The following is a 115343-nucleotide window of genomic DNA, read 5'->3' on the forward strand; positions in this document are numbered from 1 at the left end:
TGAGACAGGCCTACGTCCTGCAGCGGGATTGCGCTGCTGAAACATGAATCCGTTAAGGCGCAGTCCCATCCAAGTAAATATATAGATTTGTATGGATCTACGCAATCGCGGCATACCGTCCTGCTTTGAGGGGAGTCAGGATGTTGCTTCGCAACGCGTATGCGGCAGTATTACAGTTGGTAAGGATTCGGCTGGGTCTGACGCAGCACGACATTGCTATGACTGTAACGCCATCGCACGTAAGCCAACTCGAATCGGTAAAAACGTCACCGACCCTAGAGGTCAGCCAGGAGCTTGCACAAGCGCTACATCTGCACCCTGTTTCGCTGCTAGCGCTCGTCCACGCCGCCAAAGACCAGAAAACCGCCAGAGACATTCTTCTATTAGCCATAGAGGAATTGGATGCTATGGAGCTGCTGGATACCTCACTCCCTACTCAGCCTGAGAAGCTCCCTCATCCACAGACCGTGGCAGCGGAGAAAAAATGGGAAGCAGTCCAGGAGCTGAAGAAAGAAGGACGTAGCCAAGCTGAGGTGATAGAGATATTGGGACTGCCGAAGTCAACAGTTGGGCGGCTGTGGCATAAAAAACATTCGTAGAGACATTTGTGAGGTCTTCTTAGCTGGCTCGTATCGTCGGAGGCACGACCGGGATACAACTGGCCGCACTCCATATCTAGCATGCCGATAGGGCTCACTCAACGACCAGCGTCTCTGCGCCACTGCCTTGATCACGAGACCATTTGATGATGCCAGGATCATCATTGCCGACTTGAAAGAATAACGAGATCACCTCATCAATACTGATAAAGTACAGCCTCGCTTCGCATTGCAGGCTCACGCGCGCTTACATTTCTCTCCGGCTGCAGCAGCCGAATCCGATTCCCCTGCGGTCTGCTAGCGTAGTAGATTCGGTGTAGCCACCCTCGACAGAGCTGACATCTGTGGCATTTCGATGAACCCGAAGGGCCATCGCCATGTCAGAACGGTGAACCGTTTTCGATTGCAAAATGGCATCGAACAATGGGAAAATTGGCATAGCTAAGATGAGCTACGCTTGGAAGCCTAACCTAGGAGAAACTCATGACAAAACTGAAGCTTGATCTGACCGCAAAGGAAATCGATTGGGATTTGTTCTGATTACCTGAATTCTTCAGCTAGGCAAACAAGCGCCAGCCCCTACGGGTGGCGCTTTTTTTTGGGGCAAGGAAATGCTTTTCAAGTTCGTCCACCGGTTCAAACACGCGTTTTTCTGGGTATTCACGCTTTTTGCCATCACTCTGATCTCCGCCCTCGGCTACGTGGCCTACCTACAGGCCGGCTGCGAGGTGAAGTGCTCAGTCACCGGGATCAACCCTTCGACCTACCTTGTGCCCATCATCGCCTACCTCAGCATCGGGCTGGTGGCGATCACGATTGGTTTCAATCGTAAAACGGCCAGTGAAAAGAATGCGCTCGATTTCGCCAAAGAGTTGGGACTGCTTACACCTCATATGAAAGCGCTGGGAGAAATCCGTAAAGGAATGCTCCAGAAGGATGGCGAACTCAACCGCCGCAAGGCTGCCGAGTACATGGCCACCCTCTCAGATATCACAGACCCAATGGCTGATGGCGGGTCAAAGGTTACTCAACCCAATGCAGCTAGCAAACCAGGTGCAAACACCGCCCCTGAAGAGAAACCAGCGTCCGTTAAGTCGTCTCCGAAGACAGATGCTCCTGCAGCCGATCTCCAACCAGAAGGTGGTGCTCACGACGAGCCTGATGCCGTAGCTCAGGTCGATGGCAGTGATCAAGCTAATGGTGGTGCTCAGGTTAATGACGCGGCTAAGACCAGCGATGCTAACAAGAACGCGACAACGGCAGAGCCCGATACCCCCATTGCCCCGACCCAAGCCGAACTCGACTGGAACAACCGTCAATCTGCGTTCGCGCTCCTGAACGCGCTGGAGAGCTGCGCCAACGCAGTGCGCTATGAAATCTACGACGAGGATTTCATCTACAACATCTACGGCAGCCATTTCATCGAATGGTACGAGCTGTGCTACGGCCTGATCAAAACCCGTCAGCGAAAGCAGGAACGGGTCTGGGTCAACTTTGAATGGCTTGCAGTGAAATGGACGCTACGTCACAACATCACCGGCGTGATTTCCAACGAATCGAGACAGACCTCGTACATCATCAACGAGGCCCTGCAAGCCCTGAAAAGTCATAACAAAACGCGTCCCATCAAACGCAAGCTGAAAAAATTCGAGAAACAGCTTAAGCGTCGCAAATTTCCAATGTGACCTCCAGGGCAGCCAACTAAGGCTGCCCGTCCCCGACTGGCTCGGCTTGCTCGCCTCCCCCTGAGTTTCTAAAGCTTTTGCAGGCATCTTCATGACTTCGCCTGACATCAATACAGCTCAGCTTGTCATTGGGGCGCGTATGTATCACCAGACGGCGTTACGCTTATTGGAGCGCTAACACTGCAGCGGTTGCCGACAGTCCGAGCAACGAGATCGGTGCTTACTTGGGCGCACCCTTCAGAGCCCGCGCAGCCGCTCTGAGCACAACTGCAATGATCTTGACCGTTTTGTAGTTCTCATTCGGAGAGGTGACTAGATGGAAACGATCGGGAAGCACGTCACGGTAGCGATCAAGCCGGCGGCGCTCCTGATTGGACAGATCCTACCTGGCTAGCTGGACTTCGGTGTAGGCTATCTTTTAGCCCTACTCTCGCTCCCAGCCGGCGCGGAAGAAATCCTGGATCAGCCACATGTTGAAATACAATGCCGCAGTGACACTCAACGTTAGATCACGGTTTCACGGGTCAAATCACCCTGCTTCCACAGCGCCATTAGCACTAGGCATGGGATAGCAATCACTAGGGCAATGTAAGTGTTTAGAGTCGGTGTATTGATCTTCATATGCACGTGAACTCTCGGCTATATAGGGATTGAGACGAGGTAATGTCTCGCACGTTGCAGCACACGCTGCTCGGATTTTATGGTTTCATTTTGTGAGCGTTCTTCGACCCTTCACTGTCCGCTGTGCCAACCGGAAGCGTTTCACGCAATCCCGTTGAAAGAGGAGCCTCCTGAACTTCAAAATTGATAAACAGGTGGTCAGATTGTCCGAGCAGGACGTCGGAAACCTGCTAGCCGAACTGCATCCATCATCGCGTGGTAGAGTGTATTTCAAGGCTGGCAAGCAGATTAGAAGCGCCATGTTGGACGTCGCCAATGAGTCGCGGACTCATTACGTCGAGCGCAGCTAACCTTCACTCTCACTGACTAGGAAGCCATGACCCTGGACGACCTGCTGTTGTGCTATCTGGGCAATTCTGCGCTTCGTAGGCCTTGACGGTGCTTTGGCGGCGTCGCCGCCTCTCTTGCACATTGCTAGCCATGCTCCCGCTCAGGCAAGATCCTAGAGGCAGATTGCATAGGGAGAAACGCAATGCGGGAACCTTTTTCCAAGCGCCACGGGTACGCCGGTACTCAAGAAGCCGAAATCACCGTCCGAGAAGATGCTCCAGAGGAGCTGCGAGCCTACCTAACCCAGCTCTGCTACGAGTGCGGCTTGGGCCCTAAAGCCCTTCGAGAAATGGTGTGCCAAGCCTTAAGGAAGCAACCCGATCGCAACAACTGGACTGAGTACCCCAATGTTGCCAATGAAGTGGAAGACCTGCTCCTCGAATGCAAATGGTACAAAGTGTACGACATCATCGAGCGCGTCCTGGACAACCTTGGTAACCATAACTATCGCTCCGAGAACTACGACCATTTCCAGAACGAGCTCAACGAATACTTCGTGGAAAACGGGATTGGTTGGAAACTGGCCGACGGTCAGCTGGAGATGCGTGGGCCAGAGTCGTTCGAGACCGTTCTCAGCAGCGCTCGAAAAACCGCCGAGGCGTTTGGTCATCCGACTGCTGCGAATGAACTTCATCAAGCGATTTCTGACCTGTCACGCCGACCCGACCCAGATCCCACGGGAGCAATTCAGCACGCCATTGCGTCGCTAGAGTGTGTGGCGAGAAAAATCACAGGCGATGAGAAAGCAAACCTGGGCGATATTCTCAAGAAACACACATCATTGATTCCGCAGCCGCTTGACCAGGCAGTGTCGAGAGCGTGGGGGTATGCCTCAGAGCACGGCAGACATCTACGCGAGGGCCGGGTACCGTCGTTCGAAGAGGCCGAGCTTTTGGTCGGCCTTTCCGCGGCTGTCAGCAACTACATCATCAAAAAAGCTCAGTCTAGCTCGATTGACGACGCGAGTACTTTGTTCTAAGCCGAGTTTAACGCTCGATATCGCAGTATTGGTCACGCCTCATCTTCTGCAGCTCACAGGATGTGGCGTGAATGTCGCACAAGTTCCGACTCAGCCAATCATGCCAAGTCTCAATTTGGCTACAAGGCCCCTGATCTCCTCTACTGATCACCACTGGTTTAGTCGAAATGAGGCTCATGATCGGCGGTGTCTGATTGCCGCTGCGAAGCGACCGGCACACCGGCATCTCGGAGTTCATGTCGCGATAGTGGACGTCGAAATGAATCGGGCACCCACGTTATGGAATAAAGCGAGCTTCATTCGATCATCAGGAAGCCAGCGCTGACGATCTACTGATCTGCTTTTCAGCACTCCAGAGCCCTGCCGCGCCTAACCATGACTGGGCGGCATAGCCCATCGCTTCCCCCTGATTCTCCATTGACGCTAGGCGGGGATCCCGAAGAGTACATATGTACTCGAACGCTCTGTGGCTCATTTTGGCTGCGTTCCGACCGCTTGACCCGAGTGGGTCTAGCTCACCCGAAGCGGCAGAATGGTATCTTACCCTCCTGTCATGGAGTGGGTGCCTGAGTGAACGACTACGACTTTTCGCGTCTCAACGACAAAGAATTTGAGGTGCTGTGCACTGACCTGATCGGCGCCGCAGAAGGCGTTCGTTTTGAGCGTTTCAAGCCTGGTCGGGATGGTGGCGTTGATGGGCGATACTTCAGCCCAGACGGTGGTGAGTGGATTCTGCAGGCCAAGCACTGGGCCGCTACCCCCTTCCCTCAGCTTGTCTCCCACCTTCGGAAATTTGAAGCTGCGAAGGTCGCTGCTCTAAGGCCAGAGCGCTACATCCTGGTGGTATCAAATTCGCTATCGAGGTTGAACAAGCAGGCGCTGGTAGACGCTCTCAATGCTTCATGTCCCGTAGTCGTCTACGACAAGGAAGACCTGAACGACCTGCTTGCCCGGCATAGCGGGATTGAGCAAAGGCACTTCAAGCTCTGGATCAGCAGCGCTAATGTACTTGTCCACTTGCTCAACAATGCCATTATGGGGCGCAGCGATGCGATGATGAGCGAGATCGTTGAGAAGTCAAAAATCTTCGTCCAGACGGGTTGTTTCAAAGAGGCTGTAGATAAGCTGTGTGACCTAGGAACGGTAATTATCACTGGCCAAGCAGGAATTGGTAAAACCACACTTGCCGAGCAGCTCATCTTGTTCTACGCCAAAAATGGCTTCGAGTTCCTTTCCATCAGCCATAACTTACATGAGGCTGAGCAAGCTTACGTGCCTGACAGGCCCCAACTCTTCTATTTCGACGATTTCTTAGGACAAAACTACCTTGAGGCTTTGACTGGCAATGAAGGTAGCCAGATCGTTCACTTCATTAAAAGGATCAATCGAGACCGGGTGACTAAGAAATTCGTACTGACGTCTCGATCTACGATCCTAAACCAGGGCCGGATCCTGAACGATGCTTTTGAGAATGGCAACGTCGACCGGAACGAAATGGAGATCAAGCTTCAATCTCTTTCAAACCTCGACAAAGCCCACATCCTGTACAACCACATATGGCATTCTGGCCTGAGCCCTGAGTATGTAGAGTCATTCTACGAAGGGAAGCGTTACCATAAGGTCATTCGCCACCGGAACTTCAATCCCCGAATCATACAATTCATCACTGATCCGCAGCGTTTGGCAGATGTCTCTGCCGAAGGGTATTGGGGGCATATTACTGACCTCTTGGATAATCCAACAAAAATCTGGCAACACCCCTACGATATACAGCTGGATGATTTCGGTCGATTCCTCGTTCTTCTGGTCGCATTTAACGGGGACAACATCCTTGAGCAGGATCTGGCTAAGGCCTACGCTGCGGCCCTACGTATGCCTGAACATGCCAACTTTAAAGGCAAGCGGGAGTTCACCGTAGCAACCCGACACCTCTCAAACTCACTGCTAACTCGCGTGATGCTGGACGACAAGCGTTACTATAAATTATTCAACCCTTCGGTTGGGGATTTCCTGTTACATCGGTACGCGAAAGATTCGTTGCTGCTTGAAACTTTGTTTAAGTGCTTACGTAGCCTTAGTACCATCAAAATGCTTCAAGACATGACGAGAAACGAAATCGTCTCTGCCGAGTCGACGATGGGTTTATTCAGATCACTTTTCAAGCATGAAGAGAGTCTGGGCTTTGAGGGCAGCCCACCGGAATATCTCGCGAAACTTTACATAAGCACCCAGAGAGGTCTAAGCGAAACCGAATTAAATCGGCGCCTAAAACATGTCACCAAAGTTATCCTGAGCAATCCCATCACAAGGAATTACGAGTACTGCCTAGTGACCCTTGCAAATGCGGTGAACGAAGAAATTGTCACGCCCGCCTCTGTTGGGGACTTTGTGCTGGACATAATTAATTTCGGTATCAACGAGAAAGACCTGCCGGCCTTGGGCGACTTGATAGGCTTGCTTGAAATGAATAACGTCCACGAAGCAACGAAACCATTCACAAGGCTGACTCATCAATTTATGAATGATTCCCTTGACGAGATGTTTGAAGAAAGCATTGTGTTCAGCGATGGAGAGGACTTGGATGCGGCCAACAAAATTCTTCTCGCCATGATTGATGAAAAGTTCACGAGCTGGCAGGTCTCCGCCACTAATGCAATGATCGATGAGATTGTTGACGCGTATGACATTCCCTACCGCATGAAAAATTACTTCCGGGAAGAAGACGAGAATTACGTGTCGCCCCGAGCTGACCAGAGCAGGCTGGAAACCCTGGACATTGATGATCTGTTTAGTAGGGAGCAGTAGGCACGCGGGGGGCGTTGCCCACCATGTGGGGTATTCGTTGGTACGGCTTTCGTGTAGGTGTGAAAGGTTGGACAGGATGGTTGGTGACCCGATCAACTCCGGGAAGCCTGATGAAGCAGTCATGGTGGATCGGGTTTGGAAAGCACTGACGCCTAACCTGTCTATTCAGGAAGACTTCGAGACCACCAAGGCCGTACTGCTCAAAGGGATGCAGGGCAGCGCCCAAGATCCTGATCTGGCGTTGTCGCTTTGGTGTCGGGCACTGCTGCCAGCCACTGCGTTAGCGGGAGCAATAAGTAGTAGTAGGAAAACCACACGAATACGCGATCGCGAGGGAGGCAGCTTGAAGCACTATGCAGCGAAAAGCGTCAACGAGTTAAACAAACTCATAGCGAGTTTCGGTGGTGATGTGCTCTTTCGTGGCCAGACTTCGCATTACGGTGAAGTGGGAGCCCCCTCCATCGGAACGTCCTTCGACAGGAACGGGTGCATACCGCGCGAAATGCTCAAATGGTGCCGCTACTCCCAAAGCGTGTTGGATGCATACATCGCCAAACATCGAGCAGACTTTGGCTATCAGCAGGCCCTCCTTCAACACTACGGGTGGCGTTCGTTTTACGTGGATTGCACCTCCAGCCCAGCAGTAGCCGCGTGGTTTGCCAGCCACAAATACACTGAAGCGACCACTCTAGAGCTGTGCGAGGACTGTGACGAGGTGGCGGTGATGGTCAGAAAGCGCATGGCCCGCTATGCACCTGTGATCGGCACTGGCCATCTGTATGTGCTCAGTAAGCAGGCCGCTAATCATGTAGGCCTGGTCAACTTGGCTACGTTGACCGTTGAGGGCTACAGGCCGCGCACCGTGGCTCAGTCAGCTTGGCTTCTCGGCCCTCTGCACAATCCGATTCCACAGAATTGCTTTCTTGCACAAATCACTGTCTCGAGCGACGTTCTGCAGGCGTATGCCGCTGCCCGTGGCTTAACCGACACGAACACGCTCTTTCCCTCTCCCGCAGAAGATCCGATCTTGAGATCGCTGCTGGGCTTGCCTTGGGAGGAGATCAAGTCTGAAGCAAGCCTCAAAAATCTGCCTGCGTTCAAGCGAACACTGGAGCTTCCGGAATACCATCCGAGCTTTGTGAAAATCGCAGGTGCGCAAACAGCGTTCTATCGTGGTGCAAAGATTCTGGATACCCAGGATTCGATTGATGGTAACCCTCACAGTGGAATCTTCGTCGAAATCCCGGACATGGTGCTCTATGGCTCAGCCGACCCGAGCAAGCCCCTTCGCTTCCCTCAGATCGAGAAGTTAATCAACGAGAATGGCACGGTAGCATTCGAAGCAGACACGTTGATCAAGCATCCAACCCTCGATCACCTGACGCTCTACCAGAAGGGCGTCGGCGTCATACCTCGCGGGCCCGACCTATTTGAGGTTTGTGAACTCACCGTCAACCACCCAGGACTCCGACTGAGCGGCGCCGGCTTCATCACGGGCTGGACATATCGGAGGCAGGCAAGCGGAGTGTGGACACGGGAAGCGCAGACCACAGATTGCTCATGCGGCAATCCCATCGTCCATGCACAGCACATCAGCGCGCTGCACATCGCCGAAGAGTTCCTGAGGGATCCCAAAGGCTTCGAGTGACGAAGCTCGTACACTCAGCCGTGCCGATCACTAAGGAGCACGGACGGCTAGCCTCGACCAATGTCGAGATGAATCTCGACTCATCGCTGTAACCGACTCACTACGCTATGCCGTAGCCAGGCGGCAGCACGCGCATAAGGATTTGTATGGCCGGTATCAAGATGACCCACGCCTTCGACAAAAAAGGCATCAAATGGGCTGCAGACAACTATGCCAAGGGCATGGGCACAGCTCCTCTGAAGTGTGAGCGGTGCGACGCCACAGTGATTCATGTCAATTCCTTCACTCGGGACTGCTACGACAACCCCTCTAAGGCTCGTGCATTCTTCCGCCTGCAAGCGAATGGAGCGCATGGCCCTAACTGCCGTTTTGGCGTCGACAAGCAAATCGTTGAGCTCGCCAGCACCTCCGAAGGCCTGGTCGAAAGCGTTCAGAAAAACCGCTTCCGCATGCGTCTGATCGCGGTGACAGAAGAGTTGAAAGCAACTGCTAGGCGACTCAAGGAAGATGACGGCGGCGAGAGAACCCCTACTACCTCCAAAAGCTACACACCATCATCCAATCGGCTGTCTTCCTATATCAACACCGCACAGCGCGTCCTCAGATTGCGCGCAATGTGCGACGAAGACGCTGACATCGAGGAGCACCTGGAACTGGTGTTTGCAGGCAACACCGTTGGCTGGAACCAGTTCTACTTCGACCACGCACGGCAAATGGAAGCCCACTACGCCGTCTCAAAGAGTTCGACTCAATACCCCATCGCCGTCCAAGGGCGCGTCGGTAAAATCAAGCGGGGCGTCAAGGACGATCCCAAGCTCAATGTCCTGAATCTCGAAAGACTCAGGGTCACCCAAGATCCCAACGAAACCACAAACGGAATCAGCCTCGAAGTGAGCGTGTGGGCGATCAAGGCAAGCTGGTTTGATGGGCTGACCGAGAACGATGAGGTCATCATCTTCGGCCTGTGGAAAGCCCCTACCCCGGCCCAGACAAAAGCCACCAAGGAGGGGTTATTCAAGACATTCACTAACCGGCGCCTGACCCTGACGCTGGCCGTGAAGTCGCAGATAGCCAAAGTCTGACCACCAGCCCCAAAAGAACAATGAGGCCTTTTAACGCCGTAATTACCGCCTTGAAAGCCTCGCGAGCAAAACTAGAACTAATACTAGAATCAAACATGCAGCCTAGGAATGCCGGACACTGTCCGGCTTTTTGATAGCATGCCAGCCATCAAAATGGACGAGGTGACCATGGCAGCGCGAGCTGATTTTGAAGTGATGCTGAACGGTGACCCTCAAGACTTGAGAGAGCTCAGCGAGCGGGTAGGAACCACAGAGTATTTTCACATTTGGGGTGGGGTTGATCACTGGAACGACTGCCCAAGCGACTATTTCAGCTTCAATTCGATCTATTTTGAGGGGGAAGATGACGAAAATCTGATCTGGCAGATCTCGTACGAACTATCTAGTCTTTTCAACGGAGCATCCAAGCTGTTCTGGAGAGACGCAAGACCAATCACGATTCACAAGATCTTGCTCGAAGGCAAGCCGCTTGACTGGCATGAACCAATGATGCCGCTTAGCCTACTGAGGCGCCCAGCGATCAGCCAATATAAGTGGAATGAGGAGATGAAATGTGCTCTTCGAATGTCCGCCCGGCTTGGTTTGATGATCTTGGCTACTGAAAATGAAGATGTCTACATGCTCCTAAAACAGTTCGAGCTAGAAAATAGCTGGGTCGGCTACTATCGACTTTTGGAAACTATTGACTCTCATGCCAGGGTTAAAGGAATCACTATCGGCGAAGACAAGAAGGAGCGGGAGAGTTTTACGTTCACCGCGAACAACTATTCTATTACCGGCTTTGATTCCAGGCACGGCTTTAAAGACAAAGTAAAGGCCAGCAAACTGCCTGTAATGAAGATCGACCAGGCACACGCTTTTGTAACAAAAATGTGCAAGTCCTATCTTGAACAGGCATACCCGCAGTTCTTCAAATTCGGATAAAAAAGCCGGCCCAGGTGGCCGGTTTTTGTCGTTAGAGGATCAGTGGTTCTAATTGATATGCTGGCTTGCTCAATGTTCCGACTGGTGGTGATAACATCCTTTCAACGACCTCGGAGCACCCCCTTGCGCATGCCTCGAACCCAGCAAAACCTCACCAGCCTGAGAGACACCTTCAGCCAGATCTTGGGCAACCAGAAAGACCACTACACGGATACGCGAATCCCTGAGCTGCTCTTCTCGTTGGGTCTCGATAACTGCAGTGAGTACAGCTCAAAAAGGCGCCATCTTGAGAAAGCGGTAGAAGACGCGAATGATGCACAACGGGTGGCTGCTGCTCAGAAAGCCTTGGAGCTGATTGGCTTTGAGGTTCATGAGCGAGACCAGCTTCAAGAGCTGGTGTGGGACGATGGAACAGCGCCTGTCATCCCTGGTCGCTACCGGCGAGAACTGGCAGAAAAGCTCAACAACATTGACCTGTTTATGACCAGGACTGCGTTCGAACAAGTGCTGAGTGAGTTCTGGCGACTCGACATCATATCGGTCGTGGACTTCACCTGGTCGACCCCAACACTTCGCAAAGAAGTCGTTCGCCACTACATCGAAAATCCCGATTGGGATGTGGCGACGCTCTTCGACAAACTCGGAGCGTTTCAGTCCTCGCATGCCCGATTTGGCCGATTCGTCGAAGCCTTGGCTTCCTCGCGGGTATTGCCCAGCGAACCTGCTCAACGAAAATTCATCGCGGTCGTCAACGATACCCTCAAAGCGTGTGGAGTCCACATTGTCGTTGGGGTGGGAGAAGATGCCTTCCTGACGGCCTCCTTGGCTTACGTAGGATCAGGCAAACAGTCAGCACCAAAGAATCTCATCTTCGCCTCTACCAGAAAGCCAGACCTGCGACTGGGCAACGCCCTGGACAACGATATCGAGGTGATGTCCGACCCAATGGATGTTCTGATCTATGACCGTCCGATAGGGAGTTCTGGTCTCCTGTGGCGCGACCTACAAGCTTGGTACGCCCAGACTCATGGCATCGAGGAAAGCCAAGCCAAGAAAAGTCTGTATCGACGTCTTGAAGGGTGCCTGCCGAAATCATCGCCCCCTCAAGCACTGGCCTTTACCAGCTTCTTCAAAACCTTCACGACAGCGATTCCCGAGCTTCCGGTCTTGCTGCCCGAGGTCTGGTTTCACTGGGATCCCCAGACGGTGTCACGGCGCGGCAAGGAGGCATTGCTAAGGTCACGCATGGACTTCCTTCTGCTGCTTCCCGGTGGAGCAAGGGTTGTCATCGAAATTGATGGCAAACACCACTATTCCGACACAGACGGGCGCTCAAATCCCCGTCTCTACGCGGAGATGATGGCAGCTGACAGGGCTCTGAGGCTGGTGGGGTATGAGGTGTATCGCTTCGGTGTTCACGAGCTTCAGCAGCCTAATGCCGAGGAGGTGCTCATTGGATTCTATCGCGCCCTGTTTGACCGGTACTCTCTAGTAACAGCGTCTTGATTTCGTCAAACTGGGCCTTTCCTGGCAACTTCGAGAAGTTGACACAGCCCGCTATCGACTTGGCGAGCGCCAACTTTTAAGCGCGAAGCACCTAAACCGGGCGATACTGTATTGATTGGCGCCTAGGATCTACGCTGTTCGACCACCGTGTCATGCGACCGGTGATCGACAACATCACAGCATCGAATCAGCCTCTAACAGGGAAGAAACCATATCGCCCGTGCTTTCTGCTCTTAGTAAAGTGCTGATAGTTCATGTGAGGGATGATCGCCATATCAGGCTCCTTGTTCTCAAATATAATAACTTGAGAGTCCTTGAAGTTATCTGCGATGTCCTGATAGAAGGCGTAAATCACGTCCGCTGCAACTTCTTCATCATCTTCCTCAGGCTCCGGATCCCCCTCCTTGTATGTGGTCAGTGGCGAGTCAAGCACTACGAAGCCAGGATGGCGGCCAGAGAGCTTCAGCAGATTCATCAGTCCGAGCGCAAATGCGGAGGAAGCGATCGCTCGATACCCCTTGCCGAAATCGCCTCTCGCGCTTTCACCGATCGTGATATCTCGTACCTTGAAATCAAATTCCACCGGAAGATAATTCGGGAAGCCCCAGCGGTGCAGTATAGCCTGGATTTCTTCCACCAGCGGCTGAGCTGCTTCCTCAAAGCTTTCAGGGGTATACCCGTTTTGTTCCTCTAACAGCAGAGCGCCCAACCTTTTCAGCTCCTCCTTCAACTTGTTCTTATCGGCAACGCGCTTATCAAGCGCCGTGAAATCATGCTTGAGGCAGGAGGCAAGCTCCTTCAGGTCGCTCACCGCCTGTACTGTGTCCTGTATCCCCGAGGTGATCAGTTTCTCAAGGGCAGCGATGGACGCCTTGGCGACTTGCGCGCTGGAGGAGTTCCGTTCAATAGCCCCAGACAGTGATTCCTGGGCCTTCGCTAGCTCATAAAGGTTCTTGGAAATGCGATCCAGTTCGAAGGAAACGCCTTTCTTGATGTCATCAACATTTGTCGTGCATGACTCGGAGTCAAAATGGTTTCCGCACGTTGGACAGAGCACGTCGTCAGAATCATCGAGGAGGACTGCCGCCTGTTCGATGCCCTGTAGACGCTGGCGATCTGAATCGTACTTCTGACCAAGCATGTCAAATCGGCCGAGGAGCGTCCTGTCTTCGGCAATTCTTCCTTCGACCTTCTCCAGTTCGGAGATATGGTTGGCTTTCTGTCTGAACAGGTCTTCACTCGAATGGAACGCGCCTTCAAGCTCGGTTTCAGCCAACTTCAGCCTGAGCGCGACCTGTGTAGTGAACGAACTGAGTTTCTGGAGCTCACGAGCTTCGGTGGCTTCGTCACCCGGATAAAACTGCTTAATGATGTCTTCGACAGCAGCGACCCTATGCTTCAAAGCCCCCTTAGACTTCAGCTCCTTCCTAGCCTGCTTAACCCCTGCGTCATCTTTCCCTGTGAGCAACAGCTTCAGCAGGGACGTTTCTTTAGTACCCTCATTATTTTGACCAGTACCCAAGGGAGAGTACTCAGCAACTATTCGCGCTTCATCTACCAGAAAAACTTTCTCATAATCCCGAATCGAGAAAGACGCATTATCTAACGAAGCTGTGCCTTTCAGTAAAAGCTTCCCATTCAACCCTAGCCTATCCAAAAACTGATTGGAAATAGAATTCATTTTCGTAGGGTTGTGCTTGACCCCCAATACTTGAACCTTGCCTTCCTCATCGTAAAAGGTAGGCTTGGAGTTTGCAGCAAGCTTCCTCTCGATCGTAAACGAACTCTCATCATCGTTTACAAATTTTACCCGGACTATGGTATAGCCTTTCGAGACTTTGATGGGCTTTGGCGGCTTGGTCGCACCCAACGCAAATTTCATGCACTGGACAATGTACGATTTTCCAGTGTCAGATCCGCCTTGGACGACATTCGCACCCTTGGTAAAATAGACCGAGGCATCTGGGAGATCAGGGCCGCTTACGACAACGCTTTCAATGAACATCAGACTACCCTGTCAACTTTATAAATAGTGCGACGCTGAGCAGTGAGGGAATCAATATTCTCCTCAACCCAAGAAACGCGCCGTCTAAAATCTGCGTGATACTCAGTGGTCAGCTTGGCAGCAAACACACAGCCCGCATCGGTAATGGCATATCGAACGCCGTGCTCATCGACCTGAGAAGTAATCAAGCCTTTCGCAGTAAACAGCTTAATCGCGCCAGGAAATATCTCCCGTCTGCGAACCAGCTCCGCGAGACGATTTAGCAGCACTGGATGCAGGCTTTCCTGCCCTCGGAAGTCACTGCTATAAATCGACACGTAATCGAAAAAAATCAATTCGTCTAGGTCAAGCTTCCGGGAAAGGCCGGCGAGCAACAGAACGAGGCGCGCCCCAATCTCCACAGAGCTGTTGTACAAATCCTTTGAATTCATCATCTACTTCTTGATCCATTTAAACTTCAGGTCATTCACCAGCTGATGGCACAGGCCCTTTCGATCGGAGGTCTGCAAGAAATGACGAAGTGGATGGGAGTCATATGGAATATTTACGGACTGCGTGCTCACTCGGAGAAACCGCTCATATCCATCAGCATGCTTTTGTCGCACAACACTGTGCACACCTTCGTGGCACTCATCTTTGAGCTTCTGGTAGCAGCCGGTAGGAAACGCATCGCGTGAAAAAACCTCCAATGACTCAGCGCTGAAGAAGTTAATCCTCGCCCTCTCAAGATCATTCTTGTAATCGGTATCCATTACACTATCAAATGAATACTCTGCACCATCGGCCTCGGAGAATGCGTGCAAGAGAGCCTCAATATAGACTTTCTCGTTATCGCCAACGTCATCAGGTACAGCTTTCTGAACCTGCGGCCTTTTTAGATGGTAGTTTCCAAACCGCTGCGAGTGGTAGGGTGTCAGGGCATGCTTAGCAATCAACTCCTGGGAGGACATCTCATCAACAAAAGAAAAGTCGATGGTGTTGAGATAGTCCAACAGAGCACCCTCAAGAAGAATGGACTCTGTCTTCGTGATCTTATCCTTACAAGCCTTATCCCAGCGCTTGATGATCTCGACCTTAATGCGAGACTTTTTGGCCAGCATGTCAATGCAGTCAGAACTACAGCCCTTCGGCGACACAAAGCGGTACTCACGGGGTAGGGTGTAATCTTCTTTCCATGTGTAGTAAACCAGCTTACCCAACTCCGCCACAACGTTTGCAACGCTCAGTTTATCTTTGTAGTGCTTGCATTGATAATTGTCCCACCCCGTTGCGTACCGGGCGATGACATCGCGCCCCTTATCTCCCGCACCAGCACAGCGGGTTACCGTCTCGTAACCTTTACCTAGGTAAGAAACGAATTCCAGAGTAAAGACTTCCCAATCATCCGCTGACATGATCTGCAGACGATCCAGAGGGTGGACTGGCTCACCTTTTTCTATATCTAGTGCCGTGAGCTCGAATTCCGGGGCTGGAGGGAGCTTGATGGTGTTCTCACCAAAAGACATTAGCTTCACCCCTCCGACCAGGTGCGCCACCCACAAAATAATAGTTAAAGGAAGTCATAATCCGAGATCGCGCTCCAACTGAAGAGCCTTGATATGATTTGGCATATCACCAATAATTTTATTTGGATTCTTCCGCAAAGCACCCGTGAGCTTCTTCAGGAAACGCTGATTCAACTCCATGTTCCCTGACAGTTCACCAATGATAATATCGGGGTAAACGTCAGCTTCTTCCAACCCCATTGTCAACGCCGCGCGGGCTGCGCCAATTGGCTTGTCCATCGCATATTCGATTAGATCAGCTGGGTGAAAAGCGTATTCCTGTTCCTGCTCACTCATGCATGAATCCCTTAGTTATTGAAATGTTGTTCGACTGATTATGTTCGGCTGGGCGACTCATCGGGGGTGTTGGTCAGATGTTCATCAAATCTCAGGCACGACGAAAGCTCCCGAGTAAATACTCCGGATATAGTCGCTGTCTGTCTGCGTTCCTGTGGCGTAGCTGATCCATGCCGAGCTCCTACCGCCCTCCTCACCCGCTAGGCGAGGGTTACTGGGCATCCGGGTGTCCCTGGGTAATGGCACAATACTATCGTCATTGCGCTGCATTGTGAAACCCGCTAGCCCATCTCCGTCGCGATCTTTATGGATCGTGAGGGGCTCGTAAGCCAGGCCAAAGCTCCCCTGTATCGACACCTCTAAGAGGCTTGAACTGGCGAGATCGACTATGCATCGATATGGGCCGGTTTAGGGGGTCAAAAGCAAACCGGCAAAATCCTGAGGCTTCCGGGGTATGCCATAGATAGTGGTGTGTCAGTAACATCAAGCTTAGAGCACTCCCTATCGAAAGCAGAGCTTAAGCTTGTTAATGCAGGAGCAGGAGCAGGAGCAGGAGCAGGAGCAGGAGCAGGAGCAGGTCAAAGCCTAAGGGCTTTGACACCAAAGAGACGTCTGTCCACAAAACGTTTTTATTGTCGACGATCACCCGGTTATCCGCCTTGCCGTTCGAATGCTGCTGGAACATGAAGGTTACAAAGTCGTCGGCGAAACTGACAATGGGGTCGACGCCATGCAGATGGTTCGCGAATGCATGCCGGACCTGGTCATTCTCGACATCAGCATTCCAAAACTGGATGGCCTGGAAGTGCTATCCCGATTCAACGCAATGAGTACCCCTCTTAAAACACTGGTACTGACAGCACAATGCCCGACACTTTTCGGCATTCGCTGCATGCAATCCGGTGCCTCGGGCTATGTCTGCAAACAAGAGGACATCAGTGAACTGGTCAGCGCCATAAAAGCGGTATTTGCAGGTTACAACTATTTTCCGAGCGAGGCCTTGAACCCCGTCCGCGGAGATGAAACACGCTGCATCGAACTGGAGTTGTTCAAATCCGTAAACGACCGGGAACTGATGGTCTTGCAACTTTTTGCCCAAGGTCGCACAAACAAGGAAATCGCCAAGGGGATGTTTCTGAGCAACAAAACCGTGAGCACCTACAAAAAGCGCCTCATGCAGAAACTCAAAGCCAAATCCCTGGTTGAACTAATCGAGATGGCTAAACGTAACGCGCTAGTGTGAGACCCTCAATGCCCAGCCGTTTGAAGGTTTATCTGATACAGGTGACCGCAGGTCTATGCGTGAGCACCTCGTTGTTCGGGGCACCGAACAGTGAACACTACACGCTGCTCAGCCGTTCGAAGGCCGGGTCAATGGAGGTTCGACTGGATGAATCCCAACAGCAATGGATAGAGCAAAAACATGAACTGACGCTCGGTACGTCGGCCCCGGACTACCCCCCTTTCGACCTGACCACGAGTGGGCAGGACTATGAAGGGTTTACCGCCGATTACGCCGGTCTCCTGGAAAAAGTAACCGGTCTGCCCGTCACGGTTCAGCGTTTCGATTCCCGAGGGGCCGCGATCGCTGCACTGGAAAATGGCGAAGTCGATCTGCTCGGCACCGCCAATGGATTCGAAGCCGGCAATGCCGACATTGCACTGTCCATACCCTATGCCGTCGACCAACCCGTATTGGTGACCCGCGAAGGGGAAACCCGATCCCTCACCGATGGCCTGGCCGGTTTGCGCCTGAGCATGGTGTATCACTACTTGCCACTGGCGGAAGTCAAGGCGTTGTACCCGAAGGCGATCATCACGTCCTATCCGTCCTACCAGAATGCGATCAATGCCGTTGCTTTCGATCAGGCGGACGTGTTTCTCGGTGACACCATTTCAACTCACTACATGATCAACAAGGGGTACCTGAACAACATCCGCATGGCCAACTTCGGCAAACATGAAGCCTTTGGTTTCAGCTTCGCCGTCAACCGGAACACCCCCGAGCTGCTCGGCATCATCAACGCGATGATCACGGCCATCCCCTCCAGTGAACGAGAAAACATTACCAAACGCTGGAGCGCCGGTAGCGACATTCTGCTGACCGATCAAAAGTTGCAACTCACTGACCGGGAAGAACGCTGGCTGGCACACCACCCGATAGTCCGCGTCATCGTCAACGAAGCCTTTGCGCCACTGACGTTTTTCGATAGCAACGGCAACTTTCGCGGGGTCACCGCAGATTTGCTTGAGCTGATCAGACTGCGCACCGGCTTGCGCTTTGACATCCAGCACAGTCGGAGCGATGACGAGATGATCAAACAGATCAAGGACAACAAGGCCGATGTGATCGCCGCGTTGCTCCCCAGCGCCCAACGCCAAACCCAACTGAACTTTACCCGCCCCTTTCTGGAAAATTCCTACGTCCTGCTGACCCGCAAAGCCGCCGACAGCCCGACCAACCTCGTGCAGTTGCAGGACAAGCGCCTGGCCATTGCCCGCGGCAATCCACTCATGGATTACCTGCGCAGAGAATTTCCCCGGATCAAGTTGATCGAAACCGCGGACACCTTCAGCGCCGTAGAGTTACTCGCCGAAGGTCAGGCCGAGGGCGCGGTGAACTCACTGATCATTGCCAATTACTTCATTTCGTCGCGGCTGTTCGAGCACACATTGCAAATCAGCACCACCATCGGCACCGAGCAGGCAGCGTTTTCCCTTGCCACCGCTCGGGGCGCCAAAGAGCTGAACGCGATTCTCGACAAGGCGTTACTAAGCATCTCGCCGGAGGAGCTGGGCATCATCAACAGTCGCTGGCGCGGCTATTCGGCGTCCTCGCAAAGCACCTGGCGCAATTATCAAAGACTGTTCTACCAAATCGTCATCGGTGCAGGCGTGCTGTTGCTGATTTCCATTGCGTGGAACGACTACATGCGACGCCAGATCAAGCAACGCAAGGCCGCCGAGCGTGCGTTGAACGATCAATTCGAGTTCATGCGATCGCTGGTCAATGGCACGCCCCATCCGATCTACGTACGTGATCGCCAGGGGCTACTGCAAAGTTGCAACGACAGTTACCTGCAAGCGTTCTGCGCCAGGCGTGAAGATGTCATCGGCAAAAGTGTCATGCAGGGATCGATGAGCAATGTGTTCGAAGCCCGGGAGTACCAGGCTGACTACCAACGCGTGGTGGCCGAGGGCAGACCGTTGATCGTCGATCGCGAACTGCACATTGGTGGCCGGCGGCTGACGATCTATCACTGGATTCTTCCCTATCGGGATTCCAGCGCAAAAGTGCAAGGCATTATCGGTGGCTGGATCGACATCAGTGAACGGCGGCAGCTGCTCGATGATCTGCGTTGCGCGAAAGAGCGTGCCGATAACGCCAACCGGGCCAAAAGCACGTTTCTGGCCACGATGAGCCATGAAATCCGCACGCCGATGAACGCGATCATTGGCATGCTTGAACTGACACTCAAGCGTCTTGATCATCAGCACCCGGAGCGTCCGGCCATCGATGTCGCCTACAACTCGGCGAAAGGGTTGCTGGAGCTGATTGGCGACATTCTAGACATTGCCAGAATCGAATCAGGACGCTTGAGCCTGAGCCCGGAGCGCGTTAGTCCGGGTGAACTCGTAGCCTCGGTCGTGCGGATTTTCGATGGCCTGGCCCGACAGAAGGAACTCGAGCTGGTGCTGGAGTTTTCATCGGCCAACCCGACCTTTGATGTGTTGCTGGACCCTTTGCGCTTCAAGCAAGTGCTGTCCAACCTGATCAGCAATGCCATCAAGTTTACCGAGCAAGGCCATGTCCGGGTCATTGTCGATCTGCACCCGGCAACGCAACCTGATCATGTGCAGATGCGGGTGCAGGTTCACGACAGTGGTATCGGGATCAGCGAACAGGATCAACAGCGCCTGTTCGAACCCTTCGCTCAAGCCGACAACGCCATGCAATCGGCCAGGGGGGGTGCAGGGCTGGGGCTGGTGATCAGCCGCAACCTCTGCGAGATGATGGGCGGCAGTCTGCAATTGCGCAGCGAGCCGGGCGTCGGCACTCAAGTGGAGCTGTTGCTGCAGCTGGAAACGTTGCCGCTGCAACAGTCAGCCCAAGTGGCCGAAACGCAAATCATCGTCGCCACAACCCCGTTGAGTGTGCTGGTAGTCGACGATCACTCGGCCAATCGCTTGCTCACGTGCCAGCAACTGGAATTTCTTGGACATCGATTTACCGTTGCGGCCGATGGTCAGGAGGGACTGGAGGTATGGAAAGACCAACCGTTTGATCTGGTGATCGCCGATTGCAACATGCCGGTCATGAACGGTTACGAGCTGGCCCGTGCCATTCGCCAGCATGAACGACAAAACCATCGTCAACCCTGCACCGTTCTCGGTTTTACCGCCAACGCCCAACCGGAAGAAATACAACGCTGCAAACAGGCCGGAATGGACGACTGTCTGTTCAAACCCCTCAGCCTCGGTGCCTTGAGTCAATGGGTACAAGGCATTGAACCCACCCATGCAACCCCGGCGTTCAGCCTTCACGGGTTGAAACTGCTGACCGGGGGCAACCCGATGTTGAACCGGCGATTGCTCAACGAGTTGGTGAGCAGCAACCGCCAGGATCTGCAAACGCTGTTGTCGCTATCCAGCTCCGCAGATACGCAGGCGCTGCAGGACATTGCCCACAAAATCAAAGGCGCAGCCCGGATAGTGCAGGCCTCCCGCTTGACCGACCGCTGCGAGGCGCTCGAAGCAGCCTGCCATGAGGATTTCGATCGCGAAGAAGTGGCTGCATGCTGCAAATCCATGGAGTGCGCCATGCTTGAGCTGGAGGACGCGTTACTACGTCAGATCGAACACTACGACGAAGGCAAAGTGACAGAGCCTTAACTATGCTTGGCCCCTCGGCAGGCCTGAGGTCTTGATCAGCAGTCGGTCAGGCGCAGGAAAATCGCCGCCAGCTGTTCGATTCCGGCCTGGTCCTGCGCGGTGAAACGCGCGAGCTTCGGACTGTCGAGGTCGAGCACACCGATCAATCGGCCGTCCTTGACCAGCGGCACCACCAGTTCGCTGTTCGAGGCGCTGTCACAGGCAATGTGACCGGGGAACGCGTGCACATCTTCGACCAACTGAGTCTGCAAGGTGGCTGCCGCTGTCCCGCAAACACCGCGACCGAACGGAATCCGCACGCAAGCAATCTGCCCCTGAAACGGGCCCAGCACCAGTTCCTCATTGCGGTTGAGGTAGAAACCGGCCCAGTTCAGGTCATCGAGCTGATTGAACAGAAACGCCGAGAACTGCGCGGTATTGGCGATGAAATCCCGCTCGTCCGCCAACAAGGACTCAAGCTGCGCGTACAGCATGCCGTAGCCTTCGAGACCCTGGCCGCTCTTTTGTAAATCGATCATGCCTTGTGCTCCAACAGTTTCAGCCCGACCCAATAACGGGCAAATTGATAAGCGCAACGTCCATTGCGATTGCCCCGCCCGGTGGCCCAGCGTACCGCCAGAATGTCCAGCTCTTCGCTGCGCTGCCACGCCAGTCCGGCCTTGCCGGCCAACTGGCCGATCCAGTGCTCGACGACGTTGAGGAAGTGTTCCTGGGTAAACGGATAGAACGACAGCCACAAACCGAAGCGGTCCGACAGCGCGATCTTGTCTTCCACTGCCTCGCTGGGATGCAATTCGCCGTCGACCCGTTTCCAGTTTTCGTTGTCACTTTCCTTTTCCGGCACCAGGTGGCGACGGTTGGACGTGGCGTACAGCAAAACGTTGTCCGGTGCCTGTTCCAGCGAGCCATCAAGGACGCTTTTGAGCACTCGGTAATCGCCCTCACCCGACTCGAACGAGAGGTCATCGCAAAACAGCACGAAACGCTGGGGCAGTTTGCCGATCTGCTCGACCACTCGCGGCAGGTCTGCCAGGTGATCACGCTCAATCTCGATCAAGCGCAAACCGGCTTGAGCGTGTTCGGCCAACAAGGCGCGCACCAGCGACGACTTGCCGGTGCCGCGCGAGCCCCAGAGCAAAGCGTGGTTGGCCGGCATGCCATCGAGGAACTGCTGGGTATTACGCCCAAGCTGCTCGACTTGCCGGTCGACGCCGATCAGGTCTGACAAACGCATGTCGAGGCTGACCTCCAGCGGCATCAGATAACCGCCGCGCGACTCACGCTGCCAGCGCGCGGCCAGGCATTGCGTCCAGTCGATGGCTGGCCGCGGTGCCGGCAGCAACGGCTCGATGCGGGCCAGAACGGCATCGGCGCGTTCAAGAAAAGCATTCAATCGGGAATCCACGACTTCTCCTCGGGCACGTTCACAGTAATGATGGTGATACAGCGACGAAACACAGCGTCAGACAAGCGGCTGCCCCCGCAGTACAGGCCTCGCGAGAACATCAGTAGGCAGGCATGATCGGCTATGCTTGAGCAGCGAAAGGAAACAGAAGTGGTTCACCCCCCCATGGATATAAAATTCACCAACCGGCTGTCATTCAAGCAAGCCCGGCTTACCGTGCTGGTCGGTTTCATTCTGGGCACGCTGCTCAGCCTGCTGCAAATAGGCATCGATTATGCCAGTGAAGATGCCTCCATCAATCGTGAAATCCTTTCATTACTGGAAATCAGCCACAACCCGGCCTCGCGAATCGCCTACAACATCGACGCCGAACTCGCCAAGGAACTGACCCTGGGCCTGCTGCGTTCGCCGGCGATCATTGGCGCGAAACTGACCGACAACAACGGCACTGTGCTGGCCAACGTCAAGCGACCCGGTGTGGAAAACGGTTACCGGATGTTCAGTGACTTCCTGTTCGGCGCCAACCGACAGTTCGAAGACCGACTTTACCTGGATCATTTACCCAATGAGTCCCTGGGTACGCTGCGGCTGAACGTCGACACTTACGCCTTCGGCAACCGGTTCCTGCGCCGGGCCGAAGTGACCCTGCTCAACGGCTTCGCCCGCAGCCTGCTGCTGTCCGGCATCCTGTTGGCGCTGTTCTATGTGATGCTGACCAAACCCCTGGTGCGGGTCATCCGTGAACTCAGCGGTCGCGACCCGAGCAGCACCGAGCCGAGCTCACTGGAGTGTCCCGCCGGGCACGCCGACGATGAGATCGGCGTGCTGGTCAAGGTTGCCAACCAGCAATTCAAAAACATCGCCACCGAAATCCAGCAGCGGCGCAACGCGGAAAACCGCCTGACCGAGTATCTCGGCCAACTGGAAAATATCGTCTCGGCCCGCACTGCCGAACTCAACGCGATCAACGCCCGGCTGAGCCAATCCAACGAGGAACTGGAAGCCGCTCGTAGCACAGCACTGGACATGGCCGAAGCCCGCTCGGTGTTCCTGGCCAACATGAGCCATGAAATCCGCACGCCCCTCAATGGCTTGCTCGGGATGATCGCGCTGTCCCTCGACGGGCCGTTGAATGCCGAACAACAGCAACAGCTGTCCATCGCCCATGACTCAGGCAAAGTGCTGGTGGAATTGCTCAACGATATTCTCGACTTGTCGAAGTTCGATGCCGGTCAACTCGAACTCGAACACATCCCCTTCGACCTCGGCTCGCTGATCGAAGACACCGCCAACCTGTTGTCGCAGAACGCCGCCCCCAGCGTCGAACTGACCTGCCTGATCGATCCGCATTTCCCGGCACTGGTGCTCGGCGATCCGACCCGGGTGCGACAGATCGTCAGTAATCTGCTGTCCAACGCCTTGAAGTTCACCCGATTCGGACGGGTCGACGTGCGCCTGTCGACGTTCGGCGACGGCGTCAGAATCGAAGTGTGCGACACCGGCATCGGCATCCCTCAGGATGCCCAGGTCAAGATCCTCCAGCCTTTCACCCAGGCCGGCGCCGGCATTACCCGCCAATTTGGCGGTACCGGGCTGGGCCTGGCCCTGACCTACAACCTTTGCGAAGCCATGCAAGGGCGCCTGACGATCAGCTCCGAGCCGGGATTTGGCAGCCAGTTCTGCGCGGACTTGCCATTGCCCAGCCATACCCGTGCAATGCCTGCTGTTTCGCTCAAGGGCAAAGTCATCGCCATCACGGCCGCCAGTAGCGGACTGGGCGAATTGCTCAACAGTCTGTTGCCTGGCTGGGAGCTGGACTATGAGCGGCGCTCCATGGATGACCCACTGATTGGCCTGGCGGCCGACGTACTCATCACCGACTGCCCCGAGTGCCTGTTCAATTTGCGCCCCACCCTCAGCGCACCGATCCTGCTGATTACCGCTTATGGCAATTTCATGCCCAGCGAAGAGGTCAATGCCCTCGCCCCCTTGCAACAGCAGGCCCGCCCCCTGGCACGCAATACGCTGCATCAGTTGTTGCGGCGGATCCTGCAACCGCAAACCCACCCGATCAATGACGTCCGACTCGACGCGCAATGCCCACAGCGCCGCGGGCGCGTGCTGCTGGTGGAAGATAATCCGGTCAACCAACTGGTGGCCAAGGGCATGCTCGGCAAACTCGGCTGCGAGGTCACCACCGCTGCTCATGGTGCCGAGGCCCTGGATCAACTCGAACAACGGGAGTTCGATCTGGTGCTGATGGACTGCAACATGCCGGTGATGGACGGCTATGAGGCCAGCCGGCAAATCCGCCACAGCGGACGCTGGCCCCAGCTGCCCATCGTCGCCTTGACGGCCAACGCCATGTCGGAGGAGCGCGAACGCTGTCGTGCCGCGGGCATGAGCGACTACCTGGCCAAACCCTTCCGGCGGGAAGAACTGGCCTCCCTGCTGGACTTGTGGATCCCCGTTACGACAACGTCTTGATCTGTCCCAACAGGTGATCAAGACCATCGCGCAACTCGTTGAGACGATTCAGATCGACCCCGCTGTCGCACAACAGGCGCGCCTTGAGTGGCCCGACCTGATCGCGCAAGGCCATGCCGGCCGGCGACAGGCTCAGATGCACTTCACGCTCATCGCGTGCCGAACGCTGACGCTGCACCAGTTGCAGTTGTTCGAGGCGTTTGAGCAACGGTGTCAGCGTGCCGGAATCCAGGGCCAAGCGCTCGCCCAGTGCCTTGACGGTCGGTTGCTCCGGGGCTGCTTCCTGCCACTCCCACAGCACCAGCATCGCCAGGTACTGAGGGTAAGTCAGGCCCAACTGATCGAGCATTGGCTTGTAGGCGCGAATCACCGCCCGGGAAGCAGCGTACAGCTTGAAACACAGCTGGCTGTCGAGCTTCAGGGAATCGACTGACAAGGTGTTCATTTGAGCAAGGCTTCGATCTCGCGGGTCAGGTCCTGCGGCTTGGTCGCCGGGGCAAAGCGCTTGACCAGTTGCCCGTCCTTGCCGATCAGGAACTTGGTGAAGTTCCACTTGATGCCCTGGGAACCCAGCACACCCGGTGCGCGCTTTTTCAACTGCACGAACAAGGGATGGGCGCCAGCACCATTGACGTCGATCTTTTTGAACAGCGGGAAGCTGACACCGAAGTTCAGCTCACAGAATTCAGAGATCGCCCCTTCGTTGCCCGGCTCTTGCTTGCCGAACTGGTTGCAGGGAAAACCGAGCACCACCAGGCCCTGGTCCTTGTAGGTCTGCCACAGCTCTTCCAGGCCTTTGTACTGCGGAGTGAAACCGCATTTGCTGGCCGTGTTGACCACCAGCACGGCTTTGCCGGCGAAATCCGCCAGGGTCTTTTGTTCACCCTTGATGGTGGTGCAAGGGATGCTCAGCAGGTTGTCGCTCATGTTTGAGGTTCCGAACGAATGGAAGAGACAATAAAATAGCGAGCAATTGAATTGTGTGCAATTTAATTAATCAAAACGCTGACCAACTGCAGGAGCTGCCGAAGGCTGCTCCTACAGGGCTCGCATTACGAGCGGGGTACCAGGTCCAGGCACACCGAGTTGATGCAATAGCGCAGACCGGTCGGCGGCGGACCATCAGGGAATACATGCCCCAGGTGCGCGTCGCATTTGGCGCAGACCACTTCGGTGCGGATCATGCCGTGACTGACATCACGGATTTCGGTCATGGCGCTGTCGCCGATCGGCGCATAGAAACTCGGCCAGCCGCAGCCGGAATCGAACTTGGTCCTGGAGTCGAACAGCGGCTCGTTACAGCAGATGCAGTGGTAGACGCCGTCGGTCTTGGTGGCGTTGTATTTGCCCGAAAACGGTCGTTCGGTGCCTTTGAGGCGGCACACGTTGTACTGCTCTGGATCGAGCATCGCCTTCCATTCTTCCAGGGATTTTTCCAACTTTTCCATCATCACACCTCAGCGGCTGAAAAAGCCCGATCTGTACCTTTTCCACGGATCGGGCGGCACGTATGATTGCGCCTCGTCAAACGCCAGTCTGGCAGCCAGACCACGCGCATTCAAACGGAAATATGGGTGCTGCATCTCAAGGCGTCAGGCCTGTGTGAATACGCAGGATTCCCAGCACGGTTGTCCAAAACGCCGTCTGGATCGTTCATTTTCGGGAACACATCGCCATGCAGGTCAGCAAATCGAACAAGCTCGCCAACGTCTGCTACGACATTCGCGGCCCGGTGCTCAAGCACGCCAAGCGCCTGGAAGAGGAAGGTCATCGCATCCTCAAGCTGAACATCGGCAACCCGGCACCTTTTGGTTTCGAAGCACCGGATGAAATCCTCCAGGACGTGATCCGCAACCTGCCGACCGCCCAGGGCTATAGCGACTCCAAGGGCCTGTTCAGTGCGCGCAAGGCCGTGATGCAGTACTACCAGCAAAAGCAGGTGGAAGGCGTCGGCATAGAAGACATCTACCTGGGCAACGGCGTTTCCGAACTGATCGTGATGTCGATGCAGGCCCTGCTCAACAATGGCGACGAAGTGCTGGTGCCGGCGCCCGACTATCCGCTGTGGACCGCAGCCGTGAGCCTGTCCGGCGGCAATCCGGTGCATTACCTGTGCGACGAGCAAGCCAACTGGTGGCCGGACCTGGCCGACATCAAGGCCAAGATCACCCCGAACACCAAGGCCCTGGTGATCATCAATCCGAACAACCCGACCGGCGCGGTATATTCGAAGGAAGTCCTGCTGGGCATGCTGGAACTGGCCCGCCAGCACAATCTGGTGGTGTTCTCCGACGAGATCTACGACAAGATTCTCTACGACGATGCCGTGCACATCTGCACCGCCTCCCTGGCGCCAGACCTGCTTTGCCTGACGTTCAACGGTCTGTCCAAGTCCTATCGCGTGGCCGGTTTCCGTTCCGGCTGGATCGCCATTTCCGGCCCGAAACACCACGCCCAGAGCTACATCGAAGGCATCGACATGCTGGCAAACATGCGCCTGTGCGCCAACGTGCCGAGCCAGCACGCGATCCAGACCGCCCTGGGTGGCTATCAGAGCATCAATGACCTGGTGCTGCCGCAGGGCCGCCTGCTGGAGCAACGCAACCGCACCTGGGAGTTGCTCAACGACATTCCGGGCGTGAGCTGCGTCAAACCGATGGGGGCACTGTATGCATTCCCGCGGATCGACCCCAAGGTCTGCCCGATCCATAACGACGAAAAGTTTGTTCTCGACCTGCTGCTCTCCGAGAAACTGTTGGTGGTTCAAGGCACCGCATTCAACTGGCCATGGCCGGACCACTTCCGCGTCGTGACCCTGCCCCGTGTCGATGACCTGGAGATGGCCATCGGACGCATCGGCGGCTTCCTCAAGTCCTACCGCCAGTAAGCGATCTGTCACCGTGCGACGTTCCCGCAGGTCGCACGGTGATTCATTCGGCAACATTTGTTTGCATTTCGCCACTGGCAGTCGCTTTGTCGCTGCCGGATAGCGCCTTGCCTGCTCGCGCCTAACAAAGGCGGGGCCTTCGACATGAATTGACTGACAAACTCTTCCCGCATACTCGTCGGAATTGCCCTGCAAGCAGCTAGACTGTTGCCGTAGGACACAGTTTGAAATAGTCACCCGGTTGAATACCCCGGTGCAGCACCTTATATACCCCGCAGTACGCTACATCTTTAGCATGAGGAGATTTCTACAACCATGATGCGCATCCTGCTGTTCTTGGCCACTAACCTGGCGGTCGTGCTGATTGCCAGCATCACCCTGAGCCTTTTCGGCTTCAACGGGTTCATGGCGGCCAATGGGGTTGACCTCAACCTCAATCAGCTGCTGATTTTCTGTGCGGTCTTTGGTTTCGCAGGTTCGCTGTTCTCGCTGTTCATCTCCAAGTGGATGGCGAAGATGAGCACCAGCACCCAGATCATCACCCAGCCACGCACCCGTCACGAGCAATGGCTGCTGCAAACCGTCGAGCAACTGTCCCGCGAAGCCGGGATCAAGATGCCCGAAGTCGGGATCTTCCCGGCCTACGAGGCGAACGCCTTCGCCACCGGCTGGAACAAGAACGACGCATTGGTCGCGGTCAGCCAGGGATTGCTCGAGCGCTTCTCGCCGGATGAAGTGAAAGCCGTCCTGGCCCACGAAATCGGCCACGTCGCCAATGGCGACATGGTTACCCTGGCGCTGATCCAGGGCGTGGTGAACACCTTCGTGATGTTCTTCGCGCGGATCATCGGTAATTTCGTCGACAAGGTGATCTTCAAGAACGAAGAAGGCCAGGGCATTGCCTACTACGTGGCGACCATCTTCGCCGAACTGGTTCTGGGCATCCTGGCCAGCGCCATCGTCATGTGGTTCTCGCGCAAGCGCGAATTCCGTGCCGACGAAGCCGGTGCAAACCTGGCCGGCACCGCCGCGATGATTGGCGCCCTGCAACGCCTGCGGGCGGAACAAGGGCTGCCGGTGCACATGCCCGACACCCTGAACGCCTTCGGCATCAACGGTGGCATCAAGCAAGGGTTCGCTCGCATGTTCATGAGCCACCCGCCACTGGAAGAGCGTATCGACGCTCTGGCTCGTCGTCGGGGCTGATTCTTCTGCAGCAGAAACCAAAACGGGGCGATCTGATCGCCCCGTTTTTTTTGCTAGTGGCTCGTCAGCCGGTAAACCCGCTCCTCCAGCCGCGTGACGCCCGCCTGCAGAAACTTCTCGCTCTCACTCAATACGTCCTGATCCTCCAGAACCTTCAACGACCACGACCCACCCAACAATCGCTGCACCTCATCATCAAGCACGGCAAACGGCGGTCCATCCATCTGTACCTGGTCATAGTCCAGCGTGATCAATAATCCGCGACACTCTTTCGGCAGAATCCGATTCAGGTGCGTGGCATATTGCTCACGCATCTTCGGCGGCAACGCAATCAACGCGGCGCGATCATAGAGCGCGGAGCAATCAGCAGTGTCGCCGGCCGTCAGCTCAAAGAAATTACCACACCAAAGCTCGATGGAACCTGCCCGATAGACCTTGAATGGCCCCTGCTCGCTGATGGCCGGATCAAAACCATGCTCGCTGAAAAACTCCTCGACGGCTTTTTCCGACAGTTCGATTCCCAAGACCTCATGGCCTTGATGAGCGAGCCACAGCAAATCCAGGCTTTTTCCACATAACGGCACCAATACGCGCGCCCCCTCTTCAAGGCTTAACGCTGGCCAGAACCGCTTCAGATGAGGGTTCACCTGCGGCAGGTGAAATCCGATCTGGTTCGCCGCCCACTTTTTGTGCCAAAACTCCGGCTGCATAAATAACCCCGAAAATTCGATCAAAACACCCTAAAACTTATATTAGATTTAGATTAATGATCTGACTGAAGATGTTGCATCTTAACTCTCAGGAGCTCATTCATGTTCCCCAGCCTGTACATATCCCACGGCTCCCCCATGCTGGCTCTGGAGCCCGGCGCCAGCGGGCCGGCACTCACCCGCCTGGCCGCCGAGATACCGAAGCCAAAAGCCATCGTGATTGTTTCTGCGCACTGGGAAAGCAATGAACTGCTGGTCAGCGGCAATCCACAACCAGAAACCTGGCATGACTTCGGCGGCTTCCCCAAAGCCCTGTTCGAAGTCCAGTACCCGGCTCCCGGCGATCCACGACTCGCCGCAGAGGTTGCCGAGCTATTGAAAACCGCTGGCTTTCCTGTGCGTATCGACAGCAATCGGCCTTTCGACCATGGCGTCTGGGTGCCTTTATCGCTGATGTACCCGCAAGCTGACATCCCAATTGTCCAGGTATCGCTGCCCACCCGTGGCGGCCCCACCTTGCAGACCCGCGTTGGCCACGCGCTGGCCAGCCTGCGCGAGCACGGGGTGCTGCTGATAGGCTCCGGCAGCATCACCCACAACCTGCGGGAACTGGATTGGCATGCCGGCCCCGAGAGCGTTGAGCCCTGGGCACAGGCGTTTCGCGACTGGATGATCGACAAACTCGCAGCGAATGACGAAGCCGCATTGCACGACTACCGCGCGCAAGCACCGAATGCTGTGCGCAACCATCCCAGCGACGAACACTTGTTGCCGCTTTACTTTGCCCGCGCCGCTGGCGGGCCGTTCAGCGTTGCCCACCAGGGCTTCACCATGGGTGCACTGGGCATGGACATCTACCGCTTCGGCTGAAGCACAGGGCTGTTTCGCAGGCAAAAAAAATCCCCGAACCAGTCGGGGATTTTTCATGTTCGATCAATCAGCCCGAGAGCGGATCAATCTTCGCGGTAGCGACGCAGCTTCAACTGCTTACCGGCAACGCGAGTGTCCTTCAGCTTGGTCAGCAACTTCTCAAGACCATCTTCCGGCAGCTCGACGAGGCTGAAGCTGTCACGCACCTGGATGCGACCGATGGCTTCACGCGCCAGACCACCTTCGTTGAGGATGGCGCCCAGCAGGTTCTTGGCGGCGATACCGTCACGCGCGCCCAGCGCGGTACGGCAACGGGCACGGCCTTCAGCCAGTGGCATTGGAGCGCGACGCTCGCGGTCACCACGCTCAGGACGATCACCGGAACGCTCTGGACGATCGCCACGCGGTGCGTTGTTCGGCACCAGTGGACGTTCTTTCTCGATTGCAGCCAGGGTCAGCGCTTGAGCGTTGGTTGCCTTGCGCAGCAGGGCTGCGGCCAAGGCACGCGGGGTGCAACCGATGTCGGCAGTCAGGCGATCCAGCAGATCACCGTGGGTCGATTCGGCATCGGCCACCAGCGGCGACAGGCTGTTGGTCAGTTTCTTGATGCGGGCATCGAGAACGGCCTGAGCGTCCGGCAGGCGAACTTCGGCAACTTTCTGACCAGTAACACGCTCGATCACTTGCAGCATGCGGCGCTCACGCGGAGTCACCAGCAGCAGTGCACGACCTTCGCGACCGGCACGGCCGGTACGGCCGATACGGTGAACGTAGGATTCCGGATCGTACGGCATGTCAACGTTGAACACGTGAGTGATGCGCGGAACGTCCAGGCCACGAGCAGCAACGTCGGTCGCCACAACGATGTCCAGACGGCCATCCTTGAGGGAGTCGATCACTCGCTCACGCTGGTTCTGGGCGATGTCACCGTTCAGCGCAGCGGCTTTGTAGCCTTTGGCTTCCAGGGCACTGGCCAGATCCAGGGTCGCTTGCTTGGTGCGCACGAACATGATCAGGGCGTCGAAATCTTCCACTTCCAGCAAGCTGAGAACGGCCGAAGTCTTCTGGTCAGCGTGAACCAACAGGTGAGCCTGTTCGATCGCGGTAACGGTCTGGGTCTTGGTCTGGATCTTCACGTGTTGCGGATCGCGCAGGTGGCGTTCAGCAATGGCACGGATCGACTGCGGCAGGGTGGCCGAGAACAATACGGTCTGACGGGTGACAGGCAAGGCCTTGAAGATAACTTCCAGGTCGTCCATGAAGCCCAGTTTGAGCATTTCGTCGGCTTCGTCGAGAACCAGGTGGTTCACGGTCGCCAGTACTTTTTCGTCGCGACGCAGGTGGTCGCACAGACGGCCCGGAGTGGCGACAACGATCTGTGCGCCATTACGGATTGCTTTCAGCTGTGGGCCCATCGGCGCGCCGCCGTAGACAGCCACAACAGTTACGCCCGGCATTTGCTTGGCATAGGTTTCGAAAGCGGTTGCAACTTGTAGCGCCAACTCACGAGTTGGGGCCAGGATCAGGGCTTGCGGTTCGCGCTTTGCAGGATCGATGCGATGCAGGATCGGCAGGGCGAACGCAGCGGTTTTACCCGTACCGGTTTGCGCCTGACCAATCATGTCGTGACCGGCCATGATGATCGGGATCGATTGCTGCTGAATAGCCGATGGCTCTTCGTAGCCAGTCGCGGTGACGGCTGCAAGAATATTCGGATTAAGATTAAAAGCGGCGAAGCCGCCGGTTTCCTGGGTCATGGGTCTGCCTCTAAGTGCATCCGCAAAGACCCATGCTCCAAAGCTGCGCGTGCCGTGTTGAGACTCAAGAGTCGCCCTGGCAGCTTTGTCGGCGGGGATTTGCGAAAACGAATGAATGAAAAGAATCGTCAAGGGAGAGTCCGCTGGGCGGACGTGCAGCCGAAGCTGGCTTCGGGGAATTGCGCTACCTAAACGCGGCCCGGTTAAAGGCCGGCGCGCACTATACCGGAATTCACCCAAAAAGGGAGCTTTTTTTATCGGAAATCCGCCGGATACGCCGTTGTGTCACAGGCTTTGCGAATAATCGATCAGCCGTCTACTTTTCAAAGGCCCGGCCTTGCGGGTGATGGCGCTAAAACGGTTCACCCTTTGCCGTGCAGACCGCCGGTCTGGCACGCCTTTCCCACCCCTAGGATCGCTCCATGAATCAGCCCAGCTCCAGTCGAGTCAGCCGCGAACGGCATGGTCATGTGTTCCTGATCGGCCTGGATCGGGTGGCCAAGCGCAACGCCTTCGATCTCGACCTGCTCAACGCGTTGAGTCTGGCCTATGGCGAGTTCGAAGCCGACAGCGAGGCGCGGGTGGCGGTGGTGTTTGCTCATGGCGAGCACTTTACCGCCGGGCTCGACCTGGTCAATGCCAGCGTCACACTGACAGATGGCTGGCAGGTTCCGCCCGGCGGCTGTGATCCGTGGGCGGTGTTCGCAGGTCCCAGGGTCAGCAAACCGGTGATCGTCGCCGCCCAAGGCTATTGCCTGACCATCGGCATCGAGTTGATGCTGGCCGCCGACATCAACCTGTGCGCCAGCAACACCCGGTTCGCGCAGATGGAAGTGCAACGCGGGCTCTTCCCATTCGGCGGTGCGACCCTGCGTCTGCATCAAGTCTCCGGCTGGGGAAATGCCATGCGCTGGTTATTGACCGGTGATGAATTCGACGCCCGTGACGCCTTGCACCTGGGTCTGGTGCAGGAGGTCATGGCCAGTGAAGACTTGCTGCCCCGGGCGATTGAACTGGCCGAGCGGATCGCCCGCCAGGCGCCGCTTGGGGTGCAGGCGACGTTGATGTCTGCGCGACAGGCCCGCTATGAAGGGGAAACTGCGGCGGCACAGGCGTTGCCGCTGCTGGTCAAGAAGTTGATGGCCAGCGAGGACGTCAAGGAAGGTGTGCGGTCGATGGTGGAGCGGCGGCCTGGAGTGTTTAAAGGGCTTTAGCTTTGTATTGCCAGTTGGAAAGCTATCGCGAGCAAGCTCGCTCCCACAGGGATCTGCGCAAAACCTGTGGGAGCGGGCTTGCCCGCGAAGGGGCCCGTCCAGACAATCAATTAATCAGGTAGCCGGACGAATGCACTTGATCAACGAATCCAGCGAATACCCCAACCGCGGCGCCAGCGCTTCGGCGCGAGCGATCAAGCCGTCCATGTCCAGTTCCTGATCCAGCTCCGACGGCACGATCAGAATCACGTTGCCCTCCTTCACCGGCAGCTCCCAGTAGTGTCGGTGGTACAAACCACGCAACAACGCGGCGCCCAAGGGTTTGCCATCGTCGGTAGCCCATTGATTGATGACCAGCCAGCCACCCGGATTCAATCGCTTCTGGCAGTTTTCCAGAAAGCTCCAGGCCAGATGTCCGACACCCGGACCGACATCGGTATAAAGGTCGACGAAAATCAGGTCAGCCGATTCGGCAGTGTCGAGCAGTTCCAGGGCATCGCCAACGCGAATGTACAGGCGCGGATCGTCATCCAGCCCCAGGTATTCAATGGCCAGGCGCGGTACGTCCGGGCGCAGCTCGATGGCTTCGACATCTTCCAGCGGCAGGAACTTGAGGCAGGCCTGAGTCAGCGTACCGGCGCCGAGACCGAGAAACAGCGCGCTTTCCGGGTGCTCGTGGCACAACGCACCAATCAGCATCGCCCGGGTATAGTCGTACTCAAGCCAGCTCGGATCGGCCGTGAACACGCAGCTTTGCTCGATGGCATCACCGAACTCGAGAAAACGGTAATCGGCCACTTCCAGCACACGAATCACACCGAACTCGTCCTGTACCTCGGCGAGCAGATGCTCGACGCGCTCCTCAGTCATTTCATCTCCTGATCGTCACCGGGGCCGGCAACGCAATAACACCGCGTGTAGAGAGCGGCAAAGGCGAGATTGTCGGCGAAGCGACGGGAACAGGTCACGCACTAATTTGCTGATAACATGGACGTCCGAGCGAAAACACTAGAGACCGTGATGAGCCAACCCTGGAGCCCTGACAGCTGGCGCGCCCTGCCGATCCAGCAACAACCCCAATACCCCGACGCCGCGCATTTGCAGCAGGTCGAGCAGACCTTGGCCAGCTATCCGCCGCTGGTATTTGCCGGTGAAGCCCGTGAGTTGCGCCGTCAGTTTGCCGAGGTGACCCAGGGCCGCGCGTTTCTATTACAGGGTGGCGACTGCGCCGAAAGCTTCGCCGAATTCTCCGCGGCGAAAATCCGCGACACCTTCAAGGTGTTGTTGCAGATGGCGATCGTGATGACTTTTGCCGCCGGCTGCCCGGTGGTCAAGGTCGGGCGCATGGCCGGGCAGTTCGCCAAACCCCGTTCGGCCAATGACGAAACCATCGATGGCGTGACCCTGCCCGCCTACCGTGGCGACATCGTCAACGGCATCGGTTTTGACGAAAAAAGCCGCGTGCCGGACCCGGAGCGCCTGCTGCAGTCCTATCACCAGTCCACCGCCACCCTGAACCTGTTGCGCGCGTTTGCCCAGGGCGGGTTTGCCGATCTGCATCAGGTGCACAAGTGGAACCTGGACTTCATCGCCAACTCGGCACTGGCGGAAAAATACAGCCACCTGGCTGACCGCATCGATGAAACCCTGGCGTTCATGCGCGCCTGTGGCATGGACAGTTCGCCGCAGCTGCGCGAAACCAGTTTCTTCACCGCTCACGAAGCGCTGCTGCTGAACTACGAAGAAGCCTTCGTGCGTCGCGACAGCCTGACCAACGATTACTACGACTGCTCGGCGCACATGCTGTGGATCGGCGACCGCACCCGACAGCTCGACGGCGCCCACGTCGAATTCCTGCGTGGGGTGAACAACCCGATCGGGGTCAAGGTCGGCCCGAGCATGAACCCCGACGACCTGATTCGCCTGATCGACGTGCTCAACCCGGACAACGACCCGGGCCGCCTGAACCTGATCGCACGGATGGGCGCGAACAAGGTCGGCGATCACTTGCCGCAGCTGATCCGCGCCGTCCAGCGTGAAGGCAAGCAGGTGCTGTGGAGTTCCGACCCGATGCATGGCAATACGATCAAGGCCAGCAGCGGTTACAAGACCCGCGACTTCGCGCAGATCCTTGGCGAAGTGAAGCAGTTCTTCCAGGTGCATGAAGCCGAAGGCAGTTATGCCGGTGGCATCCATATCGAAATGACCGGGCAGAACGTCACCGAGTGCATCGGTGGTGCGCGGCCGATTACCGAGGATGGCTTGTCGGATCGCTACCACACCCATTGCGATCCGCGGATGAATGCCGATCAGTCGCTGGAACTGGCGTTTTTGATTGCTGAGACACTGAAGCAGGTTCGGCGCTAGATTTTGCTTGCCTGATAGACCGCCATCGCGAGCAAGCTCGCTCCCACACTTGATTTGTGAACGACACAGAATCGATGTGGGAGCGAGCTTGCTCGCGATGGCGTCAGAWCAAACACCGCCAATTTGTATGAATGCCACCCGCAACCTTGCCGCACTCGCCCGCGGGCAATTCAACTGAACCTGCGCCAACCCCAGCCAATCCGCCATTTGCCGCAAATTGACCGCCAACGCCAGCATCCCCTCCTCATCCAGCCCCGCGACCTCTTCATGCACCGCATGCACGGCCAAACGGCCCACCGCCCGTTCGGCGCGCAGATCGACCCGTGCAGCAATCCGCTCGTTGTGCAAAAACGGCAGGACGTAATAGCCGTACACCCGCTTGTCCTGTGGTGTGTAGATCTCCAGCCGATAGCGGAAATCAAACAGCCGCTCGGTCCGGCTGCGCTCCCAGATCAGCGAATCGAATGGCGAGAGCAATGCACTGGCGGCGACTTTGCGTGGCACTTTTGGCTCGGGCAGACAAAAGGCCGGTTGTCGCCAGCCCTGGACTTCGCAGGCCAGCAATTCACCGGCCTCGACCAACTCGGCCAAACGGGGACGACTGTCCGCTGGGTTCAAGCGGAAATAGTCACGCAAATCCTTCTCTGTGCCGACACCCAATGCCATTGCCGCATGCCGCAACAGGCCGCGCTGGGCGTCTTCTTCACTCAGGATGGGTTGCGCAAGAACCGTCGGGGGAATCACCCGCTCCGGCAAATCGTAGAGCCTTTCGAATCCGCGCCGGCCGGCAACGGTCACTTCACCGGCAGCGAACAACCATTCCAGCGCATGCTTTTCCGCGCTCCAGTCCCACCAGGGCCCGGCTCGTTCCTGACGGCTCGACAGGCTCCCGGCGCCTAGCGCGCCCTGTTCCTCAACCGAAGCCAGCACCCGGCGAATGGTGTCTTGCTGTTCGCGGCCAAAGCGCGCCAATTGTTGATAGATGTCTTCGCCACGGCTCGCACGCTGCATGCGCCAACGCATCAACGGGTACATGGAAAGTGGCAATAACGAGGCTTCATGACCCCAATACTCGAACAACGTACGGCGCCGGCCCTGACTCCAGGCAGCCTGGTCGAGCAAATCGGAAGAGTAGTTACCGAGGCGGGAAAACAGCGGAAGGTAGTGCGAACGCACCAATGCATTGACCGAATCGATTTGCAGAATGCCCAGCCGTTCGATCAGGCGATTGAGCGCAACAGCCTTGATCGCCGCTGGCGATGACCGCCCGTTGAACCCTTGGGCGGCCAGCGCCAGACGCCGAGCCTGTTTAAGGGTAAAGGACAATGTTGCGGGCATGGGCGTCTCCTTGTCTGCTCGCAACCTACCTCACCGGTAAGGGGTTTGTGTAGCGTGGCATTCATCATTTATGCATCGGGTCATTCCAGAACGGTTTGATCGACTCGTTCTCCACATCCGCACGGCTCATGCCGATGTCCTTGAGTGCTTCGTCGCTCAAGCTCGCCAGCAGTTCGCGCTCGCGATGCAGTTCGTACCAGCGGCCGACCTTGTGCAGCAGATCGGATATCACGTGAATCGAGTGTTTTTCTGCGCCGTGGAACTCATGTTGACCTTTCATCTTGTTGCCCTCCGTTTGGATGGCTCCAGTCTCGCGCCGGGTCTAAGATCAATCCAACGAATGTTTCTGATGTCACATATCTCGGAGATTGATGGATGTCCGCCTACCCGAGTATCGATACCGAAGTGTTGCGCACCTTCGTCGCCATCGCCGACCAGGGCGGCTTTACCCGCGCCGGCGAAATCGTCAACCGCACCCAGTCAGCCGTCAGCATGCAGATGAAACGGCTGGAAGAAGATGTGCTGCAGCGTCAGTTGTTCCAGCGCGACGGGCGGCAGGTGCGACTGACGGCTGAAGGCCAGGTGTTGCTCGGCTATGCGCGACGCATCCTCAAGCTGCACAGTGAGGTATTCAACACCTTGCGTGAACCCGACATGGTCGGCACCGTGCGTATCGGCACGCCGGACGATTATGTGATGCGGTTCCTCCCGGGAATTCTGCGCCGGTTTGCCCAGTCTTACCCGCTGATTCAGATAGAAGTGCACTGCGAATCATCAAAACAACTGCTGATGCGCCAGGATCTGGACCTGTCCATCGTGACCCGCGAACCGGGCAGTGAAATCGGTCAGTTGTTGCGCAAGGAACGCTTTGTCTGGGCCGAAGCGCAATGCTACAGCGCTCACGAGCAGACGCCGCTGCCGCTGGCGATGTTCAACAGTGATTGCTTCTGCCGCCTGTGGGCCTGCAATGCCCTCGATGCCCGGGGGCGCGATTACCGGGTGGCGTACAACAGCGACAGCCTGTCGGCGATCATGGCGGTGGTCAGCGCCGGCCTGGCCGTCACCGCGCAACTTGAAAGCCTGATCACCGCGGACATGCGCATCCTCGGTGAGGCCGAGGACCTGCCGCTGCTGCCAGAGGCCAGCATCATGCTCGTGCGCAACCTGCATAACCCGTCGCCGATCACCGAGTGCCTGGCCGAGCACATCGTCGAAGGCTTCAAACTTTGAAGGCGAGCATCACCGCACAGAACACCAGGAACCCGCAAAACAGCCCGCGCAGCAACCGCTCCGGCAATGCGTGGGCAACCTTCACGCCCCAACTGATGCTCATCAGTCCGCCGACCGCCAAGGGTAAGCCGATCACCCAGCTGACCTGATGGTGCGCGGCGTAAGTCACCAGCGTCACCCCCGTACTCGGCAAGGCCAGCGCCAACGACAACCCCTGCGCAACCACCTGACTGGTGCCAAACAGACTGGTCAGCACCGGTGTCGCCACCACCGCGCCCCCCACACCGAACAACCCGCCCATCGTGCCGGAAGCAGCACCAAGCAGGCCCAGCCAGGGCCATGAGTAGTTCATCTGCGAAGCCGGCGGAGCGCTAGCGGCGAACATGCGAACGAGGTTGTACGCCGAGAGTGCGATTAGAAACGCGACAAACCCCATGCGCATGGTTTGCGCATCAATGCCCACCGCCCAGATCGATCCGAGCCAGGCGAAGCAGAACCCCATGATGGCCAGCGGTAACGCGTGGCGCAGTTCGATCCGGTTGCGCTGATGATAGCGCCACAGCGCCAGCATCACGTTCGGCACCACCATCACCAGCGCTGTGCCTTGGGCTATCTGCTGATCGAGCCCGAACAGCACGCCCAGCAGCGGAATGGCGATCAGGCCGCCGCCGATGCCAAACAAACCGCCCAGCGTGCCCAAGGCAGTGCCGAACACCAGATACATCAGAAACTCAATCACCGTCGATTTCTCCTTACCTCACGACATCGATGCTACGCAGTTGCATCTGGCGCGGAAACGCATAGCGACGCACAATGGCTGTGCCAAATTCGCACAAGCGCAAAGCTGCCATGAACCCGAATCAACTGACCGACCAACTGGCTTTGTTCCTCGATGTGCTGGAAACCGGCAGTTTTTCCGCCACCTCGCGCCGTCATCCGCTGACCCCTTCGGCCGTTGCACGGCGTATCGACAGCCTGGAAAGCGCGGTCGGCAGTCAGTTGTTCATCCGCAGCACGCATGCAGTACGTGCCACCCCGGCGGGATTGGCCTTTGCCGAGCGCGCACGGCGGATCGTCGCCGAGTTGCGCCTGGCCCGGGCCGAGGCGGTGTCCCTGAGCAGCGCGCCGGAAGGTCTGATTCGTATCGATGCGCCGGCAGCCTTTGGTCGCCGGCACCTGGCACCGGTGATTGCCGATTTCCTCATGCTCTACCCCGGGCTCGATGTTCAACTGCACCTTATCGACAGTTTCGTCGACATGCAGGGCCAGAACCTCGGCAAGGTCGATCTAGTGCTGCGCGCCGGCCAATTAGCTGACACCCGACTGGTGGCCACGCCGCTGGCGAGCATGGTGCGCATCGCCTGCGCCAGCCCTGATTATTTGCGGCGTCGCGGCGTGCCGACTGATCCGTCACAGCTGATTGAACACGACGGACTCGACTGGGATGGCCTGGCCCCGCTTTTCGCCTGGCGTTTCGAGCTGGACGGGCAAATGCAGTTGCACCGGCCGGCGCGGGTCCGCATGAGCGCCAACAATGCCGAAGCACTGGTGTGCGGCGCATTGGCCGGACTGGGTATCGCACACCTGCCAACCTGGCTGGCCAGCGAGTACCTGTTGCGGGGTGAGTTGTTACCGTTGTTCTGCGAAAGCGGCCTGCCGAAACCGGAAAGTGCCGGCATCTACGCCTTGCGCCTGGAACAACAACCCAACCCCCGCAGTCGCTTGTTGCTGGAGTACCTGAAAACCCGCTTCAGCCCGGTTCCGCCCTGGGATCTGCTGCTGCAAACCCATTTGCAACGGCACTGATCAAAATTATCTGGCGCATTAAAGATTCGCCCGCTAGATTCCCAAGATCACAGATCAAGGCTTCGACATGACCACCGAGCGCAACACCCCGGACAACTGCGACAACCTGCTGCTGGACAATCAGGCCTGCTTCGCACTGCATTCCACTTCGCTGATGATGACCAAGGTCTACAAACCCTTGCTGCAAGCGCTGGGCCTGACCTACCCGCAATACCTGGCGATGATGGTGTTGTGGGAAAGGGACGGTTTGACCGTAGGCGAAATCAGCACACGGTTGCTGACCGACCCAGGCTCGTTGACGCCGCTGCTCAAGCGCCTGGAAGCCGAAGGCTTGCTCAGCCGAACCCGCAGCCGCGAAGACGAGCGCGTGGTGATCGTCGAACTCACCGAGCAGGGCCGAGCCTTGCGCGACAAAGCCCGGGATATTCCCCAGTGCATCCTCGGCGCCAGCGGGATGACACTGGAGCGCCTGCAAAACCTGCAAGCCGAGCTGCAGGAGCTGCGTCGTCACCTGCAAGACAGCCTGTAGTTTCCAATTCACCACAAATCCCTTGTGGGAGCGAGCTTGCTCGCGATGGCGGTGTGTCAGCCAGCATCATTGCTGAATGTGAGACTGCAATCGCGAGCAAGCTCGCTCCCACAGGAGCTCTGCGGCCCACCAGAAAACCGGGTTCGCCACCGTCTCCTAAAAAAATCCCCGCTGAAAAATCCCCCCTCAATAGCTCTATTTCAATACTTTCAACCTAAACCACCCCACAGCCTTGCGTCTTTTTTCAAATTTCTTTGAAAGTTTATATTGCGCGCTAAATATTTGCGCGATACATTCACTTCGCACTTGCTTAGCGCACAAACATTTAGCGCAAAACAAACCAAACCCTGAACGAGGCTTTCACCATGCAAACTCTCTACACCGCAATCGCAACTTCCACCGGTGGCCGTGACGGTCGTGCGGTTTCCAGCGACAACATCCTCGACGTCAAACTCGCCACCCCGAAAGAACTCGGTGGGGCCGGCGGCGCAGCCACCAACCCTGAGCAACTGTTCGCCGCCGGCTACTCCGCCTGCTTCATCGGTGCCCTGAAATTCGTGGCCAGCCAGACCAAGCGCAGCATCCCGAACGACGCTTCGATCACCGCCCACGTCGGCATTGGCCAGATCCCTGGCGGCTTCGGTCTGGACATCGACCTGCACATCAGCCTGCCGGGCCTTGAACAAGCCGATGCACAAACGCTGGTCGATGCGGCCCACCAGGTCTGCCCGTACTCCAACGCCACCCGTGGCAACGTCGATGTGCGTCTGCACGTAACCGTCTAAGCGCTGACTACCCAGGCCCGAACAGGAAACGAACATGAACACTTTCAGCAAAGTCTTGACCGGTACCCTTCTCGCCTTGTCCATCAGCAACGCGTTTGCAGGTACTGGGGTTGAACACAACACCCAGGCATTCCTCGACGTTCTGAACGCCGGTACCGGCAAGCCGATGGAACAAATGACGCCCGCCGAGGCCCGCGCCGTTCTGGTAGGCGCGCAGGCCGGGGTGAAGCTGACGCGGCCAAAAGCCGATGTCAGCCAGAAGACCATTCAAGTCGACGGCCAACCGATCAGCCTGACCATCGTCCGGCCGGCCGGGGTCAAGGGTGAGCTGCCAGTGTTCATGTTCTTCCACGGCGGTGGCTGGGTGCTGGGGGACTTCCCGACCCACGAGCGATTGGTTCGAGACCTGGTGACGGGTTCGGGTGCAGCGGCCGTCTTCGTAAACTACACGCCGTCGCCGGAAGCGCATTACCCGGTGGCGATCAACCAGGCTTACGCCGCGACCCAATGGGTGGCCGAGCACGGCAAAGAGATCAACGTTGATGGCAAGCGCCTGGCGGTAGCCGGCAACAGTGTCGGCGGCAACATGGCGGCAGTGGTAGCACTGATGGCCAAGGACAAGGGCACACCGGCGATCAAGTTCCAGGTACTGCTGTGGCCGGTGACTGATGCCAACTTCGAAACGGCGTCGTACAACCAGTTCGCCGAAGGACACTTCCTCACCAGGAACATGATGAAGTGGTTCTGGGACAACTACACCACCGACGCCAATCAGCGGAACGAGATCTACGCCTCGCCACTGCGCGCAACCACCGCCCAGTTGAAAGGACTGCCACCTGCCCTGGTGCAGACCGCCGGTGCCGACGTGCTGCGCGATGAAGGTGAAGCCTACGCCCGCAAACTCGATGAAGCCGGTGTGCCGGTGACCTCGGTTCGCTACAACGGCCTGATCCACGACTACGGTTTGCTCAACGTGGTGAGCCAGGTGCCGGCGGTGCGTTCGGCGATGCTGCAGGCTTCGCAGGAGCTCAAGGAACACCTGAAATAAAAACTGTGGGAGCGAGCTTGCTCGCGAAGGCGGCGTGTCAGGTAATGAGAATGTGTCTGGCAAACCGCTTTCGCGAGCAAGCTCGCTCCCACAGGGTTTCTGGTTGAACCCGAAATCGCGGACACAAAAAAGCCCGACTCAATGGTCGGGCTTTTTCATTCCTCAAGCAGTGCTTATTTGGCACGGCCTTTGTAGGAACCGCCTTCGCGGGTATCGATCTCGATCATGTCGCCGATTTCGATGAAGTCAGCAACCGACAGCTCGGTACCGTTCTTCAGTTTGGCAGGCTTCATCACCTTGCCGGAAGTGTCGCCGCGAGCGGAACCTTCGGTGTAGTCAACCTGACGCACGATGGTGGTCGGCAGCTCTACGGAAACCAGACGCTCTTCGAAGAAGATCGCTTCGCAAACATCGGTCATGCCTTCTTCAACGAAAGGCAGAACGGCTTCGATGTCTTCAGCGTTCAGCTCGTACATGGTGTAGTCGGTGGTGTCCATGAACGTGTAGGTGTCGCCGCTGATGAAGGACAGGGTCGCTTCTTTGCGGTCGAGGATTACGTCGTCCAGTTTGTCGTCGGCGCTGTAAACGATCTCGGTCTTGTAACCGGTCAGCAGGTTCTTCAGCTTGGTCTTCATGATCGCGCTGTTACGACCGGACTTGGTGAATTCAGCTTTCTGAACCAGCCAAGGATCGTTTTCGAGACGAATCACGGTCCCGGGTTTCAGTTCTTTACCAGTTTTCATTGCGAATATCCGAATTTGGATGGGATTTACAAAAATCTAGGCCGCGTATCATATCCAATTTCCATAAAACTGTACCAGCGCCGTGGCAAGATCGGCCTGCAAGGCCTGTTCCAGACACCACGCCTCGGCGTGTTTTTCCAGCTCTGGCCAGTGTTTACGGGTGAATTGCCAGTGGTCGGCTATTTTTTCACCAGCGTTCCACGCCCGCCAAAGACCGCTGATCGCCTCCCGCGCAGGCGCAGATAACCCCTTTACATAGAGTTCGAGGAAGGCTTCGAGCTTGTCCAGGTGGATGCCTTCTTCCTGCTGGTAGATGTGCCAAAGAAATGGCCGGCCGGCCCATTGGGCGCGCACAAAGGAGTCTTCGCCGCGCACGGCATTGAAATCGCAGCACCACAGCAACCGGTCGTATTGGTCCTGGCGGACGAATGGCAGCACTTGCACGGTCAAGGCGTCACACACATGCACGGCACCGGCCGCCAAACCCTGCACACCGAGCCAACGCTCGACGTCGCCGAGAATCCGCCCTTCCGGCACCAGCAGATGAGTGGTCGTCGAATCGCCTGCCATCCCGTCGAGCCAACTGGCCAAACCGGTGTTTTCGTAGGCAAACAATGAAATCAGCTGCGCGCCGGGCGCAGGATCAATCCCCATACCTTGCAGGAACTCTCTTCGAGCCTGCGGGTTTTGCTGAAATTGCCGACGCCGTTCCAGTAACCCTCGCTCACGCAGCAATCCGCCGGTGCCCCTCTGGAATCCAGGGAAGAAAAAGAACTTCTGCACGCTTTTGTACTTCACCGAGGGCAAACCGTGGCAACCGATGACCCAGTCCTCGGCACTCAGATAGTCGAGGTTCATCCACAGCGGCGTCTTCTCCCGTTCGACCATGGCGTCCATATAGGCGCTCGGCAATTGGCAGGCAAAGGCAGCAATCACCACATCGGCGGCTTCAGTCGGCTGCCACTCGGCGGGCCATTGGCGCACTTCGACGTCGTGCTGCCACTGCTGCGAAGCGTGGATGTCGATTTCCGGGCACAGGCGTTCAAACGCTCGCAGGTCATCGACCCATAGACGCACCGCCAGCCCATGTTCGGCCACCAGTTGCCGGGCCAGTCGCCAGGTCACGCCGATGTCGCCGAAGTTGTCGACCACGGTGCAAAAAATATCCCAGCGGGTTTTCATTTCAGGCATTCCAGGCTCCCGTTGGCAAAGGCGCCGATTGTCCGCATAAATTACCCCGTGCAGAAGAGCCGACGGCGATTATTCTTCATGCGACAATCGCCACTCGCCAGTGACCTTTCGCCAGGAGGCAACCATGCCCCACCGTCCCACTCCGCGCCGATCCTTCCCAATCAGCCTCAACGCCCTGCAACTGACCGGCAGCATCGCCCTGGGCATGTGGTTGGGATTCATTGCCATTGTGCTGACCTGCTGGCTCGCTTCGCGCCTGCTTTTCAGCGAACAATTGGCACCCGTGGCGGCAGCTGTGGAGCAACTGGCCAAACCACCCGTGGTGGCCCAATCGGTGCCGGACATCCCGCCACAGAGCCCGCTGTTCGAGCAATATGAAGAAAACCTGCGCAAGAACGAGCAGCAGCAACGGCTCGATCAGGCACGCAGCAGCAGTCGCAACCTGTCCAACCCAAGCTGTCAGTTCTGGCTGCAGCAGGACCGCACTGCACCCAGCGAAAAAAGCCGCGCCAACATCCTGCAATTCTGCGATTGATCATGAATAAGCATACCGTCCACCAACTGATTCTCGACAAGCTGCGGATCGATCTCGACATCGCCGAACGGGCCGCGCAAACCGCTTACGAAACGGCGACCCATGAAGAAAACATCGCCGAGAACAAGTACGACACCCTGGGGCTGGAAGCGTCCTATCTCGCGGCCGGACAAGCCAGACGGGTCGAAGAAATTCGCCAGTCACTGAGCCTCTGCCAGAACATGGCCCTGCGCCCGTATGACGATCAGCGAGGCATCGAAGTGGGCGCACTGCTCGGGCTCGAGGACGAAAAGGGGCGCGAACAATGGCTGTTTCTCGCCCCCGATGCAGCCGGGCTGAAGGTCGATCTGGTGGGGCAACTGATTACCGTCATCACCCCGCGCTCACCGCTGGGCAAAAGCCTGCTGGGCAAGTTCGAGGGCGATGAGGTGGAGATTCTGGTGGCGGGCGCTCGGCAACAGTTCGCTGTCACCGAGGTCGTTTAAACAGGTTTAATGAACAGGCAGTTCGACACCGTCGAACAGCTCCTCCAGTTCCTGCTTGTTGTGGCATTGAATGGCCTTGGCCATGACTTCGCGGGTCAGGTGTGGCGCGAACTTCTCGATGAAGTCGCACATGAAACCACGCAGGAAGGTGCCGCGACGGAAGCCGATCTTGGTCACGCTGGACTCGAACAACTCACTGGCATCAAGCACGACCAGGTCGCTGTCGAGTTTGCTGTCGACGGCCATTTTCGCCACGATGCCCACGCCCAGACCCAAGCGAACATAGGTCTTGATCACGTCGGCGTCGGCGGCGGTGAACACCACTTTCGGCGTCAGGCCACGATGGCTGAAGGCTTCGTCGAGTTTCGAACGGCCGGTAAAACCGAACACGTACGTCACGATCGGGTATTCGGCCAGCGCTTCGAGGGTCAGTTTCGACAGCTTGGTCAGCGGGTGGCCCTGGGGCACGACCACGCAACGGTTCCAGCGGTAGCACGGCATCATCACCAGATCACCGAACAGCTCCAGCGCTTCGGTGGCAATGGCGAAATCCACGGTGCCGTCAGCGGCCATTTCGGCGATCTGCATCGGCGAACCCTGGTGCATGTGCAGGGCAACGTCCGGGTATTGCTTGATGAAATTGCTGATCACCGGCGGCAACGCATAACGCGCCTGGGTGTGAGTCGTGGCGATCGACAGGGTGCCCTTCTTCTCGTTGGAGAATTCCTGGGCGATCTGCTTGATGCTTTCAACCTTGCGCAGAATCTCGCCAGCGGTGGTGATGATGCGCTCACCAGCCGGGGTGACCCGGGTCAGGTGTTTACCGCTGCGGGCAAAAACCTCGACGCCCAGTTCGTCTTCCAGCAGACGGATCTGTTTACTGATGCCCGGTTGAGAGGTGTAAAGACTTTGGGCTGTAGCGGAAACGTTGAGGTCGTGGTGCGCCACTTCCCAGATGTAGCGCAATTGTTGAAGCTTCATATGAATCCCTCAAAGCAGGTAGACGCCACGGGCATCAGCGACGATATATAACTATATTAATGGCTCGAAGAATAAATCTAGAACTTTTTTATCAGATTGCCATTATTCGTGTCCTAGCGGTCCCCTTGACGACGACGTTGCACCAGCGGCACCAGATAGACCGGCACCTTGGACAGTTGCAACACGCGGGCGGCGGTTCGCCCCAAAGGCGTTTCCGCACCAGCACCATGGCTATGACTACCTACGATCAACAAATCCACGGAGAGTTTCTGCGCCTGATCCAGAATCACCTGCGATGGATCGCCCTGCAGCACCCGCACCGCCTGAATCCGCTCCAGGTCATGCTCCCCCTCATCCCCCAATTCTTCACGAAAACTGTCGAGCACCCGCTGCTCGATACTGGCGATCACCGTATTGAGGCCCTGGCTGTGAAACTCGTTCAGCGCCTGTTCATCGAGATAACTTTGCAGCACCGATTCGGCAAACAACCCCATGGGTTCAACCGCATGCACGACATACAAACTGGCATTGAAGGTCCTGGCCAGTTCCAGGGCATGCTGCATCACCACGGGCGCGTACAGGCCAAGGTCAGTGGCATACAGCATCGAACGAATCATATGACCTCCTCGACTGCCAACATGGCGGAGATTTGATTCAGCTTAGCAGTGCCTTGGCGACTACGGCGTCCGGCGCAACGCATTGAACGGTGGGCTTAAACCTTTTGCTCATTGCTTATGCCATGGGGCACATGACCGGTGGCGACGACTTCACGGGCCAATTCGCAGTGGCCGGCCTGATCGTCGAAAAACACATCGGCTGCGAAGGCTTCGAGAAAGGCCGACTTGGTCAGGCCGCCGAGGAACAGCGACTCGTCGAGACGGATGTCCCATTCGCGCAACGTGCGAATGACCCGCTCATGGGCTGGCGCCGATCGCGCCGTGACCAGCGCGGTACGGATCGGACAGGTGTCCTCCGGGAACTCACGCTGTAACAGATTGAGGGCGGCGAGAAAGCCCTTGAACGGCCCACCGCGCAACGGCTCGCGGGCGGCCTCACGCTCGCTGGCCTGGAACGCTTCCAGACCACCGGCCTGATAAATGCGCTCCGACTCATCGGAAAACAGCACCGCGTCTCCGTCGAAGGCAATGCGCAATTCGTCGCTGGCCGCACGGCTGGCACCGCCCGACAGAATGGTCGCCGCCGCGAACCCGGCGTCCAGTGCATTGCGCACGTCTTCGGCGTGGGTCGAGAGAAACAGGTCGCAGCCAAAGGCCTTGAGGTAGGGATACGGACTGCGCCCGCCGACAAATGCCGCACGGGAAATCGCCAGTCCGTAGTGGTCAATCGAGTTGAATACCCGCAGCCCGGTGTCGGCGCTGTTGCGCGACACCAGAATCACCTCGACCCGGGCGCGGCCGAGGCTGTTGTTGAGGTTCAGGAGTTTCTGCACCAACGGAAAGGCATCGCCGGGTTCGAGGATTTCGTCTTCATGTTCGATCTGATATTGCCGGTAGGCTTCGACGCCACTCGACAGGTAGACCTTGTGGCTTTCGCTCAGGTCGAACAGCGCCCGCGAAGAAATCGCCAGCACCAGCTTGTCGTCAATTGCCTTTGGCATGCCCTTCCCCCTCAGGTCGGTCGACTCAGGTGTTGCGTCGATCAATGAAACTCAAACTGCGATACAAGGCCTCGATGCGTGGCATCTCACACCCGGCTGCCTTCGCCGCCGCCAAAGGCCGGGCGTAGATCGCGGCCAGTTCCAGCGGTCGCTTGTGCAAGTAATCGTGGTACATGCTCGGCCAGTAGTCGGGCATTTTCTCGGTCACCATGAACAGGTGCTCGGCATACCCTGCCGGTATGTCGTGCCCGCACGCGACTGCGCCTTGCACCACTTCAGCCATCAGCGCCTTGATCAGCTCGCGACTGTCGGCATCGGCCATCAACGGTGTAGTGCTCGCCCCCAGCAAAACCGAGAGACCGTTGTAAGGGATATTCCAGACCAGTTTTTGCCAGCGCGCCTGGTGCAGGTTCGCCATGGCCTGGGAATCGAGGCCGGCGCTGCGAAACAGCCCGACGCCCTCCTCGACAATTGCGCTGCGTGCCGGCCCATCGGCGGGACCGCTGTGATAACCCACATGCACCGCGCCCAGCGCCTGATGGGTAATGACACCCGGCGCCTCGCGATGGACGCAGATGTAGCACAGCCCTCCGAGAACATGCAGCGAATCGGGGAGCAACTCGCGCAGGCTGTCTTCGACGTCCAGGCCGTTTTGCAACAGCAGTACCTTGGCGTTCGGTGCCGCCGCCTGCAGGATGGCAGGTGCCAGGTCAGCGTTGCTGGTGGTTTTCGCGCCCACCAGCAGCCAGTCGCAGGGTGGCAGGTCTTCAGCGTTCGAATAAGCCTGTACCGGATTCAGCTTCAGCGCACCGTGGGGCGCGCTATCGACTTGCAACCCGTGCTCGGCCACTGCGGAGAATTCGCTGCGCAGCAGAAAGTGCACATCAAAACCGGCACGCGCCAGCATCACCCCGTAGAAACCGCCGATTGCGCCGGTCCCGATAATGCCGATCGTCGGCCTGGCAACTGTTCCCATCATGGCAACTCCTCTGCTGTTCGACTCAGCGCCTGGCGCACGGCCCGATTGAGCTCGGTGTCGGTCAGGCGCGACTTCAGTGCTCCAAAGAATTCGCCGTCGCGAACGACAAACAGCGCCGGCAAGTGAAAGACCTGATAACGCTCGACCAGCCCGCCGTTGTTGCCGGCATCGATCCAGCACAGTCGATCGACTGCCAGGTCGAGTGTCGGCAATTGCTCGCGGGCAAAACGGCAACTGGCGCAGCCGACACTGGTGAAAATGACCAGCGATACACCGCTCATCGCCAGCAGCCGTTGGTCGGCGTCAAAATCGGTCAGTTCCAATTCGACCACTATACTGGAGGAAACAATGTCAGATGGCCGACACATGGAGTCTGTGTTCATGGGACGTTTTATTCCTCACCCTGACGAAGTGCCCGTCGAACTAACGTTGCTGAAACCTGAGTGTATTTCGCGACGACAGCTGCACACTATCAGTCTCGGGGGCATGGCTTGCAATTATCACCGCGCGTGGCGACACGGCACGGCGCTGGAAGTGCGCATGCCGACCGTGAACCCGGACATGCGCTATCTGGGCTATGTCGCCTGGTGCCTGCGGCGCAAACGCGGTTATCTGGTGGGCATCGCCTTCGTTGATGAACAAACGCTGTTCAGCGCCCGAATGGGCGAGCAGGTGTGCCAGATCGAACGCTACTGCCGCCTGCATGACACCAACGAAGACTTGCAGGATGTCCAGGCGCTGGCCCTCGAATGGGTCCAGGAGCACGCCGACGAGTTCTCTCACGACTCGGTGCGCAAGGCTTTTGCGCAGCCGGTGCTGGAATAGAGGCATTCTTGATCGATTTGCGCCTCGCGGCAGGGAAACTGACTGCGAAACCCCACCAAACCGGTGTCTGCCCATTGTCGAGCCACGGTGTAACGCGCTAAGGTTCGGCTCCCCGACGCGCTTAATTTGCTGTGCTCCGCCGCGCGGGTTCGCTGGCGGCCGGCACCCGTGACCTGACGAGTAAACGATGGCTGATTTACCGATCAACGACCTAAACGTCGCCTCCAACGAGACACTGATCACTCCCGATCAGCTCAAGCGCGATATTCCCCTGAGCGACGCCGCACTGCGCACCGTCACCAAGGGCCGCGAAGTCATTCGCAACATTCTGGATGGCACCGACCACCGCCTGTTCGTCGTCATCGGGCCTTGCTCGATCCACGACATCAAGGCCGCCCACGAGTATGCCGAGCGCCTGAAGGTTCTCGCTGCCGAAGTGTCCGATACCCTGTATCTGGTCATGCGCGTGTATTTCGAGAAGCCACGTACCACCGTCGGTTGGAAAGGCTTGATCAACGACCCGTACCTGGACGACTCGTTCAAGATCCAGGACGGCTTGCACATCGGTCGCCAGTTGCTGCTGGACCTGGCCGAAAAAGGCCTGCCTACCGCCACCGAAGCCCTCGATCCGATCTCCCCGCAATACTTGCAGGACCTGATCAGCTGGTCGGCCATCGGCGCGCGCACCACCGAATCCCAGACTCACCGTGAAATGGCCTCCGGCCTGTCCTCGGCCGTCGGCTTCAAGAACGGTACCGATGGCGGCCTGACCGTGGCGATCAACGCCCTGCAGTCGGTTTCCAGCCCGCACCGTTTCCTGGGCATCAACCAGGAAGGTGGCGTGTCGATCGTGACCACCAAGGGCAATGCCTACGGTCACGTGGTGCTGCGCGGCGGCAACGGCAAGCCGAACTACGATTCGGTCAGCGTTGCGCTCTGCGAGCAGGCGCTGAACAAGGCGAAGATCAAGCCGAACATCATGGTCGATTGCAGCCACGCCAACTCCAACAAGGATCCGGCCCTGCAACCGCTGGTGATGGAAAACGTCGCCAACCAGATCCTCGAAGGCAACATGTCGATCATCGGGCTGATGGTTGAAAGCCATCTGAACTGGGGCTGCCAGGCGATCCCGAAAGACCTCGCCGACCTGCAATACGGCGTGTCGATCACTGACGCCTGCATCGACTGGACCGCGACCGAAAACACCTTGCGCAGCATGCATGCCAAGCTCAAGGATGTGCTGCCTAAACGCGATCGCAGCTGATCGCCTGATTGGCTGCACAAAAAGCGTACATAAAAAAACGCCGGGCTGAACCCGGCGTTTTTTTATGTGTTCGTTTTATTGAAGGTCACTGACTCAACTTGGCCGCATGCCGCTGGTGACGCTCCATGTAGCGCTCGACGTAGGAGCACGATGGAATGACGGTGTAGCCCATTTCGTCAGCGTACTCCAGCGCCTTCTCGGTCAAGGCTGCCGCAATACCGCGACCACGCAATGCGTTGGGCACGAAGGTGCGATAGATATCCAGGGTCTGCTTCCCCAGATCCATATAGGTCAGATAGGCACGATGACCGTCCACATTGGTCTCGAACTGATGACCAGCCTGGTCATGGTGGATGGACAACGCCTCGCTCATCACTACTCCTCGCGGGTCTGGAATTTTGACCCCTACCTTACCGATGTTTTTCCGGCGAAGGAACATCTACGCCACCCCGTGCCTGAATGGACACCGAGAAGAGCTGCACCGATCTCGCGCTACCGAGCACGTACAAATAGTAGGCACCATTGACAGAAATGCTCAAGGTGCGCTCGTCATCATGCAGGTTGGCGGGTGCTGCTCCGGATCACGCAGGAATGGCTCGACCGAAGATCACTCCAGGTCGATAGCCTGTACATTGCCGGATGTTGAGACTTAAGACGAGCGCCCGTTGTTAAAGTCACCTGAACATCGAGAAAGATATTGAGAGGCGCTACACAAAAGCCGAACAAAAGTGTAGACGAATCCATGTAGGCGGACTTTAGCCAGACTGAAAAACAGCGCTGTGCCACAGGAACTTTTTCTCGCCTGCTCGCTCAGCCACGGGCCTTGCAGCTGGATACTTTTTAAACAATTCAGTTAAAAGTTGCTCGAAAAAGAATCAACGCCTACAATTTTTTTTGCTTCTTGCGTCACGTCAGTTTTACTTACTACAAGTAATGGGTAGTATGTACGCCGGCTATTTCCTCAATCGGAGGAGATAGCTACTTAATAGAAAGTCCTTGAAGGGGAACACGATGAACAACGTTCTGAAATTCTCTGCTCTGGCTCTGGCCGCAGTTCTGGCTACCGGTTGCAGCAGCGCATCGAAAGAAACCGAAGCACGTCTGACCGCTACTGAAGACGCAGCTGCTCGCTCCCAGGCTCGTGCAGACGAAGCTTACCGTAAAGCTGATGAAGCTCTGGCTGCTGCTCAAAAAGCACAACAGACTGCTGACGAAGCTAACGAGCGTGCTCTGCGCATGCTGGACAAAGCTAGCCGCAAGTAATAATCCTTCGGGATTGTTATCAAGCCGACCCATTTTTTGGGTCGGCTTTTTTATTGCCCGGCGTTTCTCCAGGCAATAAAAAACCCGTCGACGCGGTCCGCGCCGACGGGCTCTTTGCCAGCGTTACTGCATCGGGTCGACCGGAGTGCTCGACACCATCGGTACGACGCCGTTGCCCGGCACAGCGATCTCCACCGGCAGGCCGTCTTCAGCGGCGACCACATCACGCACCACATCCCAGTTCATGCGCAGGTTGTTGGTGATGTCTTCACGCTTGAGCATCGCATTGATGACTGCGGTGTGCTTGTCGACCACCGACGGGTTGCCCTTGTCGTCCAGCGGCGTATGCGCCTCCAGATAGACCTTGCCGCCACTCAGACCAAACTTGTACGGGTCGTTGATGATCCGCACCGACGTACCGACCGGAACCATGCCCGCCATTTCCAGAACGTTGTTGTTGAACATGCGGAAGCAACCGTGGCTGGTGCGCATGCCAATACCGAACTTCTTGTTCGAACCGTGGATCAGGTAGCCCGGTGTGCCCAGAGTGAACTTGAACGGCCCCAGCGGGTTGTCAGGGCCGGCCGGCACGACATTGGGCAGCGGATCACCGTCTGCTGCGTGCTCGGCCTTGATCGAAGCCGGAGGCGTCCAGGTCGGGTTCGGCGTCTTGGCGGTGATGCTGGTGTGGGCAATCGGCGAGCCCCAGCCTTCACGACCGATACCCAGCGGGAACGTGTACACCACGTTCTTGCCTTTCGGGTAGTAGTAGAGGCGGTACTCGGCCAGGTTGATCACGATGCCTTCACGCGGGCCTGGTGGCAGGATGAAGCGGGTCGGCAGGATGATTTCCGTGCCAACGCCTGGCAACCATGCATCGACACCCGGGTTGGCCGCGACCATTTCCGTGTAGCCCAGATCGTAGGCGGTACCAAGGTCGGCGAAGGTATCTTCGTACTTGGCCTTGATCACCTGCACCTGGCCGATGATGTCCTCACCGGGCGGTGGCAGGGGAAACTCCAATGCTGCAACGGGACCGGCCACAAAGAGGGCGGCAAGAGTCAGGCAGCGGGTGACGGCAGGAAAACGCGGCAACATCCGGAAAATCCTTCGCATGATCAACAGAGATATAAGAGCGCGATTGTACACCGCTGTCCGTTATTTCGGGGAGATGGCCCGATTGCAGGCAATGCAAGGCGTTCACTGTGAGCTTGCTTCGGGTGGTGTCCTGAAGATGGCTGTGTGATGGGCGATTTTTGACCGGGTACATATCCATTCTTTTGATAACGGCCACCTATGGTTCCGCTCTTACAGCGGGTTACTTGGAAAAGCCCCAAGTAACCAAGGGCTCTTGCCCCTGACGTTCGGCCTCATGAGGGGGCGTGTACCGCAAAAGCAAAAGCGAGGCGGCCTACCGGCCGGCCTGATCGCGGGGTTCGTTTGCCTTGAGAATTGGGTCGGCTGTCAGGCCGCCATCGCGAGCAAGCTCGCTCCCACAGAAGAGCAAAGGCCGAGCAGCCCACACCACCGCGTCGCTCTTCACCACTCATCAGGCCGAGCGTTAGCTCGCCTGCAGCTCTTGATCTTGATCCACCCGCCCCCTCGGGAGGCTGAGTGGAGGTGTTCATCCGGGGATGGGCGCGCAGCGCCGTTCGACGCAGTCGAACTCATTGCATGTAGGTCGTCGCGAAGCAGACCGGAGGGCAATGCCCCCGGATGGATACCGGAGCGAAGGAACCCCGAGCCTTAGCGAGGGGCCGTACGTTCGGGGCGAGCGCTTTTGGTTACTTTTAAGGCGCTTGTTAAAAGTGACTCGCCGTAAGGGCGAAACCATAAGTCGCCGTTACCGCAGCAACGGATATGTACACGGTCAACAAAAGACAGGTCGGCTCGAAGGCCGCCTCGACTCCTGACGGATCAAAGCTCAAACCGCAGTTCAGGCCAGATCGGCGACGTCCCCCGCTTCTGCGACTCAAGAATGGCCCGGCACAACGAACACAGCCGCTGGTCCTGAAACACCCGGCGATCAACACTCGACCAGCGAGGCGAAGCCGGCAACAGACTGCCACACAAGGTCCGGTCCGCCGAACCGCCCAACTCCAGTTGACGGGTCACCAGATGTACCCGCACTTCCTGGCAGGCGAACAGATCCAGCTGTTCGTCAGGCTCGATCAGTTGGTAGGCAAATAGTGACCAGGCGGGACGCGGCATCGGGGGCTCCAAATCGGGGGCGCCACCTTAGCCGAAAGCCTGCCTCTAGAAAAGTGTCATAACAGCGGTTTTAGAGTAGGCCAGACATTTTCCAGTAACTTGTCCTGGGCCCCGGCCGCCGGGTGTATGCCGTCAGCCTGCATCAAGTCCGGATGGCCGCCCACGCCGTCGAGGAAAAACGGCACCAGCGGGATCTTTTTCTCATCGGCCAGGTTGCTGTAGACCTCGGCGAAGGCCTTGGTGTAGCGGGAGCCGTAATTGGGCGGCAGTTGCATGCCGAGCAACAGCACCTTGGCACCGCTGGCCCGGGAGCTGTCGATCATTGACGCAAGGTTTTGTTGCAATTGAGTTGGCAGCAAGCCACGCAGGCCGTCATTGCCGCCCAACTCGAGGATCACCACTTGCGGCTTATGCTCTGCAAGCAGCGTCGGCAGGCGCGCCTGGCCTCCGGCGCTGGTATCGCCACTGATGGACGCATTGATCACTTTATCGTTGAAACCTTCGCGCTTGAGCCGTTGCTCAAGCAGCGACACCCACCCCAACCGGGTATCCAGCCCGAAACCGGCGCTGATACTATCGCCAACGATCAGGACTGTACCCGCCGCTGCGTTTTGGGCCATGCACATCAAGGCCAGGCCAGCACTCAAAAACCAGACACGCATCGGACTCTCCATGGGCGCAAGCATTCTCATCGCGAAGGACCTTAGCAAAGTGGTTCCCAGCGCGGAAGGTGAACTGACCATCCTGCACCAACTCAGCCTGGAACTGAACAAGGGCGACAGCCTGGCCATCGTCGGCGCTTCGGGCTCCGGCAAATCCACACTGCTGGGCCTGCTCGCCGGCCTCGACCTGCCAAGCAGCGGCGAAGTCACTCTCGCCGGCCAGGGCTTGAGCAACCTCGATGAAGACCAGCGCGCGCGCATCCGCGCCGAGCACGTGGGCTTTGTGTTCCAGTCATTCCAGTTGCTCGACAGCCTCAATGCCCTGGAAAACGTCATGCTGCCACTGGAGCTCGATGGCCGCAAAGACGCCCGCGAACGCGCCACCCAATTGCTGCAACGGGTGGGACTGGGCCAACGCCTGACCCACTCGCCGCGCCAGCTCTCCGGCGGCGAGCAACAGCGCGTGGCGATTGCCCGTGCGTTTGCCGCCGAACCCGATGTGCTGTTTGCCGACGAACCTACCGGCAACCTCGACAGCCACACCGGCGAGCGCATCAGCGACTTGCTGTTCGAGCTCAACCAGGAGCGCGGCACGACCCTGGTGCTGGTGACTCACGATGAACGCCTGGCCCATCGCTGCCGGCGCCTGATCCGTCTTGAAGCCGGCCTGCTGGTCGCCCCTCTGGAGCCTTGATGGCACGTCTGCCGCTGTTGCGCCTGTTCAGTCTCGCCATCCGCCAATTGCTGCGCGATGCCCGCGCCGGTGAGCTGCGCGTGTTGTTTTTTGCCTTGCTGGTGGCCGTGGCCGCGAGTACCGCGATTGGTTATTTCGGCGCCCGCCTGAACGGCGCCATGATGCTGCGGGCCACCGAATTCCTCGGTGCCGACCTGCTGCTCGAAGGCAGTTCACCGGCGCGTCCCGAGCAGATAAAAAGCGGCACCGAACTGGGTCTGGATCACGCTCAAGTGGTGGAGTTCTCCAGCGTTATCGCCACCGATAACGGCATCCAGTTGTCCAGTATCAAGGCGGCCGATGACACCTACCCGCTACGCGGCGAACTGAAGAGCGCACCCGCGCCCTTCGCCGCGGAGGAACCCGGTGGAGGACCGAAACCCGGTGAAGCCTGGGTCGAGGCACGCCTGCTGACGGCACTGGACTTGAAGATTGGCGACAGCATCGACGTGGGCATGAAAACCCTGAAGCTGGCGCGAGTGCTGACGTATGAACCCGACCGCGCCGGCAATTTCTACAGCCTTACTCCACGGGTGCTGATCAATCTTGACGACCTCACGGCGACTGGCGTGGTGCAACCCGGCAGCCGGGTCAGTTACCGCGAACTATGGCGCGGCAATGCCCAGGCGCTGGAGACCTATCGCCAACTGATCAAACCGGGGCTTGCCGCCAACCAACGCTTGCAGGACGCCCGAGATGGCAACCGGCAAATCGGCGGTGCCTTGGGCAAGGCCGAGCGCTACCTGAACATGGCCAGCCTGGTGGCGGTGTTGCTGTCCGGCGTAGCGGTGGCGCTGTCGGCAACCCGTTTCGCCACCCGTCGATTCGACGCCAGTGCCTTGCTGCGCTGCCTCGGGCTGTCACGCCGGGAAACCCTGGTGTTGTTCAGCCTGCAACTGACTGTGCTCGGGCTGCTGGCCAGCATCAGCGGCGCCCTCCTCGGCTGGCTCGCACAACTGGGGTTGTTTGCCCTGCTGCATGACTTGCTGCCGACCGACGTGCCTCCGGGCGGGCTGTTTCCGGCTGTTGCCGGGATCGGCACCGGACTGGTGGCGCTGGCCGGATTCGCCTTGCCGCCACTGGCGGCTCTGGGCCGGGTTCCGCCATTGCGCGTGCTGCGCCGGGACATGCTGCCGATTCCTTCCAGCACCTGGATGGTCTACGGCGCAGCGCTGGGCGCCCTCGCCCTGATCATGTGGCGCCTGAGCCTGGACCTGGTGCTGACCTTTGCCCTGCTCGGCGGCGGCGTGATTGCAGCGCTGGTGCTGGGCGGTTTGTTGCTGCTGCTGTTGAAGAGTCTGCGGCGCATGCTTGCTCGTGCGTCCTTGCCCTGGCGCCTCGGACTCGGCCAATTGCTGCGTCATCCGCTCGCGGCTGCGGGCCAGTCCCTGGCGTTCGGCCTGATTCTGCTGTCGATGGCGCTGATAGCGCTGCTGCGCGGCGAGCTGCTGGATACCTGGCAAAACCAGTTACCGAAAAACGCCCCCAATTACTTCGCACTGAACATCCTGCCGGCTGATAAGCAGTCCTTCACCGATCACCTGATTGCCGTGTCGGCGCAATCGGCACCGCTGTACCCGGTGGTGCCGGGACGCTTGATCAGCATCAACGGCGAACCGGTGCAGCAAATCGTCACCAAGGAGTCGGCCGGCGACCGGGCGATCCAGCGCGACCTGAGCCTGACCTGGGCCGCGGACCTGCCGTCGGGCAACAAACTCACGGCCGGCAATTGGTGGAGCGAACAGACGCCGGACGATGTTCCCGGCGTGTCGGTGGAAGGCAAGGTCGCCGAAAGCCTGAAACTCAAACTCGGCGATCATCTGATTTTCAGCGTTGGTGGGGTCAATCGTGAAGCGAAAGTCACCAGCCTGCGGGAGATCAACTGGGACAACTTCCAGCCGAACTTCTTCATGATCTTCCAGCCAGGCACCCTCAAGGACCTGCCGGCGACTTACCTGACCAGTTTCTATCTGGCACCGGGTCATGACCAACAGATCGTCGACCTGTCCCGCGCCTTCCCGGCAGTGACGATCCTGCAAGTCGAAGCCTTGCTGGAGCAACTGCGCAGCATCCTCGCCCAGGTGACCCTGGCGGTGGAGTACGTGTTGTTGTTCGTGTTGGCGGCAGGGATGGCGGTGCTGTTCTCCGGCCTGCAAGCGACGCTGGACGAACGCATTCGCCAGGGTGCGTTGCTGCGAGCGCTGGGGGCCGAACGGCAATTGCTGGTCAAGGCTCGGCGCATCGAATTCGGCTTGCTCGGTGCCGTCAGTGGTTTGCTGGCGGCATTGGGATCGGAACTGGTGAGCCTGGTGCTCTACCGCTACGCCTTTGACCTGCCATGGCATCCGCATCCATGGCTGTTGTTGCTGCCGCTGATTGGCGCCGCGCTCATTGGTGGTGCCGGGGTGTTCGGCACCCGTCGGGCATTGAACGCCAGCCCGCTGACAGTTCTGCGCGAGGGTTGATAGACTCAGCCGTCTCCACCACAAGAAGTTGCCATGAGCCGTTACCGCCCTCCCCGTACCGCCGGCACCGCGCTGATCACCCCCGAAGGTGAAGCGCGGATGCGTGCGGAGTTCCATGAGCTGTGGCATGTACGTCGGCCCCAGGTGACCCAGGCTGTCAGCGAAGCCGCGGCCCAGGGTGATCGCTCGGAGAACGCCGAATACACCTACGGCAAAAAGATGCTGCGAGAGATCGACAGCCGTGTGCGCTTTCTCACCAAACGCCTGGAAGCGCTCAAGGTTGTCAGCGAAAAACCCAGCGATCCGAACAAGGTCTATTTCGGCGCCTGGGTCACGATCGAGGACGAGGACGGTAAAGAGTCGCGTTACCGCATTGTCGGGCCGGATGAACTGGACCTCAAACAGGGCCTGATCAGCATCGACTCGCCCTTGGCTCGCGCCCTGATCGGCAAGGCACTGGACGCCGAAGTCCGGGTCCAGACACCCACCGGTGAGCAGTGTGTTTATATCGTCGCGATCGACTACCCGTGAGCTTTAACGACGGGTAATCAACCCTTGCCGGGCAACGCGGGTCAGTTGCCGGATCACTTCAGGTGCGTCTTCGAGGCTGGGGGATTGAATCACTGCCAGATCGAAACTGTCGTCGGCAAAACGAGCGAGCGACTCACCGTCTTCGACAAACTGGATCAGGAAGGCAGCGGGACCGCCGGTACGACGTGGCCAGCCATCGAGATAACGCAAGAGCGTCGGCTGATGTTTGCCGCCAAGCAGGATTTTTGGATTGCGCTGGGTGAGATGTGCCGTGATCGGCGCGGGACGTACAACGGGGTTTAGTGCATTCATTGTGTCGTGTCTCTGCCTCAAAAGTCTGCATGGCAGGTGAGAGGCAACACCGAACCAGCGCTTTAGCGGTATTTCGAAGCCTGTTCCGGCTTCTATCGGCAACTGGATGAGTCACCTGGCGCCCCGCAAGTAGCTGTTTAAATCGGCGCATGAGCAACATCCTAGAGAAGCTGACTGGACAGTGTCAAGAATGACGCTCAACAAAAAAGGCCCGCACAATGCGGGCCATTTCGTTGAGCCAGAGCGGTCAACCGGCGATGGCGCGGTCCGCCGAGAGTTTGCCCGCACCTTCGATCAATACCGCGATACTGCCACCGAGCAAGGCCAGGGCGAATTCATAACCGTTGTTGGCCATGAACAGTCCGTTGCTGATGTGCACCGAGAAAATCGCGACCAGCAACAGGAAGGTCAGGCCAAGTGCGGCCGGACGAACCAGCAGGCCGATGATCAGGGCCAGGCCGGCGAAGAACTCGATGCCGCCAGACAGTGTCGCCATCAGGTAACCCGGCGTCAGTCCGAGGCTTTCCATGTACTGCGCGGTTCCAGCCAGACCATAGCCACCGAATGCCCCGAAGAGTTTCTGCGAGCCGTGAGCGGCGGAAATAATGCCGACCACGATGCGCAGAACGGTCAGGCCGTAGCCAGCGCGGGTAGACAGTACCTTGTTGATCAGAGTGCTCATGCTGTTTCATTCCTTGTAAGTGCGTGTTGGTTGGCCGCCATATTAATCAGTAATTCACATGTTAAAAGCGCAAAAAACCCGCCATAACAATCAGATTAGTCGATCATTTGCGTGAGGCAACCTTTTGTCCCTGGGGCTCCAACGACTCCCGCTCCCGGTCGAATGCCAAGTAATACTTGTTCACGCTATTAACATAGCTGACGGGCCCCATACCCACTTGCTCCATGGCAACGCGTTCGACCTGGAAGAACCACTGGTTGGGATTCAATCCTCGCCGCCGGGCTTCTGCGCGCATACCCTGAACCCGCTCCGGCCCGATGTTGTAGGCTGCCAGCACGAAGGCCATGCGTTCGCGCTCGTTGAGTTTCGGGCTGGCAAAGAACTTGCTCCGGATCATCGCCAGGTACTTGGCCCCGGCCTGCACATTGCCGTCTACGTCCTGAATATTATTGACCCCCACCCGCTGCGCCGCAGCAGACGTGATCTGCATCAGACCGGTCGGGCCACCGCCACTGCGGGCTGCGGGCTGCAACGCCGATTCCTTGAAAGCCAGCGCCGCCAGGTTCAGCCAGTCCATGCCTTGGGCATCGGCGTGTTTCTGCAGCACCGGGCGAAGTTTTTCCAGACGCTGCCGGTCCGCCTTGGCCAGCGGGTAATGCACTTGATAGAGACGCCGATAGATCCGCAGGAACGCGGCGTCCTGATCCGATGGTTTTTTGTAGACGGTGAGGAAGCGATCAATGCTGGCCCGCAGCATCGAGGCATCACGGCGCACGAACCAGAACTCTTCTCCCGGATCACTGATGAGAACCTGCTTGTCGAAACGCAGCTTGGGCAAGATCTTGCCCCAGCGTTCGGCGATCGGCTGCTCGACGATGGTCAGGTGGAAGATCCCGCCCTGCACCATCTCCAGCACATCCTCGACGGCAAGGCTCGGATCGACCCATTCGATTGTGACCGGTGGCAGTTTGTGCAAGGCAAGCTTTTGATTGATCTGGCTGACGGCATCCCCGGCGGCGCTGCCGGCGGGTAACGCCAGGGTCTTGCCGGAAAGCTGTTCAAGCTTGGTGTAACGGCGTTCGCCCTTGATGCCCACCAGGACCAACGGGACGTTGCTGGCAATGGGCTCACTGGTGCTGACGGCAAAACCCGCTTGCAGATCGAGCAACTCGCCTGGCGCTACCAGATCGCCCTCCCCGCGCTGCAATGCGCCGAGCAATTGATCCTTGGCCTTGGGAATGATCTTGAGGGTGATTTCCTGACCGTCACGGGCATGGCCGTTGAGGTATTGCTCGAACGCTCTCAGGCGATGGTACTCGACCCCGATCGCCTGCCCCTGGACTTCGCCGGAACTGTTGCGGCTCTGATTGACCAACACCCGCAGCACACGACTGCTGCGGATTTCCGCAAGGTCGCGCACCTTACTGGCCGGCACGGCTTGCAGCGGTCCGGGCAGACGCGCGACCGCCGACAGCGGCAGTAGCAGCGAACAGCACAGCAGTAGCAAAGCCGAGGGACGAATCATCCACTCTCCGGAAAGAATATGAGGCCCGCTTCAATGACGGATGGCATCAAGCGCAGCGACAAAACAGAGCGCCCAAGGCGCTGGCAACACGCGAAAGACTGGCACAATGATGGCAAAACTACCAACCCGGTCTGGCCCGCGGCTCAAGAGACAGCGTTAACCCGTTGTAGTTCTTGGCTTTTCTTATAAATCCACGGCTCTGATATGCTTTCCGGCCTTTGGGCCGAGGTAGCACCATGCAACTCATCGATATCGGCGTCAACCTGACCAACGCCAGTTTTGCCGACAAACACCAGGCCGTACTCGACCGTGCCTACGCAGCCGGCGTATGCCAACTGGTGCTGACGGGTACCAGTATCGAGGGCAGCGAACAGGCCCTTGAGTTGTGCCAACAACTGGACGAAAGCGCTCAGCGCCTGTTCGCCACCGCCGGTATCCACCCTCACTGCGCCAGCGACTGGAACGCCGACAGCGCCCGACGATTGCGCAGCTTGCTCAACGAACCGAATGTGGTGGCCGTGGGTGAATGCGGGCTGGACTTCAACCGTGATTTCTCGCCGCGTCCGCAGCAGGAAAAGGTCCTCGAAGAACATCTGGCCATGGCCGTTGAATTGCAGCTGCCGGTTTTTCTGCACGAACGCGACGCCAGCCAGCGCTTGCTGGAAATCCTGCGTGACTTCCGCGACCGATTGCCGGCTGCCGTGGTGCACTGCTTCACTGGCGAACAGAAGGCACTGTTCAGCTATCTCGACCTGGATCTGCACATCGGCATTACCGGCTGGATCTGCGACGAGCGCCGGGGCACGCATTTGCATCCGCTGGTCAAGGAGATCAAGTGCGGACGCCTGATGCTCGAAAGCGATGCGCCGTATCTGTTGCCGCGCAGCCTGCGCCCCAAGCCGAAAAACGGGCGAAACGAGCCGGCGTACCTGACCGAAGTATTGCGCGAAGTGGCGCTGCATCGCGGAGAAAGCCAGGAAGAACTGGCGGCGCACACCACAGCCTGTGCGCGGGCGTTTTATAGGCTGCCTTCGATTCCCGAGTAAACCCGGCTCCCACATTGACCTGCATCAAGATTCGAATTCCTGCATAGCGGCACAATAATGGCACCTTGCCAAAACTGTTTCCGCTATCAGAGAAGACCTCCATGGGTGCCTGGCTTAGCAATATTTCGCTGAAATACAAATTCTGGGCGGTCAATGCCGTCGCCTTCGTCACCACGCTGCTGCTGGTGCTGTACGCGGTGCAGCTTGAACAGCAGGCCCGCAGTCATGCCGCCCAGGCTTCGGCCCAGGCCCAGGCGCGACTGCTCGAAGCCTGGCCCGCAGGGCAGCCGCTGCCCAAGGCCGTAAACCTGCTGACGTACAATCGCGGACAGGCGCCGTCGCTGAATGGACAATCCGTGCCCGAACTCACCCATGCAAACGGCTGGGTCGAGATCAACCCGATGCCGCTGTTCGGTGACAATCCGTTGATGGGGGCCGAAGTGTTCTCGCGTGCCGACGGCCAGCAGGTCGCTGTGAGTGCCCACGGTCCAAGCCTGAGCCAGGTGTTCGGCGAGCGTTTTGCCAATTACGCGGTGGCCGTGTGCATCCTGATGCTGGCAATGCTCGGCGCATCACAGCTATTGATCCGCTTCCTGCTCAGCCAGCTCAACACCTTGAAAGACGTGATGCTGCACGTGGAGAAAACCGGCGACCTGTCGGCCCGCGTGCCATTGGCTTGCAGCGACGAAGTCGGGCAAATGGCCAACGCCTTCAACGCCATGCAGGCTGGATATCAACGGGTGGTCAACACCGTCGCCAGCACCGCCCGGCAACTGGACGTCGGCGCCGCGCGACTGGCGGCCAGCATGAATGAAGTGCGCCACGGCATGCTCGGCCAGCAAAGCGAAACCGATCAGGCCGCCACGGCGATCAACGAAATGACCGCCACGGTCTATCACATCGCCCAACACGCGGGTGCCACCCGTGACCTTTCGCAATCGGCCGATACCCTGGCCGGCAGCGGCCAGGAGGTCGTGACGCGGGTGCAGCGGTCAATTGCCGGACTGTCCACCGGCGTCCAGCAGACCGCCGAGATGATTCAACGCCTGGCCGAAGACAGCCAGAAGATCAACGGCGTGGTCAACGTGATTCACAGCATCGCCGAGCAGACCAACCTGCTGGCATTGAACGCCGCCATCGAAGCGGCCCGGGCTGGCGAGATGGGGCGCGGGTTTGCAGTGGTTGCCGATGAAGTGCGCAACCTCGCCAAACGCGTGCAGGCCTCCACGGATGAAATCACCGTCATGGTGTCGGCGTTGCAGGCCGGCACGCGCGACGCCGTGGATTTCATGCAAGAGAGCTCGTTCAAGGCCGACGACTGCGTACAACAGGCGCAAGAGGCCGGCGCGGCATTAGCCGAGATCACCGGCGCGGTGGCGCAGATGCGTGAAAGCAACACGCAGATCGCGGTGGCAGCCGAGCAGCAGAGCCAGGCGGCGGAAGAGATGAACCGGGCGGTGGTGAGCATCCGTGACGTGACCGAGAACACCGTGCAGCAGACGGTGACTTCGGCGATCACCAGCAATGAATTGGCGGCGCTGGCAGGGGAGTTGAGCAAGGCTATCGGTCAGCTGAAACTTTGAGGTCGGAACCGGCAACATCAATCCAGACCATGACACCTATCAATCCAATAGCCAGCCTTGATTCGCCGCCCGTGCTGAGCCGGCCTATTCTTCAACACATGTGTTCAACATGGATCGAGGATCAGCATCATGGGCAAACGTCACCCCAACCTTCCCGCCTGGCAATGGCGAGCGTACCCGAACAATCATCAGCACCCGACCAATCTGGTGTTGCACCTGATCGCGGTGCCGCTGTTCATCGTGGCGTTTCTGCTGATCGTGTCTGGGGTGTTCAGCCTGAGCCTGGCGAACATCGCCATCGGCGTGATCGGTGTGATTGCGGCGCTGGCCTTGCAACGCCACGGCCACAGCCTGGAGACGCAAGCCTCCGAACCCTTCAGTGATCGCAAGGATGCGATATCGCGCTTGTTGGTCGAGCAGTTCCTGACGTTTCCGCGGTTCTTCCTCAGCGGTGGCTGGTGGCGCGCCTGGCGTGAGCGCCACCGCCGTCACTGATCAGGCGAACACCGTCACCGTTTGCCGGCTCATGGCGATCAAGCGGCCATCCGCGCTCCACATTTTCGCGGCAGCATGCCCGTAGCCATCGGCGGCGTACTCGGTTTCGACAAGGTATTTGCACCAGTCCAGGGTGTTCAGCTCCAGCAGCGGCTGCACGAACTCGATGGTCCAGGTCAGCGTGCTGCCCATCGCCGGCTTCTTCAAAAACGGCATCAGGGCCGGCGGCCAGGCGTCCACCAGCGCCAGGATATGCGCCTCGCTGATGGCCTCTTCTTTCACGTCGCCGCGCAAGCGCACCCAGCCGCCCATTTGCCGGGATGTGCTGCCGCTGAACGGCAGCCCGCCGACACTCCAGCGCATCGCCAGATGCCGCATGAATTCCGGAATGACGCCTTCGACAAAAGGCAGTTCCTGGCACTCGTCCCAGTGCTTCATTTCAGGTGCCGGTTCAGCGGTCACCGCCACTTCCGAGGGGCGTGAGGCGCCAAAACTACCCTGGATCAACGTCACCACCTGACCCTTCTGCATCACCCGGCCCAACACCTGGCTGACCGCCTTGCCTTCGCGCAGCACGTCGACTTCAAAACTGACCGGAACCTCGGGTTCAACCGGGCCGACAAAGGTGATTGCCAACGAGCGCACCGGACGATCCGCCGGCACCCGGGCACGCATGGCTTCGTACTGCAAAGCGGCCACCAGGCCACCGAAACTGGCGCGCCCCTGGGCCCAGGAGGCCGGGATAGACAGCTCCCGCGGATGGCTGCGGACAGCGTCGAGCAGTTCGGAAAAACGCATGAAAACCTCTGGGGTCGGAAAAAGACGAAGGGATCTTAACCAGCCAGCGAAGGCTATACAGCACCCATTCCGGCCAAAAGTACTGACAGAAGAGCCGCACAGGTCTCGTGCCGTACACATAACCCTGTGGGAGCTGGGGTGATATCAGGATTTGAAGCAATCGCGACTGAGTTTTTCCAGCACCCGGTCCGCACGCTGTTCAGCCTCGGCTATGGTGGCTGTCCAGACCGCAACACAGGGCTGCAAATCCGCTTCCCGCTCAGCCATGGCCAGCCATTGCACGCAATCATGCCAGTCGCCCAGCACGCCCTGGGCCGATTTCAACCGGGGCATGGCCGCTTTCGGCAAACGATCCAGTTCGGGGTAAGCGTCGATGCCATAGCGCACACGCTTGATCAGCAGCCGCAGCCGATGACGGTCGTGGGCCGGGTCGTGCAGTGCCTCGTCGAGTTTTTTCCACTGTTTGCCCAGACGTTTTTCGATGCGCTTGCGCAAGCCCTTGAGCAATCCCTGGCGCTGGGCGGCGCGCAGAAAACGCGGAAACGCATCGAGGACGATCAGCATTTGCGCAAGTTCAGGGCTGGCCGCCACCGCCGGATAGGCCTCAGCCATTTGCGCCATGCGTCGCTGTGCGGCTTGGGGTTGATGGTGCTGGAGCAGGTAAGCCGCCAGCACTTCGCGATCACGTAATGGCGTGGTCAGATCGCCCACCCGGGAGGCGGCCGCTTCCAGTTGCTCGACACCGGGCAGACCGCGCAAGGGTCGCAACAGGCTGCGCAACCGACGCATGGTTGTGCGCAGATCGTGTAACGCTTCAGGGTCAGTACGCTCTTTCAAGCGGGCCTGACAGGCCAGCAGACGAATATCCAGGCCCAGAACACGAGCCACCAACCGATCGATCATGGGGGTTTACTCCGTAAACAGCGCCAGGCTGCAAGCTACGAGCTGCAAGCCCGATGAGTCTTGCAGCTCGTAGCTTAGAGCCTGCAGCTACTTTTTGCCTTCAACGCCCCGCGCGCGACTCACGAATATAGAAACGGGCCTTCTCGGCCTTGTGGCTGCACCCTTCAAACCCCTCGAACTGCTGCTGGGTCTTGGCCGCGGTCAACAGCGACAAGGCTTTGGAGTAGCTGACGGTCCCGGCGAAACCTTCGGCCTTGGCCAGGTCCAGCTCATGCCATGCAGCATCCAGGTTACTACCGCAACTGTCGCGATAAGCGGTTTTGCCGGCACAACCGGCGAGCGCCAGGGCAATCAATGGCACGCAGATCCAGGCTTTCATCACTCACTCCTCAAAGATAGGTCAACAGTCGTGCAGGTAAGACGGTGTGGCACCTGAAAAGTGCCGTTGGTCCGCTATGCAAACTATAGCGCTGACGAGAATAACCATGTGCCGCCATGGAGTGTCGAAAATACGACGCTCTTGCCCCATCGAACGACCATGGCGATTGAAGCATGCCCCTCGATGGGTGCATTGTTGAATCATTCAAGCGAGGGCGATCCATGAAAAAGCGTGTCGCACTGGTATTGGGCTCGGGTGGAGCCCGGGGTTATGCACATATTGGGGTCATCGAAGAGATCGAACGGCGCGGCTATGACATTGCCTGTATCGCCGGTTGCTCCATGGGCGCGGTGGTGGGCGGGATCTACGCCGCCGGCAAACTCAATGATTACCGCGACTGGATCGAGAGCCTGGATTATCTCGACGTGTTGCGTCTGGTGGACGTCAGTTTTCGTCTGGGGGCGATTCGTGGCGAGAAAGTCTTCGGGCAGATCCGCAAGATCGTCGGCGAGATCAACATCGAAGATTTGCGTATCCCCTACACCGCCGTTGCCACCGACCTGACCAACCAGCAGGAAATCTGGTTCCAGGAAGGTTGCCTGCATCAGGCCATGCGCGCCTCGGCAGCGATTCCCAGCCTGTTTACCCCGGTGATGCAGGGCAACCGCATGCTGGTGGATGGCGGCATTCTCAACCCGCTACCGATCGTGCCTGTAGTGTCGAGCCATTGCGATTTGATCATCGCGGTCAACCTCAACTCCACCAACCAGCGCCACTATCAATTGCCGGTCATCCAGCGTCCCGCCGCCTTCAAGACCCGCTTCGACAGCCTGATCAACTCCGTCGGCTCTAAGTTGCCGTTCCGGCGCAAACAGGCTGAACAATTGTTGGTTCTGGAACAGGAAGCCTTGAAGGCCGAAGGTGCAGACTTCAATCCGTGGATCGAATCCGCCGAGCCCGAGGCACAGCAACCCGCGGCCGCTCCCCAAGCCAGTGGCGCCCCTCGCTCCGCCACCGGTTCGTTCATCATCGACAATGTCGGACCGGCGTCCTTGCTGGATTTGATCAACCAGAGTTTCGAGGTGATGCAGACGTCGCTGGCGCAATACAAGATTGCCGGGTATCCGCCTGACATCCTGATCAACGTGCCCAAACGCGTATGTCGGTTTTTCGAGTTCTACAAGGCGCCGGAGCTGATCGCGCTGGGACGGGAGATTGCGCGGGATACGCTGGACCGGTATGAGAATGAGCAGAATTGAACGTCTGAAAGTTCTCGATTGAATGTAAGGGCCTCATCGCGAGCAAGCTCGCTCCCACAGTGAGCCTTTAGCGTTCACAAAATGTGTGTCTGACCAGGATCCCATGTGGGAGCGAGCCTGCTCGCGATGGGGCCAGATCAGTCACAACAAAATTTCAAAACTACTCACTCAACAACCGATACCCCACCCCTGCCTCGGTCACGATAAACCTGGGTTGGGTCGGATCATCCGCGAGTTTCTGGCGCAAGTGCCCGACCACGATGCGCAGGTAATGAGTATCTTCGGTGTGAGTCGGCCCCCAGATGTCCTTGAGCAATTGCTGCTGGGTGATCACCCGCCCGGGATGCCGCGCCAGTTGCGCCAGCACAGCGTATTCCTTACGGGTCAGCGCGACTTCGATACCGTCGAGCAGCACCCGGCGATACGCCAGGTCGACCGTCAACGGACCGAAGGTCAGCGCCGCTTGTTGGACCTCGCCTGCGGGCGCCTGGCGCAACAACGCACGAATCCGCGCCAGGAATTCCTGAATGCCGAACGGCTTGGTCACGTAATCATTGGCGCCGCCATCCAGGGCCTCGACTTTCTGCCCTTCACCGGCGCGCACCGAGAGCACCAATACCGGTGCCGTCGACCACTCGCGAAAATCGCGCAATACCTGTTGGCCGTCCATGTCCGGCAAGCCGAGGTCGAGCACCAGCAAATCCGGTTTGTTCAACGCGGCTTGCGCCAATCCTTCACTGCCGGTACCCGCCTCCAGCACTTTGTAGCCCTGGGAAGCGAGGCTGATGCGCAGGAATTTGCGGATCTGCGGTTCGTCGTCGATGACCAAAATGGTCGCGGTCTGGCTCATGAATTCACATCAACGCAAAGAAGTGGCAAGAGAGTAACGCAAGCACGATCAGGCTTCACTCTCGTATCCCGGCTGAGCCTGTAGCGGCAGGTGCAGCGTGATGCAGGTGCCGCGCCCCTCGATGCCGTCGGCGACGCTGATGCGCCCGCCATGAGCACCGACCATGCCCTGACAAATCGCCAGCCCCAGCCCGGTACCCTGCCCGCCACGATCACCCCGCGCCGCGGTGTAGAACATGTCGAAAATCTTCGCCCGTTCCTCTTCCGGAATCCCCGGCCCCTCATCGCTGACCGAGAAAAACAGCTCACTGTCATCGGCCCCGGCGCGCAATTGCAAGCGCCCGTGGGGCGGCGAAAACCGCGCGGCGTTTTCCAGCACGTTGATCAGTGCCTGTTCGATCAGCGCGGCATGGACGAACAGCAGCGGCAATTGCGCCGGTACTTCGGTGCTGACCTGCAGCGACGCGAGTACCGCGCGCAAGCGATTGAGCGCACTGCCGACGATATCGGCCGGCGACACCCAGTCCCGCGCCAGCTTCAGTGCGCCGTGGCCGAGGCGTGTCATGTCGAGCAGGTTTTGGATGTAGCGGTCGAGACGTTCGGCTTCATCGCGGGTGCCTTCGAGCAGTTCACGTCGATCCTCCAGCGGGATCGCTTCACCCAGGGCCAGCAGGCTGTCAATACTGCCACGCATGGACGTCAGCGGTGTGCGCAAATCGTGGGACACCGATGCCAGCAAGGCACTGCGCAGTTGCTCGGTTTCGCCGTGCAGCCGCGCTGCTTCCAGATCATCAGCCAGTTGCGCCCGGGCCAGCGCCTGGGCCAGCGGTTGGCTCAGTGCGGTCAACAAGCGACGGCGCTGGCCGCCCAACGTCTGGCCTTCTTTGGCGCATACACCGAGCAACGCCAGCGGGCCGTTCTCCACCGATAACGGCCACCACCACCAGCGGCCGAACGGCAAGGTGCCGGTGCCCGCACCTGCCGGTTGGTCGTGCTGCCAGGCCCAATCGGCGGCGGCGCGTTCGGCTTCGGTGAACTCGAGCGGGCCACCGGTTTCGACTTTCCAGCCGTTTTGCCCATCGCGATTGAGCAGGCACAGTTGCACATCGCTCCAACCGTTGAGGTGTTGGGCGGCCGCGCTGACCACGGCCTGACGGTCGGTGGCGGCGGTGAGTTTGCGCGACAGGTCGAGCAATTCGGTGGTCTCTTCCTGGGTATCGCGCAGTGCCTGCAATTGCCTGCGCTGGCGCGCGGCGAGGTTGCCGGTGAGGGCCGCCATCAGCAAGAAAAACAGCAAGGTCAGCACGTCTTCTTCGCGCTGGATACTGAAAGAGAAATTCGGTGGAATGAACAGGAAGTCGTAGGTCAGAAACGACAGCGCAGCACAGGCCAGCGCCGGCCCGAGACTGCTGCGCACCGCCACCAGCAACACGGCGGCGAGGAACACCAGCGAGATGTTTGGCAACGGCAGAACACTCGCCACGGCCCAGGCCAGGGCGCTGGCCAGTACCGTCGCGACCACGGCCAATGCGTAGTCGAACCAGACCAGTGACTGCATCGACCGCTGATGAGGTTGATGCTGTTGGTGATCGCTGTCGAGAACGTTGATCTCCAGCCCGCGTGCATTACGCAGCAGTCGCGCCGCCAACCCGCCTCCGAACAGACGTCGGCGCAAACGTGGCCGGGACTGGCCGACCAACACCAGGCTGGCGCGGCGTTCGGCGGCATGCTGGATCAGGGTCTTCGCCACTTCACCGGCGCGCAGCAACACCACTTCGCCGCCCAGGCGCTCGGCCAGTTGCTGGGCGCTTTGCAGGCGCAGGCGCGACTGTTCGTCACGCACGCTGCCGTTGTCCACGTGCACCAGGCTCCAGGGCAGGTGCCGCCGCTGGGCCACGCGGCTGGCATGCCGCACCAGGCGTTCAGCCTGGGCATCGCCGTCGACCCCTACCAGCAAGCGCCCGCGCACAGCCGGCGCGGCTTGACCCAACTGACGATACCCCTGGGCCAGATCGTTATCGACCTGAGCCGCCGCGGTTTGCATCGCCAGTTCGCGCAGGGCCGTGAGGTTGGTCTGGGAAAAGAACGCGTCGATGGCCGCCCGCGCCTGCTCCGGCACATAGACCTTGCCATCGCGCAACCGCTCCAGCAGTTCCCGTGGCGGCAAGTCGATCAGCAGCAGTTCGTAGGCTTCCTGCAGCACCCAGTCCGGCAGGGTTTCGCGGACCTGCACGCCGGTGATGCCGCGCACCTGATCGTTGAGGCTTTCCAGATGCTGGACGTTGACCGTGGTGTACACGTCAATGCCGGCGGCGAGAAGTTCCTGAATGTCTTGCCAGCGCTTTTCGTGACGGCTGCCGGGGGCATTGGTGTGCGCCAGTTCGTCGACCAGCACTAGTTTCGGTTTGGCAAGGAGCAGACCGTCGAGATCCATTTCTTCGAGCAACACACCACGGTACTCGGAGCGTACCAATGGCTGCTGCGACAAGCCGCCGAGCAATGCTTCGGTTTCGGCCCGGCCGTGGGTTTCGACGACGCCGGCGATGACCTTCACCCCTTGGCGTAACTGGGTGTGGGCCGCTTGCAGCATGGCGTAGGTCTTGCCGACACCCGGCGCGGCGCCGAGAAACACCTTGAGCCGGCCACGGCCATCGCGGGGCAGGTCTGCTAACAGCGCGTCGGCGCGGCCGGAGTTGCTCATTTTCATTGCCTTGTTTGACTTGATAGTTGGGTGTGGCATTAAAAGATCGCAGCCTGCGGCAGCTCCTACGCCAGATGGCGTACATCCTGTAGGAGCTGGCGAAGCCTGCGATCTTTTGATCTACAGGTTTTCCAGCGCCCGATTCAACTCAAGCACGTTCACCACCGGCGGGCCTACCAGTGGCTGCTCGATGTGGGCATCCAGCAGTTGCTGCAGTGTCGCTACTGGCAGGTTGCGCGCCGTTGCGACACGCGCCAGTTGATAGGCAATCGCCGCCGGTGGCAAGTGCGGATCGAGACCGCTGCCGGACGTCGTGACCAGCGCCAATGGCACCGGCCCCTGGCCAGGCACCAGCAGTTTGTTGGCATCGTCGATCACCCGCGTGGCCAGCGCCGGGTTGCTCGGCGACAGGTTGCTGGCACTGCTCGACACGGTGGCAAAGGCACCGGCCGAAGGACGCGGGTGGAACCAGGCGTCGCCAACGAAATCCTGGGCGATCAGCGAGGAGCCACGGACCTTGCCCTCGGCATCACGCACCAGGCTGCCGTTGGCTTGATCAGGGAACGCGACCTGGGCCACGCCGGTGACCACCAGTGGATAAGCGACGCCGGTGATCAGCGTCATCAGGACCAGCAGGCTCAGGGCCGGACGTATCAATGTGGACATTTCACAATCCTCGAATTCACGGGAAAAACCTGTGGGAGCGAGTTTGCTCGCAATGGATCTGAAGGCGCCGCGTTTTGTCAGAAAGGGCGCGTTATCGTTAACCACCATCGCGAGCAAGCTCGCTCCTACAGTGGGGGTGTCAGGTCAAACCAGATGCAACGCCGTCAACAGCATGTCGATCGCCTTGATGCCCACGAACGGCACCAGAATCCCGCCCAGGCCATAGATCAGCAGATTACGTCGCAACAACGCCGCTGCACTCGCCGCATGAACCCGCACACCGCGCAGCGCCAGCGGAATCAGCACCACAATGATCAGGGCGTTGAACACGATCGCCGAGAGAATGGCGCTCTGCGGGCTGCTCAGGTGCATCACGTTGAGCACACCCAGTTGCGGGTAGATCGCGGCGAACAGCGCCGGCAGGATCGCGAAGTACTTGGCCACGTCGTTGGCGATGGAAAAGGTCGTCAGCGCACCGCGGGTGACCAGCAATTCCTTGCCGATATGCACCACGTCCAGCAGCTTGGTCGGGTCGCTGTCGAGGTCGACCATGTTGGCCGCTTCGCGCGCCGCTTGCGTGCCGTCGTTCATTGCCATGCCGACGTCGGCCTGGGCCAGGGCTGGGGCGTCGTTGGCGCCGTCGCCGCACATGGCGACCAGACGACCGTCGTTTTGCTCGTGACGAATGCGCGCCAGTTTTTTCTCCGGCGTGGCTTCGGCCAGCACATCGTCCACCCCCGCTTCAGCGGCGATGGCAGCGGCGGTCAACGGGTTGTCGCCGGTGACCATGACGGTGCGGATTCCCAGCTTGCGCAGCTCGGCGAAACGCTCGCGGATACCGGGCTTGACCACGTCCTTGAGGTGGATCGCACCGAGCAACTTGCCGTCGGCACACACCAGCAACGGGGTGCCGCCGCTTTGGGCGATCTTGTCGATTTCTCGGGACAACGGTGCAGCCAGATCAGCACGCTTGAGGCCGACGAACGCCAGCAACGAATCCACCGCGCCTTTGCGGTACACGCGCCCCTGATAGTCGACACCGGACAAGCGGGTTTCGGCGCTGAATGGCACGGCTGTCAGCACGTCAGCGGACGGTTCCGGTTGCGGATGAGTGCCGCGCAGGTACTCGACGATCGACTTGCCTTCAGCTGTGTCGTCGGCCAGCGAAGCCAGCAAAGCGCCCTCGGCCAGTTCCCTGGTTGTCACGCCAGGCGCGGCATACACCGCCGAGCAACGACGGTTACCGAAGGTGATGGTACCGGTCTTGTCCAGCAGCAGAACGTGCACGTCCCCCGCCGCTTCCACCGCACGACCGGATTTGGCGATCACGTTCAGGCGCACCAGGCGATCCATCCCGGCGATACCGATGGCCGACAGCAAACCGCCGATGGTGGTCGGAATCAACGTAACCAACAGCGCCACCAGGAACACCAGCGGCAGGCTGCCATTGGCGAAGTGGGCGAACGGTTGCAGGGTCACCACGACCAGCAGGAAGATCAGGGTCAGGCCGATCAGCAGGATGTCGAGCGCCACTTCGTTTGGAGTTTTCTGGCGTTTGGCACCTTCGACCAGGGCGATCATGCGGTCCAGAGTCGACTCGCCAGGGTTGGCGGTGATTTTCACCAGCAGCCAGTCGGACACCAGCCTTGTATTGCCGGTGACGGCTGAGCGGTCGCCGCCGGACTCGCGAATCACGGGGGCCGACTCACCGGTAATCGCCGCTTCGTTAACCGCCGCGATGCCTTCGATCACTTCGCCGTCACCGGGGATCATCTCCCCCGCTTCGACGCGCACCACATCCCCTTTGCGCAGGCTGGTGGCCGGCACCACCTGGAACGTGCCGTTGCTGGTTTTGCGCCGGGCGCTGAGGCCTTCGCTACCTGCCTTGAGGCTGTCGGCGCGGGCCTTGCCGCGACCTTCGGCCAGGGCTTCGGCGAAGTTGGCGAACAGCACGGTAAACCACAGCCACACAGCGATTTGCGCGGCGACGAAGGTCGGTACTGCCGTGTCGGGAATAAAGCACAACACGGTGGTCAGGATCGCGGTCAGTTCGACCACCAGCATCACCGGCGCACGTTGCAACTGCCGTGGGTCGAGCTTGACGAAGGCTTGCACCAGCGCCGGACGCCACAGGGCCGAGATCGCGGTTTTCGGTTGTTCCGGTGCCTTTACGGTGGCCGGTTTAATTACGGGCATATTCATCAATTAGTCCTCAGAAGCCCATACTCAGATATTCAGCAATCGGGCCCAGCGCCAGGGTCGGCAGGAAGGTCAGGCCGCCCACCAGCAAAATGGTCACGGTCAGCAGAGTCACGAACAGCGGGCCGTGAGTCGGGAAGCTGTTCTGCCCGATCGGCGCGGTTTTCTTCATCGCCAGGCTGCCGGCCAACGCCAGAACCGGGAGGATGTAACCGAAGCGACCAATCAACATGCCCAAGCCCAGCATCAGGTTGTGGAAGGGGGTGTTGGCGCCGAAGCCCGCGAAGGCGGAACCGTTGTTGGCACTGGCCGAGGTGTAGGCGTAGAGCAACTGACTGAATCCGTGAGGCCCAGGGTTGCTCACCGCGGCCACCGGGCCTGGCAGGCTGGCGGCGATCGCACCGAGCACCAGTACGCCAATCGGCATGACCATCAGGGTCACCACCAGCAGTTGCACTTCCCTGGCCTGCAGTTTCTTGCCGAGGTATTCCGGAGTACGACCGATCATCAGGCCGGCGAGGAACACCGCGATCAGCACGTTGAGCAACATGCCGTAGAGCCCGGCGCCAACGCCACCGAAGATCACTTCGCCGACCATCATGTTGACCAGCGCCACCATGCCGCTCAGCGGGTTGAGGCTGTCGTGCATACCGTTGACCGAACCGTTGGACGCGGCCGTGGTGGTTACCGACCACAACACCGTGGCAGTGGTGCCCAGGCGCGCTTCCTTGCCTTCCAGCGGCGCGGTCTGTTCGACAGCGATGTTGTTCAATGCCGGGTTCGGTTGGTATTCAGCCCACAGCGAGGTGGCGCCGCCGATCAGGAACAGCGCCAGCATGCAGGCGATGATCGCGCGGCTCTGGCGCAGGTCCTTCACGTAATGGCCGAAGGTGAATACCAGCGCGACGGGGATCAGAATGATCGACGCCATTTCGAACAGGTTGCTCCATGCCGTCGGGTTCTCGAACGGATGCGCCGAGTTCACGCCGAAGAAACCGCCACCGTTGGTGCCCAATTGCTTGATCGCAATCTGACTGGCAGCCGGTCCCAGCGGGATCACTTGGTCAACTCCCTGCATCGTCACCGCATTCACGTACTGCGCGAAGGTTTGCGGCACGCCCTGCCAGACCAGATACAGTGCCAGCAGCAGGCACAGCGGCAGCAAGCCGTAGAGGGTGGCGCGGGTCATGTCGACCCAGAAGTTGCCAAGCGATGCAGTGGATTTGCGAGCGATGCCGCGGCACAGCGCAACCAGTACGGCCAGGCCGGTGGCGGCACTGACGAAGTTCTGCACGGTGAGGCCGACCATCTGGCTCAGATCGCTCAAGGACGCTTCGCCGCTGTAGGCCTGCCAGTTGGTGTTGGTCATGAAGCTGACGGCAGTGTTGAACGCCAGCGTCCACTCCTGGCCCGGCAGGTTTTGAGGGTTCAGCGGCAAGTGGCCCTGGAGCAACAGGATCGAGAACAGCAGCAGGAAACCCGCGAGATTGAAGGCGAGCAAGGCCAAGGCGTATTTCTGCCAGCTCTGTTCAGTTTGCGGGTCAACCCCAGCCAGCCGGTAACAGCCACGTTCGACCGGCCCGAGGACCGGCGACAGCCACGTGCGCTGACCTTCCATTACCTTGTAGTAGAAGCGCCCGAGAAACGGCGCCGGGACCAATACCAGGGCGAAAAAACCAAGGATCAGCCAATAGTCATAACTGTGCATAGCCGCTCCTAGTTCCGGTCCGCGCGCAACAGCGCAACCAACAGATAAATGAACAGCCCCACTGCCAGCAGCAGCGACACCCCGTCCAGAACGCTCATGGAAGTTCTCCGTGTTACGGCGTATTGCCGCGTGTGGAGTCATTGTCGGAAAGGAGGCTGTAAAGGAACGAGATCGAGGGTGCGCGCGGGGCATAAAGAAAGCGTAAAGAGTGGGTTTATGCTGGGGTTACAGCGGTGTCTGGACGGGCCTCTTCGCGGCATTACTGGCACCCATGCCCCCTGCTGAAGCACCAAAATGCGTGCATCCAGCACCAAACATCCCCGATACGACGTGTTTTTACGCTTTACGACTGCTATCACAACACTGGCACGCCCACTGCAGACGCCCTCCTCTCGAGCATTCCAAACCGTTCAGGGAGCAACTGCATGAACACACAACTCAAACCCACACTCGGCACGTTGCACCTGTGGGGCATTGCCGTCGGGCTAGTGATTTCCGGTGAGTATTTCGGCTGGAGTTACGGCTGGGGCGTCGCGGGCACACTGGGTTTTCTGGTGACCTCGTTGATGGTCGCCACCATGTACACCTGCTTCATCTTCAGCTTCACCGAACTGACCACGGCGATTCCCCATGCCGGTGGTCCCTTTGCCTACAGTCGCCGCGCGTTTGGCGAAAAAGGCGGGCTGATCGCCGGGTTGGCGACGCTGATCGAATTCGTCTTCGCGCCGCCAGCGATTGCTCTGGCGATTGGTGCTTACCTGAACGTGCAGTTTCCCGCTCTCGATCCAAAACACGCGGCAGTCGGTGCCTACATCGTGTTCATGGGCCTGAACATTCTCGGGGTGAAACTCGCAGCGACGTTCGAATTGGTGGTTTGCGTACTGGCCGTGGCCGAACTGTTGGTGTTCATGGGCGTGGTTGCACCAGCGTTCAGCTTCAGCAACTTCGCATTGAATGGCTGGGCCGGCTCCGATGTATTCGGTGCCCCGGCGATCGCCGGGATGTTCGCGGCCATTCCGTTCGCCATCTGGTTCTTCCTCGCCATCGAAGGGGCCGCCATGGCCGCCGAAGAAGCCAAGGACCCGAAACGGACGATTCCCAAAGCATACATCAGCGGGATTCTAACCCTGGTATTGCTGGCCATGGGCGTGATGTTCTTTGCCGGCGGCGTGGGCGACTGGCGCACCCTGTCGAACATCAACGACCCACTGCCTCAAGCGATGAAAACCGTGGTCGGTGAAAGCTCCGGGTGGCTGCACATGCTGGTGTGGATCGGCCTGTTCGGCCTGGTGGCGAGTTTCCACGGGATTATTCTCGGCTACTCGCGGCAGTTCTTCGCGCTGGCCCGGGCCGGTTATCTGCCGGCCTCCCTGGCCAAACTGTCGCGCTTCCAGACGCCGCACCGGGCAATCATCGTTGGCGGTGTGATCGGTATCGCGGCGATTTACAGTGACGGCTTGATCAACCTCGGCGGTATGACGTTGACAGCGGCAATGATCACTATGGCAGTGTTCGGCGCCATCGTGATGTACATCATGAGCATGCTCAGCCTGTTCAAACTGCGTAAAACCGAACCGAACCTGGAGCGTACGTTCCGTGCGCCATGCTACCCGCTTGTGCCGATGATCGCGTTGCTGCTGGCAGTGGTCTGCCTGGTGGCGATGGCCTGGTTCAACACCTTGATCGGGCTGATCTTCCTCGGCTTCATGGCAGTGGGTTTCGTGTACTTCCTGCTGACCGCGCAGTTGCGCGCGGATGCGCCGGCGGACGCGATGTTGACCGGGCTATAAACAGCTCAGGTGCGTTTGGCCTATAAGGCATAGAATGAAACCACTGCGAAAATCCATCGCTCAAAGTGGTATGCACGATCGATTGGCGAACTCCGTCAATCGGCCTGCCCTCAAGGAGAGCCCTATGCCCTGGTATGCCTGGTTGATTCTGATCGTTGCAATCGGCTCGATTGTTGGCGGTTTGATGATGTTGCGCGACACCGCCAACAAGGTCGAACTGACCGATGAGCAACGTAAGCGCGTCGCTGAACGCAATGCGGAAATGGATGCCAAGGAAGCGAAGGACCGCTAACCCGACAACCCTGTCATTCTCAGTGAATGACAGGGTTTTGTTTATCTGGCGTTGTAGGCAAACACCTGATTTTTCTCCACCAGCGTCATGTCAACCAAGGACTTTCCCTTGCTGATGTACTTCGCCTTATGATTGCCCAATAAACTTTGGTAAAGGAGTAGTCATTATTTTTGACAAGTCTTTGACGCTTTTAGAGCCCCGTTAGACGCATCTGCATGCTGTTTAGAAGTAGAAGTACAGTCACCATCCCATTTTCATTGGTTAAGATGGCGCATTGTTGCGGAGATTTCAGATGCGTTACTCGCAGGACCATAAAGCCCAGACCCACAAGCGCATCATCAAGGAAGCTTCAGCGCGATTCCGTCGGGACGGTATTGGGGCGACTGGCTTGCAACCGCTGATGAAAGCGCTGGGGTTGACCCACGGAGGCTTTTACTCGCACTTCAAATCCAAAGACGAACTGGTTGAAAAGGCGTTGCAAGCGGCTGGCGATCAGGTCGAAGCGGTGTGTGCCGAGCTGTTCGCCCAGGATCGCCCACTGGATGCCTTCATCGACGCTTATTTGTCCGAATGGCACCAGACCTCACCTCATGAAGGCTGCCCGTTGCCAACCATGTCATCAGAACTTGGTTTGCGCGGGCAGCCAAGTCCGACCTCGGACGTAGTGTTGAACGCACGACTCCAACAAATAGAAGACACCCTTGAAGGCGAGGATGCCGCGGATCAGAGCATCGTCATCATGTCCGCACTGGTCGGCGCATTGCTGCTCTCGCGTAGCGTCGAAAACCCGGAACTGGCCCAGCGGATTCTCGACGTAACGCGCGCGTTTCTTAAACAACCCCAGGGCTAATCCTGCCAGCGCTTGAACAATACGCTGGCATTGACTCCGCCGAACCCGAAGCCGTTGGACAGCGCATACTCGATAGCCATGGACCGCGCCTGACCGTGGACGATGTCCACGCCTTGCGCCGCCGGGTCCGGACTATCGAAATTCAGTGTGGCCGGCACGATCTGATCACGAATCGCCAACAGCGTGAAGATCGCCTCAATCCCGCCGGCCGCTCCGAGCAGATGCCCTGTCGCCGATTTGGTCGACGTCACCGCCACCTTGTTGTCTGTACCGAACAACGACTTGATAGCGGCCAACTCGCCGAGGTCGCCAACCGGAGTCGACGTAGCGTGCGCATTGAGATGTTGCACCTGAGCCGCTGAAATACCAGCCTGCGCCAATGCCAGCGACATCGCGCGGCGCGCACCGCTGCCATCTTCGGGGCCTGCGGTCAGGTGAAAGGCGTCAGCACTGGTGCCATAGCCGACCAACTCGGCTAAGGGTTGAGCCCCGCGCGCCAAGGCATGCTCCAGGGATTCAATCACCAGAAGTCCCGCCCCCTCCCCCATCACAAAGCCGTCGCGATCACTGTCGAACGGCCGAGAAGCCCGCTCAGGCGTTTCGTTGTAACCACTGGACAAGGCACGCGCCGCCGCGAACCCGGCAAGACTGACCCGATCGATCGCGGCCTCCGAGCCGCCACACACGGCAATATCCGCTTCGCCGCAACGAATCAGACGCGCCGCATCTCCAATCGCTTGCACCCCGGCCGCACACGCAGTCACCGGAGCACCCAACGGGCCTTTGAATCCGTACTGGATCGACACATGACCCGCCGCGAGATTGACCAGGAACGACGGAATAGTGAAGGGCGACAGTCGCCGAGGTCCACGGCTGTCAGTGGTGCGCACCGCATCGGCAATCGCGCCGAACCCACCGACCCCAGAACCGATAATGGTTGCCGTGCGTTCCTGGGCTTGCGGGTCCAGCGCTTGCCAACCGGCCTGCTCCAACGCCTGCCGTGCGGCCTCCATGGCAAACAGAATGAAGCGGTCCATCTTCTTCTGCTCTTTGGGTGGCGTTGCTCGATCCGGGTCAAAACCCGCCTCGGGATCTTCCGCCACGGTGAGTACCGTGCCACCAACCTTGGCCGGCAGATCGGCAACCACCTCTTCAGGTAAATTACGCAGCCCGGAACGCCCGGCCAGCAAACGCTCCCAGACAGCTTCAACACCGCTACCCAGCGGAGACACCAGGCCCATGCCGGTGACAACTACTCGACGATCACTCATGTCGCAAATACCTCAAGCCGATGGAAGGCGCCTCATTTGTAACGTGCGGCGGCCGTACTTTTGGAAAGATTCGGCGCCATGACATGACGCGCTGCAACGAAAGCATCCCACTCGCCGGCATCCGGCAACGAAGGAATGGTGATGAGCTCTCCTTGGTCCAGACCCGAGAGCGCCGCGTCGACCATTTCATCCGCTTCCATGACCATGTCCGCCGGAATCTGGCTAGCGTCGATACCGGAGCGTTCCCAGATCTCGGTGCGAGTCACGCCTGGCAACACAGCTTGAACCTTGACCCCGGAGCCATCCAGTTCGGCATTCAAGGACTGCGTCAGGCTTAACACATACGCTTTACTGGCGCTGTAGGTCGCATTGAAGCGCTCGGGAAACAACGCCACCACCGACGCTATATTGATGATAGAACCCCGGCCTGCCTTGGCAAAACTGGCGGCTGCCGCCGATGCCAGGCGTGTGACCGTGGTGACGTTCAGTTGAATCAGGTTTTCCAGCTGCTCCATGTCGGCATTCGCCAGCAAGCCATCCGCCGCGACGCCGGCGTTGTTTAGCAACAGGCTGATACTCGAATCGCTGCGAAGACGCTGTTCGATCTTCAGTACATCATCCTTTTGTGTCAGATCTGCCTTGAGCACTTCCACCTGAACACCGTGCTCGGCGCGCAATTTGGTCGCGGCCGCCTCAAGCCGCCGCTCGTCACGAGCAACCAACAACAAATCAAAACCACGCGCTGCCAACCGCTCAGCGTAAATCGCACCGATACCGGAAGATGCACCGGTAACGAGGGCAGTACCTTGGGACTGGGTGGAAGTCATGACTATGCTCCTGGGGATGTTTAGGGGAAACGAGCGCCTGAATGCCTGTACGCTTTAGCGAACTACAAATGGATTATAGGCATAATTTAAACAATATATGATAGTCATAATTTTTTGTTGACCGATAAAAGGCGCTGCACTGACCCTTTCGCCAGAAAGCAAAAAGGCCGGTCAATGACCGGCCCCTGGCGTTGAGATACAAGCTTAGTTCACGTGGAGCTTCTCGCGGTTCTTGTCCAGAATCGCTTTACCTATCCCCTTCACTTCCAGCAGTTCGTCTATGGAGGAAAATGGCCCATTACTTTCACGATAAGCAACAATCGCCTTGGCTTTGGCCTCTCCGATACCGGTCAACTCGCGCTGCAGTGTCGGGGCATCGGCTGCATTGAGATCGACTTTGCCGGACTGTGTCTTAGGGGAAACCTCCAGCACCAGAGGCGCGTTGCCTGATTCGGGCTTCGCCGCAGGTGCGGCAATTGTGGCAACAGAAGCGCTGGTGAGCAGGGCAAAAACCAGAGAGTAGAAATAGCCAGTACGCATAATTGAAGCTCCATGACATCGTTTTAGAAAGCAGCTTTTCCGAAGCTGCCTTCCAAACTTAGGCGATGGGTAGATCTTGTCAAAAATGTGTCTGTTGCAGGATGCGAAACAATCATATGCAATCCATAAAGCACACGTACCGTCAGGTGCGCTCCTCGTCTCCCATGGCATTTCTGGTGAGCAGTTCGTACGCGATCCATAAACCCCACCTACTTCAGGATGGGGTTCTGGTTTACCGTGGCATTTCCGGTGAGCAGTTCCACGGCAGTAGCGCTTCGTAGTCGGCCACCGACTGCGCATGTGGCAGTCGCTCCAGTACGTGGCGCAGCCACGTATAGGGTTCCTGGCCGTTGACCTTGGCGGTCTCGACCAAGCTGTAGATCTGGGCACTGGCCGTAGCGCCTTCAGGCGTATCGCTGAACAGCCATGCCTTGCGCCCGATCACGAACGGCTTTATCGCTCGTTCGGCGGAGTTGTTGTCGATCGGTAAAAAACCGGCCTCCACGTAACGTTCCAGCCGGCTCCAGTTGCTGGCCAGATAATTCACGGCCTTGCCCAGCACACTATGTGGCGTCACATGTGGTTGCGTTTTCTCCAGCCAGCTTTTCAACTGACCCAGGATCGGCAAGCTCTTTTCCTGACGGCCAACAAAACGCTGTTCATCGCTGGCGTCCTTGAGTTCGCGCTTGATGCCATACAACTTGTTAATCATGGTCAGCGCGATATCGGCACGCCCCGTCTTGCCCTTGGGTTGCATTTTTTGCGCATCGACGAACTTGCGCCGGACATGGGCCATGCACGCCAGGCGTTCCACCCCTGGTTGCAACGCCAACGCGTTATAACCTGCGTAATCGTCGGTTATCACGTAGCCGCGATAACTTTCCAGCAAGCGCAACGGCACTTCCTGCGCACGGCTGAAGGCGTAGTCGAACAGCACGACTTTTCGATCCGGCGGGCCGCTGGCCTGCACCCACATCCAGGACTGGCTGGTCGGATCTCGATCCGGTTCTTTGAGTACCTGGACGCGAGCCTCATCACAGTGGATGACTGGACTTTCGTAAGGGATCCATGAACCCACATTCAAAGCCGTCATCTGATCTCCGATGCTGTGCTCCCGAATTCTCTCAGGAGCCAGCACGTCATGATGCGACCCGACGTCAAAAGGAATCTCCCTCAATATTGAATCAAGCTAATCCAAGATAGAATCTTTGCCATTATACCTAGCAATACAAACACTAATCATGAAGACCCCATCTAGAACAAAAATGCAAATTACATTGCTTCCCTGCTACTATCATTTGACATTCCGATCTATATGAGCATCGAGAGCCTCATAAAATCTTCGCTCTCCATCTCCCCTATCAACACTCAAAGCTTCGGAAATCACATTCTGATAGGGCACATATGAGACAAATGCAGGATCCAGCAAAAATTTCGCCAAAACCGATAACGAAATAAGCATGAGGACCAAGGTTTCCAACATAAACCCACGCCTTACAAAATTAAGCGAAATATAAACAGCCTGAATTAAAACCGTGACAACTTGGTATCTATTCCAAAAAACAGGTAAAAACCACATACCAACCTGAAGAGCAAGCAGTATAAGCGTACTCCACTTGGCAAGATTCAGTAACAGCGATTCAAATCGATCCCTAAACAAGCAAATCATAAAAAAACCATTTAACGCCACATAAAACAAAGAGCCGATAGACATATCAGATTGAACAGACCTTTCAGCATAAAACAACAATTTCTCAGAGAAAGGAATGTAAGAAAATAGCCCCGAATCTAACAAATAATTAAAGCTCAAACCAAACACAACGCCGGCTGACAAAATCAGAAAAGCCATGCGCGCCTTTAACTCAACCCCCGACAATAGCAATAAAGGCATAAAAACAAGCGAGAAGGAATGAAAGCCAACAGACAAGCAAGTGTAAAATATAGATTTAAACTTATCCTTTTCAAGCCAAAACATCACCGCAAGTAACACCAATGAAATCGAAAGCGAAAACCTTATCGTCGCCATATTTGTTGCCAAGTACGTCCAACAAAAACAAATAGCTCCAACACCAGAAAACCCGGCGCCAAAAAACCTACAAAACCTGTGAAGAATAAAGCCATTAAAAACAGACACCAAAAATAAGAACACTTGAAAGCTTACAACCTGGCTGCATATAAATGTAACGGCCAAATATAGCGGCTCAAATGACGACTCATGAACAAATGCAAAAAAATCAGAAAGCTCAATACTCTCGTAATCCTGCTTGTATATAAGCCAATCATTACCGGTCTCAAACCTGAGACCCGAAAACAAAACAAACAATAACAACGCACAAAAATCCAGAGCCCGACTATCCCGGCTGTCCTGGCCCAAGCTTATAGACATAAGAAACAAAATCCACAACGCCAAGCTTACTGAAAAATATGCAATCACTTCACTCGCCCGCCTTACACTTGACAATAAACTTCGAAAAACAAAATAAAAAATATAGCAAATTAACAAGCCAGATCATCAATTCAAGCTCTCAAGATTTAAGGAATTCTGTATATACAAAATAAAATAAAACACTGAAAAGCCAACAATCAGAGAATAGTAAAGTGAGTATTTACTGCCTAATTCACTACGCCTTTATGGTTCACATGGGCCGAATAGTCGCCTATGGTATGGACTTGTGCTCGGATGTCATAGCGTTGTTTGTGCAGTTCCACGTAACCACCGCGCTGGCCGTAGGCTTGAATGGCCCGACCCAGTGTGCCTTAGGCTCGGTAACCGACGAAGTGAACATTGTGTCGCAGGTCGTGCAGCATGGCTATCAGATAATTGACGATTCGACCGCTGCTGCACATTCCGTTCCCTGCGATGACGATGGCCGGACGAGCGGTTTCCGTCAGATGGCGAACCATCTTCAAATGTGCTTGATGGCTATCGACGGTTAGCAGTTGCTCGAAGCCCAGTTGGCAACGGCCTTGCTTGACCCACTTTAGTGCTTCTTTATCCCAAAAGGGTATAGGCCCGATGTGGTCAATTCGGGTTTCCCGGCATCGCGTGGTGATTGAAGTATAAGCAACCCGGCTCACACGCTTACAAAAAGGCGACGGTGGAGCGGCCGGACATCCCGAACGTGCTGGATCAGGAGCTCACAGTGTCGGCGCCGAATGAGGTCTGGTGCGGCGACACCACGGGCTCAGGGTCGCTGGCACACCTGGCTGCCGTGATCGATCTTTTCACCCATCGTGTGGTGGGCTGGGCGTTTTCATCGAAGCCCGATGCCGACCTGGTAATCAAGGCCTTGGACATGGCCTATGAGCAGCGTGGCTGACCTCAGAACGTGCTCTTTCACTCAGACCAAGGTAGCCAATATGCCAGCCGAAGCTTCCGCCGGCGACTCTGGCGCTATCGCTTCAAGCAGAGCATGAGTCGACGCGGGAACTGCCACGACAATACGCCGATAGAGCGGTTGTTTCGCAACCTGAAAACGGAATGGTACCGGCCGTGGGCTACATGAATGCTTCGCTGGCACATCAGGATATTGGTCGGTTTTTGATGCAACACTACAACTGGAAACGGCCACGTCAATTCAACAGCGGGCTGCCGCCCGCTGTTGCCGAGGAAAAACTTAACGCAGTGTCCGAGATTAGTTGACCACTACATATTGATTGATAGGCATATTGTATATTCGGAGCGAGTTGCCCACGTATAAATGGATACCACTACTTTGAAAATTTACCATAGCGATACAAGCTCATTCCCTACCAGGATCAATGCATTCTTATTTCCCCTCCCCCAGAGCCGTCTCGTTTGGCCCATTTGAGGTTCCCTCGGGTTTTCGCCTTCCAAAGGGCGGTGGTTGTGCTACTCTTTTCTCCGCTTGTTGCTCAAGGCGCCAGTCACTGAGCAACTGACAGGGAGAGCGGTAGCCCAGGGTCGAATGCAGGCGCTTGCGGTTGTAGAAAACCTCAATGTACTCGAAGGCCACGGCCCGCATTCCATCGCGCGTCTGGAATCCAGGCGTATCTACTAGGCCGGCGTTCGAGATAAAAATCTTAGCAAATGAAAAATCGAGGACTTATTCCCATCTTTCTTCTCGCGGCTTTTCTGTGGTTTTGCACTGTTACATCAAGTGCCACGGAGACCGTGAAAGTTGAAAGCGTTTCTATCGAAAATGCCAAAACTTCGCTAGGCATTGACACTCCGACCCCAAGATTCAGTTGGGTGATTGCATCGAACGAGCGCAACCAGAAACAGACCTTCTATCAAATCCGAGTTGCATCACGTCCAGAGAAACTTCGTGACGCGGATGTTTGGGATAGTGGCAAGATCGCCGACGAGCGATCGCAATTTGTTCCGTATGCCGGTGCGCCTCTACGTTCACGTACAAGGTATTTTTGGACGGTCCGCGTCTGGGATGCTCAGGGCCAACCATCTGCCTGGAGCAAACCTTCCTCGTGGGAAATGGGATTGTTGACCGCTACCGACTGGAAAGCGCAATGGATCGGCCGTGGTGGCGTAGTGCCCATGCCTCCGGATCTTATCAAATCGCAACTTCCCGCCACTCCGGCCCAACTCAAGCCAGGTGAAAGTCAAGGTCAGAGTTTCACTACCGATCACTCTATCGCGTCAGTCAGCGCAGAGGTTCCGACCTTCAAGACTAGAAATACCAGCTTTACCCTCTCGTTAAGAAAAAACGGGCCCGACGGTGAACTAGTGACAAAACGGCGCATCGAGAACCACACGGATAATGAATGGGCAACCCTGAAGCTCGACAGCCCCCTCCCGCCTGGAAAATATTATCTCGAACAATCTGAGGTCGTCGGCGACGCGGGATGGTACACATACCTTGACAGCACTTATACGTTTGGAGAAGCCTACGCCAATGCGATGGAAATTTCGGGAGACCGCAAGACAAAATGGGAAATCAGCGGTTCGCGAGAACCCGATGGACTGACATCCCGATTGCGCCGAAACTTTGATGCCAGCAAGGAAATCAAACAAGCCAGGCTGTATATCACTGCACTCGGGCTGTATCGAGCTCAAATTAATGGCAAAACTGTAAGTACTGACTACTTCGCACCGGGCTGGACCGACTATCGGAAGCGGGTTCAATACCAGACCTACGACGTGACAAAACTGATCCACGCGGGCGGGAATGCAATTGCAGTCGACTTGGGCCCCGGCTGGTACGTCGGGAATGTTGGATCATTAGGTCCGAACCAGTATGGCCAGTTGCCTTACCTGCTCGCGCAACTCGAATTGCACTATACGGATGGCAGCAGTGAACTGATCGCTACGGATGACAGTTGGAAGAGTGCACTTGGGCCAATAGTTAATTCCGATCTGATAATGGGTGAACAATACGATGCCCGATTGACAACGCCCGGCTGGAATTTACCCAACTACGATGATAAAAACTGGAGGCAGGTACTGGTAGGTCCGAATGTGGAAGCCGCCCTGGTTGCGCAAGTCGACCCTCCAATTCGCGTTGACCATGAGATCAAGCCCATAAAGGTTACGCAAATCAAGCCCGGCACCTACATTTACGATATGGGTCAAAACATGGTGGGCGTCGCAAGATTGCGCACCCGAGGGAAGGCTGGGCAAGTTCTTACGCTTCGGCACGGTGAAGTCTTAAACACGGATGGCACGTTGTATACGGAAAACCTTCGTACTGCAAAAGCGACGGATCAGTACATCATGAGCGGGCAGGGAATGGAGAAATTTGAGCCCACATTCACGTTTCATGGCTTCCGATATGTCGAAGTTAGCGGCGCAACGTCTCAGCCTGAAATTGTCGGTCGTGTATTGCGGACAGCTTCACCATTGACTATCTCCTTTGATACCAATGTGCCGATGCTGAATCAGCTACAACAGAATATCTTATGGAGTCAGCGCGGGAACTTTCTCTCGGTTCCAATGGACACACCTGCGCGAGATGAGCGCTTGGGGTGGACGGGGGACCTCGCAGCATTTGCGGGTACAGCCGCCTACAATATGCAGACGTTATCTTTCCTGGAAAAATGGCTGACTGATCTTCGTGATACTCAATCGCCAACCGGGGCCTTTGCCGATGTTGCACCTACTCTCCAGGGAATCAAAAACGCTGACGCTGGCTGGGGTGACGCCGGTGTATCGGTGCCTTGGACCTTGTATGAGCGCTATGGAGACCTGCGCATACTCGAGCAAAACTTCAGTGCAATGGACAGTTGGCTTTCGTATCTAGAAAAGACCAGTACAGACTATCTTCGTCCCAGTAGCGGTTACGGTGACTGGATGAACGTGGATGATGAGACGTCAAAAGATCTCATTGCGACAGCATTCTTCGCGGATAGCGCGCATACCCTCGAAAAAGTTGCTCGCGCGCTCAATAAGGATTCCGGTCGATATGCAGATCTTTTTGCGAATATTCAAAATGCATTTAATCGTGCGTATGTCCTTCCAGATGGCAGATTGAAGTCTGACACGCAAACTGCCTATGCACTTGCGCTGACGATGGATCTCTTGCCGGCGGCATCACGGAAGCCCGCTGCAGATCGATTGGTTCAATTGATCAAGGACAAGAACTGGCACCTGTCCACAGGATTCCTCGGCACACCTCGTCTGCTACCCGCACTATCGGAAACGGGTCATGCAGACGTGGCGTACCGGCTGCTGCTTCAAAATAGCTATCCATCCTGGGGCTACCAGATCAGCAAAGGTGCAACGACGATGTGGGAGCGTTGGGACGGAATTCGGCCAGATGGGAGCTTTCAAGACAAGGTGATGAATTCATTCAACCACTACGCCTACGGGTCGATTGGAGAATGGATGTACCAAAACATCGCCGGTATCCGTCCCGTGGAGCCCGGATTTCGACGATTTGTCGTCAAACCTATCCCAGGGGGCGAGGTGCACTCGGCCAATGCCCGTTATAGATCGGGTTACGGGACGATTGCCGTGCGCTGGAATGAAGGAAGTGATCAAGGGGAGCTTTTTGTCAGTATCCCGGTGAACACGAGCGCGGAAATCTGGGTACCAAATAGGGGAGGTAGCGTTCAAAGCGATGGCGCAAATTTCGTCCGTACCGAGCCAGGATATTCGGTCTATGAGGCCGGCTCTGGAAACTACCGTTTTACCATTCATTGAATCGCCAGAGCTTCAATAGGCGAGGTTTCAGAACTCCTTTGCCCAGCAAGCTTGATTAGGCTTGCCGCATGAGTAAGCCGCTGCCAGGCAAGTGCCGACCGGCCGAATCAGGTCTGGGCCATGGATACAACCTACATCCCGATGCGCCGGGGCTTCTTCTATCTGAGCGCGGCTCTCGACTGGGCCACTCGGCGGGTGCTGGCTTGACGCCTGTCGAATATCTGTAGTGGTCAACTAATCCGGACACTGCGTTAAGCTTTTCCTCGGCAACAGCGGGCAGCACCCGCCGTTGAATTTATGTGGCCATTTCCAGTTGTAGCGTTGCATCAAAAACCGACCAATATCCGTAACCGCTCCACGAACCCCACATTCAATGCCGCGAGATGACGGCTTTGAATGTGGGGTTCATAGATCCCTTACCTTTTAACCGGGCCAGGATCGGCAGGCTTTTTTCCTGCCGTCGATAAATCGCGGCTCATCGCTGACGTCCTTGAACTCGGCTTGCACTTTCAACTTGAGATTACTCAGGGGAAACTTGTGCGCGTCACTGTCGGTGAGGTTCTCGACGTGACAGTGGATATTCGGTGCAGTTCGCCACATTTAAGCCGTTGGGTGGCGGTTCGATTGTCGGCTGAAAACCATCGTTAGCTATGGGCCCTCCGAAGGCTTCGCACACAGATTCGTAGTTCTGAGCGACTTCGCGGAGTTCTCTACAAAACTACCGACTACTACACCCCATCTGCCGAACGTTGCATTCGCTGGAGCGACCCGACGTTGGCCATCGACTGGCAGTTGAGTGAAAAGCCACAACTCTCGGCTAAAGACCAGACGGGCAAAAGCTGCAAGAGGCGGAACTGTTCCCATGAGTAGTTCCGGTCGTAACCAGGTAGTAAGGCTGAATGACACGTTAAGGAGAAGCAGCTTCTCTGAAGCTGCCTTCCAATCTCTGGAAATGCCACTCATAGTCCAAGTGGCGGGGCTATGACATAAGTCCGATCAGGGCTCGAAGCGTCGTTGTTGATAGATCCAGTCGACAATTTCACCATCTGGAGCATATCCGCTGACCGTGTCGCGCAGCAATTGACGTACTCGTACATAGTCATCCTGCTCAACTGCTGCGAGCAGTTCCGTCAGCTTGGCCTTGAGCACGTCCCAAGTCAGATGATCTTCATTGGCACTCATGATCATGGGATGTTGGGTGGAGACTACGTTGTCACCGATCAATAACTCTTCATAAAGTTTCTCGCCCGGACGCAGACCAGTAAACTCAATGGAAATGTCACCGTGTACATTTTTTTCAGAGCGAACACTCAAGCCGGAAAGATGAATCATCTTTTCCGCCAACTCCACAATTTTCACCGGCTCGCCCATGTCCAGAACAAACACGTCCCCACCCTGCCCCATTGACCCTGCTTGAATCACCAACTGTGCCGCTTCGGGAATGGTCATGAAATAACGGGTAATTTTAGGGTGAGTAACGGTGAGCGGGCCACCCGACTTGATCTGCTTGTGAAATAACGGAATCACCGAACCCGATGACCCCAGCACGTTACCAAATCGGACCATGGTAAATCGGGTTTTATTGACCCGCGACACATTGCCCGTATCACCAAAGAGCACCGGGGCCATCTCGCGGCTCAGTGCCTGCAGTGTCAATTCCGCAAGCCGCTTGGTGCTGCCCATCACATTGGTCGGACGCACGGCTTTGTCCGTGGAGATCAATACAAAGTTGGCCACACCGGCTTGGAGAGCGGCCTGGGCGGTATTGAGCGTGCCGATCACATTGTTCAGGACGCCTTCGGCAATGTTGTGCTCTACCATGGGAACGTGTTTGTAAGCAGCGGCATGGTAGACAGTGTCTACGTGCCAGGTTTTCATCACGTCCAGCAACTTGTCTGGATTGCGTACGGAACCGAGAATGGGCAACAGATGAACCGGTAGTGATTCCCGTGCGATGCGCTGCTCTAGTTCAGACAAAATGCTGTAGAGATTAAACTCACTATGATCCAGCAGTAACAACGTTGTTGGCCGCAAAGCCAGGATTTGACGGCAAAGTTCTGAACCGATTGAACCACCTGCTCCAGTAACAAGAACCGACTGCCCCTTGATGCAGTGCTCGAGCAACTCTCCCTGAGCAGGTACGGAGTCACGGCCGAGCAAGTCAGCAATGTCTACTTCCTGAATATCGTCGACCTTGACTCTACCACTCGCCAGATCCATGAAACCCGGCACACTTCGAACATGCAGCGGAAAACCTTCAAGGAATGTGAGGATCTCACGGCGACGGCCTCTGTTGGACGACGGAATCGCAAGAAGGACCTCTTGAGCACCGGTAACGTCGATCATTCGCTGGATTTGCTTGGGATTGTAGACATGCAGGCCTGAGATTATCCGCTCGGCGATGCCTTTATCATCATCAATGAATGCTACCGGGCGCATGGCCCGCCCAATGCGTAATGCCGCAACAAGCTGATTCCCTGCGGCACCAGCGCCATAAATTGCCACTCTCGGGAGACCATCATCTCGGCTCGTAAAGGGCACATGCTGAACAGCTGTAAACCAGTCTCCCAAGAAGTACTGACGCATTGCCAAACGCAAACCGCCAATCATGATCAGACTCAACCACCAGTAATTGAAGATGATCGAACGTGGGATGATATTTTGGTGGTTGCTGTACCAGTAGACGATGACCCCAAGAATCAGGGATGACAAGCTCACAGCCTTGATAATGGCGATCAGTGCGTCATTGCCGAAATAGCGCATCACAGCACGATACATGCCAAAGCGGATGAACAAAGGTATTGCAACCACTGGAGCAATCAGGAATAGCCAGGGGTGAGCAATAAACGGATTTGCCATCTCATCAATGCCAAGACGAACAACGAACGCCAGCCACAGGGCGACCCAAACCAGAACGACGTCGGCCGAAACCTGAATCAGTCGCTTCTGGCGGCGTGGTAGCCCGAGCAAATGAGCTCGTAACCTCTCCATAAACGCTTCAAACACCTTGTCCCGCTCCTAAACTGGATATGACTTGATCATTGTACCTATTCGGGCACCCACGACACCTGCTAAATCAGTATCCAAAGCTCAACCGGTGGATGTGGAGACTGAGCTTTCGAGTTCTCCTGCATGGAATTTCACAGCGAGAATGATCAGTGGGATGTACGCCATTACTAGGCCAATTGCACCATCGAGCCTCCAGTAAATCACGCAGAAAGCAATGGGGAACAACCAGAACATATTGATTGCGCCTACTGCCAGAGTTACCGGTAGATGCTTGCCGAATTGCCGTGAAGCGAACTGGTAAGCGTGACTGCGATGGGCTTCATAAACCTTGTCGCCTCGGATCATGCGACGTAATAGAGTGAACGTTGCATCGACGATGAAGACCCCTAATAGAATCAACCATGCCCAGAATAGCTCTGAAGACGTCCATGCTGCCTGGAGTGACAGCACTCCCAGTGCAATGCCGAGGAACCCACTGCCCGCATCCCCCATGAAAATGCGTGCCGGGGGAAAGTTCCAATATAGGAAACCAAGGACCGCCATAGCCAAGACCATCGGTCCCCATATCAGCGCTGGAGTCCCATTGATCCAGTAGAGGAAACACGCGCCAAGGCACACACACAAAGATTCTATGCTGGCAATTCCGTCAATCCCGTCCATGAAGTTATAAAGATTGAGGACCCAGACCAGATAAATTGCCGCCAGAATATAGCCAAACCAGTGAAGGTCCATGCTCATTCCAAAAACGACTATAGGAGGAAAGCCTCCAGTCCATAACAGTGCCCATATACCCGCACCGAAATGACCGAGCAATCGCCAACGCGCTGCTATATGACCATGGTCATCCATAAAGCCAATTAGAGCGACCAACATCCCCGCTCCGCCTACAGCAATGAGCTGCGACCACGTAACTAACCCCGCATAACCAAGAACAGGTAGCGATACGAGAAAAGCGATTACGATGGCCACTCCACCACCGCGTGGGGTTGGGATGGAGTGAGAACTTCGCGCATTGGGGATATCGATAATATTTCGACTCAGAGCATAACGACGTAACGCCGCAGTCAGCCCCAAGGAAAGAACGGCAACAGCTGGTATGAGCCACAAGTAAATCATTGTTATTGATGTTCCCGAAAATGTAATGCAGTTGCTGCCAAAGCATCATCAGTACTGACTGGCGGCGTCCAGCATAAAAGAGTGCGAGTCTTGGTAATATCGACTTGCAGCGATCCACATAGACGCTGGGAGAGTGCTCTTTTACCCAATAAAGCGGCACCGCCCTGGAGCACCCAACTGGGTACCGGAATGAGTCGAGCCGGCTTGTGAAGCGCTTTCGCCATCTTGTTTAGCAGTGCGGTAGTGGATAAATCCTCGCCATCGCTCACGAGAAAGGTTTGATTGCCGGCGGCCGGGTGATCTATACAGGTCACTACCAGATCTACCAGGTTATCCAGCGCAACGAGACTCCGATTATTGTAAATCGCGCCGAAAGGCAACGGAACGCCCTTGTCCAACCAGCGCATCATATTCAGAAAGTTCGCTTTGACTCCCGGTCCATACACCAGGACCGGGCGGATAATAACCACCTCCATCGCGGTTTCCGCCGAAAGCTGGCGAAGTCCCTGCTCAGCCTCCATTTTCGAAATACCGTAGGGATCTACCGGAGCGGGAGTATCATCGCTTGTATAGGGAGTACCTGCGGCCGTCCCCTCTCCGTTGACCTTGATCGAACTTATAAAAATGAATCTTCGCACACCAGAGGCGGCCGCCTGACGAGCCAGGTTCAAAGTACCTTCAACATTCACTTTGCGAAACGCCGCCAACGGATCGGACTCGGCATCATTCATGACATGAACTCGTGCCGCAGAGTGAATAATCACATCAAAGTTTCTGAGATTTTCTTTCCACTGGGTTTCGCCATCAAAGCTGCCGATGCGCACCGTCCGAACGTCCTGAACCTCAAGCTGGGATTCGCCTCGGACAACAGCAACAACAGTATATTTTTTTTCGGTGTATAAACGCTTGAGAATAGCGCCACCGACGAAGCCCGTCGCCCCGGTCAACAAAATAGAATTCTGCATCAATAGCTGGCCTTTCTTAAAGTGGCGTTTCTGAAAAGATCTTCCAGCAGGGATAGAAGGCGAGATTTTGAATAATTACTCAAGTAATACTGCCGACCGAATTCACCCATCGCCCTCAATTGACTTGCGTCAGATTGCGCCAGCGCCAACGTGATCTCTGCCAAACCTTTCGAATCACCAGAAGAGCATGTGAGACCGGCCCCCGAGTCTCTGATCACTCTTGCTGCCTCTCCGTTGATCATCCCTAGCAGCGGCCTGCCGGAGGCAAGATAAGCCTGTACTTTTCCAGGTATTGTCTTCTCAAAAACGTCGTTGGTCTTCAGTGACACAAGCAAAGCGTCTGCACAAGCGAACAGAGCTGGCATCTCATCCAAAGGATGTCGACCTAGTAGCAGCACGTTATCAAGTCCTCTGGACTGGACTTGTTGGCTTAGCCAGTCGCTCATACGCCCGTCACCAACAATCACCCAGCGCACAGATACCTTGCCAACCAACGCTTCGGCCGCATCTAACACAGCAGGAAGATCTTGAGCTTCTCCGAGATTGCCCGCGAACAATACAGTAAAGACAGTATCGTCACGTGCCAACAACGTTGAGACTCGATTTTCGTCTGTAGAAAAATCATCTTCAGCCCAACTTGGAAAATAAACCAGTCGTTGGGGAGATATGTCTTTCGTGCAATACTTTTGAACGTTTTCAAAAAAACCATGCGATTGCAAAAGCAAATAGTCAGTACGATTATAAATCCATGAAACCATCTTACCGACCATCGACAGCAGCACAGGTTTCTTCAAAACGCCGACAGCTCTGAGCGTTTCAGGCCAGAGATCAAGAACCCACACAAAAACGGGTGCTTTTTTCAATCGACCAATCACCAATGCCGGAATAGCGGCCATGATCGGTGATACAGCATATACGAAGATTGCGTCGAACTGCTCGCCACGTAATTTGTAAGCGCCAAAAACTGAGGCGCTAGTAAAGAAACTGAGATAATTCAATACCAAATTAATGCTGCGCTTACCTCGCGGAAGCATCGGCACCCGGACAATTCTGGCATCAAAGTATTCACTGAAACGCTCAGGCACCGCCTGGAATTCATCGAATACTCTGCCTTCCGGATAATTTGGCAGACCAGTCAGTACAGTGACCGAATGTCCCTTCTCGGTAAAATCACGAACCAAATCGTTTATACGCATATTTTCTGGCCAAAAATATTGCGTAACCAGCAGGATTCTCAGTTTCTTCTCAGGCATGATAACAACTCAAATTAGTAGCGTTTCCAGACGATTCGATTTACATAATCGGTATAACTGTGAACAATCCGGGCTACTTTTTCTGACACATTGGGCATGCTGTAATCTTCGACCAGGCGCAGGGTACGCTCCGTACCGGAAGCTTGCGTATCCAGAACCATCAGTCCTTGCAGTACTCGCTCGACCTCGAGCCCCACCATCATCACCGCAGCCTCCTCCATTCCCTCTGGACGCTCGTGAGCCTCACGGATATTCAATGCAGGAAAATTGAGTATCGAAGACTCTTCGCTGATGGTACCGCTGTCAGAAAGCACCGCTTTGGATTCCAACTGCAGCTTGTTGTAATCTTTGAAACCCAAAGGTTTTAGAAGTTTCACATTTTCGTGAAATACAATTCCCATCGCATCTACACGCTTTTGAGTGCGTGGATGAGTGGAAACTATCACCGGATAACCGAAGGTTGCCGCGACGGTATTGAGGACATCAACCAACTTCAAGAGATTTTTGTCAGAATCGATATTCTCTTCGCGGTGTGCGCTTACTACAAAAAATTTACCAGCCTCAAGTCCCAAACGTACCAATACGTCCGAAGATTCGATCCCATGGCGATAATAATTCAGGACTTCGAACATCGGGCTACCCGTCTTGATCACCATATCAGGTGACAGACCTTCTTTGAGCAAGTAATCGCGCGCAATTGTGCTGTAAGTAAGATTAATATCAGCAGTATGATCGACAATCCGCCGATTGATTTCCTCAGGCACTCTCATATCAAAACAACGATTACCAGCTTCCATGTGGAAAGTTGGAATCTTGCGACGTTTGGCAGGAATAACAGCCATGCAACTATTGGTATCACCCAAGACAAGCAAAGCCTCTGGTTGAACAGACGCGAGTACTCGGTCCACAGAAATAATCACATTTCCTATGGTCTCAGCACCACTGCTGCCCGCGGCGTTGAGAAAATGATCCGGTTTGCGGATCCCGAGATCCTGGAAAAATATTTCATTCAACTCGTAATCGTAATTTTGACCTGTGTGGACCAGTACGTGATCGCAATACTTATCCAGCGCAGTGATGACACGCGACAAGCGAATGATTTCAGGACGGGTGCCTACTACAGTGACGATTTTCAACTTTTTCATTGTGATTCTCATTCCTAATACGATCAGGCTTCGGTGCCCACTGGCATAGTGTAGGTGTCCGGAAGCTCACGATCAAAAATCTCGTTCGCCCACAGCATGACGATCATTTCACTTTCACCAACGTTGGTAATGTCATGACTCCAGCCGGGCACGGTCTCTACAATTTTCGGGGCTTCTCCATCTGTGAATAATTCATAGAACTCACCCGATGTTATATGGCGAAATCGGAAGCATGCCTTGCCGGAAATAACCAGAAATTTTTCTGTTTTCGTATGATGATAATGACCGCCACGAGTAATACCCGGGTGCGCAGTGAAGTATGAAAACTGACCTGAATCCTTGGTCTTGAGCATTTCCACGAAAACGCCGCGAGCATCTCCGTACTTAGGAACTTCGTAAGTAAACTCTTCGGGTGGCAAGTAGCTGAGATAGGTCGAATACAAAGCCCGCACGAGGCCAGTGCCGACCCGCTCGGCAATCATAGACTGCCGACTCTCTTTGAAGGCATACAGTTGTGCCGATAGATCACCTACAGTTATCGAGTAATTTTGTTCTATTTTTACAAACGGATTACCTGTCTGCTTACCGTCCATAACAGAAATAAAACTGCTTATGACGTCGTCGATGTAAACAAGTGAAATTTTAGCGTTGGCGTCATTGATACTGACAGGCAAATTATTTGCTATATTATGACAAAAAGTCGCTACAGCCGAATTGTAGTTAGGTCGAGCCCACTTCCCAAATACGTTTGGCAGCCTGAACAAATGTACACTATTGCCAAATGTCGTAGAAAGGTTCAGCAGAGCATCTTCAGCTTCGCGCTTACTGTCGCCGTAAGCATTAGCCAACTCAGCTTGAATTGAGGAGGTATAAAGTATTGGAATTTTACGTCCACTCAGCGCGACCGCTGCGCATAACGCTTGAGTCAAATCGGTGTTACCAACCTTAAACTCTTCGACATCCTGAGGACGATTGACACCGGCTAAGTGGAAAACGAAATCCACCTCAGATACGAGCGAATGCAGACTGGCGATATTATCTTCGCGACAGAATCGCAGCACCTCGACGTCTTTTCGCTCACGCAGATGAGCTATAAGGTTTTTACCAACGAATCCGTTAGCACCGGTGATCAATACTTTCATGCTTTATTCCTCGGGTGTCGCATATTCGCCGCGCTGAATTGCACGCATAAAGTCAAGTTTCAGTAGCAAATTCTGCATCCCCTGAACATCCAGGCGCTCGGTGTTGTGCGAGTTGTAGTCCACCATGGTGGAAATTTTTTCTTCGCCTTGCTCGACAAATTTACTGTAATTCAAATCCCGAAGATCCGGCGGCACTCGGAAATAATCGCCCATGTCCTCTGCGCAGGCCATTTCTTCTCGGCTCAAAAGCGCCTCGTAGAGTTTCTCGCCGTGGCGTGTGCCGATAACCTGAATAGGATGCTCAGGCTGCCCTAGCATCGATGTCAGGGCGAGAGCAAGAGTCTCCACAGTCGCGGCAGGGGCCTTCTGGACGAATAGATCACCGTTGTTGCCATGCTCAAAAGCATACAGAACCAAATCAACAGCATCCGCGAGAGTCATCATGAAGCGTGTCATGTTTGGATCTGTAATCGACAGCGGTTGGCCAGCTCGAATCTGACCAATGAACAAAGGAATGACGGATCCACGCGAAGCCATGACATTACCGTAGCGCGTACCGCAAATCACCGTCTTGGTTTCATCCACATTACGGGATTTGGCAACCATGACCTTTTCCATCATGGCTTTGGAAATACCCATGGCATTGATCGGGTACACAGCCTTGTCGGTACTCAGACAAACTACCCGTTTGACTTGATTCTGTATCGCCGCCTCAAGAACATTCTCGGTACCAAGAACATTGGTTTTGACAGCCTCCATCGGGTGAAACTCGCAGGATGGGACTTGCTTGAGCGCTGCGGCATGAAAAATGAAGTCCACGCCACGACTAGCATTCAATATGCTCTGATAATCCCGCACATCTCCTATGTAAAATTTCAGCTTCGGACTGGCATAGCGCTTGCGCATGTCATCCTGCTTTTTCTCGTCGCGGCTGAAAATACGAATTTCAGTGATGTCAGTATCTAAAAATCGCTTGAGCACAGCGTTGCCAAAAGAACCTGTCCCCCCAGTTATCAGTAGAGTCTTATTATCAAACACGGCGTACCCTCTTTATTAAATAATATGAAAAATAGCCAACGACCAGATAAGCCGGGTTTTGATTTTATCGAAAAAACCACGGTTATTATTGGTCAGATTACTACCATGAATACGTCTTAACACAACCGTGTCGCTCAAATGAACGACCGAATTACGTCTATTTGCGACGAAAGCGATCCATATATCATGACTAATCACCTTCGAGTAAAAAGGGATCAGACAGGGTTTTATCTTCTTCGACAACAGCATGGCACAGCCATAGTAAGGAACGCTACGCCCGATAAAAATGTCAAATATATTCTTGTAAGGAGTACCATTCCTTGTATGATCAAAACCACAGAAAAACTTACGAGAGTCAACATCATCGACAAATGACTCCATAGAGCCCACTACCAGCAAACTATTCGAAAGTTCCATTGCAGAAATCATCTTGTCGACTCTGCCCGCAGGCCAGAGATCATCTTGATCACTTAAAAAAATATAAGCACCCGATGCTTCACTAATTAAATTCTCAAAATTACCTATATACCCAAGATTCGTGGTATTTCTGATAATCCTGATTCTGACATCGTGAAACTCTTCAACAATACGAATTGTCTCATCGCTCGAACCATCATCACCGATCAAAACTTCAGAATCTTCCGGAATTTGCTCGAGTATTGAACTCAGCTGATCCCTGATGAATTCAGCCCCATTGTAAGTAGCTATACAAACGCTAACCGAAAACATATTTATTCCTAGTTAACACCCAATAAAGAAACCAGAAAATCTACCCATTACCTTTAAAAAGCCGGGTCGGAAGAGTTACCTTTTTTTAAACTGGGCCTCACTGCTCTGATCAAATTCGCTACCGGGGGAAAGCTCACTATTTACCAACATTATAGCTATAAAATGCATGAACACAAACACAGGAGCCAATAGCAAGGGGTTTCCTGCTCCCGGGATCAGAAACGCCATTAACCCCAGGACCCAAGCACCTGCCCCATCTTACCGGCCACAAAGAAAAATTCTAAACCGTAGTAAACCACTGAAGCATATGACAAAAACAAGAGCATACTCCCACCACTAAGAATGCGCAGCACCAAGGAAGGAGGTTCGGCTGTCAAGTATCGAAAGAACGAAAATTAAAAACACACTTAGAAATATCATCCCTCATGCCCTCTCAACAACTTGAACATAAGAAAAAGATAACAAACTACCGCATAGACCACCCCAAAACAAACAACGATCCAAATCAAACGACTAAAATCACCTGCAGAAGAACTCCTCACGACAAAGATGAAGCAGGCCATGCATACACCATAAACGATCAGAGAAGCCATATATGTCCTTGCCAAACCAAGGAACACGAATATAAAATTCAACACAGCATGAAAGTAAAGTACGAAATAAAAAAATGCAAAACCGATAACAAGCTCAAAATAAACCAAATACTTAGCGCCTAGAAACACCCCCAGAAACAGCTTGGGTATGACAGCGCCCGAAAACAACAAATATGACAATAAGAAGCCGCCGAGAAATACGCCCATCGATACATTAAGAAACTTCATGGCTCCAGTTCTACCCGAAGCAATGAACTTAGGAAAAAAATAGTTATTAAAAGCCCCGTATAGCAGCCCTCCTCCCAGGACCAAGGTCAACATACTTGAATAGAAAGCTGCAAATGAAGCATCTTCACCAACAACAAAGTATCTGGGGATGTTTACGATGAGACTCGAAAAAAAAGCGGCCGCACCTAAAACAAATCCGCCCCATGACACCACCCCTGTGTCAAAGGCAACAGAGATGAACTTTAGAGTGAGTAGCAGGAACACTAGACCTACCACCATCAGCGCCATACTCAGACCAGCCCCAACGTATAACAAAATAAAGACAATTAGAGAAAATAGAGCAAATCTGAATAATGTCGACGCAAAAATATTACGATAATCGCCCGTTCTGATTCCCTCGCAAAGGATGGGCTCGTATAAAAACTCAGCACATCTATATAGAAAAAACCAAAATACAATTTGCGAGGAAAACAAAAGCGCACCAAGAAAGCCAAAAAGTAAAAACGGTATGACCAGCCAAATCCTCGTACGCAATGAATCTCTGTAACTTAATTTTCCGCTCAAAATGGAAATATTGTGCTGCATGGAAAAAAATAGCTGCACCGGGGCACAAATGGAGAACGCTGCCCCTAGCATTGCCGCATCATTGAAGCTTCCTAAGTGGGAACTGGCCACCACTAAAAATATAGAGGGCGCACTAAAAAAAACGTTAGCCAAAAATACAAAAACAAAATTAATCATTTGATACGGCCGCACTAAAACTTACTACAGGAATTTTTTTGTCACTCATGTCGCGCGATGTCTTAAGCTGTTGGGCATCCAAAATCAATTCACCCTTAAAAATTGATCCACAAGCTATTTCCAGGTAGTAACTCATTGCTTTTCAAGCACTCCGATTCATGACCCAAGCACGCACAATATCCCAAGCCACTAAAATCGACACCAAAAGCAAAGGAATAACATACGTCACACCGGCCTTTCAGTTCCCGACCCGCTGTCAGAAGAGGTTAGCAATAAATTACAACACGGTACCTCCTCAGAATTTACCGCTGGCTTCCTGAGAACACCATAACCACCAGCCCGATCAGTCCTGATATCAAGGCCAAGACACCTACCGCCGATGCTCCTTGTCCCCAAGCCCACCTGCCGAGGATTGAGAAGGGGCATCAACAACCCTATCACATCGACGATTCGTTGTTAGCGGCACCATGCGTTCTGATTTGACGTCGAATGCTGATCTTTGCTGAAAATGTTTTAAATAGCGGCTCACGATAACGCCCCTCCTCCGGTTTTCCAGTGCTTTGCTGATAGCTGATCAGAGACTCAATATTCAGCTCCCACCCATCACCAATAGAAAGGGACACTTACGGAGGCGCTCATGGCAATAAATACCACCCGCCGCAAACCTGGACCGACGATACTGCGCAGGCTTGCGTGATATTTGACTACCCGCCATCTCTACAGCTTCTTTATGTGGCGACAAACAAGTAAATAGGTGAAGGCTCAAGCACGACTTTTCCTGGTAATGACAAAATGGCGGATCAGCGCGATCATGAAACCAAGTACACAGCCCAGGAATAGCCCCAGCGATATGATGAGTTCCTTTTTTGGTTTGATAGGGCGGTCGGGCTGCTCGATTGGACCATCCTGACGATAGACAGAGACAGTGCTCGGGCTAACCTGTAGATCCTTGTAAAAGCTTTGCTTGATTTGAAGCGCTCTTAGTGAGCCTATGAAAGGATCATCAGATTTACGCGTTTCAAGGTTCTGAATTTCCGCCTTTAGCGCTTTACTACCGCGCATATATGTGAGCTGTCCATCCATACCGGCGGAGACCTCAGCGGAAAGATTACCCGAGATAATAGGAGGATTCTCTAGACCAATGGCCACGGCAACCGCTAGCGCCTCGCGCAATCTTGTGATGGAATCCTGGCGAACTCGGTTTTCGGCTTCTTGCAGCGTAGTAATCTGCTGACCAAGATTGCGTACCCGCACTTCAGCTTCACGGGTGATATTACTGATCATTTCTTTTTCCGCTGCGGCACCCGCCCGCTCTGCAAAATCCTTAACCCACGCGGTGGCATGTGCAGGATCCTCACCTCGAGCGATCACGGAATAACGATCTGGCTGTTCCTTGGTTGGTAGACCTATAGTCAATAATTTTAAAAAATCAGAGTACAGCAGATCTTGCGATCCATCGCGCTCGGACGGCGATAGTGAAGGTAGATAAACTTGATTGAAGAAAGCACGTCGTAAAGATTCACTCTGTAAATTACGGATGAATACTTCGTATACGTCTTTGATCGTAAATGGTGTCAGTTCTGCACCGAAAGTTCGGCCATAGTTGAAATCGGCGATTCCGTTCAAGGTAGGTGGCAGCAGGTAAACACGCGCCTCATACACCGGCTTACTTAAAAATGCATAAGTCGCTGCTGCCAATACTCCGACTAAAGCGACGCTGATTATCAATAGCTTCTGAGCCCATAACGCCGCAAACAGTTCAAACAGGTCAATCCCATCGGTGCGCTGCGTGGATGCCGGGGTGTTCGTCATATAAAATTTAGCCTATTCATTTTCATTGTAGATAGGACGCGAGCTTTATTTCTTTCGCATTCTATCGATACGAATCATCACAATAACCAGGCGATCCGCAGTACTACCAGCTATTAGCAGCGACTGAAACTCTCTGACGAGCCCGGGCCGAAGCGAACGATTCGCGACCATCTCACAGGGAAGGTAAGACCAACAGCCTTTGCAGGTACTGACCATAGCCAGTCTTCTTCAGTGCATCAGCTTGAGATCCCAACTGCTCAGCAGTTATCCAGCCACTGTTGTAAGCAATTTCTTCCAGACAAGCCACCTTCAACCCCTGACGCTGCTCGATGGTATGCACAAAATGGCTGGCTTCAAGCAGTGAATCATGAGTACCGGTATCCAACCATGCAAACCCGCGACCGAGCATTTCAACGTTGAGAGTCTTTTTCTCGAGATAGACACGGTTGACATCGGTTATCTCCAATTCGCCACGTTCGGACGGCTTGATATTTTTTGCTATCTCGACAACCTGATTGTCGAAGAAATACAAACCAGTCACCGCGTAGCTGGATTTAGGCGTGAGCGGTTTTTCTTCAATACTCAAGGCACGGCCTGAGGAATCAAATTCCACCACGCCGAATCGCTCGGGATCGGAAACGTGATACCCGAAAACTGTCGCACCATGAGTTTGAGCACTGGCGGAACGGAGTTTGTCCGAGAAGTGCTGACCGTAAAAAATGTTATCCCCCAAGATGAGGCAGCATGGATCTTTGCCGATGAATTCTTCACCTATGATGAATGCTTGCGCAAGACCATCCGGGCTTGGTTGTTCCGCGTAGGCAAGCTTGATGCCATAACGGCTGCCATCACCCAGCAACTTGCGGAAGCACGGTAGATCTTCCGGGGTGGAAATGATCAAAATTTCACGCATCCCGGCAAGCATGAGCACCGACAGCGGATAAAAAATCATTGGCTTGTCGTATATCGGCAGCATCTGCTTGGAAACACCAAGCGTCAACGGGTGGAGCCGAGTTCCCGAACCACCGGCTAGAATGATGCCTTTACGATTTGTTGTTGTCATTTGTTCAGAATTTCCATAAGCATTCGGGTTACGCCACTTTGCCAATCCGGCAAGTGCAGAGAAAAATTATCACGCAGTTTCCGAGTATTCAGCCTCGAATTCAAAGGACGGCGTGCAGGCGTTGGATACGCGGTGGTTTCTATGGGATCTACAGCTGTGACGGCGAGTTGCTCGGCATTGGCCTTGGCAAATTCGATCACATAGCGGGCATAACCGTGCCAGGAAACCTCACCGCTTGCTGCCAAGTGATATAGACCTGACAGCTCCGGACGCTGGACGGCTTGCTGGATGGCCAACGCCGTCACATCTGCAATCAGGTCGGCACCAGTGGGTGCTCCGATCTGGTCTGCAATGACGCTCAGTGTTTCTCGATCCTTGGCCAGACGCAGCATGGTCTTGGCGAAGTTGTTACCGCGAGCTCCATAGACCCAGCTGGTACGGAAAATCAGGTGCTTACATCCGGATGCAGCTATAGCCTGCTCTCCCGCGAGCTTGGTGACACCGTAATGATTTACCGGGGCGACAGCATCTGTCTCCTGCCAAGGGGTGGAGCCCTGGCCGTTGAAAACATAATCGGTGGAATAGTGAATCAGCCATACATTCGAGGATGCGGCCTCTTCAGCCATGACTTGGGTTGCCAGACTGTTCACTCTGTCTGCCAATTCAGTTTCGGACTCGGCCTTGTCCACGGCAGTGTAGGCCGCCGCATTGACGATGACATCAGGTTTGACCTTGCGGATTGTGGCGCGCAAGGCATCGAGATTGGAAATATCTCCTGTCAAACCATCATTCGAACGGCGGTCCAATGCGATCAGTTCACCCAAAGGTGCAAGGGAGCGTTGCAGCTCCCAGCCCACTTGACCATTTTTTCCCAACAGAAGGATTTTCATGCTTTGCTCGAGCGATCCGTGTAGTTCAAGTCGAGCCACTGCTGATAGCTGCCGCTCTTGACGTGCTCTACCCACTCGGTATTGTCCAGATACCATTCAACCGTCTTGCGGATGCCGGTTTCGAAGGTTTCTTCCGGAGTCCAGCCCAGCTCGCGCTGGATTTTGCTGGCATCGATCGCGTATCGCTGGTCGTGCCCGGGACGATCCTGAACGTAGGTGATCAGACTGGCATGCGGCCGGTGCGCGGAATCTGGACGAAGTTCGTCAAGCAAGGCACACAGGGTGTAAACCACTTCAATGTTCTGCTTTTCGTTATGACCACCGATGTTGTATGTCTCGCCAACAACGCCCTCAGTGACAACTTTATATAGCGCTCGGGCGTGATCTTCGACGTAAAGCCAGTCACGGACCTGGTTGCCTTGACCGTAAACTGGAAGCGGCTTGCCTGCCAGTGCATTGAGGATGATCAGCGGAATCAACTTCTCGGGAAAGTGGCATGGGCCATAGTTGTTCGAGCAATTGGTTACCAGGGTTGGCAAGCCATAGGTGCGCGCCCAGGCACGAACCAGGTGATCAGAACTGGCCTTGCTGGCGGAGTACGGTGAACTTGGCTGATAGGGCGTGGTTTCGGTAAAGAGGTCTTCGGGCCCTTCGAGGTCTCCGTAGACTTCATCTGTCGAAATATGATGGAAGCGAAATCTGGCTTTGCGCGCACCGTCGAGTGCTGCCCAATAGTGACGTGCTGCTTCCAGCAGGGTGTACGTGCCAATGATATTGGTCTGGATAAACTCCGATGGACCGGAGATAGAACGATCGACATGAGATTCTGCGGCCAAGTGCATGATGGCGTCCGGCTGGTGCTCGCGCAAAACTCGGTCGACTTGGTCACGGTCACAAATATCAATGTGTTCGAACAGGTATCGCGAGTCCTGGCTGACTCCTGCCAAGGACTCAAGGTTACCCGCATAAGTGAGCTTATCGACATTAACGACAGAATCGGAAGTGCTGGAGATGATATGGCGGATGACCGCCGAACCGATAAATCCGGCGCCGCCGGTAACTAGAATTTTCACGCGAAACCATACCCTTGAGTTACTGACAGGGCCGCCAAACCGAGCACTGTCTAATCCATGAATGCAAAAGCCGGCACCCGAGGCTGCCTGCAGAGTCAGTCCGGCCGACCTCGGAACCAGCCGTTTTCGGACAAGCAAAGCATTTTACAGCTTAATGACGTTTTTACTAATGGATGCAGACAAGCAGTGACTAACGCCAAACACGTTACCCAGCATGCGCCGCAATCAGCCTGGGTATTTGGACCTTGAAGATGTGCGACCCAGGAACCAATGCAACATAGGCCCGATCACCATACCCACCATAAGCGCCGACAGTACCGCCAATGAAACGGGTAGCTGCGGCCCCGACCAGCCAAGGAATAACAATGAAACAGACTGCTGGTTCTCGAGCACGAACGCAAGAATCGCCAATACCAGTAACAGTACGAATACCACGAGCATCACGCGCTTTAGGTTACGCATTGCCAACTCCTTGAAATCAAAGACCGAAATGCCCATCCTCTTCTTCTTCATTCACCCGGTCACGCAGCTCTTTACCTGGCTTGAAGTGAGGAACGAACTTGCCGTCGAGACTGACAGACTGGCCGGTTTTCGGATTACGGCCGACACGTGGTGCGCGGTAGTGCAGAGAGAAACTGCCAAACCCCCGGATCTCGATGCGATCCCCGGTAGCCAGACATTGGGACATTTGCTCAAGCATGGTCTTGATGGCCAACTCCACATCCTTGGATGAGAGCAGCCCTTGATGGGTGACAATTCGTTCGATCAACTCCGACTTCGTCATATTTTTCCCTTCTTTTTCAAGCAGCTAGGTCAGCGCTTCAAAGGTTTTAGCACGCCCGAACGTTTTTGAACAGCCTGAGTTTTGCCATCTGTCCCAGCCCCCCAAAATGCTTGATTCCCGGGACGGGAAGACTCTGAGCTATCACCACATCATCGGCAAATCACCAACATAGTGCGCGTCAGGAAACCTGCCGGGTTGAACCCGAAAAGCCCCCCTTCCTCATCCTCCTCCTTGAGATCATCAGACCTTGCCACAACCTGGTAGCCCACCCCCTTGCATTCCTTGGCCGCACGCTTGTAACACTTCTCCCATTTCGAACCGAGCCCCGAACAATCGACCTCAATACCGCTAACCCCACGCACTACGTGAGTCTTGGCGTTGGTGGTACAACCCGCCAATACCAGCACTGCGACTGCGACTGCGACAATGAGCTTGTTCATTCACGTCCTTTTGCCAGAAAGCCCACCGGGCGATCATTAGTCTCAGGCTAAAGACTAGCTGCAAATAAGCGCTTGATCCGACTAAACAATCAGACATTTTTTCAGCATCTTTGGTTCACGACCCGAGCAGCTAAAGCCAGGCGTATTTCACCAAACTCCAGGCACAAAAAAGGGCGACCGAAGTCGCCCTTTTTTACAGAAAGTCAGAACTTAGTTCTGCTTTTCCATTTGTGCACGCAGCAGGTCACCCAGAGTGGTGGCCACAGGAGCATCAGTAGCTACTGGCTTGTCGCGCAGGCTCTGGATTGCTTCTTTCTCGTCTTCAACGTCTTTCGACTTGATCGAGAGCTGAATTACACGGCTCTTGCGGTCAACGCTGATGATCTTGGCTTCTACTTCTTCGCCTTCTTTCAGAACGTTGCGCGCGTCTTCAACGCGGTCACGGCTGATTTCGGAGGCTTTCAGAGTTGCTTCGATATCGTCGGCCAGAGTGATGATGGCGCCTTTAGCGTCAACTTCCTTCACGATGCCTTTAACGATGGCGCCTTTGTCGTTCTCTTGAACGTACTCGGAGAACGGATCGCTTTCCAGTTGCTTGATACCCAGGGAGATGCGCTCGCGCTCTGGGTCAACCGACAGGATAACGGTGTCCAGCTCGTCGCCCTTCTTGAAGCGGCGAACGGCTTCTTCGCCCACTTCGTTCCAGGAGATGTCGGACAGGTGAACCAGACCGTCGATGCCGCCGTCCAGACCAATGAAGATACCGAAATCGGTGATCGACTTGATGGTGCCGGAGATTTTATCGCCCTTGTTGAACTGGCCAGAGAAATCTTCCCACGGGTTAGATTTGCACTGCTTGATGCCCAGGGAGATACGACGACGCTCTTCGTCGATGTCCAGAACCATAACTTCCACTTCGTCGCCGACTTGTACGACTTTCGAAGGGTGGATGTTCTTGTTGGTCCAGTCCATTTCGGAAACGTGTACCAGACCTTCAACGCCTTCTTCCAGCTCAGCGAAGCAGCCGTAGTCGGTCAGGTTGGTTACACGCGCGGTAACGCGAGTGCTTTCTGGGTAACGGGCTTTGATAGCAACCCATGGATCTTCGCCCAGCTGCTTCAGGCCCAGGGAAACACGATTGCGCTCGCGATCGTACTTCAGAACCTTGACATCGATCTCGTCGCCAACGTTGACGATTTCGGAAGGATGCTTGATACGCTTCCAAGCCATGTCGGTAATGTGCAGCAGGCCATCGACGCCACCCAGATCGACGAATGCGCCGTAATCGGTGAGGTTCTTGACGATACCTTTGACTTGTTGGCCTTCCTGCAGGGATTCCAGCAGAGCTTCGCGCTCGGCGGAGTTCTCGGCTTCCAGGACGCTACGACGGGAAACGACAACGTTGTTGCGCTTCTGGTCCAGCTTGATGACCTTGAATTCCAGCTCTTTGCCTTCCAGGTGCGTGGTGTCGCGCACTGGACGGACGTCAACCAGAGAACCTGGCAGGAACGCACGGATGCCGTTAACGTCGACAGTGAAGCCGCCTTTAACCTTACCGTTGATAACGCCCTTGACCACTTCTTCGGCTGCGAAGGCTGCTTCCAGAACAATCCAGCATTCAGCGCGCTTGGCTTTTTCACGGGACAGCTTGGTTTCACCAAAGCCGTCTTCAACCGAGTCCAGAGCAACGTGAACTTCGTCACCGACGTTGATGTTCAGTTCGCCAGCGTCGTTGTAGAACTGCTCAAGCGGGATGAGTGCTTCAGACTTCAGGCCAGCGTGAACGGTTACCCAGCGAGCCTGGTAATCGATATCAACGATAACACCGGTGATGATGGAGCCTGCCTGAAGGTTCAGGGTTTTTAGGCTTTCTTCAAAGAGTTCCGCAAAGCTTTCGCTCATTTTAATTCCTGTTGATGAGGGCGAAGAATACGCCCATCTCCACACCCCAGACGGTGTGGGTTAGTTTCATTTAAAAGAAGCCACCGCAGGACTATGACTGGTCCCCTGCGGCCTTCTTGGTCACCCGGCGATATCGCGAATGGCGATCTCGCTCATGATGCGTTCCAGCACCTGGTCGATGGATAATTCCGTGGAATCCAGCTGTATGGCGTCAGCCGCCGGTTTGAGCGGGGCTACCGCTCGCTGGGTGTCACGCTCATCGCGCGCACGTATCTCATCTAGCAGACTCGACAGACTAACACCCTCGACTTTGCCCTTCAACTGCAAATATCGACGGCGTGCCCGCTCCTCGGCGCTGGCGGTCAGAAAAATCTTCAGTGGCGCGTCAGGAAAAACCACTGTGCCCATGTCGCGACCATCCGCCACAAGGCCTGGCGCCTCCTGAAAAGCACGCTGGCGCTGCAGCAGCGCCTCGCGTACAGCCGGCAGCGCAGCCACCTGGGAAGCGCCGGAACCGACGCTTTCGGTGCGAATGACATCGCTGACTTCATCACCTTCCAGAATGATGCGTTGCAACTGACCGTCCGTCGCCGCGATGAACTGTACATCCAGATGAGCGGCGAGTTTCTTCAGCAGCTCTTCATTGGTCAGGTCGACACCGTGGTTATGCGCGGCGAAAGCCAGCAATCGGTACAACGCACCGGAATCCAGCAGGTTCCAGCCCAGGCGCTTGGCCAGTATCCCGGCTACCGTACCCTTGCCCGAACCGCTTGGCCCATCAATGGTGATGACCGGTGCAATGTTGATCACGACTGTGCCTCTTGTGCCACACGAATGCCGACCTGTGCGCACAGCGCCAGGAAATTCGGGAACGACGTCGCGACGTTGGCGCAATCATGAATGCGGATCGGCGCACTGGCGCGCAGCGAAGCAACGCTGAACGCCATGGCGATGCGGTGATCACCATGACCGTGCACTTCACCGCCGCCGATCTGGCCGCCGTCGATGATGATGCCATCCGGGGTTGGCTCGCACTTGACGCCCAGCGCCAGCAAACCATCAGCCATGACCTGGATGCGATCCGATTCCTTGACCCGCAGCTCTTCGGCGCCAGTCAGTACAGTGCGCCCCTCGGCACAGGCCGCTGCCACGAACAGCACCGGGAATTCGTCGATGGCCAATGGAACCAGCGCCTCGGGAATCTCGATACCTTTGAGTTTAGCTGCACGTACGCGCAAGTCTGCTACCGGCTCGCCACCCACTTCACGCTGCTTTTCCAGGGTGATGTCGGCGCCCATCAGGCGCAGGATGTCGATCACACCGGTACGGGTCGGGTTGATGCCGACGTGTTCCAGCACCAGCTCCGAACCCTCGGCGATCGATGCCGCCACCAGGAAGAACGCCGAGGACGAGATATCACCCGGGACTTCAATGTGGGTCGCGGTCAGCTTGTTGCCGGACTCGACCGATGCGGTCGCACCGTTGACCGTTACCGGGTAGCCGAAGCCACGGAGCATGCGCTCGGTATGGTCGCGGGTCGGAGCAGGCTCGGTAACCGTGGTCTTGCCTTCTGCATACAGACCGGCCAACAGCAGGCAGGATTTAACCTGGGCACTGGCCATCGGCATGGTGTAGGTCAGGCCCTTGAGCTTATGGCCACCACGAATGGTCATCGGCGGACGACCTTCAGCGGCGGTTTCGATCACCGCGCCCATTTCACGCAGCGGATTGGCCACGCGATTCATCGGGCGCTTGGACAGCGAAGCGTCGCCGGTCAGGGTGCTGTCGAAGTTCTGCGCGGCCAACAGGCCGGACAGCAGACGCATCGACGTACCCGAGTTGCCCAGATAGATCGGGCCCGGTGCCGGCTTCAGACCATGCAGGCCGACGCCGTGAATGGTCACGCGACCGTGGTGCGGACCTTCAATGACCACGCCCATGTCACGGAATGCCTGCAAGGTCGCCAGGGCATCTTCGCCCTCGAGGAAGCCTTCGACTTCGGTGACGCCTTCGGCCAGGGAGCCAAGCATGATCGAACGGTGGGAAATCGATTTGTCACCCGGTACGCGAATCCGACCGGACAGGCGGCCACCAGGTTGAGCCAGGAAAATCAGATCGTTGGAATTCATAGCGTCCACATAGGCCCTGCGGGCCAGGATTTTACTGAAATGCTCGCGGGCAACCCGGGCGCGAGTGAAAACGCCCAATAATTGGTGCCCATCCCCTGCATCGACCGCGTCGCGCAAGGCGTCGAGATCGCTGCGAAATGTATCGAGTGTGCGCAGGACAGCTTCGCGGTTGGCGAGGAAGATGTCGTGCCACATGACCGGGTCGCTACCGGCGATTCTTGTGAAATCGCGGAAACCGCCCGCAGCGTAACGGAAGATCTCAAGATTTTCATTGCGCTTGGCCAGTGAGTCGACCAAACCGAACGCCAGCAAGTGCGGCAGATGACTGGTCGCCGCCAATACTTCGTCGTGACGTTCGACCTGCATGTGCTCGACATCGGCGCCCAGTTCGCGCCACAAACGGTCGACTACTGCCAAGGCTGCCGGATCGGTCTGATCCAGCGGAGTCAGGATCACTTTGTGGCGACGGAACAGCTCGGCGTTAGAGGCTTCCACCCCGCTCTGCTCCGAACCGGCAATCGGGTGCCCCGGCACGAAGCATGACGGCATCCTGCCAAATGCTTCGGTGGCCGCACGCACCACATTGCCCTTGGCACTACCGACATCGGTCAGGATCGCTTGCCCCAGATCCATGCCGGCCAGACGCGCGAGCACTTTCTCCATGGCCAGGATCGGCACCGCCAGCTGAATGACGTCCGCGCCCTGACAAGCAACGCTCAGGTCTTCCTCGCAGCGATCCACCACACCCAACTCGACTGCAAGTTTGCGCGATTGTGGATCGAGATCGACCCCGACCACTTCACGGCAAATACCGCTTTCACGCAAACCCTTGGCAAACGAACCGCCAATCAACCCAAGACCGACCACCACCAGGCGACCGATCATAGGTTCAGCAGATTGCAGCGCAGTGACATCAACCACGAGCCAGAACCTTGGTCAGCGCTTCAAGGAAGCGACTGTTCTCTGCCGGCAGACCTATGGTGATGCGCAGGTGATTCGGCATGCCGTAATTGGCCACCGGACGCACGATCACGCCTTCACGAAGCAAGCCCTGGAACACCGGGGCCGCGACTTGACCGAGATCGACGCAGATGAAATTGCCTTTGGACGGAATCCAGCTCAGCCCCAGCTCACGGAAACCGGCTTCCAGCTGCTGCATGCCGGACTCATTCAACTGACGGCTTTGCGCCAGATATTCTTCATCCTTCAACGCCGCACAAGCAGCGGCCAGGGCCAGGCTGTTGACATTGAACGGCTGGCGTACACGGTTCAGCACGTCCGCGACCACCGCCGTGGACAAACCATAACCCACGCGCAACGCCGCCAGGCCATAGGCCTTGGAGAAGGTGCGGGAAACCAGCAGGTTCGGATAAGCCGCCAGGAAATCCAGGCCATCCGGCAGATCGCTGCCTTCGGCGTACTCGATGTAAGCCTCGTCCAGTACGACCAGCACATGCTCCGGAACATCCTGCAGGAATTCGTCCAGTGCCTCGGCGTCGAACCAGGTCCCGGTCGGGTTGTTCGGGTTGGCGATGAACACCACGCGAGTGTTGGCATCGATCGCCGCCAGCATGGCAGGCAGGTCATGCCCCCAATCCTTGGCCGGAACCACCTTGGCCTGCGCACCGACCGCCTGAGTGGCAATCGGATAGACAGCGAACGCATGCTCGCTGAACACGGCATTCAGTCCCGGCGCCAGATAAGCACGCGCGACCAGTTCAAGAATGTCGTTGGAGCCATTACCCAGCGTCACTTGATTCAGCTCGACACGGCACTGCTCGGCCAGCAGAGTCTTGAGCGCAAAACCGTTGCCGTCCGGATAGCGGGTCAGCTCGGCCAGCGCATCGCGGATGGCCGCCAGTGCCTTGGGACCGGGGCCCAGCGGGTTTTCGTTGCTCGCCAGCTTGACGATGCTGGCTGGATCGAGGTCCAGCTCACGCGCCAGTTCGTCCACGGGCTTGCCCGGAACGTAAGGCGAAAGTTGTTGCACGCCCGGCTGTGCCAGAGCGAGGAAATTGCCACTCATTTGCTACCGCCCCTTAGAGAACTGCTTTCGGGTAGGAACCCAGCACCTTGAGTGCCACTGCTTCCTGACTGATCTTTTCCAGCACACCTTTGACCAGCGGGTCGCGGTGGTGGCCGACGAAGTCGATGAAGAACACGTAGGTCCATTTACCGCTGCGCGACGGACGGGTCTCGATTCGCGTCAGGTCGATGCCATTGTCGTGGAACGGCACCAGCAACTCGTGAAGTGCGCCCGGCTTGTTGCTCATCGAAACGATGATCGAGGTCTTGTCGTCGCCAGTCGGCGGCACTTCCTGGTTGCCGATCATGAGGAAGCGCGTGGAGTTGTCCGGGCGGTCCTCGATTTTCTCGGCCAATCGGGTCAAGCCGTACAGGCCGGCCGCCATGTCTCCGGCAATCGCCGCCGAGTTCCACTCACCCTTGACCCGCTTGGCCGCTTCCGCGTTGCTGGACACCGCCACGCGCTCGACATTCGGGTAATGGGCGTCCAGCCACTTGCGGCACTGGGCCAGGGACTGGGCGTGGGAGTAGATGCGGCTGATGCTGTCGGTCTTGGTATTATCACCGACCAACAGGTGATGGTGGATACGCAGCTCGACTTCGCCGCAGATCACCATGTCATGTTCGAGGAAGCTGTCGAGGGTGTGGTTGACCGCGCCTTCGGTGGAGTTTTCCACCGGCACCACGCCAAAATTCACCGCACCGGCCGCCACTTCACGGAACACTTCGTCGATAGCCGCCATCGGCTTGCTGATTACCGCGTGGCCGAAGTGCTTCATGGCCGCCGCCTGGGTGAAGGTGCCTTCAGGGCCGAGATAAGCCACTTTCAGCGGCTGCTCGAGCGCCAGGCACGAAGACATGATTTCGCGGAACAACCGCGCCATCTCCTCGTTACCCAGCGGCCCCTGGTTACGCTCCATGACACGCTTGAGCACCTGAGCTTCGCGCTCAGGACGATAGAACACCGGCACTTCGCCTTCGGCCAGCGAGGCCATCTTTACTCGCGCGACTTCCTGGGCGCAGCGCGCACGCTCACTGATCAGCTCCAGGACCTTTTCGTCCAGGGCATCAATGCGCAGGCGCAGTGCCTTGAGTTCTTGCTCAGACATTAGCCGTGTTCCTTCTCGAACTCTGCCATGTACGAAATCAGCGCATTGACGGCGTTGATGTCGACGGCGTTATAGATGGAGGCGCGCATGCCACCCACGGAACGGTGGCCCTTGAGGTTCAACAGGCCACGCTCGTCGGCACCGGCCAGGAACGGCTTGTCCAGACGATCATCAGCCAGGCGGAACGGCACGTTCATCCACGAGCGGTCCGACTTGTTGATCGGGTTGCTGTACAGGCCGCTGGCATCGATGAAGCTGTACAGCGTGCGCTGCTTGACTTCGTTGAGCTTGCCGATGGCCTCGACGCCGCCCTGCTCTTTCAGCCACTCGAACACCAGGCCGGACAAGTACCAGGCCAGGGTCGGCGGGGTGTTGTACATCGAACCGTTATCGGCCGCGACCTTGTAGTTGAGCATGGTCGGGCAAATGGAGCGCGCATGACCCAGCAGGTCTTCGCGAACGATGTTGACCACGATGCCGCTCGGGCCGATGTTTTTCTGCGCGCCGGCGTAGATCATACCGAAGCGCGAAACATCCACCGGGCGCGACAGGATGTCCGAGGACATGTCGGCGACCAGCGGAACATCGCCGGTTTCCGGAATCCATTGGAATTCCAGGCCGCCGATGGTTTCGTTCGGCGCGTAGTGAACGTAGGCCGCGTCTTTCGACAGCTTCCATTCGTTCTGGCCTGGAATGGCGAAATAGTCGTAAGGCTTGGCGGTGCCGGCAACATTGACATGGCCGTAGCGCGAAGCTTCTTCGATGGCTTTCTGCGACCAGATACCGGTGTCGATATAGTCGGCCGAGCCGTTTTCCGGCAACAGGTTCAGAGGAATCTGAGCAAATTGCTGGCTGGCGCCACCTTGCAGAAACAGCACTTTATAGTTCGAGGGGATATTCAGCAGATCACGCAGATCCTGCTCGGCCTTGGTGGCAATGGACACGAACTCATCACTGCGATGGCTCATTTCCATGACCGACAGACCCTTGCCGTGCCAGTCGAGGAGTTCACCCTGGGCGCGCTGCAGGACAGCTTCGGGAAGCGCCGCAGGACCGGCACAGAAGTTATAGGCTCTCTTGCTCACATCCAATCTCGCTCTGATTTGGTGGTATCACGCAATAAATCGGTCGACCCATGACCCTGTAGGAGCGAGCTTGCTCGCGAAAAACCCGAGAACACAAGGGTGCACCAGACACCCTGCGTTATCGTTGACGACCATCGCGAGCAAGCTCGCGCCTACAGGAGGTATCGATTTTTT

Annotated in this window: 101 protein-coding genes and 8 pseudogenes; 40 read left to right on the forward strand and 69 right to left on the reverse strand. The window is 56.5% G+C overall.

Going from position 1 to position 115343, the window contains the following annotated elements:
* Window positions 1-140 precede the first annotated feature (140 nt).
* Window positions 141-599 carry a helix-turn-helix domain-containing protein gene (locus tag AC1D1M_RS06790; RefSeq protein ID WP_477775042.1) on the forward strand — a complete coding sequence of 153 codons (459 nt, stop codon included), beginning with the start codon at window positions 141-143 and terminating at the stop codon, window positions 597-599.
* A gap of 94 nt (window positions 600-693) precedes the next feature.
* On the opposite strand, the gene AC1D1M_RS06795 is transcribed toward AC1D1M_RS06790, so the two are convergent.
* Complete coding sequence (locus AC1D1M_RS06795) at window positions 694-840, reverse strand: hypothetical protein (protein ID WP_477775043.1); 147 nt, start codon at window positions 838-840, stop codon at window positions 694-696.
* Window positions 841-1210: 370 nt separating this feature from the next.
* Here AC1D1M_RS06795 and AC1D1M_RS06800 point away from each other — a divergent pair, with 370 nt between their 5' ends.
* From AC1D1M_RS06800 to AC1D1M_RS06830, 7 genes are all read left to right on the forward strand, one after another.
* Window positions 1211-2284 (forward strand): DUF4760 domain-containing protein, encoded by a 1074-nt coding sequence (locus AC1D1M_RS06800; RefSeq protein WP_477775044.1) that lies wholly within the window; start codon window positions 1211-1213, stop codon window positions 2282-2284.
* Window positions 2285-3437: 1153 nt separating this feature from the next.
* Window positions 3438-4274: an AbiJ-NTD4 domain-containing protein gene (locus AC1D1M_RS06805; RefSeq protein ID WP_477775045.1), complete on the forward strand. Its 837-nt coding sequence runs from the start codon at window positions 3438-3440 to the stop codon at window positions 4272-4274.
* A 570-nt stretch (window positions 4275-4844) separates the two neighbouring features.
* The gene (locus tag AC1D1M_RS06810; RefSeq protein ID WP_477775046.1) at window positions 4845-7079 is read left to right on the forward strand and encodes an nSTAND3 domain-containing NTPase; all 2235 of its coding nucleotides are present in this window, start codon (window positions 4845-4847) and stop codon (window positions 7077-7079) included.
* A 76-nt stretch (window positions 7080-7155) separates the two neighbouring features.
* A complete protein-coding gene (locus tag AC1D1M_RS06815; RefSeq protein WP_477775047.1) occupies window positions 7156-8727 on the forward strand; it encodes an FRG domain-containing protein in 1572 nt (523 codons plus the stop codon).
* 146 nt (window positions 8728-8873) lie between these two features.
* Entirely contained in the window at window positions 8874-9809 is a 936-nt protein-coding gene (locus tag AC1D1M_RS06820; RefSeq protein WP_477775048.1) for a hypothetical protein, read from the forward strand.
* 108 nt (window positions 9810-9917) lie between these two features.
* On the forward strand, window positions 9918-10733 hold the full coding sequence (locus AC1D1M_RS06825) for a hypothetical protein (protein ID WP_477775049.1): 816 nt from the start codon (window positions 9918-9920) through the stop codon (window positions 10731-10733).
* 129 nt (window positions 10734-10862) lie between these two features.
* Window positions 10863-12239: an AbiJ-related protein gene (locus AC1D1M_RS06830; RefSeq protein ID WP_477775272.1), complete on the forward strand. Its 1377-nt coding sequence runs from the start codon at window positions 10863-10865 to the stop codon at window positions 12237-12239.
* Window positions 12240-12426: 187 nt separating this feature from the next.
* On the opposite strand, the gene AC1D1M_RS06835 is transcribed toward AC1D1M_RS06830, so the two are convergent.
* From AC1D1M_RS06835 to AC1D1M_RS06850, 4 genes are read right to left on the reverse strand one after another with little or no spacing between them, the layout of a single operon-like run.
* Window positions 12427-14244, reverse strand: a complete 1818-nt coding sequence (locus AC1D1M_RS06835; RefSeq protein ID WP_477775050.1) for a hypothetical protein — start codon at window positions 14242-14244, stop codon at window positions 12427-12429.
* Complete coding sequence (locus tag AC1D1M_RS06840; RefSeq protein WP_477775051.1) at window positions 14244-14678, reverse strand: ABC-three component system middle component 2; 435 nt, start codon at window positions 14676-14678, stop codon at window positions 14244-14246. Before AC1D1M_RS06840 ends, AC1D1M_RS06835 begins: the two co-directional genes overlap by 1 nt.
* On the reverse strand, window positions 14679-15749 hold the full coding sequence (locus tag AC1D1M_RS06845) for an ABC-three component system protein (RefSeq protein ID WP_477775052.1): 1071 nt from the start codon (window positions 15747-15749) through the stop codon (window positions 14679-14681).
* 54 nt (window positions 15750-15803) lie between these two features.
* Complete coding sequence (locus AC1D1M_RS06850) at window positions 15804-16085, reverse strand: hypothetical protein (RefSeq protein ID WP_054613947.1); 282 nt, start codon at window positions 16083-16085, stop codon at window positions 15804-15806.
* A gap of 631 nt (window positions 16086-16716) precedes the next feature.
* Between AC1D1M_RS06850 and AC1D1M_RS06855 the strand changes: the two genes are divergently transcribed.
* Both AC1D1M_RS06855 and AC1D1M_RS06860 read left to right on the forward strand, forming a co-directional pair.
* Complete coding sequence (locus AC1D1M_RS06855; protein ID WP_477775273.1) at window positions 16717-17328, forward strand: response regulator; 612 nt, start codon at window positions 16717-16719, stop codon at window positions 17326-17328.
* 8 nt (window positions 17329-17336) lie between these two features.
* On the forward strand, window positions 17337-20978 hold the full coding sequence (locus tag AC1D1M_RS06860; RefSeq protein WP_477775053.1) for a transporter substrate-binding domain-containing protein: 3642 nt from the start codon (window positions 17337-17339) through the stop codon (window positions 20976-20978).
* Window positions 20979-21013: 35 nt separating this feature from the next.
* Here the strand turns inward: AC1D1M_RS06860 and AC1D1M_RS06865 are convergent, their stop codons facing one another.
* Both AC1D1M_RS06865 and AC1D1M_RS06870 read right to left on the reverse strand, forming a co-directional pair.
* Window positions 21014-21496, reverse strand: a complete 483-nt coding sequence (locus tag AC1D1M_RS06865) for a GAF domain-containing protein (protein ID WP_477775054.1) — start codon at window positions 21494-21496, stop codon at window positions 21014-21016.
* The gene (locus AC1D1M_RS06870) at window positions 21493-22383 is read right to left on the reverse strand and encodes an ATP-binding protein (RefSeq protein WP_223515638.1); all 891 of its coding nucleotides are present in this window, start codon (window positions 22381-22383) and stop codon (window positions 21493-21495) included. Before AC1D1M_RS06870 ends, AC1D1M_RS06865 begins: the two co-directional genes overlap by 4 nt.
* 123 nt (window positions 22384-22506) lie before the next feature.
* Here AC1D1M_RS06870 and AC1D1M_RS06875 point away from each other — a divergent pair, with 123 nt between their 5' ends.
* The gene (locus tag AC1D1M_RS06875; RefSeq protein WP_477775055.1) at window positions 22507-24870 is read left to right on the forward strand and encodes a hybrid sensor histidine kinase/response regulator; all 2364 of its coding nucleotides are present in this window, start codon (window positions 22507-22509) and stop codon (window positions 24868-24870) included.
* Here AC1D1M_RS06875 and AC1D1M_RS06880 read toward each other — a convergent pair.
* The 3 genes from AC1D1M_RS06880 to msrB form a co-directional block, all read right to left on the reverse strand.
* On the reverse strand, window positions 24854-25315 hold the full coding sequence (locus tag AC1D1M_RS06880; RefSeq protein WP_477775056.1) for a MarR family winged helix-turn-helix transcriptional regulator: 462 nt from the start codon (window positions 25313-25315) through the stop codon (window positions 24854-24856). The two genes, AC1D1M_RS06875 and AC1D1M_RS06880, sit on opposite strands and share 17 nt — an antisense overlap.
* Window positions 25312-25797, reverse strand: coding sequence for a glutathione peroxidase (locus tag AC1D1M_RS06885; RefSeq protein WP_477775057.1), 486 nt, complete (start codon window positions 25795-25797; stop codon window positions 25312-25314). The genes AC1D1M_RS06880 and AC1D1M_RS06885 overlap by 4 nt, the downstream gene beginning before the upstream one ends.
* Before the next feature lie 125 nt (window positions 25798-25922).
* The gene (msrB, locus tag AC1D1M_RS06890) at window positions 25923-26318 is read right to left on the reverse strand and encodes a peptide-methionine (R)-S-oxide reductase MsrB (protein ID WP_477775058.1); all 396 of its coding nucleotides are present in this window, start codon (window positions 26316-26318) and stop codon (window positions 25923-25925) included.
* A 227-nt stretch (window positions 26319-26545) separates the two neighbouring features.
* Here msrB and AC1D1M_RS06895 point away from each other — a divergent pair, with 227 nt between their 5' ends.
* The gene (locus AC1D1M_RS06895) at window positions 26546-27757 is read left to right on the forward strand and encodes a pyridoxal phosphate-dependent aminotransferase (RefSeq protein WP_007973513.1); all 1212 of its coding nucleotides are present in this window, start codon (window positions 26546-26548) and stop codon (window positions 27755-27757) included.
* 315 nt (window positions 27758-28072) lie between these two features.
* Window positions 28073-28963, forward strand: a complete 891-nt coding sequence (gene htpX, locus AC1D1M_RS06900; RefSeq protein WP_007973520.1) for a protease HtpX — start codon at window positions 28073-28075, stop codon at window positions 28961-28963.
* Window positions 28964-29016: 53 nt separating this feature from the next.
* Here htpX and AC1D1M_RS06905 read toward each other — a convergent pair whose 3' ends face one another.
* Window positions 29017-29673, reverse strand: a complete 657-nt coding sequence (locus AC1D1M_RS06905) for a thiopurine S-methyltransferase (RefSeq protein ID WP_477775059.1) — start codon at window positions 29671-29673, stop codon at window positions 29017-29019.
* 102 nt (window positions 29674-29775) lie between these two features.
* Between AC1D1M_RS06905 and AC1D1M_RS06910 the strand changes: the two genes are divergently transcribed.
* The gene (locus AC1D1M_RS06910; protein WP_477775060.1) at window positions 29776-30543 is read left to right on the forward strand and encodes a DODA-type extradiol aromatic ring-opening family dioxygenase; all 768 of its coding nucleotides are present in this window, start codon (window positions 29776-29778) and stop codon (window positions 30541-30543) included.
* A gap of 83 nt (window positions 30544-30626) precedes the next feature.
* Here AC1D1M_RS06910 and AC1D1M_RS06915 read toward each other — a convergent pair whose 3' ends face one another.
* Entirely contained in the window at window positions 30627-32300 is a 1674-nt protein-coding gene (locus AC1D1M_RS06915; RefSeq protein ID WP_477775061.1) for a DEAD/DEAH box helicase, read from the reverse strand.
* 422 nt (window positions 32301-32722) lie between these two features.
* On the opposite strand from AC1D1M_RS06915, the gene AC1D1M_RS06920 reads away from it, so the two are divergent.
* Complete coding sequence (locus tag AC1D1M_RS06920) at window positions 32723-33514, forward strand: crotonase/enoyl-CoA hydratase family protein (protein ID WP_477775062.1); 792 nt, start codon at window positions 32723-32725, stop codon at window positions 33512-33514.
* A 114-nt stretch (window positions 33515-33628) separates the two neighbouring features.
* On the opposite strand, the gene AC1D1M_RS06925 is transcribed toward AC1D1M_RS06920, so the two are convergent.
* A complete protein-coding gene (locus tag AC1D1M_RS06925; protein ID WP_008017195.1) occupies window positions 33629-34384 on the reverse strand; it encodes a spermidine synthase in 756 nt (251 codons plus the stop codon).
* Window positions 34385-34534: 150 nt separating this feature from the next.
* Here AC1D1M_RS06925 and AC1D1M_RS06930 point away from each other — a divergent pair, with 150 nt between their 5' ends.
* Entirely contained in the window at window positions 34535-35881 is a 1347-nt protein-coding gene (locus AC1D1M_RS06930; RefSeq protein ID WP_008017196.1) for a class II 3-deoxy-7-phosphoheptulonate synthase, read from the forward strand.
* Between the two features lie 114 nt (window positions 35882-35995).
* Here the strand turns inward: AC1D1M_RS06930 and AC1D1M_RS06935 are convergent.
* Together AC1D1M_RS06935 and AC1D1M_RS06940 are read right to left on the reverse strand one after the other, a co-directional pair.
* Window positions 35996-37219: pseudogene (locus AC1D1M_RS06935) on the reverse strand (winged helix-turn-helix domain-containing protein); the annotation flags it as partial.
* A gap of 64 nt (window positions 37220-37283) precedes the next feature.
* Window positions 37284-37499 (reverse strand): DUF1127 domain-containing protein, encoded by a 216-nt coding sequence (locus tag AC1D1M_RS06940; protein WP_007983517.1) that lies wholly within the window; start codon window positions 37497-37499, stop codon window positions 37284-37286.
* 95 nt (window positions 37500-37594) lie between these two features.
* Between AC1D1M_RS06940 and AC1D1M_RS06945 the strand changes: the two genes are divergently transcribed.
* Complete coding sequence (locus tag AC1D1M_RS06945) at window positions 37595-38449, forward strand: LysR substrate-binding domain-containing protein (protein WP_150726292.1); 855 nt, start codon at window positions 37595-37597, stop codon at window positions 38447-38449.
* On the opposite strand, the gene AC1D1M_RS06950 is transcribed toward AC1D1M_RS06945, so the two are convergent.
* The gene (locus tag AC1D1M_RS06950) at window positions 38439-39188 is read right to left on the reverse strand and encodes a sulfite exporter TauE/SafE family protein (RefSeq protein ID WP_477775063.1); all 750 of its coding nucleotides are present in this window, start codon (window positions 39186-39188) and stop codon (window positions 38439-38441) included. The two genes, AC1D1M_RS06945 and AC1D1M_RS06950, sit on opposite strands and share 11 nt — an antisense overlap.
* A gap of 110 nt (window positions 39189-39298) precedes the next feature.
* Here AC1D1M_RS06950 and AC1D1M_RS06955 point away from each other — a divergent pair, with 110 nt between their 5' ends.
* The 4 genes from AC1D1M_RS06955 to AC1D1M_RS06970 all read left to right on the forward strand — a co-directional run bounded on the left by AC1D1M_RS06955 (window position 39299) and on the right by AC1D1M_RS06970 (window position 42617).
* Window positions 39299-40255 carry a LysR family transcriptional regulator gene (locus AC1D1M_RS06955; RefSeq protein WP_477775064.1) on the forward strand — a complete coding sequence of 319 codons (957 nt, stop codon included), beginning with the start codon at window positions 39299-39301 and terminating at the stop codon, window positions 40253-40255.
* A gap of 67 nt (window positions 40256-40322) precedes the next feature.
* Entirely contained in the window at window positions 40323-40784 is a 462-nt protein-coding gene (locus AC1D1M_RS06960) for a MarR family winged helix-turn-helix transcriptional regulator (protein WP_008017203.1), read from the forward strand.
* 365 nt (window positions 40785-41149) lie between these two features.
* A complete protein-coding gene (locus AC1D1M_RS06965; protein WP_218494460.1) occupies window positions 41150-41569 on the forward strand; it encodes an organic hydroperoxide resistance protein in 420 nt (139 codons plus the stop codon).
* Window positions 41570-41603: 34 nt separating this feature from the next.
* Window positions 41604-42617, forward strand: a complete 1014-nt coding sequence (locus AC1D1M_RS06970; RefSeq protein ID WP_477775065.1) for an alpha/beta hydrolase — start codon at window positions 41604-41606, stop codon at window positions 42615-42617.
* Between the two features lie 173 nt (window positions 42618-42790).
* Here AC1D1M_RS06970 and AC1D1M_RS06975 read toward each other — a convergent pair whose 3' ends face one another.
* Both AC1D1M_RS06975 and earP read right to left on the reverse strand, forming a co-directional pair.
* Window positions 42791-43360 (reverse strand): elongation factor P, encoded by a 570-nt coding sequence (locus tag AC1D1M_RS06975; protein ID WP_007943632.1) that lies wholly within the window; start codon window positions 43358-43360, stop codon window positions 42791-42793.
* A gap of 48 nt (window positions 43361-43408) precedes the next feature.
* A complete protein-coding gene (gene earP, locus AC1D1M_RS06980; RefSeq protein ID WP_477775066.1) occupies window positions 43409-44551 on the reverse strand; it encodes an elongation factor P maturation arginine rhamnosyltransferase EarP in 1143 nt (380 codons plus the stop codon).
* Between the two features lie 124 nt (window positions 44552-44675).
* Between earP and AC1D1M_RS06985 the strand changes: the two genes are divergently transcribed.
* Together AC1D1M_RS06985 and AC1D1M_RS06990 are read left to right on the forward strand one after the other, a co-directional pair.
* Window positions 44676-45086, forward strand: coding sequence for a hypothetical protein (locus tag AC1D1M_RS06985; RefSeq protein ID WP_477775067.1), 411 nt, complete (start codon window positions 44676-44678; stop codon window positions 45084-45086).
* Between the two features lie 2 nt (window positions 45087-45088).
* Window positions 45089-45571, forward strand: a complete 483-nt coding sequence (locus AC1D1M_RS06990; RefSeq protein WP_477775068.1) for a GreA/GreB family elongation factor — start codon at window positions 45089-45091, stop codon at window positions 45569-45571.
* Window positions 45572-45577: 6 nt separating this feature from the next.
* Here the strand turns inward: AC1D1M_RS06990 and cysB are convergent, their stop codons facing one another.
* The 5 genes from cysB to AC1D1M_RS07015 all read right to left on the reverse strand — a co-directional run bounded on the left by cysB (window position 45578) and on the right by AC1D1M_RS07015 (window position 49532).
* Complete coding sequence (cysB, locus tag AC1D1M_RS06995; RefSeq protein WP_007998136.1) at window positions 45578-46552, reverse strand: HTH-type transcriptional regulator CysB; 975 nt, start codon at window positions 46550-46552, stop codon at window positions 45578-45580.
* 113 nt (window positions 46553-46665) lie between these two features.
* The gene (locus AC1D1M_RS07000) at window positions 46666-47169 is read right to left on the reverse strand and encodes a universal stress protein (RefSeq protein ID WP_056727114.1); all 504 of its coding nucleotides are present in this window, start codon (window positions 47167-47169) and stop codon (window positions 46666-46668) included.
* A 95-nt stretch (window positions 47170-47264) separates the two neighbouring features.
* Window positions 47265-48170 carry a 5'-nucleotidase gene (locus AC1D1M_RS07005; RefSeq protein ID WP_046043378.1) on the reverse strand — a complete coding sequence of 302 codons (906 nt, stop codon included), beginning with the start codon at window positions 48168-48170 and terminating at the stop codon, window positions 47265-47267.
* 25 nt (window positions 48171-48195) lie between these two features.
* On the reverse strand, window positions 48196-49149 hold the full coding sequence (locus tag AC1D1M_RS07010; protein ID WP_477775069.1) for a putative 2-dehydropantoate 2-reductase: 954 nt from the start codon (window positions 49147-49149) through the stop codon (window positions 48196-48198).
* Complete coding sequence (locus AC1D1M_RS07015) at window positions 49146-49532, reverse strand: thioredoxin family protein (protein WP_477775070.1); 387 nt, start codon at window positions 49530-49532, stop codon at window positions 49146-49148. Before AC1D1M_RS07015 ends, AC1D1M_RS07010 begins: the two co-directional genes overlap by 4 nt.
* Here AC1D1M_RS07015 and AC1D1M_RS07020 point away from each other — a divergent pair.
* Window positions 49531-49974 carry a PilZ domain-containing protein gene (locus tag AC1D1M_RS07020; RefSeq protein ID WP_477775071.1) on the forward strand — a complete coding sequence of 148 codons (444 nt, stop codon included), beginning with the start codon at window positions 49531-49533 and terminating at the stop codon, window positions 49972-49974. The genes AC1D1M_RS07015 and AC1D1M_RS07020 overlap by 2 nt on opposite strands.
* Window positions 49975-50161: 187 nt before the next feature.
* A complete protein-coding gene (locus AC1D1M_RS07025) occupies window positions 50162-51238 on the forward strand; it encodes a 3-deoxy-7-phosphoheptulonate synthase (RefSeq protein WP_477775072.1) in 1077 nt (358 codons plus the stop codon).
* 85 nt (window positions 51239-51323) lie between these two features.
* On the opposite strand, the gene AC1D1M_RS07030 is transcribed toward AC1D1M_RS07025, so the two are convergent.
* Window positions 51324-51611, reverse strand: coding sequence for a GNAT family N-acetyltransferase (locus AC1D1M_RS07030; RefSeq protein ID WP_007973562.1), 288 nt, complete (start codon window positions 51609-51611; stop codon window positions 51324-51326).
* A gap of 638 nt (window positions 51612-52249) precedes the next feature.
* Here AC1D1M_RS07030 and oprI point away from each other — a divergent pair.
* Window positions 52250-52501 carry an outer membrane lipoprotei OprI gene (gene oprI, locus AC1D1M_RS07035; RefSeq protein WP_003199355.1) on the forward strand — a complete coding sequence of 84 codons (252 nt, stop codon included), beginning with the start codon at window positions 52250-52252 and terminating at the stop codon, window positions 52499-52501.
* A gap of 123 nt (window positions 52502-52624) precedes the next feature.
* On the opposite strand, the gene AC1D1M_RS07040 is transcribed toward oprI, so the two are convergent.
* The 3 genes from AC1D1M_RS07040 to AC1D1M_RS07050 form a co-directional block, all read right to left on the reverse strand.
* Window positions 52625-53599 carry a L,D-transpeptidase family protein gene (locus tag AC1D1M_RS07040; RefSeq protein WP_477775073.1) on the reverse strand — a complete coding sequence of 325 codons (975 nt, stop codon included), beginning with the start codon at window positions 53597-53599 and terminating at the stop codon, window positions 52625-52627.
* An 819-nt stretch (window positions 53600-54418) separates the two neighbouring features.
* Window positions 54419-54712: a hypothetical protein gene (locus AC1D1M_RS07045; RefSeq protein WP_007991769.1), complete on the reverse strand. Its 294-nt coding sequence runs from the start codon at window positions 54710-54712 to the stop codon at window positions 54419-54421.
* Window positions 54713-54768: 56 nt separating this feature from the next.
* Window positions 54769-55374 (reverse strand): arylesterase, encoded by a 606-nt coding sequence (locus tag AC1D1M_RS07050; RefSeq protein ID WP_477775074.1) that lies wholly within the window; start codon window positions 55372-55374, stop codon window positions 54769-54771.
* Between the two features lie 10 nt (window positions 55375-55384).
* On the opposite strand from AC1D1M_RS07050, the gene AC1D1M_RS07055 reads away from it, so the two are divergent.
* The 3 genes from AC1D1M_RS07055 to greB are packed head-to-tail and all read left to right on the forward strand — an operon-like array spanning window position 55385 to window position 59103.
* A complete protein-coding gene (locus AC1D1M_RS07055) occupies window positions 55385-56068 on the forward strand; it encodes an ABC transporter ATP-binding protein (protein ID WP_046043370.1) in 684 nt (227 codons plus the stop codon).
* The gene (locus AC1D1M_RS07060) at window positions 56068-58572 is read left to right on the forward strand and encodes an ABC transporter permease (RefSeq protein WP_477775075.1); all 2505 of its coding nucleotides are present in this window, start codon (window positions 56068-56070) and stop codon (window positions 58570-58572) included. Before AC1D1M_RS07055 ends, AC1D1M_RS07060 begins: the two co-directional genes overlap by 1 nt.
* A gap of 33 nt (window positions 58573-58605) precedes the next feature.
* On the forward strand, window positions 58606-59103 hold the full coding sequence (gene greB, locus AC1D1M_RS07065) for a transcription elongation factor GreB (protein ID WP_007973570.1): 498 nt from the start codon (window positions 58606-58608) through the stop codon (window positions 59101-59103).
* Between the two features lie 3 nt (window positions 59104-59106).
* On the opposite strand, the gene AC1D1M_RS07070 is transcribed toward greB, so the two are convergent.
* The 3 genes from AC1D1M_RS07070 to AC1D1M_RS07080 all read right to left on the reverse strand — a co-directional run bounded on the left by AC1D1M_RS07070 (window position 59107) and on the right by AC1D1M_RS07080 (window position 61622).
* The gene (locus AC1D1M_RS07070; RefSeq protein WP_008001428.1) at window positions 59107-59415 is read right to left on the reverse strand and encodes a hypothetical protein; all 309 of its coding nucleotides are present in this window, start codon (window positions 59413-59415) and stop codon (window positions 59107-59109) included.
* Between the two features lie 247 nt (window positions 59416-59662).
* Complete coding sequence (locus tag AC1D1M_RS07075; protein WP_477775076.1) at window positions 59663-60097, reverse strand: DoxX family protein; 435 nt, start codon at window positions 60095-60097, stop codon at window positions 59663-59665.
* 103 nt (window positions 60098-60200) lie between these two features.
* Complete coding sequence (locus AC1D1M_RS07080) at window positions 60201-61622, reverse strand: MltF family protein (protein WP_477775077.1); 1422 nt, start codon at window positions 61620-61622, stop codon at window positions 60201-60203.
* Between the two features lie 236 nt (window positions 61623-61858).
* Here AC1D1M_RS07080 and AC1D1M_RS07085 point away from each other — a divergent pair, with 236 nt between their 5' ends.
* The 3 genes from AC1D1M_RS07085 to AC1D1M_RS07095 all read left to right on the forward strand — a co-directional run bounded on the left by AC1D1M_RS07085 (window position 61859) and on the right by AC1D1M_RS07095 (window position 64746).
* On the forward strand, window positions 61859-62668 hold the full coding sequence (locus AC1D1M_RS07085) for a TatD family hydrolase (RefSeq protein WP_477775078.1): 810 nt from the start codon (window positions 61859-61861) through the stop codon (window positions 62666-62668).
* A 101-nt stretch (window positions 62669-62769) separates the two neighbouring features.
* The gene (locus AC1D1M_RS07090; RefSeq protein ID WP_477775079.1) at window positions 62770-64251 is read left to right on the forward strand and encodes a methyl-accepting chemotaxis protein; all 1482 of its coding nucleotides are present in this window, start codon (window positions 62770-62772) and stop codon (window positions 64249-64251) included.
* A gap of 129 nt (window positions 64252-64380) precedes the next feature.
* A complete protein-coding gene (locus tag AC1D1M_RS07095) occupies window positions 64381-64746 on the forward strand; it encodes a terminase (protein ID WP_477775080.1) in 366 nt (121 codons plus the stop codon).
* Here the strand turns inward: AC1D1M_RS07095 and AC1D1M_RS07100 are convergent, their stop codons facing one another.
* From AC1D1M_RS07100 to AC1D1M_RS07110, 3 genes are all read right to left on the reverse strand, one after another.
* On the reverse strand, window positions 64747-65544 hold the full coding sequence (locus AC1D1M_RS07100; RefSeq protein WP_477775081.1) for an acyl-CoA thioesterase: 798 nt from the start codon (window positions 65542-65544) through the stop codon (window positions 64747-64749). It lies immediately after the preceding gene.
* 144 nt (window positions 65545-65688) lie between these two features.
* Window positions 65689-66447: a CHAD domain-containing protein gene (locus tag AC1D1M_RS07105; RefSeq protein WP_477775082.1), complete on the reverse strand. Its 759-nt coding sequence runs from the start codon at window positions 66445-66447 to the stop codon at window positions 65689-65691.
* 100 nt (window positions 66448-66547) lie between these two features.
* The gene (locus AC1D1M_RS07110; protein WP_007991739.1) at window positions 66548-66826 is read right to left on the reverse strand and encodes a hypothetical protein; all 279 of its coding nucleotides are present in this window, start codon (window positions 66824-66826) and stop codon (window positions 66548-66550) included.
* Window positions 66827-67047: 221 nt separating this feature from the next.
* On the opposite strand from AC1D1M_RS07110, the gene AC1D1M_RS07115 reads away from it, so the two are divergent.
* On the forward strand, window positions 67048-68085 hold the full coding sequence (locus tag AC1D1M_RS07115; RefSeq protein WP_223543552.1) for a patatin-like phospholipase family protein: 1038 nt from the start codon (window positions 67048-67050) through the stop codon (window positions 68083-68085).
* 160 nt (window positions 68086-68245) lie between these two features.
* Here AC1D1M_RS07115 and AC1D1M_RS07120 read toward each other — a convergent pair whose 3' ends face one another.
* The 6 genes from AC1D1M_RS07120 to kdpF all read right to left on the reverse strand — a co-directional run bounded on the left by AC1D1M_RS07120 (window position 68246) and on the right by kdpF (window position 76306).
* Window positions 68246-68935 (reverse strand): response regulator, encoded by a 690-nt coding sequence (locus AC1D1M_RS07120; protein WP_477775083.1) that lies wholly within the window; start codon window positions 68933-68935, stop codon window positions 68246-68248.
* Window positions 68936-68983: 48 nt separating this feature from the next.
* Window positions 68984-71635: a DUF4118 domain-containing protein gene (locus AC1D1M_RS07125; protein ID WP_477775084.1), complete on the reverse strand. Its 2652-nt coding sequence runs from the start codon at window positions 71633-71635 to the stop codon at window positions 68984-68986.
* 120 nt (window positions 71636-71755) lie between these two features.
* Window positions 71756-72301, reverse strand: a complete 546-nt coding sequence (gene kdpC / locus AC1D1M_RS07130; RefSeq protein ID WP_477775085.1) for a potassium-transporting ATPase subunit KdpC — start codon at window positions 72299-72301, stop codon at window positions 71756-71758.
* A 144-nt stretch (window positions 72302-72445) separates the two neighbouring features.
* Window positions 72446-74503 carry a potassium-transporting ATPase subunit KdpB gene (gene kdpB / locus AC1D1M_RS07135; RefSeq protein WP_477775086.1) on the reverse strand — a complete coding sequence of 686 codons (2058 nt, stop codon included), beginning with the start codon at window positions 74501-74503 and terminating at the stop codon, window positions 72446-72448.
* 10 nt (window positions 74504-74513) lie between these two features.
* Window positions 74514-76208, reverse strand: a complete 1695-nt coding sequence (gene kdpA / locus AC1D1M_RS07140; protein ID WP_477775087.1) for a potassium-transporting ATPase subunit KdpA — start codon at window positions 76206-76208, stop codon at window positions 74514-74516.
* A gap of 8 nt (window positions 76209-76216) precedes the next feature.
* Window positions 76217-76306: a K(+)-transporting ATPase subunit F gene (kdpF, locus tag AC1D1M_RS07145; protein ID WP_007899818.1), complete on the reverse strand. Its 90-nt coding sequence runs from the start codon at window positions 76304-76306 to the stop codon at window positions 76217-76219.
* Window positions 76307-76633: 327 nt separating this feature from the next.
* On the opposite strand from kdpF, the gene eat reads away from it, so the two are divergent.
* From eat to AC1D1M_RS07160, 3 genes are all read left to right on the forward strand, one after another.
* Window positions 76634-77998 (forward strand): ethanolamine permease, encoded by a 1365-nt coding sequence (gene eat, locus AC1D1M_RS07150; protein WP_477775088.1) that lies wholly within the window; start codon window positions 76634-76636, stop codon window positions 77996-77998.
* A gap of 124 nt (window positions 77999-78122) precedes the next feature.
* Entirely contained in the window at window positions 78123-78290 is a 168-nt protein-coding gene (locus AC1D1M_RS07155) for a DUF2897 family protein (RefSeq protein WP_003183831.1), read from the forward strand.
* A gap of 292 nt (window positions 78291-78582) precedes the next feature.
* Window positions 78583-79140, forward strand: a complete 558-nt coding sequence (locus tag AC1D1M_RS07160; protein ID WP_477775089.1) for a TetR/AcrR family transcriptional regulator — start codon at window positions 78583-78585, stop codon at window positions 79138-79140.
* Here the strand turns inward: AC1D1M_RS07160 and fabF are convergent.
* The 6 genes and pseudogenes from fabF to AC1D1M_RS07190 form a co-directional block, all read right to left on the reverse strand.
* Window positions 79137-80411 (reverse strand): beta-ketoacyl-ACP synthase II, encoded by a 1275-nt coding sequence (gene fabF / locus AC1D1M_RS07165; RefSeq protein WP_477775090.1) that lies wholly within the window; start codon window positions 80409-80411, stop codon window positions 79137-79139. The two genes, AC1D1M_RS07160 and fabF, sit on opposite strands and share 4 nt — an antisense overlap.
* Before the next feature lie 32 nt (window positions 80412-80443).
* Window positions 80444-81238, reverse strand: coding sequence for an SDR family NAD(P)-dependent oxidoreductase (locus AC1D1M_RS07170; protein WP_477775091.1), 795 nt, complete (start codon window positions 81236-81238; stop codon window positions 80444-80446).
* Between the two features lie 204 nt (window positions 81239-81442).
* Complete coding sequence (locus AC1D1M_RS07175) at window positions 81443-81778, reverse strand: ComEA family DNA-binding protein (RefSeq protein WP_150753925.1); 336 nt, start codon at window positions 81776-81778, stop codon at window positions 81443-81445.
* A 232-nt stretch (window positions 81779-82010) separates the two neighbouring features.
* Window positions 82011-82835 (reverse strand): annotated as a pseudogene (gene tnpC, locus AC1D1M_RS07180) (IS66 family transposase); the annotation flags it as partial.
* A 237-nt stretch (window positions 82836-83072) separates the two neighbouring features.
* Window positions 83073-84164 carry an EpsG family protein gene (locus AC1D1M_RS07185; protein WP_477775092.1) on the reverse strand — a complete coding sequence of 364 codons (1092 nt, stop codon included), beginning with the start codon at window positions 84162-84164 and terminating at the stop codon, window positions 83073-83075.
* Between the two features lie 233 nt (window positions 84165-84397).
* Window positions 84398-84784: pseudogene (locus AC1D1M_RS07190) on the reverse strand (MBL fold metallo-hydrolase); the annotation flags it as partial.
* A gap of 56 nt (window positions 84785-84840) precedes the next feature.
* Here AC1D1M_RS07190 and AC1D1M_RS07195 point away from each other — a divergent pair.
* Window positions 84841-85421, forward strand: a pseudogene (locus AC1D1M_RS07195) (IS3 family transposase); the annotation flags it as partial.
* Window positions 85422-85683: 262 nt separating this feature from the next.
* Here the strand turns inward: AC1D1M_RS07195 and AC1D1M_RS07200 are convergent.
* A pseudogene (locus AC1D1M_RS07200) lies at window positions 85684-85782 on the reverse strand (IS3 family transposase); the annotation flags it as partial.
* Window positions 85783-85913: 131 nt separating this feature from the next.
* Here AC1D1M_RS07200 and AC1D1M_RS07205 point away from each other — a divergent pair.
* Window positions 85914-88898 (forward strand): family 78 glycoside hydrolase catalytic domain, encoded by a 2985-nt coding sequence (locus tag AC1D1M_RS07205; protein ID WP_477775093.1) that lies wholly within the window; start codon window positions 85914-85916, stop codon window positions 88896-88898.
* Between the two features lie 96 nt (window positions 88899-88994).
* Window positions 88995-89102: pseudogene (locus AC1D1M_RS07210) on the forward strand (DDE-type integrase/transposase/recombinase); the annotation flags it as partial.
* Between the two features lie 31 nt (window positions 89103-89133).
* On the opposite strand, the pseudogene AC1D1M_RS07215 reads toward AC1D1M_RS07210, so the two are convergent.
* Window positions 89134-89252, reverse strand: a pseudogene (locus AC1D1M_RS07215) (IS3 family transposase); the annotation flags it as partial.
* Between the two features lie 183 nt (window positions 89253-89435).
* On the opposite strand from AC1D1M_RS07215, the pseudogene AC1D1M_RS07220 reads away from it, so the two are divergent.
* Window positions 89436-89768 (forward strand): annotated as a pseudogene (locus AC1D1M_RS07220) (dTDP-4-dehydrorhamnose 3,5-epimerase family protein).
* Between the two features lie 126 nt (window positions 89769-89894).
* Here AC1D1M_RS07220 and AC1D1M_RS07225 read toward each other — a convergent pair.
* From AC1D1M_RS07225 to serC, 22 genes are all read right to left on the reverse strand, one after another.
* Window positions 89895-91889 (reverse strand): polysaccharide biosynthesis protein, encoded by a 1995-nt coding sequence (locus AC1D1M_RS07225; protein ID WP_477775274.1) that lies wholly within the window; start codon window positions 91887-91889, stop codon window positions 89895-89897.
* A 99-nt stretch (window positions 91890-91988) separates the two neighbouring features.
* Window positions 91989-93023 (reverse strand): MraY family glycosyltransferase, encoded by a 1035-nt coding sequence (locus AC1D1M_RS07230; RefSeq protein WP_477775094.1) that lies wholly within the window; start codon window positions 93021-93023, stop codon window positions 91989-91991.
* A gap of 2 nt (window positions 93024-93025) precedes the next feature.
* Window positions 93026-93988 carry a UDP-glucose 4-epimerase family protein gene (locus tag AC1D1M_RS07235; RefSeq protein WP_477775095.1) on the reverse strand — a complete coding sequence of 321 codons (963 nt, stop codon included), beginning with the start codon at window positions 93986-93988 and terminating at the stop codon, window positions 93026-93028.
* Complete coding sequence (locus tag AC1D1M_RS07240; RefSeq protein ID WP_477775096.1) at window positions 93988-95241, reverse strand: glycosyltransferase family 4 protein; 1254 nt, start codon at window positions 95239-95241, stop codon at window positions 93988-93990. The genes AC1D1M_RS07235 and AC1D1M_RS07240 overlap by 1 nt, the downstream gene beginning before the upstream one ends.
* 14 nt (window positions 95242-95255) lie before the next feature.
* A complete protein-coding gene (gene wecB, locus AC1D1M_RS07245; protein ID WP_150753933.1) occupies window positions 95256-96386 on the reverse strand; it encodes a non-hydrolyzing UDP-N-acetylglucosamine 2-epimerase in 1131 nt (376 codons plus the stop codon).
* Between the two features lie 23 nt (window positions 96387-96409).
* Window positions 96410-97528 carry a UDP-2-acetamido-2,6-beta-L-arabino-hexul-4-ose reductase gene (gene wbjC / locus AC1D1M_RS07250; protein WP_477775097.1) on the reverse strand — a complete coding sequence of 373 codons (1119 nt, stop codon included), beginning with the start codon at window positions 97526-97528 and terminating at the stop codon, window positions 96410-96412.
* A 3-nt stretch (window positions 97529-97531) separates the two neighbouring features.
* Window positions 97532-98566 carry a polysaccharide biosynthesis protein gene (locus tag AC1D1M_RS07255; protein WP_150753935.1) on the reverse strand — a complete coding sequence of 345 codons (1035 nt, stop codon included), beginning with the start codon at window positions 98564-98566 and terminating at the stop codon, window positions 97532-97534.
* A gap of 15 nt (window positions 98567-98581) precedes the next feature.
* The gene (locus AC1D1M_RS07260) at window positions 98582-99295 is read right to left on the reverse strand and encodes a glycosyltransferase (RefSeq protein ID WP_477775098.1); all 714 of its coding nucleotides are present in this window, start codon (window positions 99293-99295) and stop codon (window positions 98582-98584) included.
* Window positions 99296-99711: 416 nt separating this feature from the next.
* On the reverse strand, window positions 99712-100857 hold the full coding sequence (locus AC1D1M_RS07265) for a hypothetical protein (RefSeq protein ID WP_477775099.1): 1146 nt from the start codon (window positions 100855-100857) through the stop codon (window positions 99712-99714).
* Window positions 100858-101619: 762 nt separating this feature from the next.
* Window positions 101620-102669 (reverse strand): LPS O-antigen chain length determinant protein WzzB, encoded by a 1050-nt coding sequence (locus tag AC1D1M_RS07270; RefSeq protein ID WP_477775100.1) that lies wholly within the window; start codon window positions 102667-102669, stop codon window positions 101620-101622.
* A 172-nt stretch (window positions 102670-102841) separates the two neighbouring features.
* Window positions 102842-103732 carry a glucose-1-phosphate thymidylyltransferase RfbA gene (gene rfbA, locus AC1D1M_RS07275; RefSeq protein ID WP_477775101.1) on the reverse strand — a complete coding sequence of 297 codons (891 nt, stop codon included), beginning with the start codon at window positions 103730-103732 and terminating at the stop codon, window positions 102842-102844.
* Window positions 103729-104622, reverse strand: a complete 894-nt coding sequence (gene rfbD / locus AC1D1M_RS07280) for a dTDP-4-dehydrorhamnose reductase (protein ID WP_477775102.1) — start codon at window positions 104620-104622, stop codon at window positions 103729-103731. The genes rfbA and rfbD overlap by 4 nt, the downstream gene beginning before the upstream one ends.
* Entirely contained in the window at window positions 104619-105695 is a 1077-nt protein-coding gene (rfbB, locus tag AC1D1M_RS07285) for a dTDP-glucose 4,6-dehydratase (protein WP_477775103.1), read from the reverse strand. The genes rfbD and rfbB overlap by 4 nt, the downstream gene beginning before the upstream one ends.
* Before the next feature lie 225 nt (window positions 105696-105920).
* On the reverse strand, window positions 105921-106157 hold the full coding sequence (locus AC1D1M_RS07290; RefSeq protein ID WP_150753942.1) for a LapA family protein: 237 nt from the start codon (window positions 106155-106157) through the stop codon (window positions 105921-105923).
* A gap of 16 nt (window positions 106158-106173) precedes the next feature.
* Window positions 106174-106479, reverse strand: a complete 306-nt coding sequence (gene ihfB, locus AC1D1M_RS07295) for an integration host factor subunit beta (RefSeq protein WP_477775104.1) — start codon at window positions 106477-106479, stop codon at window positions 106174-106176.
* A gap of 149 nt (window positions 106480-106628) precedes the next feature.
* Window positions 106629-106919, reverse strand: a complete 291-nt coding sequence (locus tag AC1D1M_RS07300) for a hypothetical protein (protein ID WP_477775105.1) — start codon at window positions 106917-106919, stop codon at window positions 106629-106631.
* A 210-nt stretch (window positions 106920-107129) separates the two neighbouring features.
* Window positions 107130-108821, reverse strand: coding sequence for a 30S ribosomal protein S1 (gene rpsA, locus AC1D1M_RS07305; RefSeq protein WP_007973639.1), 1692 nt, complete (start codon window positions 108819-108821; stop codon window positions 107130-107132).
* A gap of 120 nt (window positions 108822-108941) precedes the next feature.
* Window positions 108942-109631, reverse strand: coding sequence for a (d)CMP kinase (gene cmk / locus AC1D1M_RS07310; RefSeq protein ID WP_007985391.1), 690 nt, complete (start codon window positions 109629-109631; stop codon window positions 108942-108944).
* Entirely contained in the window at window positions 109628-111835 is a 2208-nt protein-coding gene (locus AC1D1M_RS07315) for a bifunctional prephenate dehydrogenase/3-phosphoshikimate 1-carboxyvinyltransferase (protein ID WP_477775275.1), read from the reverse strand. The genes cmk and AC1D1M_RS07315 overlap by 4 nt, the downstream gene beginning before the upstream one ends.
* A gap of 28 nt (window positions 111836-111863) precedes the next feature.
* A complete protein-coding gene (hisC, locus tag AC1D1M_RS07320; RefSeq protein WP_477775106.1) occupies window positions 111864-112976 on the reverse strand; it encodes a histidinol-phosphate transaminase in 1113 nt (370 codons plus the stop codon).
* Window positions 112977-112989: 13 nt separating this feature from the next.
* The gene (gene pheA, locus AC1D1M_RS07325) at window positions 112990-114084 is read right to left on the reverse strand and encodes a prephenate dehydratase (RefSeq protein ID WP_477775107.1); all 1095 of its coding nucleotides are present in this window, start codon (window positions 114082-114084) and stop codon (window positions 112990-112992) included.
* Window positions 114084-115169 (reverse strand): 3-phosphoserine/phosphohydroxythreonine transaminase, encoded by a 1086-nt coding sequence (gene serC / locus AC1D1M_RS07330; protein ID WP_477775108.1) that lies wholly within the window; start codon window positions 115167-115169, stop codon window positions 114084-114086. Before serC ends, pheA begins: the two co-directional genes overlap by 1 nt.
* Window positions 115170-115343 lie beyond the last annotated feature (174 nt).

The organism is Pseudomonas sp. P1_F7 (assembly GCF_056405655.1).

What these genes read in the sequence shown, in the direction of transcription:
- AC1D1M_RS06790 (WP_477775042.1), top strand. Translation starts at nt 141, where the DNA reads ATGTTGCTTCGCAACGCGTATGCGGCAGTATTACAGTTGGTAAGGATT.
- AC1D1M_RS06800 (WP_477775044.1), top strand. Translation starts at nt 1,211, where the DNA reads ATGCTTTTCAAGTTCGTCCACCGGTTCAAACACGCGTTTTTCTGGGTA.
- AC1D1M_RS06805 (WP_477775045.1), top strand. Translation starts at nt 3,438, where the DNA reads ATGCGGGAACCTTTTTCCAAGCGCCACGGGTACGCCGGTACTCAAGAA.
- AC1D1M_RS06815 (WP_477775047.1), top strand. Translation starts at nt 7,156, where the DNA reads ATGGTTGGTGACCCGATCAACTCCGGGAAGCCTGATGAAGCAGTCATG.
- AC1D1M_RS06820 (WP_477775048.1), top strand. Translation starts at nt 8,874, where the DNA reads ATGGCCGGTATCAAGATGACCCACGCCTTCGACAAAAAAGGCATCAAA.
- AC1D1M_RS06825 (WP_477775049.1), top strand. Translation starts at nt 9,918, where the DNA reads ATGCCGGACACTGTCCGGCTTTTTGATAGCATGCCAGCCATCAAAATG.
- AC1D1M_RS06830 (WP_477775272.1), top strand. Translation starts at nt 10,863, where the DNA reads ATGCCTCGAACCCAGCAAAACCTCACCAGCCTGAGAGACACCTTCAGC.
- AC1D1M_RS06835 (WP_477775050.1), bottom strand. Translation starts at nt 14,244, where the DNA reads ATGTTCATTGAAAGCGTTGTCGTAAGCGGCCCTGATCTCCCAGATGCC.
- AC1D1M_RS06840 (WP_477775051.1), bottom strand. Translation starts at nt 14,678, where the DNA reads ATGATGAATTCAAAGGATTTGTACAACAGCTCTGTGGAGATTGGGGCG.
- AC1D1M_RS06845 (WP_477775052.1), bottom strand. Translation starts at nt 15,749, where the DNA reads ATGTCTTTTGGTGAGAACACCATCAAGCTCCCTCCAGCCCCGGAATTC.
- AC1D1M_RS06850 (WP_054613947.1), bottom strand. Translation starts at nt 16,085, where the DNA reads ATGAGTGAGCAGGAACAGGAATACGCTTTTCACCCAGCTGATCTAATC.
- AC1D1M_RS06860 (WP_477775053.1), top strand. Translation starts at nt 17,337, where the DNA reads ATGCCCAGCCGTTTGAAGGTTTATCTGATACAGGTGACCGCAGGTCTA.
- AC1D1M_RS06865 (WP_477775054.1), bottom strand. Translation starts at nt 21,496, where the DNA reads ATGATCGATTTACAAAAGAGCGGCCAGGGTCTCGAAGGCTACGGCATG.
- AC1D1M_RS06875 (WP_477775055.1), top strand. Translation starts at nt 22,507, where the DNA reads ATGCTTGAGCAGCGAAAGGAAACAGAAGTGGTTCACCCCCCCATGGAT.
- AC1D1M_RS06880 (WP_477775056.1), bottom strand. Translation starts at nt 25,315, where the DNA reads ATGAACACCTTGTCAGTCGATTCCCTGAAGCTCGACAGCCAGCTGTGT.
- AC1D1M_RS06885 (WP_477775057.1), bottom strand. Translation starts at nt 25,797, where the DNA reads ATGAGCGACAACCTGCTGAGCATCCCTTGCACCACCATCAAGGGTGAA.
- msrB (WP_477775058.1), bottom strand. Translation starts at nt 26,318, where the DNA reads ATGGAAAAGTTGGAAAAATCCCTGGAAGAATGGAAGGCGATGCTCGAT.
- AC1D1M_RS06895 (WP_007973513.1), top strand. Translation starts at nt 26,546, where the DNA reads ATGCAGGTCAGCAAATCGAACAAGCTCGCCAACGTCTGCTACGACATT.
- htpX (WP_007973520.1), top strand. Translation starts at nt 28,073, where the DNA reads ATGATGCGCATCCTGCTGTTCTTGGCCACTAACCTGGCGGTCGTGCTG.
- AC1D1M_RS06905 (WP_477775059.1), bottom strand. Translation starts at nt 29,673, where the DNA reads ATGCAGCCGGAGTTTTGGCACAAAAAGTGGGCGGCGAACCAGATCGGA.
- AC1D1M_RS06910 (WP_477775060.1), top strand. Translation starts at nt 29,776, where the DNA reads ATGTTCCCCAGCCTGTACATATCCCACGGCTCCCCCATGCTGGCTCTG.
- AC1D1M_RS06915 (WP_477775061.1), bottom strand. Translation starts at nt 32,300, where the DNA reads ATGACCCAGGAAACCGGCGGCTTCGCCGCTTTTAATCTTAATCCGAAT.
- AC1D1M_RS06920 (WP_477775062.1), top strand. Translation starts at nt 32,723, where the DNA reads ATGAATCAGCCCAGCTCCAGTCGAGTCAGCCGCGAACGGCATGGTCAT.
- AC1D1M_RS06925 (WP_008017195.1), bottom strand. Translation starts at nt 34,384, where the DNA reads ATGACTGAGGAGCGCGTCGAGCATCTGCTCGCCGAGGTACAGGACGAG.
- AC1D1M_RS06930 (WP_008017196.1), top strand. Translation starts at nt 34,535, where the DNA reads ATGAGCCAACCCTGGAGCCCTGACAGCTGGCGCGCCCTGCCGATCCAG.
- AC1D1M_RS06940 (WP_007983517.1), bottom strand. Translation starts at nt 37,499, where the DNA reads ATGAAAGGTCAACATGAGTTCCACGGCGCAGAAAAACACTCGATTCAC.
- AC1D1M_RS06945 (WP_150726292.1), top strand. Translation starts at nt 37,595, where the DNA reads ATGTCCGCCTACCCGAGTATCGATACCGAAGTGTTGCGCACCTTCGTC.
- AC1D1M_RS06955 (WP_477775064.1), top strand. Translation starts at nt 39,299, where the DNA reads ATGAACCCGAATCAACTGACCGACCAACTGGCTTTGTTCCTCGATGTG.
- AC1D1M_RS06960 (WP_008017203.1), top strand. Translation starts at nt 40,323, where the DNA reads ATGACCACCGAGCGCAACACCCCGGACAACTGCGACAACCTGCTGCTG.
- AC1D1M_RS06965 (WP_218494460.1), top strand. Translation starts at nt 41,150, where the DNA reads ATGCAAACTCTCTACACCGCAATCGCAACTTCCACCGGTGGCCGTGAC.
- AC1D1M_RS06970 (WP_477775065.1), top strand. Translation starts at nt 41,604, where the DNA reads ATGAACACTTTCAGCAAAGTCTTGACCGGTACCCTTCTCGCCTTGTCC.
- AC1D1M_RS06975 (WP_007943632.1), bottom strand. Translation starts at nt 43,360, where the DNA reads ATGAAAACTGGTAAAGAACTGAAACCCGGGACCGTGATTCGTCTCGAA.
- earP (WP_477775066.1), bottom strand. Translation starts at nt 44,551, where the DNA reads ATGCCTGAAATGAAAACCCGCTGGGATATTTTTTGCACCGTGGTCGAC.
- AC1D1M_RS06985 (WP_477775067.1), top strand. Translation starts at nt 44,676, where the DNA reads ATGCCCCACCGTCCCACTCCGCGCCGATCCTTCCCAATCAGCCTCAAC.
- AC1D1M_RS06990 (WP_477775068.1), top strand. Translation starts at nt 45,089, where the DNA reads ATGAATAAGCATACCGTCCACCAACTGATTCTCGACAAGCTGCGGATC.
- cysB (WP_007998136.1), bottom strand. Translation starts at nt 46,552, where the DNA reads ATGAAGCTTCAACAATTGCGCTACATCTGGGAAGTGGCGCACCACGAC.
- AC1D1M_RS07000 (WP_056727114.1), bottom strand. Translation starts at nt 47,169, where the DNA reads ATGATTCGTTCGATGCTGTATGCCACTGACCTTGGCCTGTACGCGCCC.
- AC1D1M_RS07005 (WP_046043378.1), bottom strand. Translation starts at nt 48,170, where the DNA reads ATGCCAAAGGCAATTGACGACAAGCTGGTGCTGGCGATTTCTTCGCGG.
- AC1D1M_RS07010 (WP_477775069.1), bottom strand. Translation starts at nt 49,149, where the DNA reads ATGATGGGAACAGTTGCCAGGCCGACGATCGGCATTATCGGGACCGGC.
- AC1D1M_RS07020 (WP_477775071.1), top strand. Translation starts at nt 49,531, where the DNA reads ATGGGACGTTTTATTCCTCACCCTGACGAAGTGCCCGTCGAACTAACG.
- AC1D1M_RS07015 (WP_477775070.1), bottom strand. Translation starts at nt 49,532, where the DNA reads ATGAACACAGACTCCATGTGTCGGCCATCTGACATTGTTTCCTCCAGT.
- AC1D1M_RS07025 (WP_477775072.1), top strand. Translation starts at nt 50,162, where the DNA reads ATGGCTGATTTACCGATCAACGACCTAAACGTCGCCTCCAACGAGACA.
- AC1D1M_RS07030 (WP_007973562.1), bottom strand. Translation starts at nt 51,611, where the DNA reads ATGAGCGAGGCGTTGTCCATCCACCATGACCAGGCTGGTCATCAGTTC.
- oprI (WP_003199355.1), top strand. Translation starts at nt 52,250, where the DNA reads ATGAACAACGTTCTGAAATTCTCTGCTCTGGCTCTGGCCGCAGTTCTG.
- AC1D1M_RS07040 (WP_477775073.1), bottom strand. Translation starts at nt 53,599, where the DNA reads ATGTTGCCGCGTTTTCCTGCCGTCACCCGCTGCCTGACTCTTGCCGCC.
- AC1D1M_RS07045 (WP_007991769.1), bottom strand. Translation starts at nt 54,712, where the DNA reads ATGCCGCGTCCCGCCTGGTCACTATTTGCCTACCAACTGATCGAGCCT.
- AC1D1M_RS07050 (WP_477775074.1), bottom strand. Translation starts at nt 55,374, where the DNA reads ATGCGTGTCTGGTTTTTGAGTGCTGGCCTGGCCTTGATGTGCATGGCC.
- AC1D1M_RS07055 (WP_046043370.1), top strand. Translation starts at nt 55,385, where the DNA reads ATGGGCGCAAGCATTCTCATCGCGAAGGACCTTAGCAAAGTGGTTCCC.
- AC1D1M_RS07060 (WP_477775075.1), top strand. Translation starts at nt 56,068, where the DNA reads ATGGCACGTCTGCCGCTGTTGCGCCTGTTCAGTCTCGCCATCCGCCAA.
- greB (WP_007973570.1), top strand. Translation starts at nt 58,606, where the DNA reads ATGAGCCGTTACCGCCCTCCCCGTACCGCCGGCACCGCGCTGATCACC.
- AC1D1M_RS07070 (WP_008001428.1), bottom strand. Translation starts at nt 59,415, where the DNA reads ATGAATGCACTAAACCCCGTTGTACGTCCCGCGCCGATCACGGCACAT.
- AC1D1M_RS07075 (WP_477775076.1), bottom strand. Translation starts at nt 60,097, where the DNA reads ATGAGCACTCTGATCAACAAGGTACTGTCTACCCGCGCTGGCTACGGC.
- AC1D1M_RS07080 (WP_477775077.1), bottom strand. Translation starts at nt 61,622, where the DNA reads ATGATTCGTCCCTCGGCTTTGCTACTGCTGTGCTGTTCGCTGCTACTG.
- AC1D1M_RS07085 (WP_477775078.1), top strand. Translation starts at nt 61,859, where the DNA reads ATGCAACTCATCGATATCGGCGTCAACCTGACCAACGCCAGTTTTGCC.
- AC1D1M_RS07090 (WP_477775079.1), top strand. Translation starts at nt 62,770, where the DNA reads ATGGGTGCCTGGCTTAGCAATATTTCGCTGAAATACAAATTCTGGGCG.
- AC1D1M_RS07095 (WP_477775080.1), top strand. Translation starts at nt 64,381, where the DNA reads ATGGGCAAACGTCACCCCAACCTTCCCGCCTGGCAATGGCGAGCGTAC.
- AC1D1M_RS07100 (WP_477775081.1), bottom strand. Translation starts at nt 65,544, where the DNA reads ATGCGTTTTTCCGAACTGCTCGACGCTGTCCGCAGCCATCCGCGGGAG.
- AC1D1M_RS07105 (WP_477775082.1), bottom strand. Translation starts at nt 66,447, where the DNA reads ATGATCGATCGGTTGGTGGCTCGTGTTCTGGGCCTGGATATTCGTCTG.
- AC1D1M_RS07110 (WP_007991739.1), bottom strand. Translation starts at nt 66,826, where the DNA reads ATGAAAGCCTGGATCTGCGTGCCATTGATTGCCCTGGCGCTCGCCGGT.
- AC1D1M_RS07115 (WP_223543552.1), top strand. Translation starts at nt 67,048, where the DNA reads ATGAAAAAGCGTGTCGCACTGGTATTGGGCTCGGGTGGAGCCCGGGGT.
- AC1D1M_RS07120 (WP_477775083.1), bottom strand. Translation starts at nt 68,935, where the DNA reads ATGAGCCAGACCGCGACCATTTTGGTCATCGACGACGAACCGCAGATC.
- AC1D1M_RS07125 (WP_477775084.1), bottom strand. Translation starts at nt 71,635, where the DNA reads ATGAGCAACTCCGGCCGCGCCGACGCGCTGTTAGCAGACCTGCCCCGC.
- kdpC (WP_477775085.1), bottom strand. Translation starts at nt 72,301, where the DNA reads ATGTCCACATTGATACGTCCGGCCCTGAGCCTGCTGGTCCTGATGACG.
- kdpB (WP_477775086.1), bottom strand. Translation starts at nt 74,503, where the DNA reads ATGAATATGCCCGTAATTAAACCGGCCACCGTAAAGGCACCGGAACAA.
- kdpA (WP_477775087.1), bottom strand. Translation starts at nt 76,208, where the DNA reads ATGCACAGTTATGACTATTGGCTGATCCTTGGTTTTTTCGCCCTGGTA.
- kdpF (WP_007899818.1), bottom strand. Translation starts at nt 76,306, where the DNA reads ATGAGCGTTCTGGACGGGGTGTCGCTGCTGCTGGCAGTGGGGCTGTTC.
- eat (WP_477775088.1), top strand. Translation starts at nt 76,634, where the DNA reads ATGAACACACAACTCAAACCCACACTCGGCACGTTGCACCTGTGGGGC.
- AC1D1M_RS07155 (WP_003183831.1), top strand. Translation starts at nt 78,123, where the DNA reads ATGCCCTGGTATGCCTGGTTGATTCTGATCGTTGCAATCGGCTCGATT.
- AC1D1M_RS07160 (WP_477775089.1), top strand. Translation starts at nt 78,583, where the DNA reads ATGCGTTACTCGCAGGACCATAAAGCCCAGACCCACAAGCGCATCATC.
- fabF (WP_477775090.1), bottom strand. Translation starts at nt 80,411, where the DNA reads ATGAGTGATCGTCGAGTAGTTGTCACCGGCATGGGCCTGGTGTCTCCG.
- AC1D1M_RS07170 (WP_477775091.1), bottom strand. Translation starts at nt 81,238, where the DNA reads ATGACTTCCACCCAGTCCCAAGGTACTGCCCTCGTTACCGGTGCATCT.
- AC1D1M_RS07175 (WP_150753925.1), bottom strand. Translation starts at nt 81,778, where the DNA reads ATGCGTACTGGCTATTTCTACTCTCTGGTTTTTGCCCTGCTCACCAGC.
- AC1D1M_RS07185 (WP_477775092.1), bottom strand. Translation starts at nt 84,164, where the DNA reads ATGTCTATAAGCTTGGGCCAGGACAGCCGGGATAGTCGGGCTCTGGAT.
- AC1D1M_RS07225 (WP_477775274.1), bottom strand. Translation starts at nt 91,889, where the DNA reads ATGGAGAGGTTACGAGCTCATTTGCTCGGGCTACCACGCCGCCAGAAG.
- AC1D1M_RS07230 (WP_477775094.1), bottom strand. Translation starts at nt 93,023, where the DNA reads ATGATTTACTTGTGGCTCATACCAGCTGTTGCCGTTCTTTCCTTGGGG.
- AC1D1M_RS07235 (WP_477775095.1), bottom strand. Translation starts at nt 93,988, where the DNA reads ATGCAGAATTCTATTTTGTTGACCGGGGCGACGGGCTTCGTCGGTGGC.
- AC1D1M_RS07240 (WP_477775096.1), bottom strand. Translation starts at nt 95,241, where the DNA reads ATGCCTGAGAAGAAACTGAGAATCCTGCTGGTTACGCAATATTTTTGG.
- wecB (WP_150753933.1), bottom strand. Translation starts at nt 96,386, where the DNA reads ATGAAAAAGTTGAAAATCGTCACTGTAGTAGGCACCCGTCCTGAAATC.
- wbjC (WP_477775097.1), bottom strand. Translation starts at nt 97,528, where the DNA reads ATGAAAGTATTGATCACCGGTGCTAACGGATTCGTTGGTAAAAACCTT.
- AC1D1M_RS07260 (WP_477775098.1), bottom strand. Translation starts at nt 99,295, where the DNA reads ATGTTTTCGGTTAGCGTTTGTATAGCTACTTACAATGGGGCTGAATTC.
- AC1D1M_RS07265 (WP_477775099.1), bottom strand. Translation starts at nt 100,857, where the DNA reads ATGATTAATTTTGTTTTTGTATTTTTGGCTAACGTTTTTTTTAGTGCG.
- AC1D1M_RS07270 (WP_477775100.1), bottom strand. Translation starts at nt 102,669, where the DNA reads ATGACGAACACCCCGGCATCCACGCAGCGCACCGATGGGATTGACCTG.
- rfbA (WP_477775101.1), bottom strand. Translation starts at nt 103,732, where the DNA reads ATGACAACAACAAATCGTAAAGGCATCATTCTAGCCGGTGGTTCGGGA.
- rfbD (WP_477775102.1), bottom strand. Translation starts at nt 104,622, where the DNA reads ATGAAAATCCTTCTGTTGGGAAAAAATGGTCAAGTGGGCTGGGAGCTG.
- AC1D1M_RS07290 (WP_150753942.1), bottom strand. Translation starts at nt 106,157, where the DNA reads ATGCGTAACCTAAAGCGCGTGATGCTCGTGGTATTCGTACTGTTACTG.
- ihfB (WP_477775104.1), bottom strand. Translation starts at nt 106,479, where the DNA reads ATGACGAAGTCGGAGTTGATCGAACGAATTGTCACCCATCAAGGGCTG.
- AC1D1M_RS07300 (WP_477775105.1), bottom strand. Translation starts at nt 106,919, where the DNA reads ATGAACAAGCTCATTGTCGCAGTCGCAGTCGCAGTGCTGGTATTGGCG.
- rpsA (WP_007973639.1), bottom strand. Translation starts at nt 108,821, where the DNA reads ATGAGCGAAAGCTTTGCGGAACTCTTTGAAGAAAGCCTAAAAACCCTG.
- AC1D1M_RS07315 (WP_477775275.1), bottom strand. Translation starts at nt 111,835, where the DNA reads ATGATCGGTCGCCTGGTGGTGGTCGGTCTTGGGTTGATTGGCGGTTCG.
- hisC (WP_477775106.1), bottom strand. Translation starts at nt 112,976, where the DNA reads ATGAGTGGCAATTTCCTCGCTCTGGCACAGCCGGGCGTGCAACAACTT.
- pheA (WP_477775107.1), bottom strand. Translation starts at nt 114,084, where the DNA reads ATGTCTGAGCAAGAACTCAAGGCACTGCGCCTGCGCATTGATGCCCTG.